Genomic DNA, 83,976 nt, shown 5'->3' on the forward strand with positions numbered 1-83,976 from the left:
CTTGGCGGTGACTGAAAAACTGATCCAGGCCGGAGCGGGCGTTGGAGATAAAGAGGGCAAGTGAGGAGGTGATCCCACATCTCCGGGCCGGGCGGTATCCCGGCGGCCGCAGGGCCAACCTAGAAATAATCGTGAAGAGAAAAGGAGAAAAAGAACTATGATTAAAGCAAACACTGGAAACCATGAAATGCAGGCACCCCATACGGCTGAGGAATGCCACCAGAACGATGCACCCCACAAACACCCTGAGACGGACTGCGGACACTATGTGCCGTCCGGGCCCGGAGTAGATCTTGCGGACAGCAGCGCACCGGGAAATGACGACACTGTGCGCAAGGAGGATGCGGTGACCGGCCCCGGCGTGCAGATCGACAAGGACGCAGTGACCGGCCCGGGAGTCGGACTCTGATCTGCGACATCGCAACTCTGGCCCTGGGAGAGATCCTGGGGCCTTTTTATATGGAGGTAATTATGTCAGATAAAAGAAAAGCCGCCGGCTTGGTGGCATTTTGTGAGAGTAAAATTGGTACACCCTACGTATACGGAGCAAAGGGCGAGGTACTGACGGAGGAACGCCTGCAGGTTTTGAAGAAGCAGAATCCATCCATGTATACCAGCAGTTATACTAATAAGGCCCGGAAGTTTATCGGCCAGCGCTGCACCGACTGCAGCGGCCTAATCAGCTGGTACACCGGCATCGTCCGGGGAAGCTATAACTATCACGACACAGCGGATGAGCGGGTGGCCATTGGGGCTCTCGACGAGTCCATGATCGGCTGGGCGATCTGGAAGCCCGGCCATATCGGCATATACGTCGGAAATGGCTACTGCATCGAGGCCAAGGGCATCAACTACGGAACAATTAAATCCAAAGTGAAAGATACCGCCTGGAAGAAGGTCCTGAAGCTCTGTGACATTGACTACAGCGTGGATCCGGTTTATACAGAGGGCTTCAAACGGGCTGCGGACGGCCGGCGCTGGTGGTACCAGTACGCAGACGGATCCTGGGCGTCCAACGGCTGGTATTGGCTTACAGAGGCCACCGGTGGCACATCCGGCTGGTATCTGTTTGACTCTGAGGGTTACATGCTGACCGGATACCAGCAGGATCCGGCGGGAGAGTGGTATTTCCTGTGCCCGGATGCCGGTATTCATGAAGGGCAGTGTATGATCACCGATGCCCGCGGGGAGCTTCGGATCGCAGAGCGGTACGACTTTGAGAACCACAGGTATGTGATTTAAAAAAGAAGTCCGGCAGCAATTTACGGGACTTCTTTAAATACCATCTTCGGAGAAAAATTCGTGTGATTTTCGTGTGATACTCGTGTGATATTTTACCGGAAATCAGGCTGTTTTTTTATACATTCCGGTTTCCGGTTTTTCCTCTCAAATCACTAAAAAACCTCGTATCTATGCGGTTTTTCGCATAAATACAAGGTTTCTCTCAAGTGGAGCATACGGGATTCGAACCCGTGACCTTTTGAATGCCATTCAAACGCGCTCCCAGCTGCGCTAATGCCCCAACGCGTTTTTTATTATAGCACAGAGTTTACGGTTTGAAAAGTCTTTTTTTAAAAAAATTTAAATTTTTATGATTTTTAGCAATTTTCGCATTTTTGCCGCTGAAAATGGCCGTTTAGTCGTTTCCCACAAAACAAAACCGCCGGGCCATCAGAGAAACAGCTCCAAAATCAGCACCGTCGCGCAGCAGGCCAGGGCCACCCGGAATAAGTCGGCGCCCAGCCAGGCGGCGGCGATGCCGATGATCAGGGCGGCGGCGCCGGAGACGGGGCTCTGGGTGGCCTCCAGGATGGCCGGGAAGGTCATAACGGCCAGGGTGACGTAGGGCACGTAGTACAAAAAGGATTGGATAAACCGGTTTTTGATCTGTTTCTGAATCAGGGTCAGAGGCAGGGCGCGGATGGCGAAGGAAACGCCGGCCATCACCAGGATGTAAATGTAGATGTTTGAGGTCATGATTCTTCCTCCTTGGGATCTCTTGGAAACAGGGCGGCTGCCGCGGCGGAAATCACCACGGTGAGCAGGATGGTTCTGGTGCCGGACGAAACCGCGGCCAGGGCCGGCAGGCTGGCAGCCAGAAAGCTGGCGGCAAAGCAGAGGATGATAAGCCCGGCTACCACCCGGTCCGTCTTTGCCGGGGGAATGATCACCGCCAGGAACATCCCGTAGAGGGCCACGCTGAAGGCGCTCACCAGCCGCAGAGGCAGAAGGCTTCCGGCTAAGGCACCGATGGCCGTGCCGCAGGCCCAGCAGGGGGCCGCCACCGCCATAGCCCCGTAGGTGTAGGCGGGATCCAGGTAGCCTGGACGGGCGATATTGATGCCAAAGAGCTCGTCTGTGATGTCAAAGGCCATGAACAGCCGGTGGTAAAAGGGGATCCCCGGCCGCATCCGCTGGCTCATGGCACAGCTCATGAGCAGGTAGCGGGCGTTGGTGATCAGGGTGATGATGGCCACCTCCAGATAGGAGGCGCCGGCGGCGATCAGGGTGAAGGCCGCGTACTCCCCGGCGGAGGCGTTGCAGAGGATGCTGGCTAAAAAGCCCTGTCCCGGTGTGAGTCCCGCGTTTTTCGCGGTGATGCCCAGGGAAAAGGCCACGGCGAAGTACCCCAGCCCGATGGGAGTCCCGTCCCGCAGCCCCTCCAGGAAGGCTGTGCGCCAGCCCGGGAGAAGGGGACGGGAAATGTCCGTTGCGCGTTTCATATGAAAAACTCCTTTTTTGTTGGTTTAGGCGGGTCAAAAATCCGCAAACGTCCCTATTATACTCCTTTTCTTTCCATTCGTAAAATGAAAGTTTATAATACGTCCGTTGCGCATTTTGTATGGAACATATTTTGGGGGCCCGGGGGGGGAGCGGGGCGGCGGGGACAGCCCGCAAACGCTCCTGAAATGCCGCTTTTCTTTACATTCCCGTCATGAAAGTTTATAATATTTGAATATCAGGGGCGGAGGATCGAAAATACCCGTGGGGTGTGTCAGCGGGGGATTTACTTTTGAGGCCAAGGCCCTGTTTAAAAAGGTTTGTGAATTCAGCGGACACCGAGATATGGCCGCCGCAGTTTCCGCCGGAGACCGTTTGCGGAAACGGAGGGGCGGCCCCGGAGCCGAAAGGAGGCGCACATGAAATTTTCCCGCATCATCATCCGGAATTTCAAGCTGATCCGGGAGATGGACATTTCCAATATTGAAAACGCCCTGATTCTGGTGGGGAAGAACAACACCGGAAAGACCTCCGTCCTGGAGGCGATCCGGCTGATCACCGGCTCCTACGTGCCTACGGAGCGGGATTTCAACGAAAAAATGCAGAACATTGAGGTGGAGGTGTTTCTGGAGATCACACAGGAGGATCTGCGCCGCCTTCACACCCTGGGGCTGGTGAGCCAGTACAAGCGCTACGAGGTGTGGGAGAAGGATTTTTGCCGCCGCCTTCCCTCATTCCGGGACGGCGTCCTCCATTTCACCCTCACCTGCAACCGCAGCGGGGAGGTGCGCTACGGCGACGGTTACCGGAAAAACAACCGCTCCATCCCGGAGGTGCTGCCCCATATGTACTGCATCAACGTGGAGCGGGAGATCGACCAGTTTCAGAAGGATCTGCTGTTTTTCCAGGACCGGATGCTCATGGATCAGCTCCGTTCCGGTTTCTGTCTGTTTGACGCGGCAAAGGAGTGCCGCCACTGTTTCCAGTGCGTGGGGCTTATCGAGCAGAAAAGTCCCCAGGAGCTCACCATCGGGGAGACGGCCAGGCTGCTGGAATACAAGCTCTATCAGACGAATCTCAGCGACTTTTCCGGGCGGCTGAACGACAATTTTGAGAAAAACGGCGGCTACGGGGAGATCTGCTACACCTTAACCTGCGCGGCGGAGGATATGTTCCGCATCCAGGTGACCATGTTTCAGGAGGAAAAGAACCGGGAGACCCCGGTGGAGGATATGGGAAAGGGCATGAGGAGCATTTATTTGCTGTCCCTTTTGGAGACCTACGTGGAGGACGACAAAAAGCTGCCCAGCATCCTGGTGATGGAGTATCCGGAAATGTTTCTCCACCCTAAATTGCAGAAGATTGCCAGCGAGACCCTCTACCGCCTCTCCAAGAAAAACCAGGTGATTTTCAACACCCATTCTCCCCACCTGCTGGTAAATTTCACCAGGAGGGAGATCCGGCAGGTGGTGCTGGACGGAGAGTATTATTCCGCGCTGCGGGAAAATACGGACATCGACGTGATTTTAAACGATCTGGGCTACGCCGCCGGGGACTTTATGAATGTGGATTTCGTATTCATCGTGGAGGGAAAGCAGGACAAGAGCCGCCTGCCCCTGCTGCTGCAAAAATACTACAAGGAGACCAGGGGAGAGGACGGAAACCTGTACCGCATCGCCATCATCACCACCAACAGCTGCACCAACATCAAGACCTATGCCAACTTAAAATACATGAACCAGGTGTACTTAAAAGACCAGTTTCTCATGATCCGGGACGGAGACGGGGCCGACCGGGAAAAGCTGCGCCGCCAGCTCTGCGCCTACTACGAGGAGCAGAACCGGGTGGACGTGGATAAGCTGCCCCGGGTGAGGCCGGAAAACGTGCTGGTGTTAAAATACTATTCCTTTGAGAATTATTTCCTGAATCCCGCGGTGATGGCGAAACTGGGGGTGGTGGACTCGGAGGAGCAGTTTTACCGGATTCTCTGGAAGAAATGGAGGAGCTATCTGCGGAATCTGACCAGCGGCCAGCATTTAAAGGAAGTGCTGGGGCGGGATTTCACCTCCCCGGAGGATATGAAGGCTCACATGGAGGAAATCCGCACCTACCTGCGGGGCCACAATCTCTACGACATTTTCTACGGGAAGTACCGCTCGAAGAAAGGGGAAACGGAGCTTTTGAAACGGTACATCGACCTGGCGCCCAGGGATGATTTTAAGGACATCCTGGACGCCGTGGACCGGTTTGCTTATTTTGACAGCCGGAAGGGGTAGGCTACGTCTCCCCGTAGGCGTTCAGAAACAGAAAGATCAGCTCCCGCATGGCCCCGGCCAGGACTGTGCTTTTGTGGTAGGCCAGAACCACGTGGAAACAGGCGGGCGGGGTCAGGGAAAAATAGGCGCAGCCATCCTCAGGCTCAGCCAGGGAGCGGGGGAGAAAGGCGGCGCCTTTTCCCTCTGCCACCATATGCCTGGCGGCGGCAAGGTCGCTGATCTCACAGAGGACCTTGGGGGTAAAGCGGGCGGCGGCAAACAGCCTGCGCTCGTGGGTCTGAAAATAGCTGCCGTTCCGGTTTAAGATGAAGGGCTGGTCCGCCAGCTCCTCCAGGCGGACGCCGCTTTTCCGGAAAAGGCGGATCAGGGGATGGCCCTGAGGAAGGGATAAGAGCAGCTCGTCGTCCCGCAGGGGAAGATATTCCAGGATGCTGTGGGTCAGCTCTCCGGCGGCCATCACCGCCAGCTCCGCCATCCCTCCCGTCAGGTAGTCCTTGGCCACGGAGGCGTTGCCGTTGATCACATTTAAAAAGACGCCGGGGTGGGTTTCCGCGAAGGACGGCAGGATCCTGGTGGAAAAGTCCGGCAGCAGGGAGCCGTTCATCACCAGGATGATCTGCCGGCGGCCGGAGACGCGCTGGCGCTCGATCTCCTCCAGGGCGCGGTAGTAGATGTTTAAGGCGGAACGGGCTCCGTTTACGTAGATGCGGCCGGCATCGGTCAGGAGGAGCTGGTTTTTCTCCCGGCGAAACAGCCTGGCGTCCAGCTCCCGTTCCAGCTTTTTCACCTGCTGGGACAGGGCGGGCTGGGTGACCAGCAGGCGGTCGGCGGCCCTGGAGAGGCTTTTCTCCTCTGAAATGGCGATGATAGTTTCCAAAAGCCTGGTATTCACGGCAGGCCCTCCTTTCCGTGGAATTCCTCCCAGAGACTGCGGGCTCTGGCGTTTAAGGCGGGGGTGTAGATCGGGTTGTCCCGGTCTTTTTTAATGACCAGATAGGCCAGATACCGCTCTGCCTCCGACAGTTGCCGGCCCTTGGGCACCACAATGCCCAGGCTTAAGTAATACCGGGGGCTGGGGGAGAAGTAGACGATGCGCTCCGGATCCTCCACCAGGGAGGAGCGGGGCAGCAGGCCGGCCCCGGCGCCCTGACGGATCATGTTGGTGAGCACTAAAAGGTTGTTGGTCTCAAACACTACGGTGGGGGTGATGCCGGCGTGGGAGAAGATAAAGTCCGACATGGTCCGCACCGTGGTTCCGGGGGCCAGCAGCACGAAGGGGGTGTCGGAAAACTCCCGGATGTCGATGGCGGGCAGGCGGCTGCCCGCGGGGCCGGAGGCCAGGGAGGCCAGCCGGTGGAAGGCGGGGACGCCCAGGACCAGCTCCTCCTTGGAGGTGGTGATGCAGTCAAACGCGGAGGCTCCGGTATCGTAGTAGGAGGCCAGGGCAAAGCTGACCCGTCTCTCCTCCACGTTCCGCCAAAGGTCCTGCATATAGGATTCCTTGATTTCCACCTTTACGTCGGGAAAGCGGCGGCTGAATTCCGGGAAGATCTGAGCCACCATGATGGAGCCTCGCAGCGGGGACGCTCCCACGGTGATGGTCTCCGTCAGCTCGTGGGTGACGCGGCGGATGGCCTGGTAGGTCTGATCCCGGACGGCGAGGATCTGCTTTGCCGCGTCCAGGTAAATATAGCCGGCGGGAGTGGGGATCAGCCGCTTTTTCTCCCGCAGGAACAGATCCACCCCCAGGGTCCGCTCCAGGCCGGAGAGGAATACGCTTAAGGTGGGCTGGGAAACGTGCAGCCGTTTCCCGGCCCCGGAGAGGCTGCCCTCCTCGGCGATGGCGGTGAGATAGGTGAGTTCTTTTACGTCCATGGCCCTTTCGCTCCTTCTTTCTTTTCTTTCATCATAGAGGAGCAGGAGGGGGAATGTCAATATCTATAGTTTTTGCTTATAGCTTTTATAGCCATTGCTGGATTGTTTTCCCCCTTTCCCGGCCCTATAATGGGAGCATCAATGAAGGGAGAGGAAGATGGCTCCTCCTGCCGGCGGCCGCGGCGGGAACTGGCTGGAGCCCTCCGTTTCCCGGTTACGGAGGTAAAAAAATGACTACAGAAATGATCATCGTCCTGTGTATTCTGGCGTTTATGGTAGTGATGCTGCTGACCCACGCCCTTCCTTACGGAGTCACTGCCATGATGTGCTGCGTGGCCTTTGTGCTCACCGGCGTCTGCGACATTTCCACCGCCTTTTCCGGCCTTTCCAACAGCACCACCATTATGGTGGCGACCATGCTGGTAGTGGCCAGCGCCCTGGGGAAAACCAGCCTGGTTCACCGGCTGCGCCAGGCCATGAACAGCTTGCAGGGCAAGAGCGGCATTCTTTTAGTAGCGGCGATTTATGTGATTACACTTGCATTGTCTCAGCTTATGGGACAGATCGCCTGCGTGTCCATGATGCTCCTTTTTGTACAGACCTTAGACGACGACAGCGATATTTCTCCGGCGAGAATGCTGTTTGCCGTGGCCTGCATCAACACCATCTGGACCTCTAAAATCCCGGTGGGCATGGGAGCCACCATGCCGGGCACCATCAACTCCTTCTATCAGGGAATGGTGGGGCCGGAGCATCTGCTCGGCATCGCGGATTATTTTAAGGCCGGCATTTTCCCGGCGCTGGCGGGCACCATTTACTGCCTGTTTGCCTATAAGCTGATCCCTTCCCAGAAGATCGACAGTTCCCAGGTGAAGGAGGTCAAGGAGCAGGCGGCCCTTTCCAAGCGGGATGAGACCATCATTTTCCTGGTATTCCTGGGCGTGATCGCCGGCTTTATGTTCTCCAACCAGCTGGACAGCAACATCACCAACATCCTTCCCGCCGTAGGCGTCATCGTGCTGATCCTGACGAAGGTATTTACGGTAAACCAGGTGATCACCACCATGACCGGCGATATGGTGTGGATGATCGCCGGTATGACGGTGATGTCCACTGTGCTGGGAAATACGGGAGTGGGCGATCTCATCGGCCAGACGGTGCTTCGGATCCTGGGGGACAATCCCAGCGGCCTCTACGTGTCGGTGGTATTCTGCGTGGTGACCACGGTGATGACCAATTTCCTCTCCAACATGGGAACCATGGCCCTCATGTGCCCCATTGCGGCGGCCACGGCTTTGGCCGGGGGAATGAACGTGCAGGCGGTGGTGCTGGTGACGGCGGTTTCCAGCTGGTTTGCCATTGCCATGCCCACCGGCTGCTCCGCGGCGATCATGGCCTTTGGAATCGGAAACCACAATCCCTTTAAGCTGTTTAAATTCACCCTGCCCATGATCCTGATTATGATGGTGGCTCTGATTGTGGGAGTGAACCTGTTCTTCCCCATTTACGGATGATGAGAAGGCGGATATAATAAAAAGAAAAGCGGCAGAAAGCAAGGAAGGAGTGCATTTAGAATGAAACAGACCATAAATCCCGGTCACGAGAAAAAGACGCTGACCCTTATAGATAATATTGTGTATTCCAGAAGGACGGATCTGGAGGGGAATCCCCTGGATCTGACCATGTCCATCCTGCTCCAGAACGGCAACAGCGAGATGCGGCTGGCGGCCGGAGAAGACGACCCGAAGGAGGATCACAGCCCCAAGCCGGCCCTTTTGTGGATTCCCGGCGGCGGCTGGAGAGGGGCGGACAAAAACCTGATGCTGGGAGAGATGGCGGAATTTGCCAACGCCGGCTACGTGGTGGCGTCCATGTACTACCGCAGCAGCGCCCAGGGGCATTTTCCGGACCAGCTCATCGACGTGAAAACGGCCATCCGTTTCCTGCGGGCCAACGCGTCCAAATATGAGATCGACCCGGAGCGCATCGGAGTGTTCGGCCGGTCGGCGGGAGGCCATCTGGCGGCCTTTGCGGCCATGAATCTGGACGATTACAACGAGGGAGAGTGGGAGGGCCATTCCTCCAGCGTGCAGGCCTGCTGCAATCTGTTCGGCCCCACGGACGTGCTGGGACTGATGGAGATCGAGGAGAAGAAGTTTGCCGATCCCAAATTCCGCTGGCATAAGGTGGAGGACACCCACGGAGGAGCCCTCTTAGGCGGCGACCCGGCCACCATGAAGGAGCGGGCGAAGGCCGCCAGCCCGGTGTATTTTGTCAACCCCGCCATGTGCCCCATGCAGATCCTCCACGGGGACAACGACCCCATCGTGCCCATAGAGGCCAGCAGCGACGTGCTGTATGAGAAGATCTGCCAGGCCGGCCTGGAGGACCGGACAGAGTATTACGTGGTGCAGCACGCCGGCCACGGAACCAGGGAGTTTTTCCAGGATTCGGTGAAGGAGCTGATGATTGGGTTTTTTGATCGGTATTTGAAGTAGGAGGAGAGGGGCGGGGAGAACGCAAGAGTTGATTATAAAGCGGTAAAACAGAAAGTCTTTTCCTTTTTAAAGAGATAAAATAAGGATAGGATAATAAAATATTTTGTAAAAAGAAGAAAACCGTACCAAACGGCAAAGCACAGAATACGATGCAAAGCCGTTCGGTACGGTTTTTTCTGTTATTTTAAGCAACAAGAAGTACGGAGACGAAACCGTTTATCCCGTACCCTTATTTCCAGATTTAAAATATTCTACCAAACCGTAGATCAGCATAATTTCCTGCTCATTCAGGCCGGAAATGTCCAGGGAAGCAGTGGCATTGATTCCCAGGAGGTAATCTGTGGAAACGTGGAAAAGTTTCGCAATATCCACGATCAGGGAGGTGGAGGGGACAGAAATCCCCATTTCCCATGCGTTGACAGAGCTTCTCGTGACATTGAGCTTTTTAGCCAGTGCAGATTGGGTCAGGTTATTTTTTTCACGTAGAGACTTAATTTTATCAGCGATCATGTTGTCACTCTCCTTTGTAGAGATAACAATATAATAATCACAATGATATTGCATTATCAAAAAGATATTTTAAATTGACATACAACTACAAATTTTATATAATTAGGATAATTTGAAGGGTTCCCAGAGATGGGCAAGGGGGGAATGGGCATGGTCAAAAGAACTGTGGTTCTGGCAGACAGCGATGGAGTTTATTTAAAACGGCTGTCGGACTATTTTATGGAAAAGGCACCTCAACTGGAGCTGAGTATTTTCACAGATCTTTCAATGCTAAAACAATATCTGCAGCGGGGACGGGTGGATATTTTGGCGGTGGACGAAACATTTGCAGATCAGGAACTGGCGGCGCAGTCCACCGTGGCGGTTAAAATCGTCTTGTCCACTGCGACGGACACTGTGGACGGCTTTGAAACGGTGAAGAAATATCAAAAGACAGAAAGCCTGTTAAATGATTTGCTTTTAAAATATGCGGAATCTACTGGTTCCGCGGAAGTGATCCGTGGAAACAGCCACACAAAAATCACTGCCTTTTACAGCCCGGCAGGAGGAACGGGAAAGAGTACTTTAGCGTTGGGAATGGCGACAACTTGTGCCTGTGCCGGACTGCGTACTTTGTATCTGAATCTGGAGGAGATAGACTCGATGGATATGGTATTGGCAGAAACGCCGGGAACGCTCTCGGATCTGTTTCTGGCTTTAAAGACAAAGGGCATGAACGTGGGGATTAAGCTGGCCTCCAGCGTCAGACAGGAACCGTCGGCTGGATTTTACTATGTAAATGGTGTGGAAAGTATATCCGAGTATGGGGAAATGGAAGGGACGGATATGGTCCGGCTGCTGGAAACGGTAAAGAGTCAGGCAGAATACGATGTGATGGTACTGGATCTGTCCTCTGGTTTTTCAGAGCGGACAGTAAAGATACTGGAGCAGACGGATGTCATTTTTGTGCCGGTGACGGCTGAGGAGACGGCGGCAGCAAAGCTGAACCGATTGCTAAATGAGGCCGCGTTTCACGAGAATTACAATGCGCTGTTTGGGAAAATGGAATTGGTGGCAAACAGGATGTCCGGAAAGACTGGGGAAACCGTATTGCGGGAGAGCGGGCTGGCTGGAAGACTTCCCTGTGTGGGAGTGATAGGAAATCTCCCGGTGTTGGAGAGAAAAAAGGCCCTGCTGCAGGGGAAAGAGCAGCTTATGGCCGTATTCCAGCCGCTTTTGGCGCGGCTGATGAATGGCTGAACACGGCATTTGCGCGGGAGGTAGGGTATGATCGAGAATATGCAGGCGTATGCCAGGCAAATCCGGGAACTGGTGTCCCAGCGTCTGGATCTGACCAGAAATGTAAGCGATGATGAAATCCGGGAGGTCATTGCAGAGATTGTGATGGAGGAGTCCCGGAAACAGTATCTGACACTGACAGAGAAAAAAGAGGTGATGGAGGGCGTATTCAATTCCATGAGGGGATTGGATGTGCTCCAGCCTCTGGTGGATGACCCCACAGTTACGGAAATTATGATCAACGGCCCGCACAATGTGTTTGTGGAACAGAGCGGCCGCCTTTATAAAAAGGACGTCAGTTTTGGTACCAATGAAAAGCTGGAAAATGTCATTCTCAATATCGTATCGAAAGTGAACCGCACAGTCAACGAGGCTAATCCCATTGTGGACGCCAGACTGCTGGATGGTTCCCGCGTCAACGTGGTGCTACCGCCAATCGCGTTGGATGGGCCGACGGTGACCATCCGTAAATTCCCGGAAGATCCCATGACCATGGAAAAGCTCATCGGCTACGGCTCGATCACCCCTGAGGTGGCGGAGGTATTGGAGCGGATGGTGCGGGCAAAATACAATATTTTCATCAGCGGCGGAACCGGATCCGGAAAGACCACGTTTTTGAACGCCCTCTCCAACTATATTCCAAAGGATGAGCGGGTGATTACCATAGAGGATTCGGCGGAACTGCAGATCAAAGGCGTAGCGAACCTGGTCCGTCTGGAGACGAGAAACGCCAATGTGGAGGGAAAAGGAGAGGTCACCATTCGGGATCTGATCCGGTCGTCCCTGCGGATGCGGCCGGAACGGATCATCGTGGGAGAGGTTCGAGGGGCAGAGGCCTTGGATATGCTTCAGGCCATGAATACCGGCCACGATGGCTCTCTTTCCACCGGCCACTCCAACTCCACCAAGGATATGCTGAGCCGTTTGGAGACTATGGTAATTTCCGGGAACAGCATTCCCATCGAGGCCATCCGCCAGCAGATCGCCTCCGCTCTGGACATTATCATCCAGCTGTCCCGCCTCCGGGACAAATCCCGCCGTACTCTGGAGATCACAGAGGTGGTGGGGTATGAAAACGGCGCGATCCGTTTAAATCCCCTGTATCGGTTTGTGGAGCACGGTGAGACAGAGGACGGCAGGATCATCGGCGGGCTGGAGCGGACGGAAAATCCGCTGGTTCACACCTATAAGTTTCATATGGCGGGCCTGTCTGATCAGGTGTAGAGGAGAGAGAAGATGTTTGGAAAGAAAAAAGAGGATGAGATGGTGCCGCGGGAGGACGGCCTGACGGACTATGACATCTATATTATGGGAAAACAGGAAAAAATTCTCAATATGGCATTTGCGGCCATTGTCCTGTTTCTGGTGGGCTATGTATTCTACCAGAACATTCTGTTGTCTGCCGTTTTGATGGTGTTCTGTGTGAAATTTCCAAAGATTCGCACGAGGCAGATCATTGAAAAGCGGAAAAACCAGCTGACCCTTCAGTTTAAAGATATGCTGTATTCCCTGTCCTCCGCTTTGGCTGTGGGTAAATCCGTGGAAATGGGGATCCGGGACTCTTTGCAGGATCTCCGGGTGATCTACCCCGATCCCAATACGGATATTCTGCGGGAGATGGAGTACATCCTGCGGGGAATTGGAATGAATAACACAGTGGAGGAAATGTTCGGCCAGTTTGCGGAGCGGGCCCATTTGGAGGATATTGACAATTTTGTGGACATCTTCGTGACCTGCAAGCGCACGGGGGGAGATTTAATCGAGGTAATGCGCTCCACGTCCAACACCATCGGGGAGAAAATCGAAGTGAGGCAGGAGATCAATACCCTGATCTCCGGAAAAAAATATGAGTTTAACTTTATGATGGTGCTTCCGGTCATTATGGTGGAATTTCTGGCGCTGACCTCCGCGGACTATATGAAACCGGTGTTTACACAGCCGGCGGGGATCGCGGCCATGACCGTGGCCATCGCCATTTTTGCTCTGGCCTATTTTGTGGGTTCCAGGGTGATGAAAATAGAAATTTGATGACGGGAGGGAGAGTATGGCTGTAGCGATCATTCTGTCTGCGGGAATCTGCGCGGTGTTTGCAGGGCTGTTCCTGGTGTCCTATCTGAAGTCCAGGGGACAGTACGACGAGTATATGGAATATGTGGACAAAGAGGAGTACGGGCTGAAGGACTTCATTCCTTTGGGACTGTTTCTGTCGGAGCTGGACATTTTGGAAAAGGGGATTCCCCTGCCGGTCAAAGCGATGTTAGCCAGGCACAGGAATCAGGTGTATCAGAAGATTCTGGAGCTAAGGGGGCCGAAGGAGGCAGAGTTTTACAGCTATATTCACAGCGGATACCGGATGGCGGCGGCCCTGGTGACGGCGGCAGGAGCCTCTGTGGTGGGAGTTATCATGAGTGTCCAGGGGGATCCTTCCAATGGAATCCTGTTTAGCGGGATGGCGGTGGCAGCGTTTGCGGCTGTGCCGTTTCTGGTGGATAGCAGTCTGAACAGCGAAATTGAAAACCGGCGGCTCCTGATTCAGATGGAATTTCCGGAGTTTATCAATAAACTCACCCTTCTGGTCAATGCGGGCATGACCATCTCCAAGGCGTGGGAAAAGATCATCAATGAAAATAAGAAGGATCACATCCTCTACCGGGAGATGCGGTATGCTCTGATGGACATTAAGGCGGGGCGTCCGGAGGCTGTGGCATATGAGGAATTTGCCAGACGGTGTCGGGTGAAAGAGGTGACGAAGTTCGTCTCTGTGGTCGTCATGAATCTGAGAAGGGGCGGCTCGGAGGTGGTGCCGGTATTGAAGGCGCAGGGCGACGAGTGCTGGGAGATGCGCAAAAGCGCGGCCAGGCAGATGGGCGAGGAGGCCAGCACGAAGATTTTGATCCCCATGATGATCATGTTTCTGGGAATCGTGCTGATCGTGGCCACGCCGGCGGTGCTCAGTATGACGTCCGGGATGTAAGACAGCGGGTAAAAACGGCAGTCCAGGTACGGCGCCGGAAAAACGGCGGATACCGGCTGCGTTTTTATAGATCAAAGGGAAAGGAGGAGACCGTATGGATTTGTTAAGACGATTCTGGGAGGAAGAAGACGGAATGGGAACGGTGGAGATAGTGATGATTATTGCGGCGCTGATGTGTGTTGCACTGCTGTTCAGAGAGCAGATTTACGGGTTTGCTGAAAGGACCATGAAAGTTGTATTTGGTACGGACGTTTCCGCTCCATCATCAGGGGGCTGATCAAGCAGAGGGTATCCCGAAAACCATATTTCAGTTTCCGGGATACCCAGTAAAAGAAAGAGGGGAGGCGGAAAACAGGTGAAAAAAGGATTTCTGACAACAGGAAGGCATCGGCCAGACACCCAGGACGGATATCTGACCATAGAGGCGGCCATGGTATTTTCCGTCCTGTTTTTTTCTTTGATCTTTATTTTATTTCTGGGAATGGTGCTGTATCAGCACGTAAATTTGCAGAGCATTGCAGTGCAGGCCTCTGAGCGTGGGTCTGTGATCTACAGCTCCAGGGTAAAGGATATGTCCGCGGGAGTAAAGACACTGGATGATTTTCTAGTGCGGGATCCCTATCGGAATGTCCCTTTTATGGACGGCGGAAACAAGGCGGGTTACTCCGCCATTATCAATACATATATCGACGGACAGATGGGAAGGCGCGACATCATAGAAGGTTCGGGGCAAAACTCCGGCGACTACGTGGAGGTGGAGGACTATCTGATTGAGAAACGAATCAAAGTCCACATCCACAGCAGTTATGAAATGCCCATTGTATCCATACCGGCCATGTTCGGCCAGGAGGGCCCCTTTGAGGTGGACACCACCGTGGTGTCGGCGGTGACGGATTCTCCGGATTTTGTCCGGAATGTGGATTTAGCGGCAGACGTGATCCGTCAGACCTCGGTGTTTGACAGTGTGCAGAGCGGCTACAATAAAATTCAGGACTGCATAGAAGACGTAAAAGAGCTGCTGCAGTGACAGGAGCGTTGGGAGGAAACGGGGGACGGGATGAAAGCATTTGAAAACAGAAGAATCCGGGGAGCCATATCCATTTTTCTGGTGATCATCACCATTCCCACCATGCTGTTCGCGGCAGTGCTGGTGGATGGGAGCCGGATGGCCAGCGCCAGGGCTATCACTCAGGAGGCGGCGGATCTGGCGGCGGTCAGCGCCCTGGCGGAGTACAATCTGGATTTGAAAGAGGATTACGGCCTGTTTGCCATAGAGGACAGCGAAAATGTGGAACAAATCTACCGGGAAAGCCTGGAGGCCACCCTGCTTGCCAGCGGGATACCGGGAGCGGAGGAGTATTCCCAACAAGTCTGGGAGATTTTAAAGATGGCTGTGGGAGCGGGAAACGCTTACGAGGGCAAAGACTTTTTGAATCTGTACGACTTTTCTGTGGATTCCTGTCAGGTGACCCCAAAATACAGCCTGGCGGAGTGGCAGGTGCTGGAAAACCAGATGGTGGAATATTCCAAATTCCGGGGCCTGTATGTGATGGCGGACCGTCTGAGCCTGTTTAGTCAGCTGGGAGAGGCAAAAAGCCAGGCGGAACAGCTTGCCCAGACAGCAGAGGCTATGGAAGATAAGATGGATGTGGACGAAAAGAATGCCGCGGCGGACAAAGCGCTTTCAGAGCTTCGGGAGAAACTCACTGGCCTGAACACAGCCATAGAAAACGCAGGTTTAAGCTGCGGGAGCTACGAAGCGATCCTGCGGTCTAAAATGAAACAGATCCGTCTGAACAATGTGGAATCAGAGGATACCTTAAGTCCGGAGGAGGAGGGCGATGCCGCCCTCTATGATTCATGCAGGAGAGCGGTCAAGGACAGCTTAGGGAAACTGGACGACGCGGCAAAATCCGTGCTTGACAAGGCAGAACAGGCAAAAAAAGAAGTGCAGAAGGGGATTGAGCGTCTGAACTCGTTTCAGTCGGAAAACAGCGGGACGGCAGCGGGAAACAGCGACGTGGCCTCCCTGGTGGAGGACGCCAGGCAGAATGTGGAGCGGTATGAAACGGTGTATCTTCCAAAGATCGAAGAAATTTTGGATGACGATGTGATCAGACAGCTTTCCACGGACAGGACCCTGGGGGACCGGGTGGATCAAATCATGGATGAGATCGACGAGGCCATTTTTCGGTACGAGAAGGAACTGGAGGAGATGGAACGGGAGAACGAGGAGGATGAAGACGCAGAAGATGATGAGGAAGAAGAAATCCTGGAGTATTATTACTACTATTTGGACAGCGACGAGCGGACGGAAGATGCGGAATATGTTGCAGGCACCTCCTCTCTCCAGTGCTATATGGGTGCCGTAGTTAGTGAGCTTGTCTATTTTCTGGGAGCCAGTTGGGATACGGAGCAGCTGAATCCCACGCGGGACGCCTATGCCGGAACGACCACAGACAGGATTGATCCGGAGTTCGTCCAGTCACAGTCCGGCACCAAAACGGGGGAGGACAACGACAGCCCGTCAGAAAAGCGGAAGGAGGTCTCCCAGGAGGTTTACAATTCCCGCCCATCCAAAACCTTTGCCAGCAAAGACGGGAGCAGCGCAGGCAGCGATTTTTACAACACCAGCGGAGATTTGACCGCGTCAAAGGCCATCTTGGATCAGGGAAAAAACGGCAGCATGGTCCAGCAGGTGGGGGAAGCGGTCCGCGATGATGTGTTGAGCCTAAGCTATATGTTCGGAACCTTTAAAACCAGGATGACCGGGGTAGAAAAATTTTCCAAGTCCGGGATGTCCCAGGCGGATCAGGACAGTTTCTATATGCCGAAATGGCGTTACGCCCACGAGGAAGGGGAATTGGATATGCGGTTTACCCCGAAGAAGGACCGGGAGACGGTGCTGCGGGGGGAGATCGAATACTTGATCTTTGGAAACCGTACGGACGCGGCCAATGAAAATTCGGTGTACGCCGCCATCTACGCGGAACGCCTGCTCAACAATGTCATTGCCCTGTACGCGGAAAAGACCGTGGTCAATCCAGCCTGTCACGCAGCGGCGTTGGTGCTCAGCGGAACAACGGGATTTATCGTTCCGGAGCCGGTATTTTTCTGGATTGTTTTAGGGGGCTGGGCCATCGCGGAGACGACGATGGATATGAACTACCTGATCCAGGGCGGCTACCGGATTCCTCTGATCAAAACCAATAAAAACATTCTTTTAAATGACTTTCCCGACGGAGAAGGCATGATTTCCCATTACGGGGAAACGGGGATCTTTGTCTGCTATGAGGATTATCTTCTGATGATGCTGTTAATTGCCGGACAGGAAAAACGGCTGATGCGCTCTGCCGATCTGATTGAAATGAATATGAAGAAAAAGCAGAGTGATTTCACCATGGCTGGGGCCTATACCTACCTTTACGGAGAGACGGAGTTTTCCACCAGGTATCTCTTTGGGTCGGTGATGCCGTTTCAGGAGAACTATGAGGAAGGCGGAGTGTCGGGCCGGATGAGGTTTAAAAATTCCATCTATCTGGGGTATTGATATGACAGGGAAAAAGGAAAAGGGTTCGCTGACCATTGAGGCCAGCATGGTTTACCCGTTGTTTCTGATGATTATTGTGACAATCCTGTTTCTGATGCGGATTGTGTACACCTATGGGCTGATTCAGCACGCGGTGAGCCAGACAGCAAAAGAGCTGTCCATGTATTCCTATATTTATCAAATAGCAGGCATTGGGGACATTAATCAGAACATTCAAGGGGCTGTTTCCGGGAGGACAGAACAGTTTAACTCCGACGTGGAGAATGTGATTTCTCTGTATGAATCTTTTGGGAGCGGAGACGGAAATGTGAGCTATCAGGGAACCACCTCCCCCACGGAAATGCTAAAGAACATTGGCGGTGTCCTTCTGGGAGAAGGGGCTCAGGAATTAAATGACCAGTTTTTTCTTCTGGTGGTAAAACCCTTAATGGAAGGCTATATTGGGGCGGATTCCAAGGGGAATTCCGCTGACAAAAGGCTGGAGGCCCTGCGGGTGGTAGGAGGCATGGATGGCCTGGATTTTTCTGCGTCCAGTTTCTTTGCCGACGGCTCCACCGTGGATCTGATCGTCTGTTATACGGTGGATCCCTTATTTCCCATTGACATCATGCCGGAGATGAACCTGGCAAATAGAGCGAAGGTCCGCGGCATGAGAGGGAAAAACGTGTTTACGGGACAGGAGGCCGAGGGCGGCAGCGGGGAAAAAGAGAGCGTTTGGGACAAGAGCCCTGTGGAGAGGGGCAAGCTGATTCAGGAGCAGCAGAACGTCCGGAATCTGCCGGACCAGTTCCCGGCGTTTTCCGCTTTCGATCCCGCCACAGGAACGGCCACGGCGGAGGTTTCCATAGACCTGAGGGCAAAGAGCTATCAAACGACGGCAGGGATTGTGGGAACGATCCGGTCGCAGTGCAGCGACATGGAAAATTACAGGACCAGCACCAGGGAGCAGGTGACGGTGAATGAGGAGGAGATCCGGGAAAAGGTATTGATTGTCTACATTCCATCCTCTACCGGGGACCGAACGATCGACCGGAGTGCCTACGATCAGGCAGTGAACGAGGTGCAAGAGGCGTATCCGGACATTCGGATTGTGACAAAGGAGATAGACTAAAAGGCAGGAAACCGGGATGGAAAGTGGAATGGAAACAGCGGCAGTAGCAGTGATGGCTCTGTGCGGCGGAATGGAGACGGTATATGGAATATGGGCCTGGACGGGGACAGAGAAACGATTTCACCAGGTTTGGAAGGATAAAAGGCTGCTGCCAGCTGTCCTTTGCTGGCTGGCGTTCCTGATGGTTTCATGGTTTCTGCAACCTATGCCTGGGCAAACTCCCTGGCCGGGAAGTTTCCCGCCGCCCGGTTCCATCACGCCGGTGCGGGTGGCGGCACTGTTTCTCACCTTGATTTTGCTGGCGGCAGTGGATGTGAAACAGCGGATTGTCCCGGACCGGATTCTGGGGCTTTGCCTTGTGGGACAGCTGATCCTGGGGGCGGCGGAGGAGGAAATCGTCCTGTTGGGCCGTTTTCTGATGGAGGGAGCGGTGTTTGCAGGAATTTTGCTTGCGGTCTCCAGGCTGTTAAAAGGCGGGATGGGACTGGGAGATGTAAAACTTTTGGGAGTGATTGCCATGACAGCGGGGTGGAAATACGCATTTTTGCTCCTTGCCGTGGGGCTGAGCCTGACCTTTGTGGCAGGAATCTGCCTGCTGCTGTTTCGCCGCGCCAGCGTAACGTCGGAGCTGCCATTTGTGCCGTTTCTGGCGGCGGCCATGGTTATTTTGCTACTTGCTTTATAGTAGTCGGCGCGGCTGCGGTTTCACCTTGGCAAATATCAGATGCCGGACAGACAGGATTTCTATATAAAAATTTTATCAATGGAGGCAGGAAAACGATGGAGGGTCGATGGAGCATTACGTTTGAAAATATGGGGGTATCCAGCTATTTAACGGTAACGTTTCCGGAGGACGGCGGGCTGATCGGATACCAGCTGGAAATGATTTCCTCAAACACCATAGAACATCTTCTGGCAGTGTCCAAGCGAATGGTAAACGGGGAAATGGTGGCTTATTACAACATTTCATCCAAAATCCAGTTAAGCCGGATTCTGGAGAGAAGAAAGCTGAAAAAGGAGGAGATGATCTGTATCCTTCAGGGAGCGCTGCAGGCGGTTAAGGAGGGCAGAGAATATCAGCTGTCAGAAAGCGGACTGGTGATGGAGCCGGAGTATATCTACGTAGCTCCGGACACGTGCAGTCCTTCCTTTTTATATCTTCCTGTGGAACATACGGGGGCCGGCGGGATTCGGGAGCTTTTGGAAGAACTGATTATGCACGGTCATATAGAGATGAGCAATGACAATTTTATTCAGGTGCTTTTGGAGGTGCTGAACCAGCAGCCCTTTTCCCTAGACCAGCTTGCCTCATGTCTGGAAACGTATCGAAAACCGCTGGCAGGAAGGCAGATGGAGACTTCATATGGAGGAATATCCGCAGGGGCTGTGCCGCAGGGGAACGGGATGGGAGATAGGGGTCATAGTTTTGGAAGTCCGTTTTCTGGAAATGCGGCGGCTGTTCCCGGGGAGCGGCCGGCTTTCACTGCGGGAGACAACTTTGATAGTCAAGGGGGAGCCAGGCCGGCTACTGGCTGGGAAATGCCGGAAAAACAGGAAGAAATGAGAGCCGTTCCCGGAAACAGACCGGCTAGGCCGGCCGGCAAACCGGCAGTACCGGAGCAGGTTCCGGAAAAGAAAATGTTTTCAGGAAAGGGGAAAACGAAAAAAGAGAAGAAACAAAAACCGCGGAAACAAGATGCAGCAGGGGCGAAGACAGCAGATGGAGAGTTTGACAAAGAGGCGGCAAAGAAGAAATTTCTCCTCCCTCAGGCTTTGGTGCTGGTGGTGCTGGCGGCTTTGGTGTCTTTTGGGGCATTTACGGATGAAAGCGGCTCTATAGTGCTGAACAATGTTTTGGCTGCAGTGCTGATTGTAGTTGTGGCGGAAGTGATCCTGTACCGGGAAGTTTACGTGAACGGGAAAGAAACGGGAAAACAGAAAAAGAGCAAGAACGGCCGCGCATCGGAAACCCGCGGCAAATCTTTAAAACCCCCGATCGGATCGGGGAAAAAAGAGGGGAAAACAGGCCGTCCGGCAGTGCCGGGGACAGTCCGGGGAGCAAAGGACGGAGAACAGCCGGTTTCTCCCATCCAGCCACTGAATTTTCAGGCTCCGAACCGTGGGGAGCAGAAACTGCCGGCGGATAGGCCGCAGGTGGGATCCGCAGGCGGAGTACAGCCCTTTACAGGAAATGGTTCGCAGCCGTTTTCCGGCAGTGGAATGCAGTCTTTTTCAGAGCGTGGTTCACAATCAGTTGGCGAGAACGGAGCCCCGGTATTTTCCGGAACTGGAACTCCCTTTTTTGCGGAAAACCAGGGGCCGTTTTTTTCAGGGGATGGTTCCCGGTCTTTTGGAGCAAAGGCCCCCCAGGTTTCTTTTGACAATAGCTCCCGGCCATTTGCGGCGGCCTCTGCCTTTGGCCCTTACAGCGGTGCGCAGGGGGCCGGACCTTCAGCCATGGATACAGCCCGCCAATCCGCAGCCGCAACGACACTGGCGACGGAGCTGGGCGGTGAGACGGAACTGTGGGAGGGAGATCAGGATGGTGGAGCTTATCTGGAATACTATGTAAACGGCGTAATGTCCAGAGTGCCTTTAAACCGTCCCAGCACCCTGATCGGCCGCCTGTCCAGCCAGGTGGATTTTGCCGTATCCAACCCAAAAGTGGGGAAGATCCATGCAGAGTTTTTAAACCAGAATGGACAGATTTACGTAAAAGATCAAAATTCCAAGAATGGTACCTACATTAACCGCAGCGGCCAGCGGATCAACAGCAATATTCCTTATCCGTTAAAGGATAATGACCAAATCAGCCTGGCGGACAGTGAGTTTATCCTCCGCTGTGGCTCCAGATAAAAGGTGAGGCCTATGGCGGTGTATACCTATGGAGCAGTGACGGACCGCGGGGATTTTCGGGAGGAAAATCAGGACAGTATTTTGTGCGTGGACGGAGATGTGGAAGGAAAGGAAACGGCGCTTTTTGCAGTGGCGGACGGAATGGGAGGACTTTCCTGGGGCGGGCAGGTGAGCCGGTATATTGCGGAGCGCTTTGCCTGCTGGTGGAATGAGGACTTTCCCGATATGGTGTGGGCCGGACGGGACAGTAGCGCCGACATCAGGGAGCTGTTGGAGCAGGAGATTTGGGATATAAACCAGGCCGTCCTTCAGTTTCGTAAGAAGGAGCATTGCAGTTGCGGATCTACGCTCTCCCTTCTGTTGCTGTACGGAAACCGGTACTTTATCGAAAATATAGGAGACAGCCGGGTCTATCTGTACAGGCGGGGCAGCCTGAAACGTCTGACAGAGGATCAGTCCCTTGTGGCACAACTGGTTCGGGAGGGGAAAATGACAGAGGAGGAGGCTCGCCGCTCCAGCAAGAAAAATAAGCTCACGATGTGTATTGGAATGTTTGAAATTCCTCAAAGCTATTTTGTGACGGGGGAATGGAAACCGGGAGACGTGTTTCTTCTGTGCAGTGACGGGCTGTATAACCCGCTTTTGGAGGAACAGTTGGAACAGGTTTTGGCCCGCGGGGAACTGTCTGCGGGAGAGCGGGCCCAGCTATTGAGAAATTCTGTGCTGCCGGGAGACGGCAGGGATAATATTTCAGCCATTGTGGCGGAGGTTTTAGGAAAGTGACAGAGACGGAAGTGGAAAGCCTGCTGCGGATTGCCGCGGTATGTGTGGCTTGTGCAGGAGCTTGGACGGATTGGAAAAGCTACAGGATTCCCAACCGGCTGACAGGGAGCTGCATGGCTGCGGGTTTGATTTTAAGGTTTTTGCTTATGGGCGGAAACGGCTTTTTGACAGGACTTGCCGGATGGGGAGCCGGCGCTCTGGGGATGGTACTGTGGAGTTTGGGTGCGATGAAGGCGGGGGACATCAAGCTCTATATGGCCATCGGAGCTCTGGGCGGATGGAAATTTTGTTTTCAGACGGAAATCGTTTCTATCTTGCTTGGGGGAGTTGTAGCCCTGGTGCTGATGATCCGGCGCGGAGGAAGGAATCATCCGTGGAGACGGCTGTTGATCTACTGGGAAAATTTGTTTATGGGCGGAAAATTAACCATCTATGAGGGCAGCAAGGATTCTCAGTTCTGTTTTGGATGGATCATCGCAGCAGGAGCGCTGGCGGCCTATTTCTGGCCGCTGTGAGTTGGAGGTTTCAAATGGTGGAAAGTGAATGGCTGTTTTACGGAGGAATAGGGATGATGGCGGCGGCAGCAGTCATGGCTCTGATCAGTGTGCTTGTTTTTTCGGTGACCGGAAAGAAACTGAAACGGAAACTGGAACAGGAATACGGAAAACCGCTCCTATAAGGGACGGATGGAAGGAGAAGGAGTATGGGGCAGATCATTGCCGGTGTATATGAGATTGATGAACAAATCGGATCCGGAGGCGGAGGTGTGGTCTATCTGGGCCGCCATCTGCGCCTGAAAAAACAGATCGTCCTGAAGGCGGACAAGCGCACGCTGGCCACCGGGCCGGAGGCGCTGCGCCGGGAAGTGGATATGCTCAAAGGCTTAAGTTTTTCCTATATTCCTCAGGTGTATGACTTTGTGGAGCAAAACGGCGTAGTCTACACCGTGATGGAGTATATCGAAGGAGAAAGCCTGGACAAGGTTTTGGCGCGGGGAGAGCAGCCGCCTCAGGCGCAGGTGATCCAGTGGGCGGGTCAGCTTTTGGAAGCGTTGGTCTATCTCCATGGCCGCCCGCCCCATGGGATCCTTCATGGGGACATTAAGCCGGCCAACATTATGGTGCGGCCCAGCGGGGATATTTGCCTGATTGACTATAACATTGCTCTTGCACTGAGAGAAAACGGGGCGGTTCGGGTGGGAGGCAGCAGAGGCTATGCCTCACCGGAGCATTACGGGCTGGAGTTCGGAACCGGCAGCCATCTATCTTCCTCCATGACGACGGAGACCATCGCGGGTACGGAGCTGGTGGACGATACGGAAATCATGGACGATACCAGGGAGATGGATCAGACCGCGACTATGGCCTCTCCCAGGCCGGACAGTGGCTTTCAAAGCGGAGGGAGCACCGGGGGCCGGAGAACGGTCATGCTGGATGTGCGCTCTGATATATACAGCCTGGGAGCGACACTGTATCATCTGCTGTCGGGCAGCCGTCCAGCACAGGATGCGGGATCCGTGGAGCCGCTGGGATCAGAAGTATGCAGCCCTCTGGTGGCTGCCATCATAAAAAAGGCCATGGCGCCGGATCCAGGAAAGCGGTATCAGACGGCGGAGGATATGCTTGCAGCCTTTCGCAGCCTTTCCCGCAAGGATAAACGAACCATTCGCCGGAGAAGGAGAATGGTGGTCTGCGTGCTTTTTCTCTCCGCCCTGTTTTTGTCCGGGGGATTTTGTACATTTGTGGGATTAAAACAGATGGAACAGAGGCAGGCGGCATTGGCGCTGGCGGGGTATTCCGCCGATGCCCTGGCAAAAGGAGATGTTTCCGCGGCGGTGGAGCTGGCCCTTCAGGCCATCCCTAAAACGGACAGCATCTGGAATGCCCCAGTGACAGCCCAGGCTCAAAAGGCGTTGACGGATGCCTTGGGGGTCTATGATCTGTCGGACGGATTCAAGACGGTGGGAACCATTTCCCTGCCGTCAGCGCCGTTTAGCATGGAAATGTCCCCGGAGGGAACGTATCTGACGGCGGTCTGTTCGGAGGGCGTTCTGATTTACAGCGGGACAGATGGGAGCCTGATCTGCACTCTGCCCGCCCGGGATTCTGCTCTTTCCGAATGTGTTTTTGCGGAGGAAAACAGGATTGTCTATGCGGGGGATCGGGGAGTGACCGCTTACGACCTGGATAAGAGAGAGGCACTCTGGACAGGAGAGACGGCGACCACTCTGGCTGTATCCGGGGATGGGACAAAAGTAGCCGCAGTCAACCGGGATGAAGACCGGGCAGTGGTCTACCGCATTTCCGATGGGGAACAGGTGGCGGAACGCTCCTTTGACGGGCGTCATCTGTCCGTAGCGGAAAATGACATTTTTGCCAATCCGCAGGACAGTATTTTTGAATTAAATGAGGACGGCAGCCTATTGGCCGTGAGCTTTTCTGACGGCGGGCTGGTGATTTTTGATCTGGAAGATGAGAACGGGGATATGATCATGTATGATGATTCTTCCTACGACCACTTCGCGGGAGGCTTTTGCGGGCCGTACTTTGCTTTTGCGGCCACGAAAAGTGATCAGTCCCTGTTCGGCCTGATTGACACGGTTCAGGCCCTTTATATGGCGGGAAGTGAATCCAGGAGCCCCTATCTCCTCCATGCGGACAAACGGGGAATTGATCTGGCAAACGGAAATCTGCTGGTGCGCTTTGACCGGGACACCCTGGAGGAATTGGAACTGGCGTACACGGAAAATGAGAATATTACCGCCTTTTCCGCAGGCGGAGAATACGTCCTGGTTTCCACAGATGACAATGGATTTTCCTTTTTTGACAGCGGAGCCCGGAAAATGTCCCATGAGATCGGGGAGAAACCGTGGGATTTCCTCTGTCTGGCGGGAACGTCCGCGGCTGCGGCGAACCGCAGCGATCCGCAGATTCGTCTGATGGCTCTGGAGTCCCATGAAGAAACGGAAATCTGGTCCTACGATGCCCGGTATGGTCACGATGAGGCGCGGATCAGCGCGGATGGACAGACGGCCATGCTGTTTGACTATCAGAGTTTTAAAATTTACAGTCAGGACGGAACGGTGGTGGCTCATGGAGAATTTCCCAATAAGGAACAGATCTATGATCAGCAGTTTCGTAAAAGCCAGGAAGGCTCCTGGCTGGAGGTGATCTGGTATGACGGTACGGTGCGCCGGTACAGCGCGGCGGACGGTTCATTGCTGGGAGAGACGAAAGGAGAGCCTCCGTCTGCGGATTTGTACGAGGAATTTCTGTCTGGCCGTTACCGGGTGGAATCGTCCCTTCACAGAGCTCCGGAAGTGTACGATACGGAGACTGGAAAACAGGTGGCAGTGCTGCAAAGTGAGGATTATCTGACCTATGTGACCCAGGCGGGCGACCGGCTGATCACGGAGTATGTGACAGCGGATGGATTCCGGTACGGACTTTTATTAAATGAGAAATTTGAGCCTGTGGCGTATTTGCCGGGCTTTTGCGATATTCAGGACGAGATGGCAGTCTTTGATTACGGAGACGGGAATCTGCGGCAATGCCGCTTGTATTCCCTCCAGGAGCTGATCGCTCTTGGGGAGAGCAATAAAAAATAAAAGAGGAGGAGTGATATGGAATGAAACGTATCAGACGAGGGTTAGCAGTGACGTTGGCGGCACTGCTTATGATTCCGGCCCAGCCAACATTAGCGGTGCCTTCTGGCTCCGACAGAGAGCAGAAGGAATGGAAGGGGGACAGTCTGGCAACGCCGTCTGACCTGGAAAACGGCTCTTTTGGGGATGAAATTCCCGATGAGGACGAGCTCTGGAAAGATGTGGTTGAGGACAATGATCTCCAGAAGGACGAGACCCCTGATGAGGACGAGGATCTCAAGGACAAAGAGATTCCAGAGGAAGACGGGGAAATCCCGGAGGAGGACGATGTGGCCTCACCGTCCGATCTGGAAAAAACACCTGAGGAGGAGATCCGGTTCAACACGGGAAACCATGAGGTCAGCGTTGTAAGCTACGAGGATTTCTTTGACCGTGAGCTGGGAGACGCGTATTTTGAGGAGGATGGGAGCTATACGATTCAGATTCCGGAGGAAAATCCCTTCTTCCCCTATGAAGTGCAGTTTACCAGCGGTGGAACCGTCACAAAGGAATGGTTTATGACCCCGGAGGATTCTGTGGAGATTGATGACCATATTTTCTACGTGTCCGCGTTCTTTGATGACACGGTGGTGACCCAGATGACGCTGGACGTAGCCGGTGATACGGTGGTGGTCTATCCGGAGGCGAAAGAGTTTACAGACGGTGACGGCATCAGTCCCCTGTCTCTGCTGCCGCTGGAGGAACGGTCCCTGTCGGTGGACTTAAGCGGCTACACGCCGGTGGAGCTGACCATGGTCTCCATTGATTCCATTTTTGCCGGAAACGAGAATCTTGCCGGGAAGTCGGTGATGTGGAGTTTGGAGGGAGAGGACGATTATATCATCAATCACGCTGGTGATAAAATTGATATGAGCGTGGATCCCTGGACGGACAGTGCCCTGTGGGAGATGATTGTGGGAGAGGAAAGCCAGTTGGCGGATGGGAATATCCGTTATCTGTTGGATATGACGGTGACATCCTCGGAAGATTGGCTGGTGCCTACGGTTTATGAGGAAAGTAACGGGGGAAAACGCACAGAGATTTCCGTGCTGAACAGTTCCTACAATCTGTACAATATAGGGCCGCACCACGATAGGGAACGGTATTTGGAGATTGAAATATCTGAAAATGATTTACAGGATCCGGATCAGGAGGTATACGTTAATCTCGATATTAATAAAGATATTTTTGGGACGGTTCAATACAAAGATATAAAATTCTTTTTAGGCTCGTCTGAAGGCGGAGAGGACATCACGGATCAGATTTTAGGAAATGTGGATATGACACAGTCTGGTGCCGGGTATCCCATAGGAGTGGACAGTGACTATACGGATATTACAGCTGTGACTTATGATAAAGATGGGAACATTACAGGCAGGGTGCAATTCTGGATTGAACTGAGGACCAGAGGCAACGGCATGAGCATGGGCCTTTATGAGAAAACAGATACAGGGAGAGTCACGGTATATGATGGGACTTCGATCAAAAGAGAAAATGGCGTGAACTACTGGGTATGGACTTTGAAGTATGGATACCCGGTTGACGGCGATTATTATCTGAGGCTTACTTATCACCGGGAAGATACCAGTGCGTCTTCCTATGTAACAGCGGCTTATGCCGGCCTGTACAATACCATTGCGCAGGCGCAGGCAGCGGGAGTTGCGGACATCAAGGACACGTTGTTCGGAGACGGATATAAGGCGAATTACAGCGCAGGCGTACCAATTACTGTTTTCGTTGGAGAAGATGGAAGCGCGGATCAGGAGATTTATCGGTATGTATTTCAAACAGAAGAAGGAGAGCAGAAACTTGACAGCTCTGTTTCGTTCTGGATTAATGATCTGTGTGACGCGAATGGAACCAGTTTAGCAAATAACAGTTACATTGTTGAGGAGCGAGAGGATTCTTACGCGGAATACAATTATCGAACAATTTTTGTGGATGAAACGGTGGATTTAGAGCACCTTACGTTGAGTTTTCAGATTCCGACAAAGGCAGAGCTTTATGCGGAAGGCAGCGGGGAACCGGTAATCTCTGAGAAGACGGTTCTGGATTTTTCAGACGGGCCGGTACAGTTTACTGTTTCCGCGGAAAATAAGAAAAACTCCAAGAACTACTGGATTCAGGTGATCCAGATCCCGGATGCGGGAACAACCGGAGCGCTCTATTTCAACAGCCAGATGGATGAGAATGCGGAAACCACAAGAGAAGACGGCGTTATTTATTCCACAAGGGAAATTTTCATTGACAGCCGTCATGACAGCGTTCATGATATTCTGATTGCCAATATCGGTTCTGAGGAACTCTCAGACTTAACGGTAGAGCTGGAGTCAGACACAGATGCGGTGGTGTTGGATAGCTACTGGACATTAAACGGTGGTTATGGACTGGGTGGATTTACAACTGTTAAAGATTCGGGACACGGGGAACTGCCGAATTTGGCTAAGATCCGCCTCCTTGCCCAAAAAGATGCGGAGGGACAGGACGTATCCGGAACCTTGACGATTAAATCCGGCGGGGAACTGTTGGCAGTGCTGACCCTTACCGGTGTGGTAGGTGATCCTATGATTACCACCAAGGAGATTCCGGAAGCAGTAAAATATGTACCCTATGGAACGATGATCCAGAATAGTAACAAATACGACTGGAATACAGTAAGCTACCGTCTCCTGAGAGGAAATCTTCCCAGTGGAATGGTTGTGAAAGAGAATGGAGAGCTTTACGGCGTTCCCACGGAAAGCGGAGAATTTACCTTTACTGTCCGAATGGACAACAGTGAATCAGAGTTTGGTTCTCATAGCAGAACCTATACTTTGATCGTGAAGGAAAACACAGACATAAACGTAAACGCATCCACCGATCCAGGATATGAAGTCACCCAGAGAATCCCCGACATTACACTTGCATCCACAGAAGACCACACCTTTGTCTCTCAGGGCCTTTACGGGCAGTTTGTGGACGTTTTCCTCGACGGTGTTAAGCTGGTAGAGGGACAGGATTACGATTCTGAGTCCGGAAGTACGAGGATCACCATCCGCAGCCAAACCTTAAAAGCATCTAACCAGACCGGTACCCATACTCTGGGAGTTGAGTTCCGTACGGAGGACCGTACATTAAAGCGCGCGGCACAGAACTACCGCGTGACCGGCAGCGGCAGTAGCGGCGGCGGTGGCGGTGGCGGTAGCGTCACGGTGAGCACCGGAAATGGTTCCCTGACAAGAGATGCCAAGAAGGGATATGTGAATTCCATCACGGGAATTGTCACAGGAGAAGGCGAAGGCTATTCCAAATGGCAGCAGGACGAGACCGGGTGGCGGCTGATTTACGCGGACGGAACAGCAGCCGCAGGCTATATGGCAGAGCAGACGGACGGAAATTCCGTGGAGCAGGTGCTCTGGGAGAAGGTCAATGGTTCCTGGTACGCGTTCGGCGCCAACGGTTATTTGAAGTCCGGTTGGGTATGGGACTATGAGCTGGCAGCCTGGTACAGCCTGTCCGTGGACAGCGGTATGCGCAGTAGCTGGTATACCGATACCCAGGATGGATGCACCTACTATATGGATCCGTCCACAGGAAAAATGGTAATTGGCTGGAAACTGATTGACGGAAAGTGGTATTATTTCAACGAGACCACTCCCGTACAGACCTGGTTTTATAACGCAGAAAGCGGAGCCTGGGTCTACAATGTAAACAGCGGAGCAAGACCTTTTGGTTCCATGTATCAGAACGAATGGACGCCGGATCACTACCACGTGGGGGTTGACGGAGCCTGGGAAGAATAAAATTTTTGAAATTGGAATCAAATTCATCTTTATGAGAAGGGGCGCGCGGCGGAGTCTGCGCGCTCTTTTAAGTAGCAGACAATTTTAATAGTTTCCACCTTTTCTTCAATCCATAAAATGATTTTATATATCCATCACAATTCATAATTTCACCTTTTCGCCAAAACCTGCTATAGTATCCCCATCAAACAACCAAAACAAAAGATAACTCTCACAGGAAACAGAAAGGTGGATGATACAGATGAAACAGATGATCAGGCAGGTTCCCATTCCCATCGCCGGCGTGATGTTGGGGCTGACGGCTTTGGGGAACCTTTTGCAGGGGTATTCGGAGGCGGCGCGGGGGTTCTGCGGGGCGTTGGCGGCGCTGTTTGGCGTTCTTTTGCTGCTTAAATTCTGCCTGTTTCGGGAACAGGTGAAACAGGAGATGGAAAACCCTGTTATAGCCAGTGTTTCCGCCACCATTTTCATGTCCGTGATGCAGCTGTCCACCTACGCCTTTCCCTACATCGGAAAGGCGGCCGTTCTGGTGTGGGGGTTGGCGGTGGCCGGTCATCTGTGCCTGATCCTGTGGTATACGAAACGGTTTCTGCTCCGGTTCCGGCTGGAGGAGGTGTTTCCCACCTGTTTTGTCACCTACGTGGGGATCATCGTCGGTTCGATTACCTCCGCTACCTTTGGCATGGAGGCGGTGGGAAGATGGCTGTTCTGGTTTGGATTCTGCGCCTACGGGATCATGTTTCCGGTGATCTCCTGCCGGTATTTGCGGCGGATCCCTGTGGCGGAGGCTGCCGCGCCCCTGTTCTGCATTTACACGGCGCCCATGAGCCTGAGCCTCACCGGCTATCTGGCGGTGATGGAACATCCCTCCTTGACTTTTGTGCTGGCGCTGGAGATTTTGGCCCAGGCCCTTTATGGGATGGTGTTGACCAGGCTCCCCCGGTTTTTAAAACTGCCGTTTTACCCCAGCTACGCCTCCTTCACCTTCCCCTTCGTGATTACCGCCTTCGCCTTAAAAAAGACCCTGGAGCGGTTCGCGGCGGCGGGGATTGCGGTGCCGGCCGCCTGTTCCTGGCTGCTTGCGGCGGAGACGGCTGCGGCGGTGCTGTTGGTGAGCTATACGGTGGCGCGGTTTATCCTCCATCTATCCGGGCTTTGCCGGCGGCAGAAAACGGCGGAGGCCGCGGAGAGCGGTTTCCGGAAAAAAACCTTGCGTCTTTCCGGCAAAAGAGGTATAATCCAGTTATCTGAATAACCGGAGTCTTCGAGGGCAGGGTGAAATTCCCGATTGGCGGTAAAGTCCGCGAGCAGAGATGCAGATTTGGTGCGATTCCAAAACCAACAGTTAAAGTCTGGATGAAAGAAGATGCGTGCGGTCCGGCCACAGCGCACAGGCTGACGGCACGCGCTCCTGAAGTGAGCAACACCTGAGAGACGAGAGTTTTTCAGGTGTTTTATTGTTTACTGTGAAAGCCCCGGATGGCGACGATATAGATGGGCGTGCTTGCACGCACAGATATATCGGCATCAGACGGGCAAGACGGTATGAGAAAGTAGGGCGGCAGCCCGGATTTCGAATACCGTCGGCAGATGGCGGGAACGCCGTAGGCGTGGAGCCATCTGGCTTTCATGATTCGGGATGACCGCGTTAGCGGTCATGTCCGTTTTGTTTCATAGAAACGTTCACTCTGTCATAGGAAGCAGCGTTCCCTATGAAACAAAAGCCTCCGGCGGAGGCACAGTTTCAACGCCCTTTTCGGAGAAGAAATGGCCGCGTCTGCGGCGGAAACGGTTCCGAAGTCCGGAGACGGGCGAAAATCATCATTCAGGAGGTACTAAAATGAGTACGAAGACAAAACGGATTACAATGGTAGGGATGCTGTGCGCCATCGCCTTCCTGGTGACAGTGGTATGCCGGATTCCGGTGGTGCTGTTCTTAAAATATGAGCCGAAGGACGTGATCGTCACCATGGGCGGTTTCATGTTCGGGCCCATGACGTCCTTTGTGGTGTCCCTGATCGTCTCCTTTGTGGAAATGTTTACCATTAGCGACACCGGCATTATTGGCTGCATTATGAACGTGCTTTCCACCTGCAGCTTTGCCTGCACGGCGGCCTTTATCTACAAAAAGCACCACACCTTCAAGGGCGCGGTGGCAGGACTGATTTCCGGCTGCCTGCTGGCGACGGCGGTGATGCTTTTGTGGAACTACCTGATCACTCCCATCTATATGGGTTACCCCAGGGAGGCGGTAAAAGCCCTTCTGGTACCGGCGTTCCTGCCCTTTAACCTGTTAAAAGGCGGGGTGAACATGGCCCTTACCCTGCTTGTCTACAAGCCGGTGGTGACGGCCCTGCGCCGCGGCGGCCTGCTGGAGGATAACGGCAGCAGAATGGAGAACAAGACGAGGAGCGTGGGACCGGTTCTGGTGTCCGGCCTTCTTCTCATCACCTGCGTATTTTTCGGCCTGGTATTAAAGGGCGTGGTTTAAGAAAAAACGGAGCGGGAACGGATTCCTGCCCCGGGACAATTTCATAAAATAAGGAAACAGCCTGGCCTGAACCTCCTTTTTGCCGTCCGCGGCGAGGGGAGGGGGACCAGGCTGTCTGCGTGCCGGGGGAGGTACCAGGGAGAGCCTGAACTCTGTCTTGTCATTTCCCCATATTTTCGCTATACTACGGGTATAGTGTTCCCCCGTTTGAGGGGAGCGGGCTGAAGATCAGGGGGTAATACTGTGGATAAAAAAATAATACGATTTCTGTGGGCGAGCCTCGCTGCGGTGCTGAGTCTCTGCATTGGAGTGTTCGCGCTGATCAACCACCTTATGAACCGGGAAAATGACCAGACCATCACAGCGGTGGTCAATACCTACATGGAAGGGATGAATACCCAGGTCCAGCATCATTTCGAGACCCTGGTGGAGATGTGCATTTCCCAGGTGGACAATATCGTTCAGGCCGTTCCGCCGGAGGAAGTGCGGCGGCTGGACGGCAATGTAAAGGAAAAGCTGGACGAGGCGGCCATCGCCGGCAGCTTTACGTATCTGGCCCTCTTTGGCACAGAGGGGGAGACGGAGGTGATCTACGGGGAGGATATGTCCATCGCTGACGCCGGTCCGTTTCTGGACGCCATGAACCGGGATGAGAAGATCATGACCACCGGCTGCGGGCAGAACGGGGAGCAGATGGCAGTCTTCGGCGTTTCCGTAGGCTATCCCCACTCCATCGGCTATCCCATGTCCGACGGGAGCCGCTGCACCGCCCTGGTGGCCGGTTTCCCCATTGAGCGGATGAATGAGACCCTTTCCCTAAACTCCGACGACGCGCTGATTTTCACCCACATCATCCGGCCGGACGGCTCCTTTGTGATCAAGAATGCGGAGATCGGAGCGGACAACTGCTTTGACTGGATCCTGGAGAACGCGGAAAAAGGGGAGGAGGCCGAGACGGAGGAAAATGTGAAACAGTTCCGCCAGGCCATTGCCGGGGGCGAGGAGTTCAGCATGGTGGTGTCCATCAATGGGGAGAGACGCCACGTGTACTGTTCCCCCGTGCCCTACACCGACTGGACCATGACCACGGTCATGCCCCACGGCGTACTGGATGACGCGGTATCCAGCCTGGGAATGTGGAGAAATTTCACGGCCATGGCCGGATGCGCCGTGCTGCTTATCGCGGTGCTGATCGTGTTCTTCATCTATCTGCGCCTCTCCAGCCGTCAGATGCGGGAGCTGGCCGCGGCGAAAAAGGAAGCGGAGCACGCCAACCAGGCCAAGAGCGAATTCCTGGCCAACATGAGCCACGACATCCGCACGCCCATGAATGCCATCGTGGGCATGACGGCCATCGCCACCGCCAACCGGGACAAGCCGGAGATGGTGACGGACTGCTTAAAAAAGATCACCCTGTCCAGCCGCCATCTGCTGGGCCTGATCAACGACGTGCTGGATATGTCCAAGATTGAGAGCGGACGCCTCACCTTAAATCCGGATCAGATTTCCCTGCGGGAGACCATGGACAATATTGTGAGCATTATCCAGCCCCAGGTGAAGTCCAAAGGCCAGACCTTTGACATTTTCATTCAGGATATTCAGACAGAGCAGGTGTACTGCGACGGCGTGCGTCTGAACCAGGTACTGCTGAACCTGCTCTCCAACGCCTTAAAATTCACCCCGGACGGCGGTCAGATTTCCGTGACCCTGTATCAGGAGGATTCCCCAAAGGGAGAGGAATTTGTGCGCTCCCACTTCCTGGTGCAGGACAACGGCATCGGCATGACGCCGGAGTTCCAGAAACGGATTTTTGAATCCTTTGCCAGAGAGGACGACAAGCGGGTTCACCGGATCGAGGGCAGCGGCCTGGGCATGGCCATCACCAAGTACATTGTGGACGCCATGGAGGGAGAGATCCAGGTTCACAGCCAGTTGAACCAGGGAACCCAGTTCCACATCGTTCTGGATATGAAACGGTCTGAGGAGACGGAGGCGGATATGGTGCTACCGGCTTGGGACGTGCTGGTGGTGGACGACGACGAGCAGCTGTGCAAAAGCGCTGCCTCCGAGCTGGAAAAACTGGGCCTTCACGCCTGGTGGACCTGCGACGGGGCGGATGCCGTCCGCATGGCCGAGAAGAAACACCGGCAGGGACAGGACTACCGCGTGGTGCTGCTGGACTGGAAGATGCCGGGAATGGACGGCCTGGAGACGGCCAGACGGATCCGGGAGAAGATCGGAAAGGATGTGCCCATCCTGCTCATTTCCGCCTACGACTGGGCGGAGGTGGAGATGGATGCCCGTTCCGCCGGGGTCAACGGTTTCATTTCCAAACCCCTGTTCCGTTCCACGCTCTACTACGGTCTGAGCCGCTTTGAGCCCGGCTCCGACGCCGCCAAAGAGCAGCCAGCGGAGAAGGTGTCCGACTACACGGGCCGCCGGCTGCTGGTGGCGGAAGACAACGAGTTAAACTGGGAGATTGCCCATGAGCTTTTAAGCTCCTACGGGTTTGAGGTGACCTGGGCGGTGAACGGAAAAGTCTGCTTGGACAAGCTGGAACAGTCCCCGGAGGGATATTTTGACGCGGTTCTCATGGATCTGCGGATGCCGGTGATGAATGGCTATGAGGCGGCGAAGGCCATCCGCACCTCCGGCCGTCCCTACGCGGCCATCCCCATCATTGCCATGACAGCGGACGCCTTTGCGGAGGACATCCGCCGGTGTACGGAATGCGGAATGAACGCCCATACGGCGAAACCTTTGGATATGAGAGAACTGCTCCGGATCCTGAACGGATGTATGGAAACGAAACAGGAATTGCGGGGAATGCGGGAGGAGTGACATGAAAAAGAGGAAAAAAGGCTGGTCAAAGGCGGTACGGGACCTGAGGTTTTACGGGCTGGTGCTTGCACTGTTTTTAGTCATCACCCTGGTCAGCCTCCATATCCTTCAAAATGAGCTGTTAAAAAATGCCCAGCAGACGGGAACCACCCTGGCTCACAGCTACGCGGTGGACGAGGAGCGGAATATAGCCACCTACGAGGCGCTGCTGCAGCTGGGGGCGGCCCACCTGGACCGCCTGGTGGAGGAAGGGGCCGGAGAGGAGCAGATCCATCGCTGGCTCTCCGGCTTTTTGACAGATATGACTGCCGTCAGTCAGAAACGGATCGCGGACCCCTACGCGGTGGTGAACGGGAGCATTATCGCCGCCGACCAGTGGGAGGGGGACGAAACCTTTGACTATGCCGGAACGGAGTGGTATCAGAAGGCCATGGAGGCAGACGGGGACGTGATCTATACCGATGCCTACACCGACGCCATCTACCACCGCAGCGTGATCACCGTGGCAGTCAAATGCGCCAGCGGCCCCAACATCCTGGCCTTTGACATTTTCCCGGAAAAATTCCGGATCACCAGAAATTCCATGAACCTGCCGGAGGGCGGCTCCTACTTCCTCTGTGACAGCAGCGGGACGCTTTTGTACGCCCAGACGGAGCTGACCGTGGACCGGCAGACAATGCAGGAGTATTTGTACAGTATTATCGGAAAGATGGAGGAGGGCCTGTTTAACAGCCGCAGCTCCTATATTTACGACCTGGACGGCAGGCAGCGTGCCGTCTACGCGGCAGAGGCGAATAACGGCTGGCTTTCTATCATCACAGTGCCCTACAGCACCATTTTAGGGGATCTGAAATCCTTTACCATCGGTTTTTCCGCCGTCTTTCTGGTGTTTATCTTTTTCACCGTCCTGGTGAGCGTCCGCAACTACCGGTTAAACCGCCGGGTGGAATATTCCGGCGAGACCATTCAGGTCCTGGGAAATTCCTACTATGCCATCTACCGGGTGGACGTGGAGCGGGGCACCTATGAGATGGTGAAGGCCTCCGACTACGTGAAGGACCGGCTGGGGGCCAGAGGCGAGTACAGGGATTTCCTGGACGTTCTCGCGGGAGTGATTGAGGAGAAGGCCTGTCAGGAGTTTCTAACGAATTTCTCTCTGGAACATATCCGGGAGCTGGTGCAGGGACAGGTGCGGGACTTCGGCGGCGATTTCCTGCGCAAATTCGGGGACGAGTACCGCTGGGTGAACGTGCGCCTTCTCATGGACGACACCCTGAAACAGGGGGAGGCCGTGCTCTGTTTCAGAGAGGTGGGAAAGGAGCGCCAGGCCCAGCTCAGACAGATGGAGCTGTTAAAAAACGCCCTGGACAAGGCCAGGGAGAACGAGGAATCCCGCGCGCAGTTTTTCTCCTCCATGTCCCACGATATGCGCACGCCTCTAAACGCCATCATCGGCCTGGCCGGCCTGGCGGAGGAGAGTGTGGAGGACGCGGGAAAGACCAGGGGGTATCTGGAAAAGATCCGTTCCTCCAGCCGCCTGCTTTTGGGGCTGATCAATGACATTCTGGAGCTGTCCCGCCTGGAGCGGGGCAAGCTGGAATTCAGCCGGGAGACTTTGGATCTGCGGAAATGGCTGAAGGAGTGCGCGGAGCCCTTCCGTATGCAGGCCCTGAAGGAGAATCGGGATTTTCAGCTCTCCTGTGAGGTGAGCGATCCGGTGGTGATGGCCGACCCGTCCAGGCTCACCCAGATTTTCAACAACCTGCTCTCCAACGCCTTCAAGTTTACGGGAACGGACGGTCAGGTGCGGGTGAGCCTGCGCCAGGCGGATTCCAGGCGCTACGCCAATTACCAGCTGGTGATTTCCGATACCGGCCGGGGGATGTCCGGGGAGTATCTGAAAAAGATCTTTGAGCCCTACGAGAGAGAGGCCCGCTTTGGAGACAACCACGTGCCGGGGACGGGGTTGGGAATGCCCATTGTAAAGAGCATTGTGACTCAGATGGACGGCCAGATCAAGGTGGAGAGCGAGCCGGGCCAGGGGACGACCTTTACGGTGACCCTGCCTCTGGAGGTAGTACGAAACGAGGAAAGCTTGAAAGAAATGCCTTCGGAGCCGGTGAGCGCCCAGGAGGCGGAGGGCCTTGAGGGAATGCGCATCCTGCTGGCGGAGGACAATGAGTTAAATATGGAGATCGCCACGGAGGTGCTGACCATGCGGGGAGCGGAGGTGACCCAGGCGTGGAACGGGAGAGAGGCTCTGGAGGCATTCTCCCAGTCGGAGCCGGGGTTCTTCCATGTGGTTCTCATGGATATGCAGATGCCGGAGATGAACGGCTGCGAGGCGGCCAAGGCGATCCGCGCCCTTAAGCGGGCGGACGGGAAAACGGTGCCGATCCTGGCGGTGACGGCCAACGCCTTCGCGGAGGACATCGCCGCCACCACGGAGGCGGGGATGAACGTCCACATTTCCAAGCCCATTGATTTTGACGCCCTCTGCCGTGTGCTGCTGGAGCAGACGGGACGGGTGAGGTAGACGGTTTGGGGGAGGCGTGAGCGTATGGAAAACAGGATTTCAAAGAGGGAGCTGGCCGGAAGAATATATCAGCTGCTGCCGAAACGGCAGAAACTGGGCTTTTTTCTGATCCTGGCCATCCTGGGGGTGTCGGCGGCGCTCAGCCAGCTGACGCCTCTGGCGGTGGGGTATCTGACGGATCATGTGCTGGCGGACCGAAGGGTGAGCTTTCTTTCGGTTATTCCCATTCTTCTGGTGATTCTGGCGGTGAACGTGGCAAACGAGGTGGTGAAGGTGATCCGGCGCCTGATCGTGGAGGACATGGCCACCCAGGCGGAAAAGAACGCCAGGCGCCGGGCTACGGCCTCCCTCCTTTCCGCGCCCCTGTCCTATTTCCGGGAGCATATGACGGGAAATATCCACGGGAGAATGAACCGGAGCCTGGAGGGGACGGTCAAGCTGGTGAAACTGGTGTTTATGGACTTTGCCCCCGCCGCGGCCACGGGAGCGGCAGCCATCGTGATGATCTTTTTAAAGCTCCCCGTTCCCGTGGCCTGCGTGACTGTGCTGGTGATCCCTGTGGGGACGCTTTTGGTGTTTCGCCAGATCAGCACCCAGAAGGGGATCCGGGTGGAGCTAATGGACCGGAAGGCGGAGATGGACGGAACCGTGGTGGAGCTTTTAGGCGGCATGGAAACCATCCGCAGCTTGGACAGCGCCGGGACGGAGGAAGAACGGATCACCCGCCGGGCGGAGCAGCTGCGGAAGAAGGAAATGGACCACCACCGGGCCATGGCCTTTTACGACTGCCTGAAATTTATCAACGAGGCGGTGTTCCACGTGCTGGTGATCGCCCTGTCCGTGTTCCTGGCCTCCAAAGGGGTGATTACCGTGGGAACGGTGCTGACGGCTTACCTCTGTTTTACCCAGCTCACCGGCCCTTTGCGGGAGCTGCACCGGATTCTGGACGAGTTTTCCGAGTGCGTGGTGCTGGCGGGGGACTATTTTAAGCTGCTGGACATCCCCCTGGACTTTTCCTGCGAAACCATCCTCCCGGAGAGGGAGGAAAGGCCGGCGGACAACGGGCTGCGGCTGGAAAACGTCACCTTTTCCTATCCGGAAAAGCCGCAGGAGCCGGTTTTAAAGGGGATTTCCCTTTCTGTGCCGCCGGGGACGTTTCTGGGGATCGCCGGGCCCAGCGGCTGCGGGAAATCCAGTCTGATCAAGGTGATTGCCAAGCTGGAACCGGCGGGAGGCCGCGTGTTTCTGGGCGGGGCGGAGATCTCCAGCCTCTCCAGGGAGGAACTGGCGGAGGTGCTGGCCCTGGTTCCCCAGACGCCGTTTCTCATCGCGGACACCGTGGAGAGAAACATTTCCTACGGCATGAAGCGGGAGGTTTCCCTGGAGGAAGTGAAGGAGGCGGCGCGGAAGGCCTGCATCGCCGCCGACATCGAAAAGCTGCCGGGGGGCTACGGGTTTTGCCTGTCAGAGAGCGGAGGAAATCTTTCCGGGGGGCAGCGGCAGAGAATTGCCCTGGCCCGCGTTTTTCTGCGGAAACCTAAGATCCTCATTCTGGACGAGGCCACGTCTGCCCTGGACAACACGTCGGAGGTGTACATTCAGCGGGAGATTGAGAAAATGAAACGGGAGTGGGGGACGACGGTTATCTCCATCGCCCACCGCCTGTCTACCCTGCGCGGGTGTGATGAGATTCTGGTTATGGACCGGGGAGAGGTGGCGCAGCGGGGGACGTTTCAGGAGCTGGTGGAAATGCCGGGAATCTTTCAGGATATGGAGAGAGGAAGGCTGAAATAAAGGGAGCGGCTGCCTGCGGCTGTTTTCGGACGGCAGTGGGACGAACTGGGCTGGAGAAACCGGGCTGGATGGGAGGCTTGGGGTTGCCCTTTGATATTCTGTTATAGAAAAAATCCGGGCGCCGGGAAAGTGGTTTCGCTCTCCCGGCGCCCGGCTGCGTTCAGATCAGACGGACACCTGGGCCGCGCTCCGGCGCGGGAGGAGTCTTGGGGGCGGACAGTTCTCCTGTTTTGGGGAGGCGGTCCGCCGGTTCCCGTTTTGGCTGGGCTGGCTCCGGTTTGGGAGCGGGAGGATTCGGGAGCTGCGGTTCCCCTTTGGGAGTGGGGACTCCCGGGGCCGCCTTGGGAGCTGGAGCCGGGGCTGCCTCTTTCGGGATCAAACCGGCTGCTTTCGGGGCCGGTTTTGCCTTGAGAGCCGGGGGATTTGCCGGTGCCTTCGGAAGAAGGGCGGCCGCCTGGCCGGCGGCTGGCCCGCCATCTGGGGGAGCCGGCTTTTCTTTCAGTGCCGGTCCGTCGTCCGGGGGAGTCGGTTTTTCTTTCGCGGCTGGCCCGCCGTCGGGAGGAGCCGGTTTTTCTTTTGCCGCTGGCCCGCCGTCGGGAGGAGCGGGCGTTTCCTTAGGCGCCGGCGCGCTGGGCGCGGCGGCAGGGGTTTTCCTGGCGGTGGAGGTGCCGTTTCCGGCGGCAGGAGTTTCCTTCGCCGCTGGCCCGCCGTCTGGGGGAGCTGGTTTTTCTTTTGCCGCTGGCCCGCCGTCTGGGGGAGTGGGTTTTTCCTTCGCTGCCGGTCCGCCGTCAGGAGGAGTGGGCTTTTTCTTTGCCGCCGGCCCGCCGTCGGGAGGAACGGGAGGTTCCGTTTCTCCGGGAAGGGTCAGAGTTTCTCCGTTTGCGGGGACGGTGGTTTCCCCGCTTTCTGGGGTTCCTGCCGTGCCGGAGACGGACTGGGAGCTGACGTCCGCGGCCGGATGGGAGGCGATGGAAAAAATTCCAAACGCCGTCGCGGCCAGAACCAGGGACCACAGGGAAATTTTTAAAATCAGGCTATTCCTGCTCATAAGCTTTCGCCTCCTTTTTGAACGATTGGTAGGCCCTCCAGGATACCAGGATCTGATGGAGGGCTACGGCGCTGATGGGAATCAGCCACAGCGCCGGCTGCAGGCCGGGGGTAAAGGCCGCCGCCAGAAACAAAATGGCGAAAACGCCCCAGAGGATGAAAAAGGGGAGACGTTCCCTGGGAAAAAGGGCTTTGACCGGCTGTCCCCTCCGGCTTAAGCAGACCCACATCCCAAAGGCGCCCAGGGCTGCCCCTAAAAGAAACATGGGCAGCTCCCGTCCCATTCCCGGAAGGGGGCGGTAGAAATAGGAGTGGAGCCAGAGCAGAAAGAGCAGGCCGGCGGCGGCAAAGGGCGCCGCCGCCCACGCCCGTTTCACGGCCGGGGAGCCGGGGGCCGGCGCCTGGGACGGGAAAGAGGATTCCCCATCCCATGTCTGTGCCGGGATTTCCGCCGCGGCATTCGGTTCCGCCGCCCGGCCGTCCTTGGCTGCCGTATTCCACATTTCTGCCGCCAGGCCGTCTTCCGCCGCCGCGCCGCCCGGCTTTGCCCTCTGGGCCCAGGTCAAAGAGGAGTAGCCTATTTCGTCCTCTGCCTGCCGTCCCGTCACGCTGTCCACCACCTCAAATATGTCGCCTACGCCGCTGATGGTGGTCTGATAGGCCGTTTCCGGGGCGTATCCCGTTTCCAGAAGGGCCCGGTATTTTTCCAGAAGATCGGCGCACAGCGCCTCCTTTGCCTCCTCCGTCTGCTGTCCCGCCGGACAGCCCGCGAAGGCGCGGTTGATGTAATGACAGATCTTTTCTTCTCCGCTCATATGGTTATTCCTCCTTTCGCCCGCCGTCCAGCAGACGGTCCAGCAGTTTCTTGATTTCCTCCCATTCCAGAAGGCGTTTTTGCAGATATTCCCGTCCGGCGCCGGTGATGGAGTAGTAGCGTCTCCGCGGCCCGGAGCTTTCATTTCCCCAGTAGGACGTCACGTAGCCCTGTTTTTCCAGCCGCCGGAAGGTGGTGTAGAGCGTCGCTTCCTTCAGCTCGTAGCTGCGGCCGGATTTTTCCAGGATCCGGCTGTTGATCTCATAGCCGTAGCTGTCCCCCTCGGAAAGACAGCAGAGGATGATGCCGTCTGTATATCCGTATATCATGTCAGATGTGATATTCAACTATAATCACCTCCCAGGTACAGCATATCATATAATACCTCACCATACAATATAGTTAAAAAATTATTTTTTTCCCGCAACTTTTTCCCATTCTGTCCCGTCAAATAAGTACAACCGAAAAAACGACGAAAGAGAAGGAGATTAAATATGAACAGAAAAACTATGAGAAAACTCCCCATGATGTTAATGTGCGCGGCGGCCCTGGCGGCCACCAACCCGGCCATGCCGGCATACGCGAAAAAGAAGACCCAGGTTACCCGTTCCGCGACCTCAGATACGGAGAGAATGCGGGACGCTGCCTCCTCCGTGCAGAAGGCTTTCGACAAGAAAAGCCTGACGGATCTGGCAAAGCTGTGCGAGTACCCCGTCACCGTTTTCTACAACGATGGTCAGACCGTGGAGTACAAGAACCAGAACGAATTTAAAAAGCTGGGAGAGGACGTGATCTTTTCCGCGAAAATGCGGGAGTACATCGGCGCCACCAATACGGCCAAGCTAAAGATTGAAAAGAACGGCCCCACGGTTATGGGCGACGAGTTCGGCCTCACCTTAAGAAAGAGGAACGGGAAGTGGAGAGTGAACTATTTCTACGTGGATTCCGCCTATTCCTCTGATCTTTCCGATCCGGCCAAGGTGGCGGAGACCATCCAGAAAACCCTTTATTACAAGGATCTGGAGACCCTGTCTCAGCTGTGCGACTACCCGCTGGACATCTTTTTCGAGGACGACTCCTATAAGGAGGTCAAATCAGCCGCGGAGCTGAAGAACCTGGGAGAGGACCGGGTGTGCACCGGCGGGCTGATCGACGCCGTGGATCAGGCGGATCCCTCCAATCTGCCCACCTTAGGAGAGAACGGCTTAAAAATCGGCGGCGCCAAAGGCGTGGATATGTATAAAATCGGAAACAGCTGGAAAATCCGCGCCATCTATCAGTAACATATAGAAACAAACGCGAAACAGCGCGCCCCCCAGAGAAACGTCTCTGCGCGGAGCGCGCTGTTTTGTGTAGTAAGAAACTGCGTCCCCTATGACGCAAAAGCCTCCGGCGGGAGGCGCACTCCGCGGGGAGAAATATAGCTGTTGGCGCAGCCGCGCTCCGGCGCGGGTGTACGCTACTGCGCGCACGGTTTTCCGTGCCCCAGGCCCTCCAATACCAGGTTCTTAAACACTTCTTTTGCTGGCAATTTTCTCCCTCCAATGGTATACTTTCCATAGATTTTGATTTCAGGATACCAGAACGGGGGAAAGCCTATGAATTATACATCCTTCACATTTGCAGATATATTTGCGGGAATCGGCGGGGCCAGGCTGGGCTTTGAACAGGCCGGCGGGTTTTGCGTGTTCAGCTGCGAGACGGAGCCGGAGGCCAGAGCCGTCTACGAAGACAATTTCGGGGAAATCCCGGCGGGGGACGCGCGGTGCCTGGACCTGGAGAACCTGCCGGATTTTGACGTCCTGGTGGCCGATTTTCCCCATTCCCTTTCCCAGGTGTGGGGAGAGGACGGGCTGTTTTCAGCGGTGGAGGCCATTTTGGAAAAGAAACGCCCGGCGGCCTTCCTGCTGGAAAACGGCAAGAACGTATTCAGTCACAGAGGCGGCCAGACCCTGGCGGAGATGAAAGGGCGGCTGGAGGCCCTGGGCTACACGGTGTACACAAAGGTGCTAAACGCCTGGGATTACGGCGTTCCCCAGAAACGGGAGCGGCTGGTGACGGTGGGCTTTTCCGAACCCATCCTGTTCGCCTTCCCGGAGGCGGTGCCGGAGCGGCAGCGGAAGGGTCTGGCGGACATTCTGGAGCCGGAGGGGACCATAAAGCGCAGCTACTACGTCAGCCCGGAGGTGCGGGAGCGGAAGATGGAAAAGATGCTGGAGCGGTTTAAACGGGAGCCGGAGCGCCCCTACGTCACCAACGAGAACGTCTCCGGCATGGTCACTCCCCACCGTTACGCCTGTTCCCTGCGGGCGGGGGCCAGCGCCAATTACCTTCTGGTGAACAACGAGCGGCGGATGACGGAGCGGGAGCTGTTCCGCCTCCAGGGCTTTCCCGACACCTACCGGATGCCGTCCTCCTTTGTGGAGGTGAAAAACCTGACGGGAAACAGCTCCGCCGTGCCCATGGTCCGGGCCGTGGCGGAGCGGATGATGGCGGCGGTGGAGCTGTACCACGGCGGAACCGTGGGCCTGGAGCGGGGACGGGCAAAGGCGGCCCTGGACCGTTTCTTAAGGCGAAAAGGCCAGGAGGCCTGGCGGGTGATCCAGGCGGCGGAGATCCTCCACGAGAAACGCCTTCACCCGGAGCTTTCCCTGGAGCGTCTGGAAACCTACAAAAAAGAGAGCAGGCAGTGGCGGGACGCCATGGCAAAGCGGATTTTGGGGGAGGGCTACCAGCCTCCCGCCGCCGGCCAGGACAGCCTGTTTTACAAAACGGCCCTCCCGCCGGAGATTTTGCGGGTGCTGGGGGAGGAGAACTGCCGCACCGGCGGGGCGGTGGAGGCCTATATCTACCGCCGTTTGTTCCGGAAAGACCGGTGGCTGGAGGAGTTTTTGTTCCCGTGGCTGTCCAGGGAGGAGACGGCAGATCCCGCCGCCCTTCTTGCCGGGCTGGGAGAGCCGGGGATGGAGGATGAGGCGCGGGCCCTGCGGGAGTGTATGGTGCAGGCCCTGTGGTTTACCCTGGAGGAGGTTCTGGCGGGAAAAGACGGCCAGCGCAGCCTGGAGCCAGAAGGCGGGGAGGAATCCCGCAGAGAGGCGGAAACGGAATCTCTGCGCCGGGCCGTCGCCCTGCTGACGGGAGCCCCTCAGGGAGATGAGGGCTTTTTCACCGCCGGAGTCCTGACCCAGTGGTATGAGCGGATGATTTCCGGGCCCTGCCGGGAGACCATGGCAGGCCCGGCCTTACGACAGCTGCGGCTGGCCCTTAAAGAGCGGTTTGGAGCCAGAAGAAAGCCCTGGGAGGCTCTGGCCGGCCGCGGGTACGAAACTTTGCGGGACGGTTTCTGGAAGTAAGCCGTCCCAGAGAGCCCCACACGAAAGGAGGAGGCGCCCATGCGCCTGATTTATCCATCTTACTACCACAGCTTTTCCTGCCAGGCATCCCAGTGTCCCGATACCTGCTGCAAGGGGTGGAGGATTTCCATTGACGGGGACACCCTAAAACGGTATGAGGCGGAAAAGGGGCCGGAGGGAGAGTGGCTGCGGGAGGGCGTGGATCACCGCTCCAGGGCCTACCGCCAGAAAAACGGCCGCTGCGTCTTTCTGGACCGCCGGCGGCTGTGCGGCCTGTTTCTAAGGCTGGGAGAGGCGATGATGTGCCGCACCTGCCGCGTCTATCCGCGGCATAAAGAGCCTTATGGAGACCGGCTGGAGATCAGCCTGTCCTTATCCTGCCCGGCGGCAGCACAGCTGATTTTAAACTGGGCGGAGCCGGTGGAGTACCGGGAGCGGATCCGTCCGGACCGGGAGGGAGAGCCGGACCAGACAGCGGACCGGGAGCTCCTGGAAGTCCTGCTGCGGGTTCGGGAGGCCATGTGGGCCGTTTTGCGGGGAGAGGGGGAGAGCGCTTACCAGGCGGCAGCGGTTTTAGCCCTGGCCCACGACGGGGAGAGGCGGCTGGCCGCGAGAGACTGCTCTGGCCTGGAGCGGGTGTGCCGGTTTTACGAAAGCCCGGCGGCCGTATCCAGCCTGGAAAAAGAGCTGGCCTCTTACAGGGAAATGGGCTTTCAGCGGCGGCAGCTGGAGCGGGCTTTTTTACGGGAGCTGGACCGGCTGGAGATGGTGTCAGAGGGCTGGGAGGAGCTTTTATTTGCCGCCCGCCGCTGCCAGCTGGGAGGACGCCCTGGAGAGCGGTATGAACGGTCTCGCGGGCAGAGAGGCCCGGGAGAGGAGCGGGGAGGCCGGGATCGCCAGGAGCGCAATCTTCTGGAGTATTTCCTCTATCTCTTTTACGCCGGCGGCGTCTACGAGGGCGGGGGATACGGAAAGGCCAAGCTGGCGGCATTCAGCCTGTGCGCCGTCCGCATTCTGGCAGAGAGCTGGCGGGCGGTGTACGGCGGCAGCCGGGAGCGGGCCTTTGTCCGGGCCGCCTATCTGTATTCCCGCCAGCTGGAGCACTCCGACCGGAACCTGGGACGCCTGGAGCGGTTTGTGGAGCGGGATCCCTCCTGCGCCCTGACCGGGCTTTTGGCCTGCCTTTTGGGATGAGAGGCGGCTGGCAGCGGCGGAGGCGGCAGAACCGGTGAAATCCCCATTGTTTTTTCCGTGCCTTCGTTATATAATAACGGTTAGTGTAAAAACTGATACCATATTAGGAGTGAAAAGTGATGAATAAAATCAGAACAAGATACGCCCCCAGCCCCACCGGCCGGATGCACGTCGGAAACTTGAGAACGGCGCTCTACGCCTACCTGATCGCCAAACATGAGGGAGGGGATTTCCTCCTGCGCATCGAGGACACGGATCAGGAACGGTACGTGGAGGGGGCGGTGGAGATCATATACCGCACCCTGGCGGAGACAGGACTGATCCACGACGAAGGCCCGGACAAGGACGGCGGCGTAGGCCCCTACGTCCAGAGCGAGCGCCAGGCCGCCGGTATTTACTTAGAGTACGCCAAAAAGCTCATTGAGAAAGGCGAAGCCTACTACTGTTTCTGCACCCAGGAGCGCTTGGACAGCCTGAAACAGACGGTAAACGGCGAGGAGATTATGACCTACGACAAGCACTGCCTGCACCTGTCCAAGGAGGAGGTAGAGGCGAATTTAAAGGCGGGAATCCCCTACGTCATCCGCCAGAACAACCCCACAGAGGGAACCACCACCTTCCACGATGAGATCTACGGCGACATCACCGTGGACAACTCCGAGCTGGACGATATGATCCTGATCAAATCCGACGGCTACCCCACCTACAACTTTGCCAACGTGGTGGACGACCATCTCATGGGCATCACCCATGTGGTGCGTGGAAATGAGTATCTGTCCTCCTCCCCGAAGTACAACCGTCTCTACGACGCCTTCGGCTGGGAGGTTCCGGTATACGTGCACTGCCCCCTGATCACCAACGAGGAGCACAAGAAACTCTCCAAGAGAAGCGGACACTCCTCCTATGAGGATCTGATCGAGCAGGGCTTTATCTCCGAGGCCGTGGTGAACTACGTGGCCCTTTTAGGCTGGTCCCCGGAGAACAACCAGGAGATCTTCTCCTTGGAGGAGATGGTGAAAGAATTTGACTACCGCCGCATGAGCAAGTCCCCGGCGGTGTTCGACATGACCAAGTTAAAATGGATGAACGGCGAGTACATGAAGGCCATGGACTTTGACAAGTTCTACGAGCGGGCGGAGAGCTACATCCGTGAGGTCATCAAAAAGGATCTGGATCTGAAAAAGATCGCGGCCATGGTAAAGACCAGGATTGAGGTATTCCCCGACATCGCCGGCCACATTGATTTCTTTGAGGAGCTGCCGGAGTACGACGTGGCCATGTACACCCACAAGAAGATGAAGACCAACTCCGAGAAATCCCTGGCCGTTTTAAAGGAAACGCTGCCGATTCTGGAGGCCCAGGAGGATTTCACCAACGATGCCCTCTATGCCGCCCTCTCCGCCTACGTGGAGGAAAAAGGCTATAAGACCGGCTTTGTGATGTGGCCCCTGCGTACCGCCGTTTCTGGCAAGCAGATGACCCCTGCCGGTGCCACGGAGATCATGGAGGTGTTGGGCAAGGAGGAGAGCCTGGCCCGCATCCGCAAGGGAATCGCCCTTTTAGAGGCGTCCCTGGCCCAGGCGTAAACGGGATCATACCCATTGGGAAACGCAAGGAGCTGCCCCAGGATAAGCTGAGGCAGCTCCTTTCTTCCCTTTTATGGGAAAAGAATCGGAGGAACTATGGCATTTAACGAAACGCAGCAGGCGGCCATCCGCCACCGGGAGGGGCCGATTTTGGTGCTGGCCGGCCCCGGCTCCGGAAAGACCACAGTGCTCACGGAGCGGGTGCGGGCCCTCATTGAGGACGGACAGGTGGCCCCTGGAAATATCCTGGTGATCACCTTCACCAGAGCGGCGGCCAGAGAGATGCAGGCCAGGTTTGAGCGCCTTATGGGCGGGAGGAAGGTGCCCGTGACCTTCGGCACCTTTCACAGCGTGTTTTTCCGCATTTTAAAGCTGGCTTACGGCTACGAGGCGAAAGACATCGTGCGGGAGGAGCAGCGGACCCAGTTTATGAAGGAAATGACGGCGGAGGAGGAGATTGAGACGGAGGACGAGGCGGATTTCATCTCGTCGGTGCTGGGGGAGATCAGCGCCGTCAAGGGGGAAATGTTAGACCTCTCCTGCTACTACTCTAAAAACTGCCCGGAGGAGATCTTTAAACGGCTGTACCACGGCTACGAGGAGCGGCTGCGGGCCGCCCGCCTCATCGACTTCGACGATATGCTGGTCATGTGCTACGAGCTGTTCTCCCAGAGGGCCGACATTTTGTCCGCCTGGCAGCGGAAATACACCTACATCCTCATCGACGAATTTCAGGACATCAACCGGATTCAGTACGAGATCGTCCGCATGATGGCCCTTCCGGAAAACAACCTGTTTATCGTGGGGGACGACGACCAGTCCATCTACCGGTTCCGGGGAGCGAAACCGGAGATCATGCTGGGGTTTGAAAAGGACTATCCGGGAGCGGCCAAAACCCTCCTGGATGTCAACTACCGGTCCACGAAGACTATTGTGGAGGCGGCCGGCCGGCTGATCGCCCACAACCGCACCCGGTTTCCAAAAGACATCCGGGCGGAGAAGGGCCTGGGGGCGCCGGTGCGCACCTGCTTTTACCCCGACGCGGGGGATGAGGCTCTGGCGGTGGTGAAGGAGATTCTGGCCTACCGGGATGCGGGGTATTCCCTGTCGGATATGGCCGTCATCTACCGCACCAGCTTAGAGCCCAGGCTTTTGGTGGAGCGGCTCATGGAGTACAACGTGCCCTTTAAAACCAGGGACAGCCTGCCAAACATTTACGAGCACTGGATTTCCAGAAATATCCTGGCCTACATAAAGGCCGCCCTGGGAAATTTAGAGAGGGGAAACGTGCTGGAATTCATCAACCGCCCCAAGCGCTACATCAGCCGGGACGCCCTGGAGACGGCGGTGGTCTCTTGGGAGCAGGTAAAGTCCTTCTACCAGGACAAGGACTGGATGGTGGAGCGGATCGAGCGGCTGGAGTTTGATCTGGCGGCCATTTCCCGGATGAAACCGGCGGCGGCCGTAAACTACATCCGCAAGGCCGCCGGCTACAACGACTATCTGAAGGAGTACGCCCAGTTCCGGCGTATGAAGGAGGAGGAGCTTTTGGAGGTGGCGGACCAGCTCCAGGAGAGCGCCGCCGGATTTCAGAGCTTTGAGGACTGGTTTTCCCACATGGAGGAGTACGGAAAAGAGCTGGAGGCCCAGGCCAGGAACCAGACGGAGCCTCTGGGGGATCAGGATGGGGTGGCCCTTATGACCATGCACGGCTCCAAGGGCCTGGAATATTCCATTGTCTACATCATCGACGCCAACGAGGGGGTGACGCCCCACAGAAAGGCGGTGCTGGAGGCAGATCTGGAGGAGGAACGGCGGATGTTCTACGTGGCCATGACCAGGGCCAAGGAGAGGCTCTGCATCTGCGCCGCCAAGGAGCGGTACGGGAAAAAGCTGGAGCCGTCCCGGTTTATCCGGGAGTATTACGGAAAGGAGGAGCCATGAAGGAGAAAGGGCTGATACACATTTACTGCGGGGACGGGAAGGGAAAGACCACGGCGGCGGTGGGCCTGGCGGTGCGGGCCGCCGGCCGTGGGCTGCGGGTGCTCATTTCCCGGTTTTTAAAGACGGAGGACTCCGGGGAGGTGGAGGTGCTGCGGGCCATCCCCGGCATCACCGTGCTGCCCTGCGAGCGCACCTTCGGATTCCTGTTCCGCATGAGTCCGGAGCAGAAACGGGAGGCCGCCCAGTATTTTCAGGGACAGTTTGAAAAGACGGCCGCCATGGCCCCGGACTACGACCTGCTGATCCTGGACGAGATCATGGCCTCCGTAAACGGCGGCGTGGTGAAGGAGGAGAGCGTCCTTCAGTTTCTGGAGGAAAAGCCGGAGGGGCTGGAGGTGGTTCTCACCGGCAGAGACCCGTCGGAGGAGCTGATGGCAAAGGCGGACTATATTTCCAGGATCCAGGCGGTGCGCCACCCCTACGAGCAGGGGGTGACCGCCAGAGAGGGAATCGAATACTGAAACCGGGGACCGTTTCCCGGCATTTTCCCCCGGCGCAGAAAACAGTTGCAATTTCCCCCGCAGTCTGATACAGTGGAGACAAACAGGGAGGGAGACCTCCCGGCAAAAGAGAGGTTTAAATTATGAGCGATAAGAAGAATACCATGGAAGAACCGGCAGAGGAGATGACCGTCACCCTGACCCTGGACGATGGCTCCGAGCTGGAGTGCGTTGTGCTGACGATCTTTGAGGCGGGGGGGAGAGACTACATTGCCCTGCTGCCTTTAGAGGGAGAAGACGCGGAGGAAGGAGAGGTATACTTATACCGCTACACAGAGATCGACGGCAATCCCGACCTGCAGAACATCGAGGACGACGAGGAGTACGAGATCGTGGCAGACGCCTTCGACGAGCTGCTGGACGAGCAGGAGTACGACGAGCTCATCGGAGAGGATGAGCTGGAGGACTGACGTCCCTGGACGGACAGACCGGTTACAGAAAAACAGGTATCAAATAAAAAAGGAGGCATCCGGCGCGGTGATGCCTCCTTTTTTATGGCCCAGAAAACAGCGTTTCCTGGGTCATAAAAGCCTCCGGAAGGATGCGCGCACGTTTTTATTCCGTTTCCGGAACGGAAGACGGGGCGGCCGGTTCCTGCTGGCCGTATTTATTCCGGTATTTTAGCGGCGACAGGCCGTAATTGTCCCGGAACTGCTGGATAAAATAGCTGATCTGACGATAGCCCACGTCGGCGCTGATTTCAGAGATGGGCTTGTCCGTGTGGACGATCATGTCCCTGGCAATATAAAGGCGGTACTCGTTTAAGTATTTAATGGGGGACATATTGGTGTATTTGCGGAACAAAGCCGTCAGGCGGTTTTTGTTGGTCATAATGTGGGCGGCAAGCTGCTGGACCGTCAGAGGTTCGGCGTAGTGCTCGTACACGTAGTTTAAAATGGTGTGAAACTGCTCCATTTCTTCATAGTTCAGCTCGTTCCCCTCTTGAAACTCCCGGATGACCTCGTCGAACATCTGGGAGAGGAAATTCATAATAGAAAAATAGCCGGAGGGAGCTTTCGTCCAGGTGAGAAAGTCCTCCAGGGACGCGGTCTGATACGGCTTTAAGGGCAGCAGGATGTAGGAAAACCCGCGGTTTTCCAGAAAGGGACGGATATAGTGCTTTAAAATCAGGGGGTGAAAGATGTCCGTGCTGAAGTCAATGCACAGCGCCCTGGCATTGTTGCCTGCGGTTCTGGAGCTGTGCATCAGCTGGCTGTTGATGAGCAGCAGCTTATCCTTGCCGAGGCGGAAGGTGTCCCCGTTGATGCGGTATTCCAGTTCCCCTTCATACACCCAGGAAAGCTGTAGCTCGTCATGCCAGTGAAAGGGAATGTGGTCGCAGCTGGCGTGAAAATAGTTTTGGGTATACATGGTGATGGGGAAATCGTCGGAGGGGAAGCTTACGTATTCCTTCCTGTTTTCCTCATCCATGGAAATGACAAAGTTCGCGCTGCCGCTGCTGCATTTTGGAAAAGAAACGCTCATATATTTCACCTGCTTTTTCGTTCTCTGTGATAACCGCTCTGGCGGTCATGCCCGTTTGTTTTGGTAGATTATATCATATTTATCCGGGGGAGAGATGAAAATTGGACAAATCTGATAAAAATCGGTTTGATGTTGATAGAATCAAAAGGCCGGCCTTGCTATACTTGGCTTATCGGAAACGAAACCCTGGTTTTACATGAGGAGGTATGAGTTATGGCATCAATTAATGGAGAAAGGCTGATGGAGAGAATCCGCCTGTTGGGAGAGACAGGAAAAGACGAGACGGGATGGAGAGTCCGGCTGGCCGCTTCCGACGGAGATAAGGACGGGAGAGATATGGTGGTGGGCTGGATGGAAGATGCCGGACTTAAGGTGGTGGTGGACCGAATCGGAAATATCTTCGGCATCTGGGAGACGGAGGAGAACAAAGACAGGGCGCCTCTGATGTTAGGCTCCCATATCGACAGCGTCATCGACGCGGGCCAGTACGACGGCTGCTACGGGGTGATTGCGGGGATTGAAGTCATAAAGACTTTGAAGGAAAACGGGTACGTCCCCGCAAGGCCAATTATGACAGGGGCCTTTACCAATGAGGAGGGAGTGCGCTACGCGCCGGATATGATGGGTTCCCTGGTATACGCAGGCGGGCTCTCCACGGAGGAGGCCCTGGCTACCGTGGGAACGGACGGTACCATCCTGGGCGAGGAGTTAAAACGGATCGGCTACGAGGGGACGGTGGATCCGGGATTCGCAACCCCATCCGCCTTTATCGAGCTGCACATCGAGCAGGGGCCGATCCTGGATGTGGAAGGGATCCAGATTGGGGCTGTGGAGAACCTCCAGGGGATCTCCTGGCAGCGGGTGACCATCGAAGGGGCCGCGAACCACGCGGGCACGACGCCGACGGCGCTGCGGATGGACGCGGGGCTGGCCGCGGCAAAAGTCATCACCTTCTTAAGAGACCGGTGCGATCAGTCCGGCGGCAGGACGGTGGCTACGGTAGGCTGTATGGAATTTGAGCCGAACGCCGTCAACGTCATTCCCTCCAAAGCCGTATTTACGGTGGATCTAAGGAATCCGGACGAGGGGAACCTAAAAAAGGAGGAGCAGGCCCTGGCGGAGTATCTGAAGGAGCTGGAGCAAACGGACCAGGTGACCATCCGCACAGAGCGCATGGCGCGCTCCACGCCGGTGTTATTCGATGAAGGGATCGTGAAGGCTGTGGAACAGGCGGCGAAGGATCGCGGTTTCACTTGCAGAAGAATGACTTCCGGGGCAGGCCAGGACGCCCAGATGATCGCCAGAATGTGTCCCACCGCCATGATTTTTGTGCCCAGCGTGAAGGGAATCAGCCACAATCCCAGGGAATTTACCCGGGAGCAGGATCTGCTGGCAGGAGCCAACGTATTCCTGGACGTGGTGAAACAGTTCTCCGCGGAGGCGTAACGGGGAACGGACTCGGGCGGAAACGGACCGGGCCGCAGACGGGGCCGCCGTGTCCGCCAGGAAGGCACGTCCGAAAAACAGAAGGAGGAAATGGAAAATGAATGTGAAGATGACGGTATTTGATTCGGATAAACAGAAAGGCGCCTACGACCAGAAATTTTCTGTGGAGGAGGCGGAAAAAGCCCTTTCCTTCCACAGCGGCCTGGAGGGATATGAGGCGACCCCGCTGAGAAAGCTGGATGCCCTTTCCCGGTTTCTTGGGATTTCCGGCCTTTATGTGAAGGACGAGAGCTACCGGTTTGGCTTAAACGCCTTTAAAGCCCTGGGAGGCAGCTATGCCCTGGCCAGAGTGATGGCAGAAAAGACGGGAAAGGGGCTGGAGGAGATTACCCAGACTCCGGCGGGAACCTTTACCTTCGTGACAGCTACGGACGGCAACCACGGCAGGGGAGTGGCCTGGGCCGCGAAGAACCTGTCCCAGAAGGCCGTTGTGTATATGCCGAAGGGCTCGGCAAAGGAGCGGCTGGAAAATATCAGACGTCTGGGAGCGGAGGCGGAAATCACCGAGTTGAATTACGACGATACGGTGCGGTTTGCCAAAAGCCAGGCGGAGAAAAATGGCTGGATCCTGGTGCAGGATACGGCCTGGGAAGGCTATGAGACCATTCCCACCTGGATCATGCAGGGGTATATGACCATGGCGCTGGAGGCGGTAAAGCAGCTGGGGGAGGTAAGGCCCACCCACATTTTCCTCCAGGCAGGCGTGGGGGCCATGGCAGGGGCCGTAACGGGATTTTTCAGCAATTACTATGGAGATTCCATGCCGAAACTGTCCATTGTGGAGCCGGACCGGGCGGACTGCCTGTTCCGCACGGCCAAAGCCGCTGACGGGACCCTTCATAAGGTGGAAGGAGATCTGGACTCCATTATGGCGGGCCTTTGCTGCGGAGAGGTGTGTACGGTGGGCTGGGAGGTCTTACGGCACCACGGGGATTATTTCTTCTCCTGCCCCGATTATATAGCCGCTGACGGGATGCGGGTATTGGGAAATCCGTTGGGCGGCGATGAGCACATTATTTCCGGAGAGAGCGGAGCCGTCACCACCGGCCTGGTTTACCGCCTGATGATGGATGAACGGCTGGAGAAGTGGAAAAAGGCTGTGGGGCTGGATCGGGATTCCGTGGTTTTGTGCATCAGCACGGAGGGAGACACCGACAGGGAAAATTACCGCCGCGTCGTGTGGGAAGGCTGGTACTGTGATCCTGACAGCCGGAAATAGGGTTAGCAGGGATAAGAACAGGAGGGGAAGAAGGATATGCCATTGACAGAAGAACAATATATGAAAGAGCTGAGAAAACAGATGACAGAGTGGAGACATGATCTCCACGCCCATCCGGAGAGCGCCTTTGAGGAAGTGAATACGGCGGCGTTTGTGGCAGAGAAACTGGAGGAAATGGGAATCCAGGTGGAAACGGGGATTGGGAAGACGGGGGTGGTAGGCACTCTGAAAGTAGGAGACGGAGAGCGGGTGGTTGGCTTAAGAGCCGATATGGACTGCATCTGTCTTCAGGAGGCGTCGGATCTGCCCTACGGCTCCCAGACCCCCAACCGGATGCACGCCTGCGGCCATGACGGACATACGGCCACCCTTCTGGGGGCGGCGAAAATCCTTTCGGAGAGCAGGGATTTTTCCGGTACGGTCCGCTTTGTATTCCAGCCGGCGGAGGAGCCGGGATGGGGCTCTAAGGCCATGATAGAGGACGGCTTTTTTGAGCGGTTCCCCGTAGATGAGATGTACGGCTTTCACAATATGCCCCAGTATCCCGCCGGGACCATCGCTGTGCGGAAAGGCGGCATTATGGCCAGCGAGGACAATTTTACCATCAAAATAAAGGGAAAAGGCGGCCATGCCTCTGCCCCTGACGTGGTGAAGGATCCGTTGGTGATGGCGGCGGAAATCATCTGCGCCCTCCAGACCATTGTGGCCAGGAATGTGACGCCCACAGAGACGGCGGTGGTCTCCTGCACGGAGCTGGAGACGGACGGCGCCCACAACGCCATTCCTTCCAACGTGGTGATCCGCGGCGATACCAGAAGTTTCACCCCGGAGGTGTCCAGGCTGATCGAGGAGCGGATGGAGTCCATCTGCCGGCACATTTGCCAGATGAACGGGGCGGAATGGGAGTTTACCTACACCCACGAATTTGCCCCCACCTTCAACTGGAAGGAAAATGCGGAGTACGCGGTGAAAGCGGCAAAAGCGGTTGTGGGGGAGGAGAGAGTGGTGGAAAACTGCGCGCCCCTGATGAGCTCCGAGGATTTCGGCAGGTTCATCCAGACGGTGCCGGGCTGTTTTGTCTTTCTTGGAAACAGAAGAGAGGGGGAGGAATCCCTGCCCCTTCACAACTCCCAGTTTGACTACAATGACGATATTCTCGTAACGGGAGCCAGGTTTTTCGCGGAACTGGTGAAACAGAGGCTTGCGAAGTAAGAACTTGTAGGGCACCCTGCATACCATCACTCATAAATTTGTGAGCGGCTCATGAATTTACTAATATCTTGTTTGTCAGAAGTTGATTTTTTATAATGAGAACAGCTTAAGTGAGGGAGCTAAAATCAGACTTTGAGGGAATTTTCATGATGAATGAAAATGTTCTGAAGCTGTTGAAGGCGAGTAGGTGGGATATATCAAGATTTTGGAAAGGGTGAGGAAATGGATCGTTTAAAATTGGTGATACCTAAAAAGGAACATGAGACGGCCGTTATGGATTTCCGGGAGGAATTTCTAAAAGCAAAAGAAAGAGTCAGCGGAGGTGCAGGATTGGAACAGGCTGAAAATTATGGGGAATGGCTGGAACGCAAATACATTCCTCACTACGGGCTGGTGGATGAGGCTGTTTTCCTGGCATTTGATGGCACTGAAACCCTAGTTGGCATTTCAGATATACGTTTGGGGACAAACGACTTTGTCCAGGCATTTGCAGGGCGGATCGGATACAGTGTCCGTCCCTCGCAGAGAAGAAAAGGCTATGCTTCAGAAATACTCCGTCTTACGCTTGAACAGGCCGCCCAATATGGTTTTCAAAAAATACTGATCACTTGTAATGAGCCCAATATTGCATCCGCTAAAATCATAGAGAAAAACGGCGGGGTTTTAGAAAAAATGATTCCACACCCTGGATTTCCAGATGTGAAACGATACTATATTGATCTTTCTTTGTAGCAAATTCAGCCAAGGTTTTGCAATGGGACGATTGGGGCTGAATTTTCATGGGTTATAGAAAGGGTGCTGCCGGATCATCAGACGGATGATCAAGCAGCACTCCTTTCCTTTCTTTTTTTTACACGTTAAACCGGAACAGAATCACATCCCCGTCCTTCACCACGTACTCCTTGCCCTCCAGGCGCACCAGACCTTTTTCCTTGGCGGCGGTGTAGCTGCCGCAGTCCAGGAGATCCTGGTAGTTGACCACCTCGGCGCGGATAAAGCCACGCTCAAAGTCGCTGTGGATCTTTCCAGCGGCCTGGGGCGCTTTCATCCCTTTGGTGATGGTCCAGGCGCGGGTCTCTTTCTCCCCGGCGGTGAGGTAGCTTAAAAGCCCTAACAGGCTGTAGCTGGCGGCGATGAGCTTTTCCAGGCCGGACTCCTTCAGGCCCAGATCCTCTAGAAACATCTTCTTCTCGTCATCGTCCAGCTCGGCGATTTCCTGCTCGATCTGGGCGCAGATCACAAACACCTCGCAGCCGTTCTCCGCGGCGAACTCCCGCACCTTGGCCACGTAAGGATTGTTCGCGCCGTCGTCTGCCAGGTCGTCCTCCCCTACGTTGGCGGCAAAGATCACCGGCTTGTAGGTGAGCAGGTTTAAGGAGGCGATGAAGGGGATCATCTCCTCGTCCTCCGGCTCGTAGCTCTTTGCCAGCTTGCCGTCCTCCAGATGGGCCTTTAACTCCTTTAAGAGGGCCAGCTCCTTCGCCAGGGCCTTGTCGTTCATGGCAGCCCGTCCCACCTTGGAAATCCGTCTCTCCAGGATCTCCAGGTCGGAGAAAATCAGCTCCAGGTTGATGGTCTCAATGTCCCGGATGGGGTCTACGCTGCCGTCCACATGGATCACGTTGGGATCCTCAAAGCAGCGCACCACGTGGACGATGGCGTCCACCTCGCGGATGTTGGAGAGGAACTGGTTTCCCAGGCCCTCTCCCTTGGACGCGCCCTTTACCAGACCGGCGATGTCCACAAATTCAATGACAGCCGGTGTGATTTTCTCAGAGTTGTAGAGGTCTGCCAGGAGCTTTAACCGCTCGTCCGGAACGGGAACCACGCCCACATTGGGGTCGATGGTGCAGAACGGATAGTTGGCGGATTCCGCTCCCGCCTTTGTCAGAGAGTTAAAGAGGGTGCTCTTTCCCACGTTTGGCAATCCCACGATTCCTAATTTCATAATTTCATATCCCTGTTCAGAAATCCTTGCGCCCAGGAGATTTCTGCCTTTCTCTGTATTTATTTTGACTGCGGCCGGCATTCCGTTTGAGGAAGGCCCGGCGCGGCCGGTTTCCTGTTGGTGGAGACGCTCTTTGCCTTCGCGGCCGGACCGGTTTCCAGACGGACAGGTGTGCCGGAGTTAAAGACGCGTCCCGCAGGTCCCCTTTCCGGCAGAAAAAACCCGAAAAAACGGACCCAACGCAACTATAGAGTATAGCATAAAGCCTTTGGTTTTTCAATCAGTTCTCCGCCATTTCCCAAACCCGCCCTGCATTAGCCTTGTATTTTCCCCCCACCCCGTCTATAATGGCAGAATAGAACACTGCCTGGATACAGGACACACAGAAGGAGGAACATCCATATGGATCCAAAGGAACCTGCATATGAGTTAAAGGTCTGCGGCCTGACCCGCCGGCTGCCCTTTGTCCCCATCGACGGGGAAAAGGCATTTGCCAGCTTTGTGGTCATCGGGGATACGGAGCTGATTGAGCGGGCGGCTGCCCGGCTGGCGGAGGAAATCCCGCCGGTGGACGCCCTTTTGACGGCGGAGGCCAAGGGGATCGCCCTGGCTTATGAGCTCAGCCGCCGCCTGGGCTTAAAGGAGTTTATTGTGGCCAGAAAGAGCGTGAAATCCTACATGAAAAATCCCATCAGCCAGAGCGTTCACTCCATCACCACGAAGGGGGAGCAGCACGTTTACCTGGACGAGGCGGACGGGGCCAAGCTCCGGGGAAAACGGGTCTGCGTGGTGGACGACGTGATTTCCACGGGAGAGTCCCTGCGGGCTGTGGAGGAGCTGGCCGGAAAGGCCGGCGGTACGGTGGTGTGCCGGGCTGCCATCCTGGCGGAGGGAGAGGCGGCAGAGCGGAAGGACATCCTGTTTTTGGAAAAGCTGCCCCTGTTTCAGAAGGCGGCGGACGGGACTTATGAGGAGTGCCGGTGAAAGGAAGTTTTCATCACCGTTTTCAAAAAGACCGGCTGAAAACCTTGGATTTTCCCTCCAGACTTGCGTTTTTCCCTGCCTTCCGTTATAATCAGAAGGAAAATTGGGGAGGAGAAGAACACGCATGATTCCAGAGTATAAAATCCTCTATGAGGGCGGCAGCGGCGAGATTGTGGAGAAAAAATCCCGGTTTATCGCCACCCTGCGTCCCGTGGAGACGGAGGAGGAGGCCTACGCCTTCATTGAGGAGATGAAAAAGAAGTACTGGGACGCCACCCACAACTGCACCGCCTTTGTCATCGGCGAGCGGGGCGAGCTGTGCCGCTGCAATGACGACGGGGAGCCCAGCCAGACGGCGGGCCGTCCCATGCTGGACGTGCTCCTGGGGGAGGAGGTCCGAAATGTCTGCGCCGTGGTCACCCGCTATTTTGGCGGCACCCTTTTGGGTACCGGCGGCCTGGTGCGGGCCTATTCCGGAGCGGTAAAGGCCGGCCTGGAACAGTGCCAGGTGGTGACGAAACGGCTGGCAAAGGAGCTCCAGGTGGCCACCGACTACAGCGGCGTGGGAAAGATCCAGTACCTGGCCGCTCAGAACGGCATCACCACCCTGGAGAGCCAGTACGGGGAAACGGTGGAGTTTTCCTTCCTGGTGCCGGTGGGGGAGGCGGATTCCTTCTCCGCCCAGCTCACAGAGGGCACCAACGGCCGCTGCGCCATCCAGGTGAAACGGGAGCTGTACTACGGTCTCTTAGACAAAGAGATCATCCTGTTTTAAAAACCGTTCTCCTTCGGAAAAGGAGAAAAGAGAGAATGAAAAAGGAGTATACGTATGAAAAAGTTTATTTCAGAGTTTAAAGCATTCGCCCTTCGTGGAAATGTGATGGATATGGCCATCGGTGTTCTCATCGGCGGCGCGTTTTCCGGCATTGTCACATCCCTTACGGACAATTTTATCAATCCCCTGTTAAACTTCATCACCGGAGCGGAGCGCTACAGCCTGGCTCAGGTGGCCGGTTTCGGATCCGCCTTCGTGTCCGCGGTGGTGAATTTCCTTATCATGGCCTTTGTGCTGTTCTGCCTGTTAAAGGCCATGAACCGGGCCATGTCCATCGGCCAGAAAAAGGAGGAGGAGGCCCCCAAAGCCCCCACGACGAAGGTGTGCCCCTTCTGCAAGACGGAGATCGCCATCGACGCCACCCGCTGCCCCCACTGCACGTCCTACGTGACAGAGGAGAAGGCGGAGGCCTAAAAAGGGCGGAAAAGGCCGGAAAAACCGGGCTGAGGTCGCCGGAAATTTTCCCGGAACCCCTTGCATTCTGCCTGCTATAGTGATATACTTACCAACTGGTAAGAACGAGAGACTAAGGACCGTGAATACGAGTCCTTAGTTTTTTTGCGAAGTATTTGACGGCGCGTTTGAAACGGTCTGAGAGGAAGAAGTTACTATGAGAATGAAAAGAGAAGACGTAAGAAACATTGCCATCATCGCCCACGTAGACCACGGCAAGACCACCCTGGTGGACGGCCTGCTGCGGCAGAGCGGCGTGTTCCGCGAGAACCAGGAGGTAGCGGAGCGGGTGATGGATTCCAACGATATTGAGCGGGAGAGGGGTATCACCATCCTTTCCAAGAACACAGCAGTATTTTACAAGGGAACGAAGATCAACATCATCGACACCCCCGGCCATGCCGATTTCGGCGGCGAGGTGGAGCGTGTGCTCAAAATGGTAAACGGCGTAGTGCTGGTGGTGGACGCCTACGAAGGCCCCATGCCCCAGACGAAGTTCGTGCTCCGCAAGGCCCTGGAGCTGGACCTTCCGGTTATCGTCTGCTTAAATAAGATCGACCGCCCGGAGGCTCGTCCCGACGAAGTGGTGGACGAGGTGCTGGAGCTGTTCATGGATCTGGACGCCTCCGAGGAGCAGCTGGACTGCCCCTTCCTCTTTGCCTCCGCCAAGGGCGGCTTTGCCAAAAAGAGCATGGAGGATCCGGAGGTGGATATGGCTCCCCTCTTTGAGACCATCATCGACTACATCCCGGCTCCGGAGGGCGATCCCGACGCCTCCACCCAGGTACTCATCAGCACCATCGACTACAACGAGTACGTGGGCCGCATCGGCGTAGGCAAGGTGGACAACGGCTCCATCCGCGTCAACCAGGAGTGCGTGCTGGTAAACCATCACGACCCCGACAAATTTAAAAAGATCAAGATCGGAAAGCTCTACGAGTTTGACGGTTTAAACCGCGTGGAGGTTCAGGAGGCGAAGATCGGCTCCATCGTGGCCATCTCCGGCATTGCCGACATCCACATCGGAGACACCATCTGCTCCCCGGAGAACCCGCAGCCCATCCCCTTCCAGAAGATTTCCGAGCCCACCATTTCCATGGACTTCATGGTAAATGACAGCCCGCTGGCAGGCCAGGAGGGAAAATACATCACCTCCCGCCATTTGAGAGACCGCCTGTTCCGGGAGCTGAACACCGACGTGAGCCTTCGGGTGGAGGAAAAGAGTCCGGACTGCTTTAAGGTATCCGGCCGCGGCGAGCTTCATCTGTCCGTGCTCATTGAGAATATGCGCCGGGAGGGCTACGAGTTTGCGGTAAGCAAGGCGGAGGTGCTCTATAAGTTCAATGAGAGAAACCAGAAATTAGAGCCCATGGAGCTGGCCTTCGTGGACGTTCCTGACGAGTTTACCGGCTCTGTGATTCAGAAACTCACCAGCAGAAAGGGTGAGCTCCAGGGAATGAGCCCCTCCTCCGGCGGCTACACCAGACTGGAGTTTTCCATCCCCTCCAGGGGCCTGATCGGCTACCGCGGGGAGTTTATGACGGACACCAAGGGAAACGGCATCTTAAACACCAGCTTTGAGGGCTACGGCCCCTACAAAGGGGATCTGTCCTACCGTCCCACCGGCTCCCTCATCGCCTACGAGGCGGGAGAGTCCATCACCTACGGCCTGTTCAACGCCCAGGAGAGAGGCACCCTGTTTATCGGGCCGGGCGTGAAGGTGTATTCCGGCATGGTCATCGGTTCCTGTCCCAAGGCGGAGGACATCGAGTTAAACGTCTGCAAGACGAAAAAGCTCACCAACACCCGTTCCTCCAGCGCCGACGAGGCCTTAAAGCTGACCCCGCCCAGGGAGATGAGCCTGGAGCAGTGTCTGGACTTTATCGACACCGACGAGCTTTTGGAGGTCACCCCCAAGAGCCTGCGCATCCGCAAGAAGATCCTGGATCCCACCATGAGAAAGCGGGCCATGATGAACAAGCGGTCCCAGCAGCAGTAAGAAACGAAATTCCAGCTTTGACAGGGAATGGGATTTTGTGTTATAGTACAAACTATGGGATACCAGGGGCAAAGCGGTTTGTCCCTTCATAAGCAAAACCGTTGATGGAGGAGAGTACTCCCGGAACCGGAAATACAGAGAGCGGCCCTATGGTGGAAAGGCCGCATGACGGGCCGGCAGGAATGGGCTCCAGAGGGCGAACCGAAACGGGCCGGAAGGCCCTGGAGTAGGGGAGACGCAAAAGGAAATGGTCCGGCGTTACAGGGACCGCGTGCCCCAGGAGGACGGGAAAACCGCCCGAATCCGGCACGGCAAAGGAGCGCCCCCAGGGGCGAAATTAGGTGGCACCGCAGAGAAGGCATCGGCCCTCTGTCCTGATGAGAGAACGGCATCGGGACAGGGGGCTTTTTGTTTTATATGTTTCGGAACCGTTATCCGAAAAAAGCGCTGCCAGCCGCCAAACCTCAAAATTTCAATATCGCAAACCTGCAAAACCGCAGCACCACAATACGCAGAAAAAACAGGAGGAAAACAAAGATGGGAAAAATTATTCTGACAGGTGACAGACCGACAGGACGGCTGCACGTAGGCCATTATGTAGGCTCTTTGAGAAGAAGGGTGGAGCTTCAGAACTCCGGGGAGTACGACAAGACCTTTATTATGATCGCCGACGCCCAGGCTCTCACGGACAACATTGAGAATCCGGAGAAGGTGCGCCAGAACATTGTGGAGGTGGCCCTGGACTACTTATCCTGCGGTCTGGATCCGGCTAAATCCACCCTGTTCATCCAGTCCCAGATCCCTGAGCTGTGCGAGCTTACCTTCTATTATATGGATCTGGTGACCGTGGCCAGGCTGCAGCGCAACCCCACGGTAAAATCCGAGATTCAGATGAGAAATTTTGAGGCCAGCATCCCGGTGGGCTTTTTCACCTACCCCATCAGCCAGGCCGCGGACATCACCGCTTTTAAAGCCACCACCGTGCCGGTGGGAGAGGACCAGCTGCCCATGATCGAGCAGACCAGGGAGATCGTGCGGAAATTCAACTCCGTGTACTCCGAGGTGCTGGTGGAGCCGGAGGTGCTGCTGCCGGAGAACCAGGCCTGTATGCGTCTGCCCGGCATTGACGGAAAGGCGAAGATGAGCAAATCCTTGGGAAACTGCATCTACCTCTCCGACACCGCCGACGAGGTGAAAAAGAAGATCATGAGTATGTACACCGACCCCACCCACATCCAGGTGAGCGATCCCGGCCACATCGAGGGCAATACGGTGTTCACCTATCTGGACGCCTTCTGCCGTCCAGAGCATTTTGAGCGGTATCTGCCGGACTACGCCTGCCTGGACGAGTTAAAGGCCCACTACCAGAGAGGCGGCTTAGGCGATGTGAAGGTGAAACGGTTCTTAAACAGCGTGTTGGAGGAGACCCTGGAGCCCATCCGCGCCAGAAGAAAAGAGTTTGAAAAGGACATCCCGGAGGTGTACCAGATCTTAAAGAAGGGCAGCGAGGCCGCCAGAGAGGTGGCCGCCCAGACCCTGTCCGAGGTGAAGGACGCCATGAAGATCAATTACTTCAGCGACGCGGAGCTGATCCGGGCGCAGGCGGAGAAGTACAGCAGAAGCGAGTAAAACAGAGCATACAGCCGGAAACCAGGCGGTTTCCGGGAAGAAAGCCCCGGCCACTCCTTGGGATGGCCGGGGCCTTAAACAACCATTTTGCGTTTTCTGCGCCCCGGCGCCCTCTGTCCGTGGATAAACGGGGGCGGCGGGGCCAGATTTGGAGGTGAGTGACAGATGAAACCAGTTTCCCGTGTCAGCCTTGGCATTTTTCCCACGCCTTTGCAGGAAATTTCCGCGGAGCGGGCGGGCTGCGGCGTACCGGTCCGCCTGTTTTTCAAGCGGGATGACCTGTGTGGGATCGGATTCGGCGGAAATAAAATCCGCAAGCTGGAATACCTTTTAGCCGACGCCCTGGAGCGCGGCTGTGACAGCATCGTGACGGGAGGCGGCTCCCAGTCCAACCAGACGGTGGCGGCAGCGGTCTCCGCGGCAAAGCTGGGCCTGGCCGCCCATCTGGTCATCCCGGAGAGCACAGGGCCGGTCACCAGAAACATGGCGAACCTGGCCGGGGCATTCCTGCATGAGGCGGAAAACGGCCAGACAAACGTCCTGATGAAACAGATCCGCGCCGTGGCAGCCGGACTGAAACAGGAAGGGCATCAGCCCTATATCATTCCCCCTGGCGCGTCCACGCCCCTGGGGGCCCTGGCGTACGCGGAGGCCATGAGGGAGATGTACGGACAGGCCGCGGAGAGCGGCATCGTCTTTGACCATGTGATCTGCTGCGGGGCCACCGGCAATACCTACGCGGGGGTGGCCCTGGGAACGAAACTGTACAGCCCGCAGACGAAAAGCACGGTCATAGCCATCGGCCGGCGCTTTACCCATAAGGAGACGCTGCTGAAACAGATCCGTGAGACGGAAACCCTGATGGGCAGCGACAGCCATATTTCCATAGAGGACTTAAATGTGCACTTCGCCGGAGGCAAAGGGGCGTCGGAGCCGTCGGGAAAAGGGAGAGCGGCCATGGAAAGCCTGGCGTCCTCCCATGGAATCCTGCTGGACCCCTATTTTACGGGAAAGGCATTTGCCGGCCTTCTGGAGCTGTGCCGGACAGGAGAGATCCAGCCGGGGCAGAATGTGGCCTTTCTTCATACAGGCGGTATGGTTTCCCTGCTGGGGCAGATGAAGTAGGGGGGATGAACTGCGGCTACTCCCCCGTCCCCCCACATTGCATTCTCCCCCAAAACCCGCTATACTAAAGACAGAACTGACAATCATCCACATCAGGAAAGGGGCGGGCTTATGGAGAAGGGAATCGTCACTTTGGGACGGCAGTACGGCAGCGGGGGACGGGCGGTGGGAGCCGCTTTGGCAGAGCGCCTGGGAATCCCGTTTTACGACAGGGAATTGATTCAGCTGGCGGCGGAAAAAAGCGGGGTGGATCCGGGAATTCTGGCTGTTCACAACGAAAAGGCAGTCCAGGCCACTCTGGTGAAAATGAAGGGCAGTCCCGGCGGTCTCGGGGGAAAACCGGTGGGGGAGCTGCTCTATCAGCTCCAGTCCCAGATCATCCTGGAGCTGGCGGAAAAAGGCTCCTGCGTGATCATCGGCCGCTGCGCCGACTACGTGCTGCGGGACAGGAAAGAGCTGTTTTCCGTCTTTATCACCGCGCCGGCAGAGCGGCGGATCGAGCGGATCATGGAGCGGAACCGGATGGGCCGGGAGGACGCGGCGCGGGCCATTGAAAAGGTGGACCGCCAGCGCTCCGACTACTACCGCCACTACACAGGGAAAGAGTGGGGCAGCCAGGAGAGCTACGGCCTCCTGGTGGACAGCAGCGAGCGGGGCATTGAGGGGACCGCGGCCTATCTGGAGGAAATCCTTCGCGGCCAGGGCCGTTTTCCCGCATAGCCGCTTTTCGGTTTTACCGGCTCTTTATGGAATGGGAAACGGCGTTCCCGATTCCGCAAAAATCCCGGCGGGAAACGGGCTCCGCGCAGAGAAAGCTGGCTGCCCCGCGCACACCCGTTAAAATTTTATGATCAATTCATACCGGACAAAACGCCCGTGGGGGCAGGTGGAGAGAAAATTTCCATCTGCCCCCACTTTTTTGCCCTCCGCCTGTGTTCTCCCTCCATTTCATTCCATCTTTTTCCGTTTCATGGCGTTTTCGCCCCACCCGGGCGCCACCGCCTCCCACCGCCTTCCAAAATTCGCAAAAAATCCAGGATTTTCCAGCAAAAACGGCACCAATTATGGCAGTTCTTTTTTTACGATTTTCTAAAAAAATTCTTGCTATTTACCCCTAAATGTACTACTATAAGAATACAAAGTGGTAAAAAGTGGCGGCAAGTGGCTCACAGTGGTAAAAAGTGGTGAGCAGGATGACAGATTTGCAGTACGGTGGTGATAAAGATGTTCATGGGCGAATACAATCACACAGTTGATGCGAAGGGGCGTCTTATCGTACCTTCCAGATTCCGGGAGCAGCTCGGCGAGGATTTCGTGGTGACACGGGGCCTGGACGGCTGCCTTTCCATATATGCCCGTGACGAGTGGAACGCCCTGGAAGAAAAGCTGCACGCACTGCCCTATACCAATCCTGCCGCCAGAAAGCTCACGAGATTCCTCGTAGCCGGCGCGGCCACCTGCGAGGTGGACAAGCAGGGGAGAATCCTTCTTCCCGCCGCCCTCCGGGAATACGCCAAAATCGAAAAAGACGCGGTGCTTGTGGGCACGGGGAGCAGAATCGAGATCTGGAGCAGAGATGCCTGGATGGAGAAGAATGACTTCGACGACATTGAGACCATCGCGGAGGAACTGGGAGGACTGTTATAAATGTTTGAACATAAATCGGTGCTGCTCCGGGAGACCATCGACAGCCTGAACATCAGAGAGGGCGGGATTTATGTGGACGGGACTCTGGGCGGAGGCGGGCACGCCAGCGAAGTGTGCCGCCGGCTGGGAGAGGGCGGAAGGCTCATCGGCATAGACCAGGACGCGGACGCCATCGCGGCTGCCACGGAGCGGCTGAAGGAATTCGGCCCGAAAGTGACCATCGTCCGGAGCAATTACGAGAACATCGCCGCCATCCTGGACAGTCTGGAGATTGATCTGGTAGACGGGATCTACCTGGATCTGGGAGTTTCCTCCTACCAGCTGGACACGGCGGAACGCGGTTTCACCTACCGGGAGGACGCGCCCTTAGACATGAGGATGGACCAGCGCAATCCCAAGACAGCCGCCGACATTGTAAATACCTACAGCGAGTCTGACCTCTACCGGATCATCCGGGACTACGGGGAGGACCGTTTCGCAAAAAATATCGCAAAGCACATTGTGCGGGCCAGGGAGGAGCATCCCATCGCCACCACAGGGGAGCTGACGGAGATCATCAAGGCGGCCATCCCGGCAAAGATCCGGGCCACCGGCGGCCATCCCGCCAAGCAGACCTTTCAGGCCATCCGGATTGAGCTAAACCGGGAGCTGGAGGTGCTAAGCCAGTCCATTGACACCATGATCGACCGGTTAAAGCCGGGAGGAAGGCTTTCCATCATCACCTTCCATTCCCTGGAGGACCGGATCGTAAAAACCAGGTTTAAGCACAATGAAAACCCCTGCACCTGCCCTCCGGATTTTCCGGTGTGCGTGTGCGGAAAAAAGAGCAAAGGCCGGGTGGTCACCAGAAAGCCCATCGTGCCCACCGGAGAAGAAATAGAGGAAAACAAGAGAGCAAAAAGCTCCAAGCTGCGGGTGTTTGAGCGCGGCCAGGAGCGGTAAAAAGGGAGGAAATGAATATGGCTGCCAGAAGGATTCCACAGAGGACAACGACATACGTGGACGGAAATACAGTGCGCAGAGTGGAGCCGGAGACCAGGCCCGCAAGGCCTGAGAGAAAACGGGCGGCCGGGACCGATCCCTATCTGCGGGAGCAGGTGAGAAGAAACCAGGAGAGGGCCCTCTACATGGACCTGCCCTACGTGCTGATGCTGTCTGTGGCAGCCATCTGTGCCCTGGTGATCTGTGTAAACTATCTCCATCAGCAGTCCGCCATGCAGGCCAGGCTCAGCCATATTGAGTCCCTGGAGCAGCAGGTGGAGAACCAGCGGGCGGAAAACGACACCCTGGAGACCAGGATCAACACCTCCGTCAACTTAGACCACATTTATAAGGTGGCCACGGAGGAGCTGGGCATGGTATATGCGGGCAAGGATCAGGTTTTGATGTATGACAAGACGGAAAGTGAGTATATAAGACAAAATGAAGACATCCCGAACTACAACTGACGGCGGGCATCGGAACAAACGAAGGATCTTCACCAATGATATGCAGACAAAGCTGGCGGTCACAGTTCTTGTGATTACGCTGGCTTTATTTGCGCTGGTTCTGGTGCTCTATAATATAGTAAAGGAAAATAACGAGGAATACAGCCAGATCGTGCTGAGCCAGCACTCCAGCTACGACAGCCGCACCATCCCCTACCGGAGAGGCGACATCGTGGACCGCAACGGCACCTATCTGGCCGTCAGCGACAAGGTGTACAACCTCATCATTGACGCCAGACAGATCATGGACGGCTACGACCTGGAAAAGGGGACGGACAAATATCTGGACGCCACCACCACCGCCCTGGCCACCGCCTTCGGCTACGACAAGACGGAGCTCACCAACCTGATTCTGGAAAACCCGGACAGTCCCTACATCCGCTACAAGAAACAGCTCACCGTGGATGAAAAGGAGAACTTCGAGAAGGTGAAGGCCGATATGAACGAGGCCTTTTCCGAGAGCAAAATCGCAGGCGAGCGCTCCAAAAAGGTGTATGGCGTCTGGTTTGAGGAGGAGTACAAGCGGTTTTACCCCTACAACGAATCCGCCAGCACCGTATTAGGCTTTGCCTCCGGCGACGGCACCACGGGAAACGGCGGCATCGAGCAGTCCTACAACAGCGTCCTCACTGGCACCAACGGCCGGGAATACGGCTACCTAAACGACGATTCCAACCTGGAAACGGTGATCAAGCCCGCCGTAAACGGGAACACCGTGGTTTCCACCATTGACCTGAACGTGCAGCAGGTGGTGGAGAAATATATAGAGGAGTGGATGCAGACCACCGGCTCGGAAAACATCGGCGTGGTGGTGATGAATCCCAATAACGGAGAGATCCTGGCCATGGCCACGGACCGGATGTACGATTTGAACGACCCCAGGGATTTGTCCGTCCGCTATACCCAGGCGGAGATCGACGCCATGAGCGAGGAGGAACAGGCGGAGGCCTGGTATCAGCTTTGGAGAAACTACTGCGTCAGCGACACCTTTGAGCCCGGCTCCCCCGCCAAGATTTTCACCATCGCGGCGGCCATGGAGGAGGGAATCATAAGCGGAAACGAGACCTTCTTCTGCGACGGCGGCCAGGACGTGGCCGGAACCTACATCCGCTGCGTCAACCGTATCGGCGGCCACGGAAACCTGACGGTGGAGGAATCCCTGATGGTTTCCTGCAACGACGTGCTCATGCAGATTGTGAGCCGGGAGGGAAAAGAAGTTTTTTATAAATACCAGGATATGTTCGGTTTCACCCAGAAAACGGGCATTGACCTTCCGGGAGAGGCGGATACCAGCGGCCTGGGCTACACCCTGGAGACTGCCGGACCGGTGGATATGGCCACCAACGCCTTCGGCCAGAACTACAACTGTACCATGGTGCAGATGGCCGCGGCCTACTGCTCCGTGTTAAACGGCGGCTCCTACTACGAGCCCCATGTGGTAAAACAGATTTTAAATTCCCAGGGCTCCGTGGTGAAAAAGGTGGAGCCGCTGCTGGTGCGGGAGACCGTTTCCCAGTCCACCAGTGACTTTATCAAGGAGGCCTTATTCCAGACGGTGTACGGCGCCAAGGGAACGGGAAAAGCGGCCAAGGTGGAGGGCTACGAGCTGGGCGGCAAGACGGGAACGGCTCAGAAAATTCCCAGAAGCGCGAAAAACTACGTAGTTTCCTTCTGCGGTTTTGCCCCGGTGGACCGGCCGGAGGTGCTGGTATACGTGGTGATTGACCAGCCCCACCTGCCGGGAGAGGAGCAGGCCCACTCCACCTTTGCCAGCCAGATATTTGCCAAGATTATGGAGGAGATCCTTCCTTATTTGAATGTGTTCCCGGAGACGGATCCGTCCCAGGAGGGCGGAGATGGCAGCCTTCCCCAGGAGGAGGGAATCACGGACAATACGGCCAATGAGGACGGACAGGATCCGGAGGAGACCCAGGAGGAGACTCCCGCGGAACCCTATCCCGACGAGGAAGTGGTCCTTCCGGAGCTGGGCAACAGCGGAGTGCCGGATCACGTGCCCGGTGACGCCGGGGCTGGCGGCGGGGAGGACGCCGCCACGGCAGGTTCCACGGCCGCGGAGGAGAGTGAAAGCGGCCAGGAAAGCCGTTCCAGCCAGGAGAATGAGACGGAGACCGGCGGGGAAGAAACCTCCTCCAGCGCAGAGGAGAGTTCGTCCGCCGGAGAGACGGAAAACTAAAGAAGAAAACGGCATATAGAGGCCGGGGGACGGTTCGCGGGAATCGTCCTCCGGCCGTCGTTTTGTTCCGGCTCATTAGAAACAAAATGGAGCGCAGACAGCTTGCTGGAGCTTGTTGGCTGTCTGCGCCGTATGTCCGAAAGGGAGGAAATCGGCCTGGGAAATGCTATATTTCCACGCTTTCGGAATTGTGGTAGAATGGAAGAAACAGAGCGGTAAATTGGAAGTTGTAAATCAAGTTGGAGGAATTATTATAGATGAAAAAAGTATCATGTGATTTATTCCGAGTTGAAAAAGAAATAATAGAGAAATGTGGTCTCTCAAAAAGTCGTTTTCATAAGGTTCATGGAAATCAATGGAAAAATATATATCAGACAATTACAGAAAAGTATGCTAACAAAACAAGAACTTGGAAAAATGGTTTGCATTGGGCCAATATAAATGGTTACAGTCCTAAAAGTACGAAGGATTTTGTTGGAAACTATCCTGTTGAATATTCAACGTGGTTTTACTTTTTACCTCAAATCATATCAGAAGATGAGATGGTTTATTTTTTAATTGACAAGGGCAATGATTGGCATTTGGGAGAAAAGTTTTGGATATTTGAGAGCGGTATACCAGAATTAGTAAAAGCTCTTAATTTATTAAATAGGACGGCTTTTTTAGATACTGGTTGGGCAGATTATTATATTGTTTCAAAAAAATATAAATGGATAATTGGGTTTAATCATCATGATATAATTTCATGTATTGGCGAAGGATTAAACCTTAACTGCTTGAAAAACAATTCAAGCTTGTAGAGAAACAGAAAAATTCTCCATTGATCAAGGCGATAGCAGATCCAGCTGAGCCAGTCAAAAGGAGCGTCACATCTGCGCCGCCCTCCCCGCCGTCCCTCCTTGCATAATCGCCTTCGCCGCCCGCATATATTGTAGCAATATGGACGGCGGGGAGGATTCCCATGAATGAAAACCGCACCCACCACAGGAGCCGGGTGACCCTGATATTTCTGATTCTGGTCCTGGCCGCCCTGGCCCTGTCCGGCCGGCTGGTGTACCTGATGATTTTCCGCTCGGAGCATTACAGCCAGATGGCGGAGGACCTGCATCAGCGGGAGAGGACCATCAAGGCTGCCAGAGGCCGGATCATCGACCGCAACGGCAAGGTGATCGCCACCAACCGCACCGTCTGCACCGTGTCCGTGATCCACAACCAGGTGGAGGATCCGGAGCAGGTGATCTCCGTCCTCACCGCAGAACTGGGACTCTCCGAGGAGAGCGTGCGCAAAAAAGTGGAGAAACGCAGCTCCAGGGAAATCATAAAGACCAACGTGGATAAGGCCCAGGGAGACAAAATAAGGGATATGCGCCTGGCGGGGGTGAAGGTGGACGAGGACTACAAGCGCTACTACCCCTACGACAGCCTGGCCTCCAGGGTATTAGGCTTTACCGGCGGAGACAACCAGGGCATCATCGGCCTGGAGGTGGAGTACGAGTCCACCCTAAAGGGGGCCAACGGAAAGATTCTCACCCTGGCGGACGCCGCCGGCATCGAGATCGAAAACGCCGCCGAGGACCGGATCGAGCCCATCGCCGGAAACGATCTCTACGTCAGCCTGGACATGAACATCCAGCAGTACGCCGAGCAGGCCGCCTATCAGATCATGGAGAAAAAGGGGGCAAAACAGGCCTCCATCCTGGTGATGAACCCGAAAAACGGGGAGATCCTGGCCATGGCCAGCGTCCCCGGCTTTCATTTAAACGACCCGTTTCAGCTGCCGGAGGGGACGGCGGAGCCGGCGGACGAGAAGGCCAGGCAGGATCTGTTAAACACCATGTGGAGAAACCCTTGCGTGAGCGACACCTACGAGCCCGGTTCCACCTTCAAGATCATCACCGCCGCCGCCGGGCTGGAGGAAGGGGTGGTGACCCTGGAGGATCATTTTTCCTGTCCCGGGTTCCGGGTGGTGGAGGACCGCAGGATCCGCTGCCACAAGGTGGGCGGTCACGGGGGCGAGACCTTTCTCCAGGGCATGATGAACTCCTGCAACCCGGTGCTCATCGACGTGGGCCAGCGGTTGGGGGTGGAAAACTACTATAAATATTTCAAACAGTTCGGCCTTATGGGAAAGACGGGCATTGACCTGCCGGGGGAGGCGTCCACCATCATGCACCAGAAGGAAAATATGGGAGCGGTGGAGCTAGCCACCGTCTCCTTCGGCCAGTCCTTCCAGATCACCCCGGTGCAGCTGGTGGCTACCGTCTCCTCCATCATCAACGGGGGAACGCGGGTGACACCTCATTTCGGCGTAAAGTCCGTGAGCGCCGACGGCAGCCGCATCCGGGAGTTTGAGTATCCGGAGGGAGAGCGGATCCTGTCAGAGGAGACCAGCGCCACCATGCGCTACATCCTGGAACAGGTGGTGGCAGAGGGCAGCGGAAAGAACGCGAAACTTCCCGGCTACCGGGTCGGTGGAAAGACGGCCACCTCGGAAAAGCTGCCCAGGAGCTTAAAAAAATACATTTCCTCCTTCATCGGCTTTGCCCCGGCGGACGACCCGCAGGTGATCGCCCTGGTGACCATCGACGAGCCGGAGGGGATCTACTACGGCGGCACCATCGCCGCCCCGGTGATCGCCGACGTTTTTAAAAACATTCTGCCATATTTGGGAATCCAGGCGGAGGAGGAACCGGCGCAGTAGCCTGGCCGCGGGAACCATCGGGAGACGGATTCTGTTTCCATTCCCAATCTACGGTTGATTATTCCCGAAAAAAGACGTATACTATTCCGTGAATAAGGTAAGGGTCAAACAGAGGTTTGCCTGTTTGATGCCAGATTGCTCCGCTCCGCGTTTTAGGCGGGCGGTCCTTTCGCCGGATTTCCGGCTCTTTGAGCCTGGTATCCGCAAATACATAAAAGACAGAGGTGCGATATGATAAATGAGACCATCCTGGCAATTATTATTGCCTTCGCGGTGAGCGCGATCCTGTGCCCCATCGTGATCCCGTTTCTTCACAAGCTGAAATTCGGACAGCAGGTCCGGGACGACGGCCCCCAGGCCCATTTAAAAAAGCAGGGGACACCCACCATGGGCGGACTGGTAATTCTCACCGGCATTATCGTAACTTCCGTGTTCTACCTGTGGGATTACCCGAAGATCATCCCGGTGCTCTTTGTGACCGTGGGGTTTGGGATCATCGGTTTTTTAGACGACTACATCAAGATCGTGATGAAGCGGTCCGAAGGACTGAATCCAAAGCAGAAACTGTTAGGACAGTTTGTGATCACCGGAGTGTTCTGCTGGTATCTGATGACCTCCGGGGAGGTGGGGACGGCCTGCCTCATCCCCTTCACCGGCGGGTTTGAGAACGGATATTACGTGGATTTCGGGTGGCTGTTCATCCCCTTCGTGTTCTTCGTGATGCTGGGCACGGACAACGGGGTGAACTTTACCGACGGCTTAGACGGCCTCTGCACCAGCGTCACCATCCTGGTGGCCACGTTTATGACGGTGGTGGCCATCGGGGAAAACACAGGGATCAGCCCCATTACCGGAGCGGTGGTGGGAAGCCTTCTGGGCTTTCTACTGTTTAACGTGTATCCGGCGCGGGTATTTATGGGAGACACCGGATCCCTGGCCCTGGGCGGTTTTGTGGCGGCCAGCGCCTTTATGATGCAGATCCCGCTGTTTATCGCCATTGTGGGATTGATCTACCTGGTGGAGGTGCTCTCCGTGATCATCCAGGTGACGTATTTTAAGAAAACAGGCGGAAAGCGCATATTCAAGATGGCGCCCATCCACCATCATTTCGAGCTGTGCGGCTGGCCGGAGACCAGGGTTGTGGCGGTGTTTTCCATTACCACGGCTATTCTCTGCCTGGTAGCGTACTTAGGATTATAGGAGGAAGAAGATGAGCCAGAAGGTTATCGTTGCAGGAACGGGAAAAAGCGGGATCGCGGCGGCAAGACTGCTCTTAGATATGGGCGGCGAGGTGGTGCTCTACGACAGCAACGCCGCTTTGGACAAGGGGGAGATCCGCGGGAAATTTGGTCAGAAGGAAAAGATCGAGGTGGTGCTTGGCGTATTAAAGCGCACGGACCTGCTGGGCGTGGAGCTGTGCGTCATCAGCCCCGGAATCCCTCTGGACGCCCCCTTTGTGTCCGTGCTTGCGGATATGAAAATCCCCATCTGGAGTGAGATCCAGCTAGCCTACCAGTGCGCCAAGGGGAAGTTAATCGCCATCACCGGCACCAATGGAAAGACCACCACCACAGCCCTCACCGGGGAGATCATGAAATCCTTCTACAAGGATGTGCACGTGGTGGGAAACATCGGCGTCCCCTACACGGAGGAGGCCCTGGCCACGGAGGATGATTCCGTCACCGTGGCGGAGGTGTCCAGTTTCCAGCTGGAGACCATCATGGATTTCCGCCCCAATGTGAGCGCCATTTTAAATATCACGCCGGATCATTTAAACCGGCATAAGACCATGGAATGCTACATCGCCGTAAAGGAGAGCATTACCATGAACCAGAAAAAGGAAGACACCTGCGTTCTCAACTACGACGATCCCGTGCTGCGGGAGTTTGGGAAACGGAAGGATCTGGAGCCTCAGGTGATCTTTTTCAGCAGTCGGGAGACCCTGGAGGAAGGCTATTACCTGGACGGGGATCATATTGTCCGCGCCCACGGCGGCAAGAAGGAAAAGCTCCTTGACGTCCATGAGATGCAGATTTTAGGACGGCACAACTACGAGAACGCCATGGCGGCCATCGCCATGAGCGCGGCGGCAGGCGTGCCCATGAAGAACATTCTGGAGGCGGTAAAGCAGTTTAAGGCGGTGGAGCACCGCATTGAGTTCGTGCTGGAGCGGGCCGGAGTGAAATATTACAACGACTCCAAGGGAACGAACCCGGACGCCGCCATCCAGGCGGTGAAGGCCATGCCGGGGCCGATCCTGCTGATCGCCGGCGGCTACGACAAGGGTTCCACCTATGACGAGTGGATCGAGAGCTTTGACGGCAAGGTCAAGCATCTGGTGCTCATCGGTCAGACCAGGGAGAAGATCTCCCAGTGCGCCAGGGAACATGGATTTAAGGACATTATGTACGCGGAGGACATGGCGGAGGCGGTTCACGTCTGCGCGTCCTACGCGGACCGGGGAGACTGCGTGCTCCTGTCCCCCGCCTGCGCCAGCTGGGGAATGTTTAAGGATTATGAGGAGCGCGGGCGGATCTTTAAGGAGTGCGTCCGCGGACTTTAGGGGTAAAGGAGCGAGACTATGGCAGGAAGACAGCAGCGGACGCGCCGGGAGGAACCGGCGCCCCAGGTACAGCCGAAAAAAAAGAAACGGGTCCGCCGGTTTTACGATTACAGCCTGCTGTTTACGGTGATTTTCGTGACCGTGTTCGGGCTGATCATGATTTACAGCGCCAGCTCCTACACCGCGCAGCTGGTGTATGAGGACGCCGGGTATTTCATGAAAAGGCAGGCCGTCATCGCGGCGGGGGGCTTTGTGGCAATGATCATCGTGTCGAAGATGAATTACCACTTTTTCGCGAAGTTTGTGATTCTTGCCTACGGGCTGTCCTATGTGCTCATGATCGCCGTAAGCCTGTTCGGCAGAGAGGTAAACGGAAAGAAACGGTGGCTGCAGATCGGGCCCATAAGCTTTCAGCCCACGGAGTTTGTAAAGGTGGCCCTGATCCTGTTCCTGGCGGTGGTGATCACCCGCATGGGGAACCGGATCAACAACATCAAAAAAATGGCCCTGGTGGCCGCCCTGGCCATGCCCCTGGCCGGCCTGGTGGCGGCCAATAACTTAAGCTCCGGCATCATCATCTGCGGCATCGTGTTTGTCATGCTGTTTGTGGCCACGAAGAAAAAGCTGATCTTCGGCGCCTGTATGGGGGCGGCCGGGGTGGTGTACTGCTTTGCCGGACAGATCGGCCACGCTCTGGAGTCCATCGGCCTCCTTCACAGCTACCAGCTGGAGCGGATCAACGTGTGGCTGAACCCGGAGGCCTACGCCCAGGAGGGCGGATTCCAGGTGCTCCAGGGACTCTACGCCATCGGTTCCGGCGGGCTTTTGGGAAAGGGGCTGGGAGAGAGCATCCAGAAAATGGGCTTTGTGCCGGAGGCCCAGAACGATATGATTTTTTCCATCATCTGTGAGGAGCTGGGACTGTTCGGCGCCATCTCGGTGATTTTTATCTTTCTGTTTATGATCTACCGGTTTATGCTCATCGCCAGCAATGCGCCGGACCTCTTTGGGGCCCTTCTGGTGGTGGGAGTGCTGGGGCACATTTCCATCCAGGTGATCTTAAATATCGCCGTGGTGACCAACTCCATCCCCAACACGGGAATCACCCTTCCCTTTATCAGCTACGGAGGCACGTCGGTGCTGTTTCTGATGGTGGAGATGGGAATGGTCTTAAGTGTGTCCAACCAGATCCGGCTGGAAAAATAAAGGCCGCACAAAACCTGAAACCGCCGCATAAGATAGGATATAGGAACGGCGGGAGGCGGCGCGGTGTCAACAATACATATCGGTGGTTATCGGCGTCTCTGCGGGCAGATCCCCATCCAGGGCTCCAAAAACGGAGTCCTGCCTATGATGGCGGCTTCCGTGCTCAGCAGAGACACAACAGTGCTTACCAATGTCCCCGCCATACAGGATGTCTTTTGTATGATGGGGATATTGAAATTTATGGGATGCCGCTGTACCCTGGCGGGCGGCGAGCTGACCATTTCCCCCGCGGACATGAACCGCACGGACCTGCCGGAGGAGCAGGTGCGGCGGATGCGCTCCTCCATCGTGCTCTTAGGCGCCATGCTGGGCCGTTTCGGGGAAGCGTCCACCTCCTATCCGGGAGGCTGCTCCATCGGGAAACGGCCCATTGATTTCCACTTAAACGCCCTGCGGGCCCTGGGGGCAGAGGTCCAGGCGGAAGATTGCCGGATTCTGGCAAGGGCCACGGCCCTAAAAGGGGCGGAGCTGACATTCCCCTATCCCAGCGTGGGAGCCACGGAAAACGCCCTTCTGGCGGCGGTGCTGGCGGAGGGGACTACGGTGATCCGCGGCGCCGCCAGGGAGCCGGAGATCCGGGAGCTCTGCTTGTTTTTGCAGGCCATGGGCGGGAAGGTGGAGGGCGGCGGTACGGATACCATCGTGGTGGAGGGACAAAGGAGCCTCCACGGCTGCCGCTTTTTCGTGGACGGGGACCGGATCGTGGCGGGAACCTATCTGATCGCCGCCATGGCCGGGCGGGGAGAGGTGGAGCTTTCCGGGGTAAATCCGGGGCAACTCTCTGCCGTCCTCCGGACCCTGGAGGAAACGGGGGCACAGATCATTTCCACGGAAAACGGGGTTGCTTTGAAGATGAAGGGCCGGCCCAAGGCGATTTCCGTGGAGACAGGGCCTTATCCTGGCTTTCCCACGGACCTTCAGTCCCCGCTCATGGCCCTCATGTGCCTGGCGTCGGGCGACAGCCTGATCCGGGAGACCGTATTTGAGGGGCGCTACGAGACGGCGGCGGAGCTTTGCCGCCTGGGAGCCCGCATCCGGCTTACGGAGGGCGGCGCCCTGGTACGGGGCGTTCCCTTCCTCACCGGCGGAGCGGCCGCCGCCAGAGACCTGCGGGGCGGAGCGGCCCTGGTGGCGGCCGGGCTGGCGGCGGAAGGAGAAACGACAATTTCAGACTGCTTTCACATAGAGAGGGGGTACGAGGACATCTGCCGGGACTTAAGGAAGGCAGGTGCGGACATCCGATGGTTGGAAAGAGACGCAAAGGAAAACGAAAACTGAAACGATGGATACTCCTGGCCGCGGCCATCCTGCTTTTGCTGGCGGCGGCCGGGTTCTCCGTCCGGATCCGGGAGGTCACCGTCACGGGAAACAACCGCTGCGACAGCGAGGAGATAGAAAAAATCCTGTTCCCCACGGCGAAGGAGCGGAATCTGGTTTACTGCTACTTAAATGACAGGTTCGGAGAGCATAAGAAAATCCCCTACGTGGAAGACTACAAACTGGTGTTTCAAAGCCCCACAAAGCTGGAGGTGATCGTCTACGAGAAAAGCATTGTGGGCTACCTGCGGTATATGAGCAGCTATATGTATTTCGACAAAGACGGGATCATCGTGGACAGCACCAACGAGAAATTGGAGGGCGTCCCGGAGGTGACAGGCCTGGAGTTTGGCCACATTGTCCTCTATGCCCCCCTTCCCGTGGCGGACAGCCAGGTGTTCCAGGAGATTCTGAACCTGACCCAGGCCCTCTACGACTACGACATCCAGGTGGACGAGATCCGGTTCGGCAGCCGCAGCCAGGTGAGCCTGACGGTGGGGGAGATCCAGGTGGAGCTGGGAAACAGCGACAATATCAACGGCAAGATCGCCGCCCTTCACGACACCCTTCCCGTGCTGGAGGGACAGGCCGGCACGCTGTACTTAGATTCCTACGACGAGGCCAACACCAGCATGATGTATACCTTTAAAAGGAAAATGTGACGACAGGCAGCCCCATAGCGCCGGCCTCTGTTGTAGAATCCGTCAAATTATGAATGAGCGGGCGGGATCGTTGTAAATTTATAGGAATTTTAAGCAATTAGGAGTTGATATTTTTCCGAAAATCAAATATAGTATTAGGAGAACTGTGTAAATCGTAAAAAAGTGCGCGCCTCCCGCCGGAGGCTTTCGTGTCCTAGGAAAGGCAGTTTCCTAAGACATGAAAAATAGTTGACATCATATTAAAGCGATAGAAGAAAAAGGGTTAAAGGAGGAGACGATCTTGTTAGAGATTAAGATAAATGAAGCAGAGAACGCAGCCAGAATCATTGTCATTGGCGTAGGTGGAGCAGGGAATAACGCGGTGAACCGCATGATCGACGAGAACATCGCCGGCGTGGAATTCATCGGCGTGAACACGGACAAGCAGGCCCTGCAGTTCTGCAAGGCCCCCACGGCCATGCAGATCGGTGAAAAGCTCACCAAGGGACTGGGCGCTGGCGCGAAGCCGGAGATCGGCGAGAAGGCGGCGGAGGAGAGCTCTGAGGAGCTGTCCCAGGCCATGAAGGGCGCGGACATGGTATTCGTGACCTGCGGTATGGGCGGCGGCACCGGCACCGGCGCTGCTCCTGTAGTGGCAAAGCTGGCAAAGGATATGGGCATCCTCACCGTAGGCGTGGTGACAAAGCCCTTCCGCTTTGAGGCCAAGACCCGTATGACCAATGCCCTTCAGGGAATCGAGCACCTGAAGGAGAACGTGGACACCCTGATCGTGATCCCCAATGACAAGCTTCTCGAGATCGTAGACCGCCGGACCACCATGCCGGACGCTTTAAAGAAGGCGGACGAGGTTCTTCAGCAGGCCGTTCAGGGCATCACCGACCTGATCAATGTGCCCGGCCTGATCAATTTAGACTTTGCGGACGTGCAGACCGTTATGACGGACAAGGGCATCGCCCACATCGGAATCGGCCACGCCAAGGGCGACGAGAAGGCCAAGGAGGCGGTGGAGCAGGCCGTTTCCAGCCCGCTGCTTGAGACCACCATCGAGGGCGCAAGCCACGTGATCATCAATATTTCCGGCGACATCAGCCTGATCGAGGCCAATGAGGCTGCCAGCTACGTACAGGAGCTGGCCGGCGACGAGGCCAATATCATCTTCGGCGCTATGTACGACGAGAACGCCCAGGACGAGTGCACCATCACGGTCATCGCCACAGGCTTAAATGACAAGGGAGTGAACACCCCCGTAGCCAAGGCTATGAAGGATTTCAGCAACCCCTATAAGAAACAGCCGGCCAAGGCCCCGGCCTCTGCCAATGAGGCGGCAGCCACTGCCAACCAGGCCCGCCCGGCAGGCAATTACACTGCTCCCACCTACACGGTGCCCACAGGCTACGGCGCGGGAGCAGGCCAGTACACCGCCCCACAGCAGCAGGGCGCCCGTCCCGCGGGAACGGCTCCGGTTGCCAATCCGAACCCCACAGGCTACCGTCCCAACGCAGGCGTTCAGATCAATGTTCCGGACTTCCTGAGAAAGGGCAGAGACAATAACAGACGGTAATCTGTAAAAATCACAGAACAGAATTTCTTCCCGGAGAGAATGGGCCGCAGAATATGGCGGCGGCCGTTCTCTCCGGGATTTTTGTGTTATAGGAGACTGAGTTCCCTATGACACAAAAGCCTCCGGCAACTGTGCCTATTTTCTTCTCTGAGACGGTTCTTCTCCGCCATCATTTCCCCAGAAACCGCCTTAAAAATCACATTTCACGGCCCGTTTTGCGGCCATTTCCCCCTTTTCTGTCGGATGGTTCCGATCTTTCCCGATGAAAAACAGGAATACGCCTCACCCGTTTGACATATTTTGCCGCCTGGTTTCAGTATAATGGATGGCATGGACCGGAGGTGAGGCTTTTTGCAGTGAAATACACCGTATACATAGATGTGCTGTTTTTCGTAAACCTGTTCATGGACCTTCTCATTCTGCTCCTTTTAAAACGGCTGTTCCGCCTTTCTGCCTCCTGGAAACGACTGTTTCTGGGGGCCGGTTTTGGGGCGGCCTGGGCCTGCGGGACCCTTTTCTTTCCCGTTCCGGCGGTCACCGGCGGCCTGCCGGGGCTGGCAGCTTCCGGGGCCTTTATGGTCTGGCTGGTTTTTGAGCGGGGCCGGGAGGGAGACTGGAGGGAACGTCTGGCCCGTGTGGGCCGGGAGACGGCGGGGCTGTTTTTCCTGGCCCTGGTCCTGGGAGGGGCGTTTTACGCCTTGGAGGAGATGGCGGCCGGCTGGTTTCGCGGCGGGGCGGCCGGAGGAGACGGCGGCGCCCTGGGGCTGTCAGCCTGGGCCTGTCTGGCGGCCGGGGCCGGTTTCCTGGCGCGGTTTCTCTGGGAAACGGTGCGGGAATGGGCCGGAAAGCGGCGGGCCATCTTTCGGGTGCGCTTAGGCTACCGGGGCCGGGAGACGGAGACGGACGCCCTCTTAGACACCGGCAACCGCCTGATTTCCCCGGACGGAGGCCGGCCGGTCCACGTGCTGGAATATGAGGTATGCAGGCAGATCTGTGAGAAGGTGGACGGCGTGACCTACATTCCCTACCGGTCGGTGGGGAGGCAGGACGGGGTCATCCCTGGAATTACCCTCGATTACATGGAGATCGGGGCGGGAAAGGAGCGGACGCGGGTGGAACGGCCCCTCATAGGAATCGTGAAAGCCCCGCTGTCGCCGGACGGCAGCTACCGGATGCTTCTAAACGAACGGGCGGGGAGATAGAAAAACAGGGGTGGAAATATTACCCGGAATCGGGGGATCAGAGGGAGGATATAAATGATTATAAAGGTATCAGTGCCTGGGCGTTTCCAGTTTAAGGCGGTGCCCAGCTTTAAGACCATGTTTTTGCAGAAACAGGGGGAGATCCATTACATCGGCGGGGCGGATATTCTGCCGCCGCCTTTAGACGGGCAGACGGAGGCGGAGATGATCGCCAGGCTGGGGACGGAGGAGGATAAGGAGGCCAAGTCGGCCCTCATCGAGCACAACCTCCGGCTGGTGGTGTACATAGCAAAGAAATTTGACAATACCAGCGTGGGGGTGGAGGATTTGATTTCCATCGGTACCATCGGCCTCATCAAGGCCATCAACACCTTCAACCCGGAGAAAAACATCAAGCTGGCCACCTACGCCTCCCGCTGCATTGAAAACGAGATTCTGATGTACCTGCGCAGGAACAGCAAAACCAAGCTGGAGGTGTCCATCGACGAGCCTTTGAATGTGGACTGGGATGGAAACGAGCTGCTGCTCTCCGACATCCTGGGCACCGACGAGGACGTGATTTACAAGGATCTGGAGGACGAGATCGAAAAGAAACTGTTAAATGCCGCCATCAGCCGTTTAAGCCCCAGGGAGAGAAAAATCGTGGAGCTGCGGTTCGGCCTGGGCGGGGCAGACGGGGATGAAATGACGCAGAAGGAGGTGGCGGATCTTCTGGGGATCTCCCAGTCCTACATTTCCAGGCTGGAAAAGAAGATCATGAAACGGCTGAAGAAGGAAATTGTGCGTTTTGAATAGCGAAACTGCTGTTTTGTATGGACAATAAAGAGAAAATCCCGTATAATGAAGGGGAATCGGCAAAGCACTAATATTCATTAAAAAGAGGGAATCAGAATGGAGAAACTTAAACTTCAGAAAATCGCAAACGAAGTGAGAAAAGACATCTTGACAGAAGTCTTTCACGCGAAATCCGGCCATCCCGGCGGCTCCTTATCTGTGGCAGACATCCTGACCTGTCTGTACTTTGAGGAGATGAACGTGGATCCGGCAAATCCTGCCAAGGCGGACCGTGACAGACTGGTGCTGTCCAAGGGGCACGCCACTCCGGCGCTTTACGCTGTGCTGGCGGAGAGAGGATTTTTCCCGAAAGAGGAGCTGACCACCCTGAGAGCTCTGGGCAGCCGTCTGCAGGGCCATCCCAACATGAACGACACTCCCGGCGTGGATATGACGTCCGGCTCCCTGGGACAGGGTGTTTCCGCCGCTGTGGGTATGGCGCTTTCCGCGAAACTGACGGGAGATCCTTACCGTGTGTACGCCGTTCTGGGAGACGGTGAGCTGGAGGAGGGCCAGGTTTGGGAGGCTATGATGCTGGCCGGCAATAAGGGGCTTGACAACCTGGTAGTCGTTGTGGACAGCAACGGAATCCAGCTGGACGGCACCGTAGAGGAGATCAACTCCCCCCAGCCCATTGATGAGAAGATGAAGGCGTTCCACCTCCATCCCATCGTGGTGGACGGCCACGATTTCGAGGAGCTCCACAAGGCCTTCGAGGAGGCAAAGACGGTGAAGGGCTGTCCCACGGCCGTGATCGCGAAGACGGTGAAGGGCAAAGGCGTTTCCTTTATGGAGAACCAGGTATCCTGGCACGGCGCCGCCCCGAACAAGGAGCAGTACGAGAAAGCGATGGAAGAACTTGAGAAAGCAGGTGAAGCACTGTGTCAGATGTAAAGAAGATTGCGACGAGAGACAGCTACGGCAACGCGCTGGCGGAGCTGGGAAAAGAACATGAGAACTTATACGTGCTGGACGCGGATCTGGCGGCAGCCACCAAGACGGTGACCTTCAAGAAGGCATTTCCGGACCGGCACATCGACTGCGGCATCGCCGAGGGCAACATGGTAGGCGTGGCAGCGGGAATGGCCACCACCGGCAAGGTTCCCTTCGTGAGCACCTTTGCCATGTTCCTGGCAGGCAGAAGCTTTGAGCAGGTGAGAAACAGCATCGGCTATCCTCACTTAAATGTGAAACTGGGCGCCACCCACGCCGGCATTTCCGTAGGGCCGGACGGAGCGACTCACCAGTGCAACGAGGACATTGCCCTCATGCGCACCATTCCGGGAATGACCATCATCAACCCCTCTGACGACGTGGAGGCAAGAGCCGCTGTGAAGGCTGCCTACGAGATGGACGGCCCGGTGTATATGCGTTTCGGCCGTCTGGCGGTTCCGGTGATCAATGACAATCCGGACTACCATTTTGAGCTGGGCAAGGGCGTAACCTTAAAGGACGGCACCGACGTGACCATCGTGGCCACGGGCCTGGAAGTGGCAGCCAGCCTGGAGGCGGCGAAACTTCTGGAGGCGGACGGCATTTCCGCCAGAGTGATCAACATTCACACCATCAAGCCCATTGACGAGGAGCTGTTAGTGAAGGCAGCGAAGGAGACCGGCCGGGTGGTGACCGTGGAGGAACACTCCATCATCGGCGGCCTGGGCGGCGCTGTATGCGAGGTTCTGGCAGAGCAGGCGCCCGTTCCGGTGAAACGCCTGGGCATCCGCGACGAGTTCGGCGAGTCCGGCGTGGCCGAGGAGCTGTTAAAGAAACACGGCTTAGACGGCGAGGGCATTTACCAGACGGTGAAAAGCTGGATGGGGAAATAAACCAGCCAAAAAGCGTACATAGAGAACGGAAATAGGAGACGCTGCAAGGCGGACGGAAACGGTCTGCTTTGCAGCGTTTTCTTGTGTAGGAAACAGCATCCCTATGACACGAGAGCCTCCGGCGGGAGGCGCGCTCCGCGCAGAGGAAAATGGCTGCTGGCGTAGCCGCGCTCCGGCGCGAGTGTGCGATGCTGCGCACACTTTTTGCCTTTGACAGGGGGTATCTGCTTTTGGATATGAAAAAAGGCAGGAAAAATGTGAAAAAAATTTGAAATAAAAAAAATAGGGGGGGGGGGTTAAATAA

The 83,976-nt window shown here is 56.0% G+C and carries 69 protein-coding genes, 1 tRNA gene and 1 riboswitch; of the genes, 59 read left to right on the forward strand and 11 right to left on the reverse strand.

The window, feature by feature from the left end; all coding sequences use genetic code 11:
- Positions 1-157: 157 nt before the first annotated feature.
- Together B5E84_RS11265 and B5E84_RS11270 are read left to right on the forward strand one after the other, a co-directional pair.
- Entirely contained in the window at positions 158-409 is a 252-nt protein-coding gene (locus B5E84_RS11265; protein ID WP_087222768.1) for a hypothetical protein, read from the forward strand.
- 62 nt (positions 410-471) lie between these two features.
- Entirely contained in the window at positions 472-1,242 is a 771-nt protein-coding gene (locus tag B5E84_RS11270) for an NlpC/P60 family protein (RefSeq protein ID WP_087222770.1), read from the forward strand.
- A gap of 207 nt (positions 1,243-1,449) precedes the next feature.
- Here the strand turns inward: B5E84_RS11270 and B5E84_RS11275 are convergent.
- The 3 genes from B5E84_RS11275 to B5E84_RS11285 form a co-directional block, all read right to left on the reverse strand.
- A tRNA-Ala gene (locus B5E84_RS11275) sits at positions 1,450-1,522 on the reverse strand.
- 149 nt (positions 1,523-1,671) lie between these two features.
- On the reverse strand, positions 1,672-1,977 hold the full coding sequence (locus B5E84_RS11280; protein WP_087222772.1) for an AzlD domain-containing protein: 306 nt from the start codon (positions 1,975-1,977) through the stop codon (positions 1,672-1,674).
- Positions 1,974-2,723 carry an AzlC family ABC transporter permease gene (locus tag B5E84_RS11285; RefSeq protein ID WP_087222774.1) on the reverse strand — a complete coding sequence of 250 codons (750 nt, stop codon included), beginning with the start codon at positions 2,721-2,723 and terminating at the stop codon, positions 1,974-1,976. Before B5E84_RS11285 ends, B5E84_RS11280 begins: the two co-directional genes overlap by 4 nt.
- 417 nt (positions 2,724-3,140) lie before the next feature.
- On the opposite strand from B5E84_RS11285, the gene B5E84_RS11290 reads away from it, so the two are divergent.
- Positions 3,141-4,997 carry an ATP-dependent nuclease gene (locus B5E84_RS11290; protein ID WP_087222776.1) on the forward strand — a complete coding sequence of 619 codons (1,857 nt, stop codon included), beginning with the start codon at positions 3,141-3,143 and terminating at the stop codon, positions 4,995-4,997.
- Between the two features lies 1 nt (position 4,998).
- Here the strand turns inward: B5E84_RS11290 and B5E84_RS11295 are convergent, their stop codons facing one another.
- Positions 4,999-5,889: a LysR family transcriptional regulator gene (locus B5E84_RS11295; protein ID WP_087222778.1), complete on the reverse strand. Its 891-nt coding sequence runs from the start codon at positions 5,887-5,889 to the stop codon at positions 4,999-5,001.
- On the reverse strand, positions 5,886-6,872 hold the full coding sequence (locus B5E84_RS11300) for a LysR family transcriptional regulator (protein WP_087222780.1): 987 nt from the start codon (positions 6,870-6,872) through the stop codon (positions 5,886-5,888). The genes B5E84_RS11295 and B5E84_RS11300 overlap by 4 nt, the downstream gene beginning before the upstream one ends.
- A gap of 230 nt (positions 6,873-7,102) precedes the next feature.
- Here B5E84_RS11300 and B5E84_RS11305 point away from each other — a divergent pair, with 230 nt between their 5' ends.
- Complete coding sequence (locus B5E84_RS11305) at positions 7,103-8,386, forward strand: SLC13 family permease (protein ID WP_162612854.1); 1,284 nt, start codon at positions 7,103-7,105, stop codon at positions 8,384-8,386.
- A gap of 60 nt (positions 8,387-8,446) precedes the next feature.
- Complete coding sequence (locus tag B5E84_RS11310; protein ID WP_087222784.1) at positions 8,447-9,370, forward strand: alpha/beta hydrolase; 924 nt, start codon at positions 8,447-8,449, stop codon at positions 9,368-9,370.
- Positions 9,371-9,586: 216 nt separating this feature from the next.
- On the opposite strand, the gene B5E84_RS11315 is transcribed toward B5E84_RS11310, so the two are convergent.
- Complete coding sequence (locus B5E84_RS11315; protein WP_087222786.1) at positions 9,587-9,880, reverse strand: helix-turn-helix transcriptional regulator; 294 nt, start codon at positions 9,878-9,880, stop codon at positions 9,587-9,589.
- A 150-nt stretch (positions 9,881-10,030) separates the two neighbouring features.
- Here B5E84_RS11315 and B5E84_RS11320 point away from each other — a divergent pair, with 150 nt between their 5' ends.
- The 20 genes from B5E84_RS11320 (at position 10,031) to B5E84_RS11410 (ending at position 39,519) form a co-directional block, all read left to right on the forward strand.
- The gene (locus B5E84_RS11320; protein ID WP_087222788.1) at positions 10,031-11,119 is read left to right on the forward strand and encodes a P-loop NTPase family protein; all 1,089 of its coding nucleotides are present in this window, start codon (positions 10,031-10,033) and stop codon (positions 11,117-11,119) included.
- A 27-nt stretch (positions 11,120-11,146) separates the two neighbouring features.
- Positions 11,147-12,382 carry a TadA family conjugal transfer-associated ATPase gene (locus B5E84_RS11325; RefSeq protein WP_087222790.1) on the forward strand — a complete coding sequence of 412 codons (1,236 nt, stop codon included), beginning with the start codon at positions 11,147-11,149 and terminating at the stop codon, positions 12,380-12,382.
- A 12-nt stretch (positions 12,383-12,394) separates the two neighbouring features.
- A complete protein-coding gene (locus B5E84_RS11330; protein WP_087222792.1) occupies positions 12,395-13,186 on the forward strand; it encodes a type II secretion system F family protein in 792 nt (263 codons plus the stop codon).
- A gap of 16 nt (positions 13,187-13,202) precedes the next feature.
- Complete coding sequence (locus B5E84_RS11335) at positions 13,203-14,132, forward strand: type II secretion system F family protein (RefSeq protein WP_087222794.1); 930 nt, start codon at positions 13,203-13,205, stop codon at positions 14,130-14,132.
- Positions 14,133-14,226: 94 nt separating this feature from the next.
- The gene (locus B5E84_RS11340) at positions 14,227-14,409 is read left to right on the forward strand and encodes a Flp1 family type IVb pilin (RefSeq protein ID WP_087222796.1); all 183 of its coding nucleotides are present in this window, start codon (positions 14,227-14,229) and stop codon (positions 14,407-14,409) included.
- Positions 14,410-14,487: 78 nt separating this feature from the next.
- Complete coding sequence (locus B5E84_RS11345) at positions 14,488-15,159, forward strand: TadE family protein (RefSeq protein ID WP_087222798.1); 672 nt, start codon at positions 14,488-14,490, stop codon at positions 15,157-15,159.
- Between the two features lie 30 nt (positions 15,160-15,189).
- On the forward strand, positions 15,190-17,682 hold the full coding sequence (locus B5E84_RS11350; RefSeq protein WP_087222800.1) for a DUF5702 domain-containing protein: 2,493 nt from the start codon (positions 15,190-15,192) through the stop codon (positions 17,680-17,682).
- A 1-nt stretch (position 17,683) separates the two neighbouring features.
- Positions 17,684-18,793: an endonuclease toxin domain-containing protein gene (locus B5E84_RS11355; RefSeq protein WP_087222802.1), complete on the forward strand. Its 1,110-nt coding sequence runs from the start codon at positions 17,684-17,686 to the stop codon at positions 18,791-18,793.
- Positions 18,794-18,809: 16 nt separating this feature from the next.
- Complete coding sequence (locus B5E84_RS11360; RefSeq protein WP_087222804.1) at positions 18,810-19,478, forward strand: prepilin peptidase; 669 nt, start codon at positions 18,810-18,812, stop codon at positions 19,476-19,478.
- A 95-nt stretch (positions 19,479-19,573) separates the two neighbouring features.
- Positions 19,574-21,649 carry a DUF6382 domain-containing protein gene (locus tag B5E84_RS11365; RefSeq protein WP_087222806.1) on the forward strand — a complete coding sequence of 692 codons (2,076 nt, stop codon included), beginning with the start codon at positions 19,574-19,576 and terminating at the stop codon, positions 21,647-21,649.
- A 12-nt stretch (positions 21,650-21,661) separates the two neighbouring features.
- Positions 21,662-22,432, forward strand: a complete 771-nt coding sequence (locus tag B5E84_RS11370) for a PP2C family protein-serine/threonine phosphatase (protein WP_087222807.1) — start codon at positions 21,662-21,664, stop codon at positions 22,430-22,432.
- Entirely contained in the window at positions 22,429-22,947 is a 519-nt protein-coding gene (locus tag B5E84_RS11375; protein ID WP_087222809.1) for an A24 family peptidase, read from the forward strand. Before B5E84_RS11370 ends, B5E84_RS11375 begins: the two co-directional genes overlap by 4 nt.
- Before the next feature lie 14 nt (positions 22,948-22,961).
- Positions 22,962-23,111 (forward strand): hypothetical protein, encoded by a 150-nt coding sequence (locus B5E84_RS20625; RefSeq protein ID WP_162612855.1) that lies wholly within the window; start codon positions 22,962-22,964, stop codon positions 23,109-23,111.
- A gap of 24 nt (positions 23,112-23,135) precedes the next feature.
- Positions 23,136-26,039 carry a WD40 repeat domain-containing serine/threonine protein kinase gene (locus B5E84_RS11380; protein WP_087222811.1) on the forward strand — a complete coding sequence of 968 codons (2,904 nt, stop codon included), beginning with the start codon at positions 23,136-23,138 and terminating at the stop codon, positions 26,037-26,039.
- 20 nt (positions 26,040-26,059) lie between these two features.
- Positions 26,060-29,857 (forward strand): N-acetylmuramoyl-L-alanine amidase family protein, encoded by a 3,798-nt coding sequence (locus tag B5E84_RS11385; RefSeq protein ID WP_087222813.1) that lies wholly within the window; start codon positions 26,060-26,062, stop codon positions 29,855-29,857.
- Positions 29,858-30,098: 241 nt separating this feature from the next.
- The gene (locus tag B5E84_RS11390; RefSeq protein WP_162612856.1) at positions 30,099-31,112 is read left to right on the forward strand and encodes a TDT family transporter; all 1,014 of its coding nucleotides are present in this window, start codon (positions 30,099-30,101) and stop codon (positions 31,110-31,112) included.
- Between the two features lies 1 nt (position 31,113).
- Positions 31,114-31,229, forward strand: a riboswitch (FMN riboswitch).
- A gap of 468 nt (positions 31,230-31,697) precedes the next feature.
- Positions 31,698-32,348, forward strand: a complete 651-nt coding sequence (locus tag B5E84_RS11395) for an ECF transporter S component (RefSeq protein ID WP_087222817.1) — start codon at positions 31,698-31,700, stop codon at positions 32,346-32,348.
- A 243-nt stretch (positions 32,349-32,591) separates the two neighbouring features.
- Positions 32,592-35,189, forward strand: coding sequence for a hybrid sensor histidine kinase/response regulator (locus B5E84_RS11400; protein ID WP_087222819.1), 2,598 nt, complete (start codon positions 32,592-32,594; stop codon positions 35,187-35,189).
- A 1-nt stretch (position 35,190) separates the two neighbouring features.
- Positions 35,191-37,725 carry a hybrid sensor histidine kinase/response regulator gene (locus B5E84_RS11405; RefSeq protein WP_087222820.1) on the forward strand — a complete coding sequence of 845 codons (2,535 nt, stop codon included), beginning with the start codon at positions 35,191-35,193 and terminating at the stop codon, positions 37,723-37,725.
- 24 nt (positions 37,726-37,749) lie between these two features.
- Positions 37,750-39,519 (forward strand): ABC transporter ATP-binding protein, encoded by a 1,770-nt coding sequence (locus B5E84_RS11410; protein WP_087222822.1) that lies wholly within the window; start codon positions 37,750-37,752, stop codon positions 39,517-39,519.
- A gap of 160 nt (positions 39,520-39,679) precedes the next feature.
- On the opposite strand, the gene B5E84_RS11415 is transcribed toward B5E84_RS11410, so the two are convergent.
- The 3 genes from B5E84_RS11415 to B5E84_RS11425 are packed head-to-tail and all read right to left on the reverse strand — an operon-like array spanning position 39,680 to position 41,727.
- Positions 39,680-40,567 (reverse strand): hypothetical protein, encoded by an 888-nt coding sequence (locus B5E84_RS11415; protein WP_087222824.1) that lies wholly within the window; start codon positions 40,565-40,567, stop codon positions 39,680-39,682.
- Positions 40,554-41,381, reverse strand: coding sequence for a hypothetical protein (locus B5E84_RS11420; protein ID WP_087222826.1), 828 nt, complete (start codon positions 41,379-41,381; stop codon positions 40,554-40,556). Before B5E84_RS11420 ends, B5E84_RS11415 begins: the two co-directional genes overlap by 14 nt.
- Positions 41,382-41,385: 4 nt before the next feature.
- A complete protein-coding gene (locus B5E84_RS11425; protein WP_087222828.1) occupies positions 41,386-41,727 on the reverse strand; it encodes a PadR family transcriptional regulator in 342 nt (113 codons plus the stop codon).
- A 147-nt stretch (positions 41,728-41,874) separates the two neighbouring features.
- Here B5E84_RS11425 and B5E84_RS11430 point away from each other — a divergent pair, with 147 nt between their 5' ends.
- The 7 genes from B5E84_RS11430 (at position 41,875) to B5E84_RS11460 (ending at position 50,427) form a co-directional block, all read left to right on the forward strand.
- Positions 41,875-42,663 (forward strand): hypothetical protein, encoded by a 789-nt coding sequence (locus B5E84_RS11430; RefSeq protein WP_087222830.1) that lies wholly within the window; start codon positions 41,875-41,877, stop codon positions 42,661-42,663.
- A 315-nt stretch (positions 42,664-42,978) separates the two neighbouring features.
- Entirely contained in the window at positions 42,979-44,733 is a 1,755-nt protein-coding gene (locus tag B5E84_RS20630; protein WP_087222832.1) for a HaeII family restriction endonuclease, read from the forward strand.
- Positions 44,734-44,772: 39 nt separating this feature from the next.
- Complete coding sequence (gene fliB / locus B5E84_RS11440; RefSeq protein WP_087222834.1) at positions 44,773-45,927, forward strand: flagellin lysine-N-methylase; 1,155 nt, start codon at positions 44,773-44,775, stop codon at positions 45,925-45,927.
- Positions 45,928-46,046: 119 nt separating this feature from the next.
- Complete coding sequence (gltX, locus tag B5E84_RS11445; RefSeq protein ID WP_087222836.1) at positions 46,047-47,513, forward strand: glutamate--tRNA ligase; 1,467 nt, start codon at positions 46,047-46,049, stop codon at positions 47,511-47,513.
- 96 nt (positions 47,514-47,609) lie between these two features.
- A complete protein-coding gene (locus B5E84_RS11450; protein ID WP_087222838.1) occupies positions 47,610-49,457 on the forward strand; it encodes an ATP-dependent helicase in 1,848 nt (615 codons plus the stop codon).
- Positions 49,454-49,978, forward strand: a complete 525-nt coding sequence (locus B5E84_RS11455) for a cob(I)yrinic acid a,c-diamide adenosyltransferase (protein ID WP_087222840.1) — start codon at positions 49,454-49,456, stop codon at positions 49,976-49,978. Before B5E84_RS11450 ends, B5E84_RS11455 begins: the two co-directional genes overlap by 4 nt.
- Before the next feature lie 122 nt (positions 49,979-50,100).
- Positions 50,101-50,427, forward strand: coding sequence for a DUF1292 domain-containing protein (locus tag B5E84_RS11460; protein ID WP_087222842.1), 327 nt, complete (start codon positions 50,101-50,103; stop codon positions 50,425-50,427).
- 145 nt (positions 50,428-50,572) lie between these two features.
- Here the strand turns inward: B5E84_RS11460 and B5E84_RS11465 are convergent, their stop codons facing one another.
- Complete coding sequence (locus B5E84_RS11465; protein ID WP_087222844.1) at positions 50,573-51,502, reverse strand: AraC family transcriptional regulator; 930 nt, start codon at positions 51,500-51,502, stop codon at positions 50,573-50,575.
- A gap of 213 nt (positions 51,503-51,715) precedes the next feature.
- On the opposite strand from B5E84_RS11465, the gene B5E84_RS11470 reads away from it, so the two are divergent.
- The 4 genes from B5E84_RS11470 to B5E84_RS11485 all read left to right on the forward strand — a co-directional run bounded on the left by B5E84_RS11470 (position 51,716) and on the right by B5E84_RS11485 (position 56,171).
- The gene (locus B5E84_RS11470) at positions 51,716-52,948 is read left to right on the forward strand and encodes a Zn-dependent hydrolase (protein WP_087222846.1); all 1,233 of its coding nucleotides are present in this window, start codon (positions 51,716-51,718) and stop codon (positions 52,946-52,948) included.
- A gap of 97 nt (positions 52,949-53,045) precedes the next feature.
- On the forward strand, positions 53,046-54,227 hold the full coding sequence (gene dpaL, locus B5E84_RS11475; protein ID WP_087222848.1) for a diaminopropionate ammonia-lyase: 1,182 nt from the start codon (positions 53,046-53,048) through the stop codon (positions 54,225-54,227).
- A gap of 36 nt (positions 54,228-54,263) precedes the next feature.
- The gene (locus tag B5E84_RS11480) at positions 54,264-55,439 is read left to right on the forward strand and encodes a M20 aminoacylase family protein (RefSeq protein ID WP_242963356.1); all 1,176 of its coding nucleotides are present in this window, start codon (positions 54,264-54,266) and stop codon (positions 55,437-55,439) included.
- Positions 55,440-55,661: 222 nt separating this feature from the next.
- Positions 55,662-56,171, forward strand: a complete 510-nt coding sequence (locus tag B5E84_RS11485) for a GNAT family N-acetyltransferase (protein WP_087222850.1) — start codon at positions 55,662-55,664, stop codon at positions 56,169-56,171.
- Positions 56,172-56,289: 118 nt separating this feature from the next.
- On the opposite strand, the gene ychF is transcribed toward B5E84_RS11485, so the two are convergent.
- On the reverse strand, positions 56,290-57,387 hold the full coding sequence (gene ychF / locus B5E84_RS11490; protein WP_087222900.1) for a redox-regulated ATPase YchF: 1,098 nt from the start codon (positions 57,385-57,387) through the stop codon (positions 56,290-56,292).
- Positions 57,388-57,789: 402 nt separating this feature from the next.
- Here ychF and B5E84_RS11495 point away from each other — a divergent pair, with 402 nt between their 5' ends.
- The 23 genes from B5E84_RS11495 to B5E84_RS11605 all read left to right on the forward strand — a co-directional run bounded on the left by B5E84_RS11495 (position 57,790) and on the right by B5E84_RS11605 (position 83,672).
- Positions 57,790-58,371 (forward strand): phosphoribosyltransferase family protein, encoded by a 582-nt coding sequence (locus B5E84_RS11495; RefSeq protein WP_087222852.1) that lies wholly within the window; start codon positions 57,790-57,792, stop codon positions 58,369-58,371.
- 124 nt (positions 58,372-58,495) lie between these two features.
- Positions 58,496-59,146, forward strand: coding sequence for a YigZ family protein (locus B5E84_RS11500; RefSeq protein WP_087222854.1), 651 nt, complete (start codon positions 58,496-58,498; stop codon positions 59,144-59,146).
- Positions 59,147-59,200: 54 nt separating this feature from the next.
- Positions 59,201-59,620 (forward strand): large conductance mechanosensitive channel protein MscL, encoded by a 420-nt coding sequence (mscL, locus tag B5E84_RS11505; protein ID WP_087222856.1) that lies wholly within the window; start codon positions 59,201-59,203, stop codon positions 59,618-59,620.
- A 196-nt stretch (positions 59,621-59,816) separates the two neighbouring features.
- On the forward strand, positions 59,817-61,658 hold the full coding sequence (gene typA, locus B5E84_RS11510; RefSeq protein ID WP_087222858.1) for a translational GTPase TypA: 1,842 nt from the start codon (positions 59,817-59,819) through the stop codon (positions 61,656-61,658).
- Between the two features lie 537 nt (positions 61,659-62,195).
- Positions 62,196-63,287 (forward strand): tryptophan--tRNA ligase, encoded by a 1,092-nt coding sequence (gene trpS / locus B5E84_RS11515; RefSeq protein WP_087222860.1) that lies wholly within the window; start codon positions 62,196-62,198, stop codon positions 63,285-63,287.
- A gap of 165 nt (positions 63,288-63,452) precedes the next feature.
- Positions 63,453-64,412, forward strand: coding sequence for a 1-aminocyclopropane-1-carboxylate deaminase/D-cysteine desulfhydrase (locus B5E84_RS11520; RefSeq protein WP_087222862.1), 960 nt, complete (start codon positions 63,453-63,455; stop codon positions 64,410-64,412).
- A gap of 111 nt (positions 64,413-64,523) precedes the next feature.
- Positions 64,524-65,132 (forward strand): cytidylate kinase-like family protein, encoded by a 609-nt coding sequence (locus tag B5E84_RS11525; RefSeq protein ID WP_087222864.1) that lies wholly within the window; start codon positions 64,524-64,526, stop codon positions 65,130-65,132.
- 504 nt (positions 65,133-65,636) lie between these two features.
- Positions 65,637-66,059 (forward strand): division/cell wall cluster transcriptional repressor MraZ, encoded by a 423-nt coding sequence (mraZ, locus tag B5E84_RS11530; protein WP_087222866.1) that lies wholly within the window; start codon positions 65,637-65,639, stop codon positions 66,057-66,059.
- The gene (gene rsmH, locus B5E84_RS11535) at positions 66,060-67,001 is read left to right on the forward strand and encodes a 16S rRNA (cytosine(1402)-N(4))-methyltransferase RsmH (protein ID WP_087222868.1); all 942 of its coding nucleotides are present in this window, start codon (positions 66,060-66,062) and stop codon (positions 66,999-67,001) included.
- A 17-nt stretch (positions 67,002-67,018) separates the two neighbouring features.
- On the forward strand, positions 67,019-67,507 hold the full coding sequence (locus B5E84_RS11540; RefSeq protein ID WP_087222870.1) for a septum formation initiator family protein: 489 nt from the start codon (positions 67,019-67,021) through the stop codon (positions 67,505-67,507).
- On the forward strand, positions 67,482-69,740 hold the full coding sequence (locus B5E84_RS11545; protein WP_087222872.1) for a peptidoglycan D,D-transpeptidase FtsI family protein: 2,259 nt from the start codon (positions 67,482-67,484) through the stop codon (positions 69,738-69,740). Before B5E84_RS11540 ends, B5E84_RS11545 begins: the two co-directional genes overlap by 26 nt.
- 257 nt (positions 69,741-69,997) lie before the next feature.
- Complete coding sequence (locus tag B5E84_RS11550; protein ID WP_087222874.1) at positions 69,998-70,540, forward strand: DUF6756 family protein; 543 nt, start codon at positions 69,998-70,000, stop codon at positions 70,538-70,540.
- Positions 70,541-70,701: 161 nt separating this feature from the next.
- A complete protein-coding gene (locus tag B5E84_RS11555; protein WP_087222876.1) occupies positions 70,702-72,441 on the forward strand; it encodes a peptidoglycan D,D-transpeptidase FtsI family protein in 1,740 nt (579 codons plus the stop codon).
- Positions 72,442-72,672: 231 nt separating this feature from the next.
- Complete coding sequence (gene mraY, locus B5E84_RS11560) at positions 72,673-73,641, forward strand: phospho-N-acetylmuramoyl-pentapeptide-transferase (protein WP_087222878.1); 969 nt, start codon at positions 72,673-72,675, stop codon at positions 73,639-73,641.
- A 10-nt stretch (positions 73,642-73,651) separates the two neighbouring features.
- Complete coding sequence (gene murD / locus B5E84_RS11565) at positions 73,652-75,004, forward strand: UDP-N-acetylmuramoyl-L-alanine--D-glutamate ligase (RefSeq protein WP_087222880.1); 1,353 nt, start codon at positions 73,652-73,654, stop codon at positions 75,002-75,004.
- An 18-nt stretch (positions 75,005-75,022) separates the two neighbouring features.
- Positions 75,023-76,210 (forward strand): FtsW/RodA/SpoVE family cell cycle protein, encoded by a 1,188-nt coding sequence (locus B5E84_RS11570; protein ID WP_087222882.1) that lies wholly within the window; start codon positions 75,023-75,025, stop codon positions 76,208-76,210.
- Positions 76,211-76,273: 63 nt separating this feature from the next.
- Positions 76,274-77,548 carry a UDP-N-acetylglucosamine 1-carboxyvinyltransferase gene (gene murA, locus B5E84_RS11575; RefSeq protein ID WP_087222884.1) on the forward strand — a complete coding sequence of 425 codons (1,275 nt, stop codon included), beginning with the start codon at positions 76,274-76,276 and terminating at the stop codon, positions 77,546-77,548.
- Positions 77,512-78,249 (forward strand): cell division protein FtsQ/DivIB, encoded by a 738-nt coding sequence (locus B5E84_RS11580; protein WP_087222886.1) that lies wholly within the window; start codon positions 77,512-77,514, stop codon positions 78,247-78,249. Before murA ends, B5E84_RS11580 begins: the two co-directional genes overlap by 37 nt.
- A gap of 280 nt (positions 78,250-78,529) precedes the next feature.
- Positions 78,530-79,810: a cell division protein FtsZ gene (ftsZ, locus tag B5E84_RS11585; RefSeq protein ID WP_087222888.1), complete on the forward strand. Its 1,281-nt coding sequence runs from the start codon at positions 78,530-78,532 to the stop codon at positions 79,808-79,810.
- Positions 79,811-80,166: 356 nt separating this feature from the next.
- Positions 80,167-81,012, forward strand: a complete 846-nt coding sequence (locus B5E84_RS11590) for a sigma-E processing peptidase SpoIIGA (protein WP_087222890.1) — start codon at positions 80,167-80,169, stop codon at positions 81,010-81,012.
- Positions 81,013-81,066: 54 nt separating this feature from the next.
- Positions 81,067-81,807 carry an RNA polymerase sporulation sigma factor SigE gene (sigE, locus tag B5E84_RS11595; RefSeq protein WP_087222892.1) on the forward strand — a complete coding sequence of 247 codons (741 nt, stop codon included), beginning with the start codon at positions 81,067-81,069 and terminating at the stop codon, positions 81,805-81,807.
- Between the two features lie 96 nt (positions 81,808-81,903).
- Positions 81,904-82,740, forward strand: coding sequence for a transketolase (locus B5E84_RS11600; RefSeq protein WP_087222894.1), 837 nt, complete (start codon positions 81,904-81,906; stop codon positions 82,738-82,740).
- The gene (locus B5E84_RS11605) at positions 82,728-83,672 is read left to right on the forward strand and encodes a transketolase family protein (RefSeq protein ID WP_087222896.1); all 945 of its coding nucleotides are present in this window, start codon (positions 82,728-82,730) and stop codon (positions 83,670-83,672) included. The genes B5E84_RS11600 and B5E84_RS11605 overlap by 13 nt, the downstream gene beginning before the upstream one ends.
- The last annotated feature ends 304 nt before the right edge of the window (positions 83,673-83,976 follow it).

Origin of the sequence: Lachnoclostridium sp. An14 (assembly GCF_002160755.1) — a bacterium.
GTDB lineage: Bacteria > Bacillota > Clostridia > Lachnospirales > Lachnospiraceae > Lachnoclostridium_A.

What these genes read in the sequence shown, in the direction of transcription:
- B5E84_RS11315 (WP_087222786.1), bottom strand. Translation starts at nt 9,880, where the DNA reads ATGATCGCTGATAAAATTAAGTCTCTACGTGAAAAAAATAACCTGACC.
- B5E84_RS11335 (WP_087222794.1), top strand. Translation starts at nt 13,203, where the DNA reads ATGGCTGTAGCGATCATTCTGTCTGCGGGAATCTGCGCGGTGTTTGCA.
- gltX (WP_087222836.1), top strand. Translation starts at nt 46,047, where the DNA reads ATGAATAAAATCAGAACAAGATACGCCCCCAGCCCCACCGGCCGGATG.
- B5E84_RS20630 (WP_087222832.1), top strand. Translation starts at nt 42,979, where the DNA reads ATGAATTATACATCCTTCACATTTGCAGATATATTTGCGGGAATCGGC.
- B5E84_RS11385 (WP_087222813.1), top strand. Translation starts at nt 26,060, where the DNA reads ATGAAACGTATCAGACGAGGGTTAGCAGTGACGTTGGCGGCACTGCTT.
- B5E84_RS11580 (WP_087222886.1), top strand. Translation starts at nt 77,512, where the DNA reads ATGGTTGGAAAGAGACGCAAAGGAAAACGAAAACTGAAACGATGGATA.
- B5E84_RS11395 (WP_087222817.1), top strand. Translation starts at nt 31,698, where the DNA reads ATGAGTACGAAGACAAAACGGATTACAATGGTAGGGATGCTGTGCGCC.
- mraZ (WP_087222866.1), top strand. Translation starts at nt 65,637, where the DNA reads ATGTTCATGGGCGAATACAATCACACAGTTGATGCGAAGGGGCGTCTT.
- B5E84_RS11330 (WP_087222792.1), top strand. Translation starts at nt 12,395, where the DNA reads ATGTTTGGAAAGAAAAAAGAGGATGAGATGGTGCCGCGGGAGGACGGC.
- B5E84_RS11545 (WP_087222872.1), top strand. Translation starts at nt 67,482, where the DNA reads ATGAAGACATCCCGAACTACAACTGACGGCGGGCATCGGAACAAACGA.
- B5E84_RS11300 (WP_087222780.1), bottom strand. Translation starts at nt 6,872, where the DNA reads ATGGACGTAAAAGAACTCACCTATCTCACCGCCATCGCCGAGGAGGGC.
- B5E84_RS11355 (WP_087222802.1), top strand. Translation starts at nt 17,684, where the DNA reads ATGACAGGGAAAAAGGAAAAGGGTTCGCTGACCATTGAGGCCAGCATG.
- B5E84_RS11600 (WP_087222894.1), top strand. Translation starts at nt 81,904, where the DNA reads ATGGAGAAACTTAAACTTCAGAAAATCGCAAACGAAGTGAGAAAAGAC.
- B5E84_RS11310 (WP_087222784.1), top strand. Translation starts at nt 8,447, where the DNA reads ATGAAACAGACCATAAATCCCGGTCACGAGAAAAAGACGCTGACCCTT.
- sigE (WP_087222892.1), top strand. Translation starts at nt 81,067, where the DNA reads ATGATTATAAAGGTATCAGTGCCTGGGCGTTTCCAGTTTAAGGCGGTG.
- B5E84_RS11430 (WP_087222830.1), top strand. Translation starts at nt 41,875, where the DNA reads ATGAACAGAAAAACTATGAGAAAACTCCCCATGATGTTAATGTGCGCG.
- B5E84_RS11455 (WP_087222840.1), top strand. Translation starts at nt 49,454, where the DNA reads ATGAAGGAGAAAGGGCTGATACACATTTACTGCGGGGACGGGAAGGGA.
- typA (WP_087222858.1), top strand. Translation starts at nt 59,817, where the DNA reads ATGAGAATGAAAAGAGAAGACGTAAGAAACATTGCCATCATCGCCCAC.
- B5E84_RS11450 (WP_087222838.1), top strand. Translation starts at nt 47,610, where the DNA reads ATGGCATTTAACGAAACGCAGCAGGCGGCCATCCGCCACCGGGAGGGG.
- B5E84_RS11540 (WP_087222870.1), top strand. Translation starts at nt 67,019, where the DNA reads ATGGCTGCCAGAAGGATTCCACAGAGGACAACGACATACGTGGACGGA.
- B5E84_RS11520 (WP_087222862.1), top strand. Translation starts at nt 63,453, where the DNA reads ATGAAACCAGTTTCCCGTGTCAGCCTTGGCATTTTTCCCACGCCTTTG.
- B5E84_RS11270 (WP_087222770.1), top strand. Translation starts at nt 472, where the DNA reads ATGTCAGATAAAAGAAAAGCCGCCGGCTTGGTGGCATTTTGTGAGAGT.
- mraY (WP_087222878.1), top strand. Translation starts at nt 72,673, where the DNA reads ATGATAAATGAGACCATCCTGGCAATTATTATTGCCTTCGCGGTGAGC.
- B5E84_RS11470 (WP_087222846.1), top strand. Translation starts at nt 51,716, where the DNA reads ATGGCATCAATTAATGGAGAAAGGCTGATGGAGAGAATCCGCCTGTTG.
- B5E84_RS11340 (WP_087222796.1), top strand. Translation starts at nt 14,227, where the DNA reads ATGGATTTGTTAAGACGATTCTGGGAGGAAGAAGACGGAATGGGAACG.
- B5E84_RS11415 (WP_087222824.1), bottom strand. Translation starts at nt 40,567, where the DNA reads ATGAGCAGGAATAGCCTGATTTTAAAAATTTCCCTGTGGTCCCTGGTT.
- B5E84_RS11495 (WP_087222852.1), top strand. Translation starts at nt 57,790, where the DNA reads ATGGATCCAAAGGAACCTGCATATGAGTTAAAGGTCTGCGGCCTGACC.
- fliB (WP_087222834.1), top strand. Translation starts at nt 44,773, where the DNA reads ATGCGCCTGATTTATCCATCTTACTACCACAGCTTTTCCTGCCAGGCA.
- B5E84_RS11485 (WP_087222850.1), top strand. Translation starts at nt 55,662, where the DNA reads ATGGATCGTTTAAAATTGGTGATACCTAAAAAGGAACATGAGACGGCC.
- B5E84_RS11480 (WP_242963356.1), top strand. Translation starts at nt 54,264, where the DNA reads ATGCCATTGACAGAAGAACAATATATGAAAGAGCTGAGAAAACAGATG.
- B5E84_RS11280 (WP_087222772.1), bottom strand. Translation starts at nt 1,977, where the DNA reads ATGACCTCAAACATCTACATTTACATCCTGGTGATGGCCGGCGTTTCC.
- B5E84_RS11390 (WP_162612856.1), top strand. Translation starts at nt 30,099, where the DNA reads ATGAAACAGATGATCAGGCAGGTTCCCATTCCCATCGCCGGCGTGATG.
- rsmH (WP_087222868.1), top strand. Translation starts at nt 66,060, where the DNA reads ATGTTTGAACATAAATCGGTGCTGCTCCGGGAGACCATCGACAGCCTG.
- B5E84_RS11460 (WP_087222842.1), top strand. Translation starts at nt 50,101, where the DNA reads ATGAGCGATAAGAAGAATACCATGGAAGAACCGGCAGAGGAGATGACC.
- B5E84_RS11405 (WP_087222820.1), top strand. Translation starts at nt 35,191, where the DNA reads ATGAAAAAGAGGAAAAAAGGCTGGTCAAAGGCGGTACGGGACCTGAGG.
- dpaL (WP_087222848.1), top strand. Translation starts at nt 53,046, where the DNA reads ATGAATGTGAAGATGACGGTATTTGATTCGGATAAACAGAAAGGCGCC.
- B5E84_RS11325 (WP_087222790.1), top strand. Translation starts at nt 11,147, where the DNA reads ATGATCGAGAATATGCAGGCGTATGCCAGGCAAATCCGGGAACTGGTG.
- B5E84_RS11350 (WP_087222800.1), top strand. Translation starts at nt 15,190, where the DNA reads ATGAAAGCATTTGAAAACAGAAGAATCCGGGGAGCCATATCCATTTTT.
- B5E84_RS11500 (WP_087222854.1), top strand. Translation starts at nt 58,496, where the DNA reads ATGATTCCAGAGTATAAAATCCTCTATGAGGGCGGCAGCGGCGAGATT.
- B5E84_RS11570 (WP_087222882.1), top strand. Translation starts at nt 75,023, where the DNA reads ATGGCAGGAAGACAGCAGCGGACGCGCCGGGAGGAACCGGCGCCCCAG.
- B5E84_RS11370 (WP_087222807.1), top strand. Translation starts at nt 21,662, where the DNA reads ATGGCGGTGTATACCTATGGAGCAGTGACGGACCGCGGGGATTTTCGG.
- B5E84_RS11265 (WP_087222768.1), top strand. Translation starts at nt 158, where the DNA reads ATGATTAAAGCAAACACTGGAAACCATGAAATGCAGGCACCCCATACG.
- trpS (WP_087222860.1), top strand. Translation starts at nt 62,196, where the DNA reads ATGGGAAAAATTATTCTGACAGGTGACAGACCGACAGGACGGCTGCAC.
- B5E84_RS11290 (WP_087222776.1), top strand. Translation starts at nt 3,141, where the DNA reads ATGAAATTTTCCCGCATCATCATCCGGAATTTCAAGCTGATCCGGGAG.
- B5E84_RS11320 (WP_087222788.1), top strand. Translation starts at nt 10,031, where the DNA reads ATGGTCAAAAGAACTGTGGTTCTGGCAGACAGCGATGGAGTTTATTTA.
- B5E84_RS11465 (WP_087222844.1), bottom strand. Translation starts at nt 51,502, where the DNA reads ATGAGCGTTTCTTTTCCAAAATGCAGCAGCGGCAGCGCGAACTTTGTC.
- B5E84_RS11420 (WP_087222826.1), bottom strand. Translation starts at nt 41,381, where the DNA reads ATGAGCGGAGAAGAAAAGATCTGTCATTACATCAACCGCGCCTTCGCG.
- B5E84_RS20625 (WP_162612855.1), top strand. Translation starts at nt 22,962, where the DNA reads ATGGTGGAAAGTGAATGGCTGTTTTACGGAGGAATAGGGATGATGGCG.
- B5E84_RS11555 (WP_087222876.1), top strand. Translation starts at nt 70,702, where the DNA reads ATGAATGAAAACCGCACCCACCACAGGAGCCGGGTGACCCTGATATTT.
- murD (WP_087222880.1), top strand. Translation starts at nt 73,652, where the DNA reads ATGAGCCAGAAGGTTATCGTTGCAGGAACGGGAAAAAGCGGGATCGCG.
- B5E84_RS11550 (WP_087222874.1), top strand. Translation starts at nt 69,998, where the DNA reads ATGAAAAAAGTATCATGTGATTTATTCCGAGTTGAAAAAGAAATAATA.
- B5E84_RS11365 (WP_087222806.1), top strand. Translation starts at nt 19,574, where the DNA reads ATGGAGGGTCGATGGAGCATTACGTTTGAAAATATGGGGGTATCCAGC.
- mscL (WP_087222856.1), top strand. Translation starts at nt 59,201, where the DNA reads ATGAAAAAGTTTATTTCAGAGTTTAAAGCATTCGCCCTTCGTGGAAAT.
- B5E84_RS11360 (WP_087222804.1), top strand. Translation starts at nt 18,810, where the DNA reads ATGGAAAGTGGAATGGAAACAGCGGCAGTAGCAGTGATGGCTCTGTGC.
- B5E84_RS11305 (WP_162612854.1), top strand. Translation starts at nt 7,103, where the DNA reads ATGACTACAGAAATGATCATCGTCCTGTGTATTCTGGCGTTTATGGTA.
- B5E84_RS11380 (WP_087222811.1), top strand. Translation starts at nt 23,136, where the DNA reads ATGGGGCAGATCATTGCCGGTGTATATGAGATTGATGAACAAATCGGA.
- ychF (WP_087222900.1), bottom strand. Translation starts at nt 57,387, where the DNA reads ATGAAATTAGGAATCGTGGGATTGCCAAACGTGGGAAAGAGCACCCTC.
- B5E84_RS11525 (WP_087222864.1), top strand. Translation starts at nt 64,524, where the DNA reads ATGGAGAAGGGAATCGTCACTTTGGGACGGCAGTACGGCAGCGGGGGA.
- B5E84_RS11410 (WP_087222822.1), top strand. Translation starts at nt 37,750, where the DNA reads ATGGAAAACAGGATTTCAAAGAGGGAGCTGGCCGGAAGAATATATCAG.
- B5E84_RS11285 (WP_087222774.1), bottom strand. Translation starts at nt 2,723, where the DNA reads ATGAAACGCGCAACGGACATTTCCCGTCCCCTTCTCCCGGGCTGGCGC.